The organism is Sporosarcina sp. resist (assembly GCF_014302295.1).
GTDB lineage: Bacteria > Bacillota > Bacilli > Bacillales_A > Planococcaceae > Sporosarcina > Sporosarcina psychrophila.
Window position 1 is genome coordinate 3833691 of the sequence record NZ_CP060287.1, and the last position, 115343, is coordinate 3949033.

The 115343-nt window shown below is 40.5% G+C and carries 105 protein-coding genes and 3 pseudogenes (2 of these 108 cut by a window edge); 30 read left to right on the forward strand and 78 right to left on the reverse strand.

Annotated elements, in window-relative coordinates; all coding sequences use genetic code 11:
* The 3 genes in view from fliS (H7992_RS18700) to flaG are tightly spaced (at most 35 nt apart) and all read right to left on the reverse strand, a layout consistent with a single transcriptional unit that may run on beyond the window.
* Positions 1-366: the 5' portion of a flagellar export chaperone FliS gene (gene fliS / locus H7992_RS18700; protein WP_187045546.1), read on the reverse strand. It extends 36 nt beyond the left edge of the window; 366 of the gene's 402 nt are visible here — the first part of the coding sequence; its start codon is at positions 364-366; its stop codon lies off the left edge, out of view.
* Positions 367-401: 35 nt separating this feature from the next.
* Positions 402-1907, reverse strand: a complete 1506-nt coding sequence (gene fliD / locus H7992_RS18705; RefSeq protein WP_187045547.1) for a flagellar filament capping protein FliD — start codon at positions 1905-1907, stop codon at positions 402-404.
* Between the two features lie 20 nt (positions 1908-1927).
* Positions 1928-2299 (reverse strand): flagellar protein FlaG, encoded by a 372-nt coding sequence (flaG, locus tag H7992_RS18710; RefSeq protein ID WP_187045548.1) that lies wholly within the window; start codon positions 2297-2299, stop codon positions 1928-1930.
* 251 nt (positions 2300-2550) lie between these two features.
* On the opposite strand from flaG, the gene H7992_RS18715 reads away from it, so the two are divergent.
* Positions 2551-4548: a methyl-accepting chemotaxis protein gene (locus tag H7992_RS18715; protein WP_187045549.1), complete on the forward strand. Its 1998-nt coding sequence runs from the start codon at positions 2551-2553 to the stop codon at positions 4546-4548.
* Between the two features lie 210 nt (positions 4549-4758).
* Here H7992_RS18715 and H7992_RS18720 read toward each other — a convergent pair whose 3' ends face one another.
* Both H7992_RS18720 and H7992_RS18725 read right to left on the reverse strand, forming a co-directional pair.
* Positions 4759-5781 (reverse strand): NADH:flavin oxidoreductase/NADH oxidase, encoded by a 1023-nt coding sequence (locus tag H7992_RS18720; protein WP_067211988.1) that lies wholly within the window; start codon positions 5779-5781, stop codon positions 4759-4761.
* A 117-nt stretch (positions 5782-5898) separates the two neighbouring features.
* The gene (locus tag H7992_RS18725) at positions 5899-6321 is read right to left on the reverse strand and encodes a MarR family winged helix-turn-helix transcriptional regulator (protein WP_187045550.1); all 423 of its coding nucleotides are present in this window, start codon (positions 6319-6321) and stop codon (positions 5899-5901) included.
* An 85-nt stretch (positions 6322-6406) separates the two neighbouring features.
* On the opposite strand from H7992_RS18725, the gene H7992_RS18730 reads away from it, so the two are divergent.
* Together H7992_RS18730 and H7992_RS18735 are read left to right on the forward strand one after the other, a co-directional pair.
* Entirely contained in the window at positions 6407-6568 is a 162-nt protein-coding gene (locus H7992_RS18730) for a hypothetical protein (RefSeq protein ID WP_156476081.1), read from the forward strand.
* 230 nt (positions 6569-6798) lie between these two features.
* Positions 6799-8790: a methyl-accepting chemotaxis protein gene (locus H7992_RS18735; RefSeq protein WP_187045551.1), complete on the forward strand. Its 1992-nt coding sequence runs from the start codon at positions 6799-6801 to the stop codon at positions 8788-8790.
* An 81-nt stretch (positions 8791-8871) separates the two neighbouring features.
* Here H7992_RS18735 and H7992_RS18740 read toward each other — a convergent pair whose 3' ends face one another.
* Positions 8872-10680 carry a DNA/RNA non-specific endonuclease gene (locus H7992_RS18740; RefSeq protein ID WP_187045552.1) on the reverse strand — a complete coding sequence of 603 codons (1809 nt, stop codon included), beginning with the start codon at positions 10678-10680 and terminating at the stop codon, positions 8872-8874.
* 1867 nt (positions 10681-12547) lie between these two features.
* Between H7992_RS18740 and H7992_RS18745 the strand changes: the two genes are divergently transcribed.
* Positions 12548-13513, forward strand: coding sequence for a S8 family peptidase (locus H7992_RS18745; RefSeq protein WP_187045553.1), 966 nt, complete (start codon positions 12548-12550; stop codon positions 13511-13513).
* Positions 13514-13820: 307 nt separating this feature from the next.
* Here H7992_RS18745 and H7992_RS18750 read toward each other — a convergent pair whose 3' ends face one another.
* The 8 genes from H7992_RS18750 to H7992_RS18785 form a co-directional block, all read right to left on the reverse strand.
* Positions 13821-14060, reverse strand: coding sequence for a hypothetical protein (locus tag H7992_RS18750; RefSeq protein WP_187045554.1), 240 nt, complete (start codon positions 14058-14060; stop codon positions 13821-13823).
* A gap of 122 nt (positions 14061-14182) precedes the next feature.
* On the reverse strand, positions 14183-14818 hold the full coding sequence (gene nadD, locus H7992_RS18755; RefSeq protein ID WP_255428708.1) for a nicotinate (nicotinamide) nucleotide adenylyltransferase: 636 nt from the start codon (positions 14816-14818) through the stop codon (positions 14183-14185).
* A 107-nt stretch (positions 14819-14925) separates the two neighbouring features.
* Positions 14926-16392 carry a nicotinate phosphoribosyltransferase gene (locus H7992_RS18760; RefSeq protein ID WP_187045555.1) on the reverse strand — a complete coding sequence of 489 codons (1467 nt, stop codon included), beginning with the start codon at positions 16390-16392 and terminating at the stop codon, positions 14926-14928.
* 66 nt (positions 16393-16458) lie between these two features.
* Positions 16459-17367, reverse strand: a complete 909-nt coding sequence (locus H7992_RS18765; protein WP_255428481.1) for a cysteine hydrolase family protein — start codon at positions 17365-17367, stop codon at positions 16459-16461.
* A gap of 156 nt (positions 17368-17523) precedes the next feature.
* A complete protein-coding gene (locus H7992_RS18770; protein WP_187045556.1) occupies positions 17524-18333 on the reverse strand; it encodes an NUDIX domain-containing protein in 810 nt (269 codons plus the stop codon).
* 675 nt (positions 18334-19008) lie between these two features.
* Complete coding sequence (locus H7992_RS18775; RefSeq protein ID WP_187045557.1) at positions 19009-19632, reverse strand: FMN-binding negative transcriptional regulator; 624 nt, start codon at positions 19630-19632, stop codon at positions 19009-19011.
* A gap of 22 nt (positions 19633-19654) precedes the next feature.
* The gene (locus H7992_RS18780) at positions 19655-20173 is read right to left on the reverse strand and encodes a spermidine/spermine N(1)-acetyltransferase (protein WP_187045558.1); all 519 of its coding nucleotides are present in this window, start codon (positions 20171-20173) and stop codon (positions 19655-19657) included.
* A 25-nt stretch (positions 20174-20198) separates the two neighbouring features.
* Complete coding sequence (locus tag H7992_RS18785; RefSeq protein WP_187045559.1) at positions 20199-20651, reverse strand: MarR family winged helix-turn-helix transcriptional regulator; 453 nt, start codon at positions 20649-20651, stop codon at positions 20199-20201.
* A gap of 497 nt (positions 20652-21148) precedes the next feature.
* On the opposite strand from H7992_RS18785, the gene H7992_RS18790 reads away from it, so the two are divergent.
* Both H7992_RS18790 and H7992_RS25135 read left to right on the forward strand, forming a co-directional pair.
* Entirely contained in the window at positions 21149-21937 is a 789-nt protein-coding gene (locus tag H7992_RS18790) for a helix-turn-helix domain-containing protein (RefSeq protein ID WP_187045560.1), read from the forward strand.
* Between the two features lie 362 nt (positions 21938-22299).
* On the forward strand, positions 22300-22374 hold the full coding sequence (locus H7992_RS25135; RefSeq protein ID WP_187047960.1) for a conserved phage C-terminal domain-containing protein: 75 nt from the start codon (positions 22300-22302) through the stop codon (positions 22372-22374).
* 290 nt (positions 22375-22664) lie between these two features.
* Here the strand turns inward: H7992_RS25135 and H7992_RS18800 are convergent, their stop codons facing one another.
* The 10 genes and pseudogenes from H7992_RS18800 to H7992_RS18845 form a co-directional block, all read right to left on the reverse strand.
* Entirely contained in the window at positions 22665-23561 is an 897-nt protein-coding gene (locus tag H7992_RS18800) for an HNH endonuclease (protein ID WP_187045561.1), read from the reverse strand.
* 43 nt (positions 23562-23604) lie between these two features.
* Positions 23605-24669 (reverse strand): hypothetical protein, encoded by a 1065-nt coding sequence (locus H7992_RS18805; RefSeq protein WP_187045562.1) that lies wholly within the window; start codon positions 24667-24669, stop codon positions 23605-23607.
* A gap of 66 nt (positions 24670-24735) precedes the next feature.
* Positions 24736-25026 (reverse strand): hypothetical protein, encoded by a 291-nt coding sequence (locus H7992_RS18810; RefSeq protein WP_187045563.1) that lies wholly within the window; start codon positions 25024-25026, stop codon positions 24736-24738.
* Positions 25027-25278: 252 nt separating this feature from the next.
* Entirely contained in the window at positions 25279-26289 is a 1011-nt protein-coding gene (locus H7992_RS18815; protein WP_187047961.1) for a flagellin, read from the reverse strand.
* A 237-nt stretch (positions 26290-26526) separates the two neighbouring features.
* Positions 26527-26888: pseudogene (locus tag H7992_RS24855) on the reverse strand (hypothetical protein); the annotation flags it as partial.
* Between the two features lie 741 nt (positions 26889-27629).
* Positions 27630-28733: a UDP-4-amino-4,6-dideoxy-N-acetyl-beta-L-altrosamine transaminase gene (gene pseC, locus H7992_RS18825; RefSeq protein ID WP_187047962.1), complete on the reverse strand. Its 1104-nt coding sequence runs from the start codon at positions 28731-28733 to the stop codon at positions 27630-27632.
* A complete protein-coding gene (locus H7992_RS18830; protein ID WP_187045564.1) occupies positions 28729-28947 on the reverse strand; it encodes an SAF domain-containing protein in 219 nt (72 codons plus the stop codon). Before H7992_RS18830 ends, pseC begins: the two co-directional genes overlap by 5 nt.
* An 87-nt stretch (positions 28948-29034) precedes the next feature.
* On the reverse strand, positions 29035-29748 hold the full coding sequence (locus H7992_RS18835) for an SDR family oxidoreductase (RefSeq protein ID WP_222617988.1): 714 nt from the start codon (positions 29746-29748) through the stop codon (positions 29035-29037).
* A gap of 55 nt (positions 29749-29803) precedes the next feature.
* Complete coding sequence (locus H7992_RS18840) at positions 29804-31087, reverse strand: DUF4910 domain-containing protein (protein WP_187045566.1); 1284 nt, start codon at positions 31085-31087, stop codon at positions 29804-29806.
* 14 nt (positions 31088-31101) lie between these two features.
* Positions 31102-31863, reverse strand: a complete 762-nt coding sequence (locus tag H7992_RS18845) for an AAC(3) family N-acetyltransferase (protein ID WP_187045567.1) — start codon at positions 31861-31863, stop codon at positions 31102-31104.
* Positions 31864-32717: 854 nt separating this feature from the next.
* Here H7992_RS18845 and H7992_RS18850 point away from each other — a divergent pair.
* Positions 32718-33834, forward strand: a pseudogene (locus H7992_RS18850) (IS4 family transposase).
* Positions 33835-34072: 238 nt separating this feature from the next.
* Here H7992_RS18850 and H7992_RS18855 read toward each other — a convergent pair.
* The 21 genes from H7992_RS18855 to H7992_RS18955 all read right to left on the reverse strand — a co-directional run bounded on the left by H7992_RS18855 (position 34073) and on the right by H7992_RS18955 (position 54555).
* Positions 34073-35110, reverse strand: a complete 1038-nt coding sequence (locus tag H7992_RS18855) for a class I SAM-dependent methyltransferase (protein WP_187045568.1) — start codon at positions 35108-35110, stop codon at positions 34073-34075.
* 68 nt (positions 35111-35178) lie between these two features.
* Positions 35179-35703: a GNAT family N-acetyltransferase gene (locus H7992_RS18860; protein WP_187045569.1), complete on the reverse strand. Its 525-nt coding sequence runs from the start codon at positions 35701-35703 to the stop codon at positions 35179-35181.
* Positions 35700-36776 (reverse strand): N-acetylneuraminate synthase family protein, encoded by a 1077-nt coding sequence (locus H7992_RS18865; protein WP_187045570.1) that lies wholly within the window; start codon positions 36774-36776, stop codon positions 35700-35702. Before H7992_RS18865 ends, H7992_RS18860 begins: the two co-directional genes overlap by 4 nt.
* On the reverse strand, positions 36763-37650 hold the full coding sequence (locus tag H7992_RS18870; RefSeq protein ID WP_187045571.1) for an SDR family oxidoreductase: 888 nt from the start codon (positions 37648-37650) through the stop codon (positions 36763-36765). The genes H7992_RS18865 and H7992_RS18870 overlap by 14 nt, the downstream gene beginning before the upstream one ends.
* A 3-nt stretch (positions 37651-37653) precedes the next feature.
* Positions 37654-38385, reverse strand: coding sequence for a cytidylyltransferase domain-containing protein (locus tag H7992_RS18875; protein WP_187045572.1), 732 nt, complete (start codon positions 38383-38385; stop codon positions 37654-37656).
* A 46-nt stretch (positions 38386-38431) separates the two neighbouring features.
* Positions 38432-39397 carry a UDP-N-acetylglucosamine 4,6-dehydratase (inverting) gene (gene pseB / locus H7992_RS18880; RefSeq protein ID WP_187045573.1) on the reverse strand — a complete coding sequence of 322 codons (966 nt, stop codon included), beginning with the start codon at positions 39395-39397 and terminating at the stop codon, positions 38432-38434.
* 29 nt (positions 39398-39426) lie between these two features.
* Positions 39427-41259, reverse strand: coding sequence for a motility associated factor glycosyltransferase family protein (locus tag H7992_RS18885; protein WP_187045574.1), 1833 nt, complete (start codon positions 41257-41259; stop codon positions 39427-39429).
* A gap of 19 nt (positions 41260-41278) precedes the next feature.
* The gene (locus H7992_RS18890) at positions 41279-41881 is read right to left on the reverse strand and encodes a DUF8042 domain-containing protein (protein WP_187045575.1); all 603 of its coding nucleotides are present in this window, start codon (positions 41879-41881) and stop codon (positions 41279-41281) included.
* 1079 nt (positions 41882-42960) lie between these two features.
* Positions 42961-44268 carry a flagellin N-terminal helical domain-containing protein gene (locus tag H7992_RS18895; protein ID WP_187045576.1) on the reverse strand — a complete coding sequence of 436 codons (1308 nt, stop codon included), beginning with the start codon at positions 44266-44268 and terminating at the stop codon, positions 42961-42963.
* Positions 44269-44541: 273 nt separating this feature from the next.
* The gene (gene csrA / locus H7992_RS18900; RefSeq protein WP_187045577.1) at positions 44542-44763 is read right to left on the reverse strand and encodes a carbon storage regulator CsrA; all 222 of its coding nucleotides are present in this window, start codon (positions 44761-44763) and stop codon (positions 44542-44544) included.
* A 3-nt stretch (positions 44764-44766) separates the two neighbouring features.
* Complete coding sequence (fliW, locus tag H7992_RS18905) at positions 44767-45216, reverse strand: flagellar assembly protein FliW (protein WP_187045578.1); 450 nt, start codon at positions 45214-45216, stop codon at positions 44767-44769.
* Positions 45217-45424: 208 nt separating this feature from the next.
* Positions 45425-45979, reverse strand: a complete 555-nt coding sequence (locus tag H7992_RS18910) for a DUF6470 family protein (RefSeq protein WP_187045579.1) — start codon at positions 45977-45979, stop codon at positions 45425-45427.
* A 158-nt stretch (positions 45980-46137) separates the two neighbouring features.
* Positions 46138-47034, reverse strand: coding sequence for a flagellar hook-associated protein FlgL (flgL, locus tag H7992_RS18915; RefSeq protein WP_187045580.1), 897 nt, complete (start codon positions 47032-47034; stop codon positions 46138-46140).
* A gap of 18 nt (positions 47035-47052) precedes the next feature.
* On the reverse strand, positions 47053-48591 hold the full coding sequence (gene flgK, locus H7992_RS18920; RefSeq protein WP_370569907.1) for a flagellar hook-associated protein FlgK: 1539 nt from the start codon (positions 48589-48591) through the stop codon (positions 47053-47055).
* 12 nt (positions 48592-48603) lie between these two features.
* Positions 48604-49101 (reverse strand): flagellar protein FlgN, encoded by a 498-nt coding sequence (locus tag H7992_RS18925; RefSeq protein ID WP_187045581.1) that lies wholly within the window; start codon positions 49099-49101, stop codon positions 48604-48606.
* Positions 49102-49131: 30 nt separating this feature from the next.
* A complete protein-coding gene (flgM, locus tag H7992_RS18930; RefSeq protein ID WP_187045582.1) occupies positions 49132-49395 on the reverse strand; it encodes a flagellar biosynthesis anti-sigma factor FlgM in 264 nt (87 codons plus the stop codon).
* 132 nt (positions 49396-49527) lie between these two features.
* Positions 49528-49944, reverse strand: a complete 417-nt coding sequence (locus H7992_RS18935; RefSeq protein ID WP_187045583.1) for a TIGR03826 family flagellar region protein — start codon at positions 49942-49944, stop codon at positions 49528-49530.
* A 20-nt stretch (positions 49945-49964) separates the two neighbouring features.
* Entirely contained in the window at positions 49965-50573 is a 609-nt protein-coding gene (locus tag H7992_RS18940; protein ID WP_187045584.1) for a ComF family protein, read from the reverse strand.
* Positions 50570-51952, reverse strand: a complete 1383-nt coding sequence (locus H7992_RS18945) for an ATP-dependent helicase ComFA (RefSeq protein ID WP_187045585.1) — start codon at positions 51950-51952, stop codon at positions 50570-50572. Before H7992_RS18945 ends, H7992_RS18940 begins: the two co-directional genes overlap by 4 nt.
* Positions 51953-51977: 25 nt before the next feature.
* Entirely contained in the window at positions 51978-52826 is an 849-nt protein-coding gene (locus tag H7992_RS18950) for a DegV family protein (RefSeq protein ID WP_187045586.1), read from the reverse strand.
* 475 nt (positions 52827-53301) lie between these two features.
* Positions 53302-54555 (reverse strand): EAL and HDOD domain-containing protein, encoded by a 1254-nt coding sequence (locus H7992_RS18955; RefSeq protein WP_187045587.1) that lies wholly within the window; start codon positions 54553-54555, stop codon positions 53302-53304.
* Between the two features lie 242 nt (positions 54556-54797).
* Here H7992_RS18955 and H7992_RS18960 point away from each other — a divergent pair, with 242 nt between their 5' ends.
* Positions 54798-55574, forward strand: a complete 777-nt coding sequence (locus H7992_RS18960; RefSeq protein ID WP_187045588.1) for an enoyl-CoA hydratase-related protein — start codon at positions 54798-54800, stop codon at positions 55572-55574.
* Between the two features lie 39 nt (positions 55575-55613).
* Here the strand turns inward: H7992_RS18960 and fliS (H7992_RS18965) are convergent, their stop codons facing one another.
* Positions 55614-56012: a flagellar export chaperone FliS gene (gene fliS, locus H7992_RS18965; RefSeq protein ID WP_187045589.1), complete on the reverse strand. Its 399-nt coding sequence runs from the start codon at positions 56010-56012 to the stop codon at positions 55614-55616.
* Positions 56013-56126: 114 nt separating this feature from the next.
* Between fliS (H7992_RS18965) and H7992_RS18970 the strand changes: the two genes are divergently transcribed.
* Positions 56127-56939, forward strand: a complete 813-nt coding sequence (locus H7992_RS18970) for a flagellin N-terminal helical domain-containing protein (RefSeq protein ID WP_187045590.1) — start codon at positions 56127-56129, stop codon at positions 56937-56939.
* Positions 56940-57106: 167 nt separating this feature from the next.
* Here the strand turns inward: H7992_RS18970 and H7992_RS18975 are convergent, their stop codons facing one another.
* From H7992_RS18975 to H7992_RS19015, 9 genes are all read right to left on the reverse strand, one after another.
* Complete coding sequence (locus tag H7992_RS18975) at positions 57107-58870, reverse strand: methyl-accepting chemotaxis protein (RefSeq protein ID WP_255428483.1); 1764 nt, start codon at positions 58868-58870, stop codon at positions 57107-57109.
* Positions 58871-59543: 673 nt separating this feature from the next.
* On the reverse strand, positions 59544-59846 hold the full coding sequence (locus tag H7992_RS18980; protein ID WP_187045591.1) for a late competence development ComFB family protein: 303 nt from the start codon (positions 59844-59846) through the stop codon (positions 59544-59546).
* Positions 59847-60045: 199 nt separating this feature from the next.
* Positions 60046-60696 carry a TetR/AcrR family transcriptional regulator gene (locus tag H7992_RS18985; protein WP_187045592.1) on the reverse strand — a complete coding sequence of 217 codons (651 nt, stop codon included), beginning with the start codon at positions 60694-60696 and terminating at the stop codon, positions 60046-60048.
* Between the two features lie 30 nt (positions 60697-60726).
* Positions 60727-61755 carry an ABC transporter permease gene (locus H7992_RS18990; RefSeq protein ID WP_187045593.1) on the reverse strand — a complete coding sequence of 343 codons (1029 nt, stop codon included), beginning with the start codon at positions 61753-61755 and terminating at the stop codon, positions 60727-60729.
* The gene (locus H7992_RS18995) at positions 61752-62483 is read right to left on the reverse strand and encodes an ABC transporter ATP-binding protein (protein ID WP_187045594.1); all 732 of its coding nucleotides are present in this window, start codon (positions 62481-62483) and stop codon (positions 61752-61754) included. Before H7992_RS18995 ends, H7992_RS18990 begins: the two co-directional genes overlap by 4 nt.
* A gap of 492 nt (positions 62484-62975) precedes the next feature.
* Positions 62976-63518 carry an SF0329 family protein gene (locus H7992_RS19000; protein WP_187045595.1) on the reverse strand — a complete coding sequence of 181 codons (543 nt, stop codon included), beginning with the start codon at positions 63516-63518 and terminating at the stop codon, positions 62976-62978.
* Positions 63515-63997, reverse strand: coding sequence for a GNAT family N-acetyltransferase (locus H7992_RS19005; RefSeq protein WP_255428710.1), 483 nt, complete (start codon positions 63995-63997; stop codon positions 63515-63517). The genes H7992_RS19000 and H7992_RS19005 overlap by 4 nt, the downstream gene beginning before the upstream one ends.
* 79 nt (positions 63998-64076) lie before the next feature.
* Positions 64077-66053 (reverse strand): S9 family peptidase, encoded by a 1977-nt coding sequence (locus H7992_RS19010; protein ID WP_187045597.1) that lies wholly within the window; start codon positions 66051-66053, stop codon positions 64077-64079.
* A 439-nt stretch (positions 66054-66492) separates the two neighbouring features.
* The gene (locus H7992_RS19015; protein ID WP_187045598.1) at positions 66493-67608 is read right to left on the reverse strand and encodes a citrate synthase/methylcitrate synthase; all 1116 of its coding nucleotides are present in this window, start codon (positions 67606-67608) and stop codon (positions 66493-66495) included.
* Between the two features lie 107 nt (positions 67609-67715).
* Here H7992_RS19015 and H7992_RS19020 point away from each other — a divergent pair, with 107 nt between their 5' ends.
* Entirely contained in the window at positions 67716-68597 is an 882-nt protein-coding gene (locus tag H7992_RS19020; RefSeq protein WP_187045599.1) for a LysR family transcriptional regulator, read from the forward strand.
* A 563-nt stretch (positions 68598-69160) separates the two neighbouring features.
* On the opposite strand, the gene H7992_RS19025 is transcribed toward H7992_RS19020, so the two are convergent.
* On the reverse strand, positions 69161-70240 hold the full coding sequence (locus H7992_RS19025) for a CotH kinase family protein (RefSeq protein WP_187047965.1): 1080 nt from the start codon (positions 70238-70240) through the stop codon (positions 69161-69163).
* A gap of 985 nt (positions 70241-71225) precedes the next feature.
* Between H7992_RS19025 and H7992_RS19030 the strand changes: the two genes are divergently transcribed.
* Both H7992_RS19030 and H7992_RS25140 read left to right on the forward strand, forming a co-directional pair.
* The gene (locus H7992_RS19030; RefSeq protein WP_067212067.1) at positions 71226-71432 is read left to right on the forward strand and encodes a hypothetical protein; all 207 of its coding nucleotides are present in this window, start codon (positions 71226-71228) and stop codon (positions 71430-71432) included.
* Positions 71433-71713: 281 nt separating this feature from the next.
* Positions 71714-71794: pseudogene (locus H7992_RS25140) on the forward strand (hypothetical protein); the annotation flags it as partial.
* Positions 71795-71839: 45 nt separating this feature from the next.
* On the opposite strand, the gene H7992_RS19035 reads toward H7992_RS25140, so the two are convergent.
* From H7992_RS19035 to H7992_RS19065, 7 genes are all read right to left on the reverse strand, one after another.
* A complete protein-coding gene (locus H7992_RS19035) occupies positions 71840-72319 on the reverse strand; it encodes a hypothetical protein (protein ID WP_187045600.1) in 480 nt (159 codons plus the stop codon).
* 785 nt (positions 72320-73104) lie between these two features.
* A complete protein-coding gene (locus tag H7992_RS19040; protein WP_187045601.1) occupies positions 73105-74658 on the reverse strand; it encodes a fatty acid--CoA ligase family protein in 1554 nt (517 codons plus the stop codon).
* Between the two features lie 645 nt (positions 74659-75303).
* A complete protein-coding gene (locus H7992_RS19045) occupies positions 75304-77238 on the reverse strand; it encodes an FtsX-like permease family protein (protein WP_187045602.1) in 1935 nt (644 codons plus the stop codon).
* Positions 77210-77932: an ABC transporter ATP-binding protein gene (locus H7992_RS19050; protein ID WP_255428711.1), complete on the reverse strand. Its 723-nt coding sequence runs from the start codon at positions 77930-77932 to the stop codon at positions 77210-77212. Before H7992_RS19050 ends, H7992_RS19045 begins: the two co-directional genes overlap by 29 nt.
* A gap of 10 nt (positions 77933-77942) precedes the next feature.
* The gene (locus H7992_RS19055) at positions 77943-78995 is read right to left on the reverse strand and encodes a sensor histidine kinase (protein WP_187045603.1); all 1053 of its coding nucleotides are present in this window, start codon (positions 78993-78995) and stop codon (positions 77943-77945) included.
* Positions 78992-79696, reverse strand: a complete 705-nt coding sequence (locus tag H7992_RS19060; protein ID WP_187045604.1) for a response regulator transcription factor — start codon at positions 79694-79696, stop codon at positions 78992-78994. Before H7992_RS19060 ends, H7992_RS19055 begins: the two co-directional genes overlap by 4 nt.
* A gap of 682 nt (positions 79697-80378) precedes the next feature.
* Positions 80379-81371: a lipoate--protein ligase gene (locus H7992_RS19065; RefSeq protein WP_067212088.1), complete on the reverse strand. Its 993-nt coding sequence runs from the start codon at positions 81369-81371 to the stop codon at positions 80379-80381.
* Between the two features lie 178 nt (positions 81372-81549).
* Between H7992_RS19065 and yhfH (H7992_RS19070) the strand changes: the two genes are divergently transcribed.
* The 3 genes from yhfH (H7992_RS19070) to yhfH (H7992_RS19080) all read left to right on the forward strand — a co-directional run bounded on the left by yhfH (H7992_RS19070) (position 81550) and on the right by yhfH (H7992_RS19080) (position 82082).
* The gene (yhfH, locus tag H7992_RS19070; RefSeq protein WP_187045605.1) at positions 81550-81675 is read left to right on the forward strand and encodes a protein YhfH; all 126 of its coding nucleotides are present in this window, start codon (positions 81550-81552) and stop codon (positions 81673-81675) included.
* A 77-nt stretch (positions 81676-81752) separates the two neighbouring features.
* Positions 81753-81878: a protein YhfH gene (gene yhfH / locus H7992_RS19075; protein WP_187045606.1), complete on the forward strand. Its 126-nt coding sequence runs from the start codon at positions 81753-81755 to the stop codon at positions 81876-81878.
* Positions 81879-81956: 78 nt separating this feature from the next.
* Complete coding sequence (gene yhfH, locus H7992_RS19080; protein WP_082786678.1) at positions 81957-82082, forward strand: protein YhfH; 126 nt, start codon at positions 81957-81959, stop codon at positions 82080-82082.
* A gap of 102 nt (positions 82083-82184) precedes the next feature.
* Here yhfH (H7992_RS19080) and H7992_RS19085 read toward each other — a convergent pair whose 3' ends face one another.
* The 4 genes from H7992_RS19085 to hemE all read right to left on the reverse strand — a co-directional run bounded on the left by H7992_RS19085 (position 82185) and on the right by hemE (position 86587).
* A complete protein-coding gene (locus tag H7992_RS19085; RefSeq protein WP_187045607.1) occupies positions 82185-83045 on the reverse strand; it encodes a glycerophosphodiester phosphodiesterase family protein in 861 nt (286 codons plus the stop codon).
* A gap of 83 nt (positions 83046-83128) precedes the next feature.
* Complete coding sequence (hemY, locus tag H7992_RS19090; protein ID WP_187045608.1) at positions 83129-84556, reverse strand: protoporphyrinogen oxidase; 1428 nt, start codon at positions 84554-84556, stop codon at positions 83129-83131.
* A 27-nt stretch (positions 84557-84583) separates the two neighbouring features.
* A complete protein-coding gene (gene hemH, locus H7992_RS19095) occupies positions 84584-85516 on the reverse strand; it encodes a ferrochelatase (RefSeq protein WP_187045609.1) in 933 nt (310 codons plus the stop codon).
* A 30-nt stretch (positions 85517-85546) separates the two neighbouring features.
* On the reverse strand, positions 85547-86587 hold the full coding sequence (gene hemE, locus H7992_RS19100) for a uroporphyrinogen decarboxylase (protein ID WP_067212102.1): 1041 nt from the start codon (positions 86585-86587) through the stop codon (positions 85547-85549).
* A 215-nt stretch (positions 86588-86802) separates the two neighbouring features.
* Between hemE and H7992_RS19105 the strand changes: the two genes are divergently transcribed.
* From H7992_RS19105 to H7992_RS19115, 3 genes are all read left to right on the forward strand, one after another.
* Positions 86803-87312 carry an antibiotic biosynthesis monooxygenase family protein gene (locus tag H7992_RS19105; RefSeq protein ID WP_187045610.1) on the forward strand — a complete coding sequence of 170 codons (510 nt, stop codon included), beginning with the start codon at positions 86803-86805 and terminating at the stop codon, positions 87310-87312.
* Between the two features lie 107 nt (positions 87313-87419).
* A complete protein-coding gene (locus H7992_RS19110) occupies positions 87420-88586 on the forward strand; it encodes a M20 metallopeptidase family protein (RefSeq protein WP_304626961.1) in 1167 nt (388 codons plus the stop codon).
* A 471-nt stretch (positions 88587-89057) separates the two neighbouring features.
* A complete protein-coding gene (locus H7992_RS19115) occupies positions 89058-89585 on the forward strand; it encodes a competence protein ComK (RefSeq protein ID WP_067212108.1) in 528 nt (175 codons plus the stop codon).
* Between the two features lie 113 nt (positions 89586-89698).
* Here the strand turns inward: H7992_RS19115 and H7992_RS19120 are convergent, their stop codons facing one another.
* The 4 genes from H7992_RS19120 to H7992_RS19135 all read right to left on the reverse strand — a co-directional run bounded on the left by H7992_RS19120 (position 89699) and on the right by H7992_RS19135 (position 92932).
* Positions 89699-89932 (reverse strand): YhjD family protein, encoded by a 234-nt coding sequence (locus H7992_RS19120; RefSeq protein WP_255428484.1) that lies wholly within the window; start codon positions 89930-89932, stop codon positions 89699-89701.
* 179 nt (positions 89933-90111) lie between these two features.
* The gene (locus tag H7992_RS19125) at positions 90112-90681 is read right to left on the reverse strand and encodes a nuclear transport factor 2 family protein (protein ID WP_187045611.1); all 570 of its coding nucleotides are present in this window, start codon (positions 90679-90681) and stop codon (positions 90112-90114) included.
* Positions 90682-91069: 388 nt separating this feature from the next.
* Positions 91070-91750 carry a response regulator transcription factor gene (locus H7992_RS19130; RefSeq protein WP_067212111.1) on the reverse strand — a complete coding sequence of 227 codons (681 nt, stop codon included), beginning with the start codon at positions 91748-91750 and terminating at the stop codon, positions 91070-91072.
* A 21-nt stretch (positions 91751-91771) separates the two neighbouring features.
* Complete coding sequence (locus H7992_RS19135) at positions 91772-92932, reverse strand: sensor histidine kinase (RefSeq protein ID WP_338656778.1); 1161 nt, start codon at positions 92930-92932, stop codon at positions 91772-91774.
* A gap of 157 nt (positions 92933-93089) precedes the next feature.
* On the opposite strand from H7992_RS19135, the gene H7992_RS19140 reads away from it, so the two are divergent.
* Both H7992_RS19140 and H7992_RS19145 read left to right on the forward strand, forming a co-directional pair.
* Positions 93090-93722 (forward strand): YigZ family protein, encoded by a 633-nt coding sequence (locus H7992_RS19140; RefSeq protein WP_067212114.1) that lies wholly within the window; start codon positions 93090-93092, stop codon positions 93720-93722.
* 149 nt (positions 93723-93871) lie between these two features.
* Positions 93872-94927 (forward strand): LCP family protein, encoded by a 1056-nt coding sequence (locus H7992_RS19145; RefSeq protein ID WP_187045613.1) that lies wholly within the window; start codon positions 93872-93874, stop codon positions 94925-94927.
* Positions 94928-95063: 136 nt separating this feature from the next.
* Here H7992_RS19145 and H7992_RS19150 read toward each other — a convergent pair whose 3' ends face one another.
* Positions 95064-96107: a glycosyltransferase family 4 protein gene (locus tag H7992_RS19150; RefSeq protein ID WP_187045614.1), complete on the reverse strand. Its 1044-nt coding sequence runs from the start codon at positions 96105-96107 to the stop codon at positions 95064-95066.
* Positions 96108-96524: 417 nt separating this feature from the next.
* Here H7992_RS19150 and secA2 point away from each other — a divergent pair, with 417 nt between their 5' ends.
* Positions 96525-98888 carry an accessory Sec system translocase SecA2 gene (gene secA2 / locus H7992_RS19155; protein ID WP_187045615.1) on the forward strand — a complete coding sequence of 788 codons (2364 nt, stop codon included), beginning with the start codon at positions 96525-96527 and terminating at the stop codon, positions 98886-98888.
* Positions 98885-99787: an accessory Sec system S-layer assembly protein gene (locus H7992_RS19160; protein WP_067212129.1), complete on the forward strand. Its 903-nt coding sequence runs from the start codon at positions 98885-98887 to the stop codon at positions 99785-99787. Before secA2 ends, H7992_RS19160 begins: the two co-directional genes overlap by 4 nt.
* Positions 99788-100717: 930 nt before the next feature.
* Here H7992_RS19160 and H7992_RS19165 read toward each other — a convergent pair.
* A complete protein-coding gene (locus H7992_RS19165) occupies positions 100718-101209 on the reverse strand; it encodes a C40 family peptidase (RefSeq protein WP_067212133.1) in 492 nt (163 codons plus the stop codon).
* 214 nt (positions 101210-101423) lie between these two features.
* On the opposite strand from H7992_RS19165, the gene H7992_RS19170 reads away from it, so the two are divergent.
* Positions 101424-101759: a hypothetical protein gene (locus H7992_RS19170; protein WP_187045616.1), complete on the forward strand. Its 336-nt coding sequence runs from the start codon at positions 101424-101426 to the stop codon at positions 101757-101759.
* A gap of 71 nt (positions 101760-101830) precedes the next feature.
* Here H7992_RS19170 and H7992_RS19175 read toward each other — a convergent pair whose 3' ends face one another.
* Positions 101831-102532 carry a glucosamine-6-phosphate deaminase gene (locus H7992_RS19175; RefSeq protein ID WP_187045617.1) on the reverse strand — a complete coding sequence of 234 codons (702 nt, stop codon included), beginning with the start codon at positions 102530-102532 and terminating at the stop codon, positions 101831-101833.
* Positions 102533-102818: 286 nt separating this feature from the next.
* On the opposite strand from H7992_RS19175, the gene H7992_RS19180 reads away from it, so the two are divergent.
* Genes H7992_RS19180 through H7992_RS19190 form a run of 3 tightly spaced genes read left to right on the forward strand, consistent with a single transcriptional unit; the run spans position 102819 to position 105147 of the window.
* Positions 102819-102965, forward strand: a complete 147-nt coding sequence (locus H7992_RS19180; protein ID WP_370569908.1) for a cytochrome c oxidase subunit 2A — start codon at positions 102819-102821, stop codon at positions 102963-102965.
* A 23-nt stretch (positions 102966-102988) separates the two neighbouring features.
* Positions 102989-103492, forward strand: coding sequence for a cytochrome c oxidase subunit II (locus tag H7992_RS19185; protein WP_067212141.1), 504 nt, complete (start codon positions 102989-102991; stop codon positions 103490-103492).
* A complete protein-coding gene (locus H7992_RS19190; RefSeq protein WP_187045618.1) occupies positions 103492-105147 on the forward strand; it encodes a b(o/a)3-type cytochrome-c oxidase subunit 1 in 1656 nt (551 codons plus the stop codon). The genes H7992_RS19185 and H7992_RS19190 overlap by 1 nt, the downstream gene beginning before the upstream one ends.
* A 340-nt stretch (positions 105148-105487) precedes the next feature.
* Here the strand turns inward: H7992_RS19190 and H7992_RS19195 are convergent, their stop codons facing one another.
* Together H7992_RS19195 and H7992_RS19200 are read right to left on the reverse strand one after the other, a co-directional pair.
* Entirely contained in the window at positions 105488-106801 is a 1314-nt protein-coding gene (locus tag H7992_RS19195; protein ID WP_067212146.1) for an NAD-dependent malic enzyme, read from the reverse strand.
* Positions 106802-106988: 187 nt separating this feature from the next.
* Positions 106989-108686, reverse strand: a complete 1698-nt coding sequence (locus H7992_RS19200) for a methyl-accepting chemotaxis protein (RefSeq protein ID WP_187045619.1) — start codon at positions 108684-108686, stop codon at positions 106989-106991.
* A 307-nt stretch (positions 108687-108993) separates the two neighbouring features.
* On the opposite strand from H7992_RS19200, the gene brnQ reads away from it, so the two are divergent.
* The 3 genes from brnQ to H7992_RS19215 all read left to right on the forward strand — a co-directional run bounded on the left by brnQ (position 108994) and on the right by H7992_RS19215 (position 112987).
* A complete protein-coding gene (gene brnQ, locus H7992_RS19205; RefSeq protein WP_187047969.1) occupies positions 108994-110271 on the forward strand; it encodes a branched-chain amino acid transport system II carrier protein in 1278 nt (425 codons plus the stop codon).
* Between the two features lie 76 nt (positions 110272-110347).
* Complete coding sequence (locus H7992_RS19210; RefSeq protein ID WP_187045620.1) at positions 110348-110701, forward strand: SCP2 sterol-binding domain-containing protein; 354 nt, start codon at positions 110348-110350, stop codon at positions 110699-110701.
* A gap of 183 nt (positions 110702-110884) precedes the next feature.
* Positions 110885-112987 (forward strand): methyl-accepting chemotaxis protein, encoded by a 2103-nt coding sequence (locus H7992_RS19215; RefSeq protein WP_187045621.1) that lies wholly within the window; start codon positions 110885-110887, stop codon positions 112985-112987.
* Between the two features lie 203 nt (positions 112988-113190).
* Here the strand turns inward: H7992_RS19215 and H7992_RS19220 are convergent, their stop codons facing one another.
* Together H7992_RS19220 and H7992_RS19225 are read right to left on the reverse strand one after the other, a co-directional pair.
* Entirely contained in the window at positions 113191-114162 is a 972-nt protein-coding gene (locus H7992_RS19220; RefSeq protein ID WP_187045622.1) for an SDR family NAD(P)-dependent oxidoreductase, read from the reverse strand.
* A gap of 90 nt (positions 114163-114252) precedes the next feature.
* Positions 114253-114825, reverse strand: a complete 573-nt coding sequence (locus H7992_RS19225; RefSeq protein WP_067212153.1) for a TetR/AcrR family transcriptional regulator — start codon at positions 114823-114825, stop codon at positions 114253-114255.
* Positions 114826-115195: 370 nt separating this feature from the next.
* Between H7992_RS19225 and H7992_RS19230 the strand changes: the two genes are divergently transcribed.
* Positions 115196-115343: the beginning of a C40 family peptidase gene (locus tag H7992_RS19230; RefSeq protein WP_187045623.1), read on the forward strand. 605 nt of this gene lie beyond the right edge of the window; only the first 148 of its 753 coding nucleotides appear in the window; the start codon lies at positions 115196-115198; its stop codon lies off the right edge, out of view.

The window sequence follows — 115343 nt, forward strand, 5'->3', positions numbered from 1 at the left end:
GTTAATCTGAATAACCTGCTTCCAAGTATCACGAAATTCTGTAATGATAGAAGAGGCTTCATCAAACATAGCGCTATCGTTTTTAATATTGCCGTCGACTAACCGGCTATTTGCGAACTCATACAGCACAAGCATGTTTGCGGCAACCGGGTATGACTTGTCCAGCGTTAGCATAAGTTCTGAAATGATAGCCTGGGCTTTTTGGACCGACTTGTTCTTTTCTTCGATATTGTTATCTGCCATTGCCCTTTTTGCCTGGACTATGAATTTCAAACAGCCATTGTAGAGCATGAGTGTTAGTTCACCAGGAGTTGACGTTTTCACTGTGTTGTTCTGGTAAGTTGCATAAGGGTTATTAATAGCCATTTATGATCTGTCTCCTTTTATATCTACGCTGTAGTTCAGCCGCCAAATGAACTCATAATACTGGCCGATTGTGAATTTAAACGCTGAATTGCACTTTCCATTGCATTGAATTGTTTCCAAAGGCGACTTTCAACCTGTAGCAAACGCTCCTCAAAACGTTCGATTTGCTTGTCCATATCCTTCATATTACGCCCTAGTGTGAATGTGTCGTTGACATCCCCAACTTTGCCGGCACGCTTCGCTATGACTTTCTGACTGTCATCTACAATCATACGAAGTCTACGTGCAAATCCATTTTCCGCTGCATTAGTTCCACCGTCTTTCGCAAACAGCTCATGCACTTTATTTGGATCGTCATTAATCGCTTTTTTTAGATCTGTTTCGTTAATAACAAGCTTTCCATTATCCAGATAATTTTTTGATGTTGTAATACCAATATCTTTCAATGTCATACCGTTTTCGCCAACAGCCCCCGTAAGAGCAGTCCGCATCTTATTTAACATGCTTGTAATATCAGAGTCATTACGGAGCGTACCACTTTTCGCTTTTTCTTCCCATAGTTCAATGTCTTTATCCGTCATTTCTTTCTTCTGTTCAGCAGAAAGTGCATGGAAATCACGATATTTTGTTTCGCGGACTTGTTTGTTTAAGTCTTCGATAAGTTTATTATATTCATCGATATATTTAACGACGGAGTCAAAGATTTTTTCAGTATCTGGTGCGGAACTGAATGTTATCGTTTTCCCGACGACTCCAGGTATATCAGGTTCTCCCGTGACCTGCTTTAACGTCATCTCAAAACCATTGATTTGGAATGTATTGGATGGGCGTTCTGTTCTAAGGCCATTTAATGTGAAATCTGCATTTTGACCCGGAATACTAAGGGCACCGTCAAATTTTAAGACCGTCTTCAAAGCCCCATCTGTTATCGCAATTCCCCCGGCACCACCATGTTTAGAGGTCATAGCGATTTGTCCTGTATGTGCATCATAAAAAGCATTTACATCTGTCCCACTATTAATTTTATTCAGAAGTGATTGAAGTGTCTCATCTGAGTCGTCAATTATGACCGATTTTTTCTCCATCACACCTTTATTATTCATTGCCTCTATCTCAATCGTCTGCTTGCCTGTCAATCCAAGATCACTTAATTTTTGATCCGTACCTAATCCTTCTGCCAGAACCCTATTTTCCGGGGCACTACTAGTCGATTTACTCTGCATCGTAGCATTTTTAGCCAACTGATGAATCTGAAGAGATCCCGAAAAATCACTAGTAGAACTCATATTCTTAATCGCAACATCATCCGGTGATGATACACTTACCGTTTTCTGTGCAAATGATGTTGAAAGAATCATCGTGTCTAGCGTTTTTTGGCTGAAATCGAAGAGCTTACGGTTTGTCGCACGATAATCATCCAGTTGCCACTGCATGTATTGTTTCTTCTGTGTAATTTTATCAAGCGGTATACGATTCGCATCCATTAAATTCTTAATAATCGTCTCTGTATCCATCCCAGTAGCTAGTCCACTAATTTTCATATATCCTTCACACCTTCATATTATATTTTTCGGTCTACGAGCAAACCTACAAATTCACGCATTGCCGCATGAATGTCCATCAATTTTTTAGATGGAATTTCTCGGATAACTTCGTCAGTTTTCGAATCGACAATTGTTACATAGTATTCATTGAGCTTTTCATGAAACTTGAAACGTAATTGCGTATTCGCACTTTCCAAAAATGTGTTCATGCTGTCCGTCATTTGCTTTGCTTTATCGGCAGGTAATTGTTGTTCTTGGTCAGCTTGCGGTTGCACTTTCTCTACAACGGCTTGCACTGGTACCACCGTAACTTCCTTGTTCAATGCTACTTTTTCAACTGAAACGCTTGCATGATGCATCGTAGTTCCCCCATCCATACGACTTACCATTCCTCAAACCTCCCTGTTCCTGAGAACTTCCATTATGATTTATATCGGCAAACCAAAAAGGAAGTTAAGTAATTTGGCAATAAAAAAGTATTGGGTTTCCTCCAAAGTAATGTTTGCCCGTTTGAATGAAAATAATACAACACTACTATTCTCTCTTATTTATTTCATCTACTATCTAAATAAACAAGAATAATTGCCGAAGCATATAAAGTAGTTCATTTAATGTAAGAGAAAGCGAAGGTGCAAGAGAAATGTTCAAATCCATCCGAACAAAAATAATTATGACAGTAATGGTGCTATTCCTCATCGGCGTATCCACTATGACTTTCATTAGCAATACGATAGTGAAAAATAATACCGAAGAAAGTATTATCGAATCGAGTGGTGCACTCACCAATGAAATGGGTTATGCAATCGAAAATTTTCTTGGTCAGTACGAGAAAGGCATAGCACAATTATCCACCTCTCCTACAGTGACGGGATTTACACTTCCTGAAGAAGATGCTACAGCAACCAATTCGATTTCTGTACTGGAAGCTGAACTAGAGAGCTTCCTCGGCTTTTACGAAGATACAACTTCCGTCTATTTAACCCTTCCGACTAAAGAAATAATGATCATGCCGAATGCAGATCTCGGAGCAGATTTTGACCCGACCACTCGGGATTGGTATAAAAATGCGGTTGAACATCCAGACGTTGTCCAATGGTCTAGTCCTTTCATCGACTCCGCTACTGGAGAATTGGTCATCGCTGCCTCAAAAGCAGTGCTATCAAATGGCAAATTAATTGGCGTTATGGGCCTTGATATTCAACTCGGTGCATTGACTGATAAAATAGCTTCCAGTGATGTCGGCTATAAAGGCTACCCAATGTTACTCGATAAAGAAGGCATCGTGCTCGCACACCCGGAAAGCCAAGGGGCTGACTATATGGACCAGCCTTTCATCGCGGACATGTACAAAGGTGGAAATGAAAAGGGTGCCATCCACTACGATTATGAAAGTAACTCCTATATAAACGTTTATTCCACAATACCGAAGTTCGGTTGGAAAATTGCCGCCGTCTATGATGAAAAAAATATCAATGCCGCGGCAAATAACTTACGTACTTCAATGATTGTCGTCGCACTTGTCACGTTGCTTGTCATCTTCGCAGCGCTCTATTTCATCATTAGTCACACCATCAAACCACTTGGCCAGCTAAAGTCACTCATGGATTCCGTATCCCAAGGTGATTTGACAGTTCGTTCCGAGGTCAAAACAAATGATGAGATTGGCGAACTTGGAGATAATTTCAATACAATGATCGACAACATGAACGCTATCATTACTGTCGTCAACGGTTCCGCAGCGAACGTCCGGGCAAGTTCCGAAAGTTTAAGCGCTGTTGCGGAAGAAACGAATGCATCAGGGGAAGAAGTTGCTCATGCAGTGACTGAAATTGCACATGGCGCTTCAAAATCTGCGGAAGATGCTGAAATCGTTACAGAAAAAGCCTATCTTCTTGGCCAACAAATTAATGAAATCACTACGAAGGCCGTCGTCATGTCTGACATTGCAACGAAAGCCGACAAAATGAATACAAGTGGTCAAGGGCAAATGCAAGAGCTGAAACTGTCTTTCAATGACTGGGAAACCAATTTACAGTCCATGTCCGAAGTAATCGGTACACTTGAAGGTAAAGTAAATGCGATTGGCGGAGTCATGGAAACGATCACTCAGATTTCATCGCAAACGAATCTGCTTGCATTAAATGCAAGCATCGAGGCAGCCCGTGCAGGTGAACACGGCAAAGGATTCGCAGTCGTTGCAGATGAAGTACGAAAACTGGCGGAACAATCGGCCCGTTCAACAGAAGAAGTAAAAGTGACAGTTCAGGAACTTCAAATGGAATCTAGACTTGTCTCAGAGCAAATGAACGAAACACGTGAAAATTTCCAACGCCAAGGTACAGTCGTACATGACACGGAAATCACTTTCGGAGAAATTTCAACATTGATGTCCGATATGCAAGATTCAATCGATGCAGTGTATGAAGAAATTCAGAAAGTCGCGACACACAAAGACGACGTTGCTGAAACAATCCAGACAATGGCAGCAACTTCACAAGAAACTGCCGCGGCATGCGAAGAAGTCAGTGCTTCAACAGACGAACAACTTCGCGCCATTCAATCTGTAACTGATGCAGCGGAGACGTTGACGGAGTTAAGTGAGGAATTGAGTTTGGCGGTTAATCGATTTAAGGTTTAGAACACTGCAAAAGCGCCCAAGACAGTTACTGTCTCGAGCGCTTTTTGTTTGACTAATTGTTAGTAGTAACCCGTATCTGAGCATGACACGATGACAAACAAAAACACAAAAAATCGGACATTCATCTAAATGTCCGATCCTCATTTTATTAGTTTACAATTGTAGTGAATTCACAGAATGGCGTAATAATAAGTGTGGAAATTAAATTCATTAGAATCCTGCTAAGTACTGTGTCGGCACTGCAGTTTCTTTTCTCAATTGCTTAGCAGCTTCCAATGTCCAATAAGGATTTCTCAGCATACCTCTTCCAACAGCAATAAGGTCTGCTTCTTCATTCCCTATGATTGCATTGGCTAGATTTGGATCATCCAATCTACCGACAGCCATGACTGGTATCTGAAGCGCTTCTTTGATTTGTCTAGCTAACGGTACTTGGTAAGCTACATGTGTTCCTGGTCTCCCCCAAGCTGCGATTTGACCCTCTCCACCAGAAGAGACGTCAAACATATCCACTCCAGCCTCCTGATAAACGCGAGCGAACGCAATACTTTCGTTTATTCCATAACCACCTTCTACATATTCCTTTGCAGAGATACGCATCAATAGTGGCATATCGGCAGGCATTTCCGCTTTAGCTGCTAGAATGACTTCGCGGCCAAACTTGGTTAGATCCTGTCCGTATTCATCTTCTCTTTTGTTGGTAAGTGGAGAATGGAATTGATGGATTAAGTAACCATGAGCACCGTGGATTTCGATTGAATCAAATCCAGCCTCAACCGCGCGTCTTACTGCTTTACGGAACTTCTCCACCATCTCTTTTACTTCATCTGTTGAAAGCGCTCTTGGTGTTTTAGACTTCTCGTCGAATGCGATTGCAGAAGGCGCAACAGGCACAGCTGCATCTTCTGCTTTACGACCAGCATGTGCAATCTGAATCCCAACCTTAGCTCCATAGCGATGACAAGCTTCCACTATCTTCGCCAACGCAGGGATTTGATCGTCAGACCATAAACCCAAATCATAATCCGAAATTCTTCCATCAGGCTCTACATCCGTCATTTCAATCACGATAAAACCCGCTCCACCGATTGCTCTGTTGACATAGTGCAGATAATGCCAGTCATTGGCAATGCCATCTTTCTGGTCAACGGAATATTGACACATCGGTGGCATGACAACCCGGTTTTTTAACTCCAAATTCTTTATTTTGTATGGACTAAACAAATCTTTCATTGCAAAAACTCCCTCGTTAAAATATATATGCATTACACATACATATATATTAGTGCTATCTATTCTCCTTGTCAAATCAAAGTGCTTCTATTGAGCACTTCGATAGAACATGGCATTTTATAGCTTTTCTACTAATTGTTTTATCAATCCTTCAACATCAATAGCAGAGAGGTGCAATCTAAGTATTTCACGGAAAGAGACTAGACTTTTTTGTAGCTTCTGCTCACCTAGGTTTGTAAGATGCGTATAGGTACCTCTACGGTCATCTGTACAATCATGCTTTTCTAACGCACCGCAGTTCTTCGCTTCCATCTTCCCCACTAATCTGGAAAGTGCACTCTGACTCAATCCAATCATCTCTTGCAATTGCTGTAATCTCAATTTCTTGTCAGGCGCCATGGAAAGATAATAAAGCACGTAGAATTCTTTTAGCGATAGACTGTACTCAGCCTGCAGAACGTTTTCCAATTCTTTCTTCACTTTATTTTGTATTGAGTCTATGGATAACCAGTAATTCATAAAATCATGATTAGTTGTCATATACTATTCCACCTATTCTAAGTCAAATAATTCTGTACTTCAAACTTAATTATAGAGTAACTAAGCGTTATACTCAATCCAAACAATGGCGACAACGACACCAGAAACAGCAGCCTGTGATAAAGTAAGTGCTTCAACAGACGAACAACTTCGCGCGATTCAGTCTGTAACAGATGCGACAGAAATGCTGACAAAGTTAAGTAAGGAATTGAGTCAGGTAGTTAATCAGATTAAGGTTAAGAATTGAAGCACCACTTTAGACAACGTTTCCATATTAATAGTTGATAAAACTTCAAGAGCGCCTAGGATCTATTAATGATCCTACGCGCTCTTTGTATTGATTTAAAAACGATAAATATAGAATGATTATTATCACTTATTGTTTAATTTATCTATCTCTAAACAAATGAGTAATTAGACCGAACATTACTTTGTGAGTCAATTCAACTAGACAGATAGAGAAAGCGAAGGTGCGCTATGTTCAAATCAATAAAAACAAAAATTATAGTAACAGTGATGGTTCTCTTCCTCATTGGCGTGACGGCAATGACCGCAATTTCCAGTTTGCAAGTACAATATAAAACAGAGAAAAACCTCATCGATCAGAGTGTTGTACTCGTCGACGAGATGGGTGCTTCGATTACGAACTTTTTAGAGCAATATAAAAAAGGCTTAATCCAAATGTCATATTCCAAAGCCTTAACGGATTATACTAATGTCGGCGATGACATTGAAAACAGCAATGCTACATTAGAGAAAGAATTTAAAGAGTTTCAAAATTTATACGATGAAGCTTCGCAAATCTACTTTGCACTTCCATCAAAACACATGACTCTTGTTCCACATGCTGAGCTTGGAAACGATTATGACCCAACCAGCTTTGAGTGGTATCAAGAAGCAGCAGCAAATCCTGATACCGTCTACTGGACGGAACCGCATATCGATCGTGCGACAGGCGAGTATGTCATCAGTGCCATGAAGGCCGTTCTGAAAAACGGAAAACTTATCGGTATTCTTGGACTTGATATTCAATTGGCTTCATTGGCCGAATCTATTTCCGGAAGTGATATTGGCTACAATGGCTATCCGGTTCTCTTTGATGCCACTGGAACTGCAATGGTGCACCCATCGTTAAGCGGTGAAAATTTGATGAACCTCCCTTACATTGAAGAAATGTTTATTGGAGGTCTAGATGAAGGGGCCATCCATTACACACACGAAGGCAGCGATAGAGTGAATGTATTCTCTTCTATTCCCGATTTTGATTGGAAAATCTCAGCGATTTATCTCAAAAAAGATATTAACGAAATCGCAATCAATCTCAGAAACTCGATGATGGTTGTAGCAATTGCGACACTGCTATTATTCTTCGTCGTCCTCTACTTCATGATCAGCCGTACAATCAAGCCCCTTGGAATTTTGAAATCTTTGATGGATTCCGTTTCAAAAGGTGACTTGACCGTCCGTTCTGACATTAAGACAAAAGACGAAATCGGCGAACTAGGTGCTAACTTCAATACTATGATTGAAAACATGAATGCTATTATTACTGTCGTTAACGGTTCCGCATCAAATGTCAAAGCAAGCTCCGATAGTTTGAGTGCAGTTGCAGAGGAGACAAATGCATCGGGCGAAGAAGTTGCAAACGCAGTAACTGAGATTGCACATGGCGCTTCAAAATCTGCTGAAGATGCTGAAATCGTTACGGAAAAAGCCTATCTTCTTGGTCAACAAATTAATGAAATCACAACGAAAGCCGGCGTCATGTCTGACATCGCAACCAAAGCTGGTGAAATGAATACAAGTGGTCAAGGTCAAATGCAAGAGCTGAAACTGTCTTTCAATGACTGGGAAACCAATTTACAGTCCATGTCCGAAGTGATTGGTACACTTGAAGGTAAAGTAAATGCGATCGGCGGAGTCATGGAAACAATCACCCAAATTTCAGCACAAACGAATCTTCTTGCATTAAACGCAAGCATCGAAGCTGCCCGTGCAGGTGAACATGGCAAAGGATTCGCAGTTGTGGCGGATGAAGTACGAAAACTGGCAGAACAATCGGCCCGCTCTACAGAAGAAGTAAAAGTGACAGTCCAGGAACTTCAAACAGAATCCAGACTCGTCTCGGAGCAAATGAACGAGACGCGTGAGAACTTCCATCGCCAAGGCACAGTCGTAAACGACACGGAAATCACTTTCGGAGAAATTTCAACATTGATGTCTGATATGCAAGACTCAATCGATGCAGTGTATGAAGAAATTCAGAAAGTCGCAATACACAAAGACGACGTTGCTAAAACAATCCAAACAATGGCAGCAACATCACAAGAAACAGCTGCAGCCTGTGAAGAAGCAAGTGCTTCAACAGACGAACAACTCCGCGCGATTCAGTCTGTAACTGACGCAGCAGAAACGCTGACGGAGTTGAGTGAGGAATTGAGTTTGGCGGTTAATCGGTTTAAGGTGTAAGTATTGGAAAACCACTTAGGATACTTTTCCCTAAGTGGTTTTCATTTTCACTAATTTCCCAGCGGACTTTTATTAATAACCTCAGAGTTTTACATCCCCGGGTGCATCAATGACATATCCTATTGTCGATTCTAATTGATTGAGCGGATCGAAATTACGTAATTCTTTAAAATCAAGACCCGTAATCACTTCAATTTTTGAAATGGGTACTTGATATGTTTTATATTCACCGTAAACAAATTCCAAATCCTCAATCAGATTTTTTTGAGTTTGCAAATAAGCAGTTGCAGATAGATTTCCATCCTTCTTCACAAGGACAGCTATTTTCCAAAACTCTGCTGGTATCTGAACTCCCCTGTAAATAATGTCATCCATCCGAAAAACGGGTCCAGTAAACACTGTCACTTTAAGATTTAAATTTTGGGCATTGTGCAAAATATAATTCTCCAGATCCAGCCAGCTTTTTTGATTCAGCTTACTCTCCTGAGGAGCACAATTTGTAAAATGGAACGTATCCTCATTTGCCTTTTTTGCTGAATCTCCCCAAACAGGATCTAGCCGGCGGACAAGATGCCCCCGATCAAGCGAATTATTTTTATATAATTCAGGGCCGCACTGGTATTCTATTTCGATGCGCGAATCTAGATACCATTTGTCTTTACGACCAATCTTCATCAATTGATTGCCGTCAATATTCACCACCGTATAAAAGGCTAAACGGCGTGACTTGCTCATGACAATTGAAAAATGCGTATAATGGAGCACATTGCTTCCGTCTTTTAAGTGGGCAATATCCTGTTCAAGATCGGACGGGAATATCGGATGCGAGACTTCATAATCAACACCAAGAAATTGAGTGTCATACCCTCTCGAAGATTCATACCATGAATCGCTTAACTTCTCGACTTCCGTCTCTTCAGGGGTATAATCGGGAACATCCCACCCCTTCACAATGTCATACAATAACAACTTTTGATCATTACTCAAGCTGCTGCCTTGCTCCGCGACAAACTGGACAATACTGCTTATGCGAATCCCTTCATTGGCAATAAATTCGGTTCGGTTCTTTGGATCTGGAACGCCTGCATGGTGGAGAGAAATTACGATCCATTCGTCATTATAGACTGGTGAACCGGATGATCCGGGCATGGTATCAGTTGAGTAGTGAATATAATCCTCAAATACATCCATAATCTGATTTTCTCTGATTGCTACAGCTTTGGGGGCACCCGAAGGATGTTGAATAATTGATACACATTCGCCAACCAACCCTTTTCCCGTTTGCGAGATGAGTGGCAAGAACCCAAAATCACTTACTTTTGTGCCATCAGCAGACACTTCCTCTATCGCCACTAATGTGAAATCAAGCTTCTGATTCGTTATAAAGAAACGCTCAGGTGTAAAACGGAAGCTTTTCATCGGCCTTTCATTTAAGTCAAGATCAACTTCATAGTTAAATTGTGCGACACTGAACTGAGCCATAATGTAATTCTCCAAAACATGATTATTTGTAAGCAATAAGGAAGGTGATACAAGAAATCCTGTAGCATGTCCGAGAACTCTGCCTAAACGATCACGGATCTCGATTCTACAAACAGGAGCGGCTGCTTGTTGTCCTGCTTCAAGATAAGAAACAGGAAATAAATCATCTCGCCCAATAATACGTTCTATAGCAAGTCCATCACGTGGATCAATAATCGCTTTACGAGTTGCGACTCGCTCAGGCGTATCTACTTCAAAAGGATTTTTAGTTTGCAGTTCACTAGCAATTCGTTCACGTTCACTAGAACGAGCGATGTAACGCTGTAATGCTTGTTGTTGGTGCAAATCTACAAGATCTACAAGATCTACATGAAGACTTTGAGACTTATCCAGTCGTTTAATAGACATGTTTACCCTCCCTAAATTAGTAAATCAAGCTATACAAATTGAAGTGAAGATTTACTTTGAAACTGATTCGACTCTCCCTGGTAAGGCGCCTACGCTAAATTTATACATGTACTCACAAGTCCAAACAAACACATTCTAATAGTTATGATTATTCTAACATTAAAGCCGTTTTTTTAAAAGTTACTTTATCAGTGGATTTTAAGAGATTTTTAAACCAATAATAATCCACTATATTACTTTAGCCAATCGGAACCTGTTTTCATTGCTTTTATCTGGTTCTTAAGAGTGATTAAGGGGGTTAATCGATTTAAGGTTTAAGAAATTCAAAAAAACGTATTGGACATTTTTTTGTCCAATACGTTTTTCATTTTGTTTTCCTATATGAGCTGCATCTTCATTTCATAATTTGTGTTCTTAACAAGAAAGAAGTAACTGCCCCCCCATCGGCAGACGTGTGGACAATTACTCTTTCTTCTCGGTCAAATGGCATTTTCTATCCAACTATTTACACAGTCGAACGATATGCAATATCGACCATTAGTACATCTCCTATTCTACCATTATAGGACTGAATGTTCAAACACTTCTTATATATATATATAAAGATAACCAAATAGAGCGCAATAACTCACTCCTACATGCATTTGTTGACCTATATACCTTCATACCTAGCCATTTACTTGTGATTAAACTTAACTCAATTATTTTTCAGTAGCATGCGTATTTAGGACTTGCTACAACTCAATAGTTAAGAAACATTCACTCATGATATGTAACATGTACTACTAACGGAAAAATCCCTCTTATTATCTCAGCCGCACTAGTGATTATGCGCTAAAGAGAATTCCTCTTTTATAAGGCTTCCGAATCGATTATTTAATCTATTCATTATTGATTAGACTGAATAATCAGTCCGTGATATAATGCACAAGAGGGTAACCTAAAATTATCCTTGGTTTTTAATGGATATTTAATACTCATTTACGGAAGCAAGTTTACTTAGTGTAAAGGTATTACATATAAAGCGGAGATTTTCTTTATGTCGCTCAAATGATATAACTGAAATTTTGGTAGCTATCAATAAACGCGGTAAATCTTCCCTTCACAAAGTATGAAGGCTAGTCCCCAGAAACTTTCCGTCATTTCTTGTAAAAATTAAGCATATACATACTGACTGTACATATACATAATAGTAGGGCTAATCATATAACTTTTTATCCCTACAGAAATTGCATCTAGATTTCAGTTCATTTACGGAAAATGCATAACCGATTGTTGAGCACTTCCAATTGAAAGGAGGTGAAAACCAATGACAACATACGAAATACTAAGTTTACTCATGACACTATCTGGTGGATGGATTGCTTTTATGTCGGTGTCGTTGTCAGTTATCTTTTTCTTATCAAGAAAGGAGTAATCGCCCCCCATCGGCAGACGTGTGGACAATTACTTCTTTCTTCTCGGCAAAATACTTTTTCTGCCCAACCCATTACACCATCGTACGATGCGCAACGTCGACCATGATTTTGTCTTACAGGTTACTAGTGTAGGACTGAGTGATTAAACGCCCAGTCCTTTTTTATTCTATGTCTCATTTTCTATATTATGATGAATTGCCATCGGAAGTGCAATACTTTTCGCTAGATTAATAGCCTAATCTAGATTTCTTCGTACTTAGTTATTAATCCTAGATTACGGTTACGCATATAGGACCTACTACGACTCACTAAGTACGTTCCATTTAATTATAGTATGTAGCAAGCACTACTAATAGAAACAAATAGTTTACTATCTTCACTGCAACTGTGACTAAATGCTGGTGTAATCTCTTTTAAACTAGATTTCTAATCATACGAGGAGGTATATAGTGGAGAATTTTGCACATGTAATCCCATATGAAGTGGTTTTCCAAGTGAATGAGGCCAATGAAGTTCCACCGGGTGTGGCATTAATTCAAGCACCCGCAATTTGGAAGGAAACAAAAGGAAAAGGAATCACGGTAGCGATCCTGGATACAGGATGCGATCGTACACACCCCGATTTACAAGAACAGATTATAGGTGGTCGGAACTTTACGGACGATGATGGAAGCAATTCCGAAATTTTCCTCGATTACAATGGTCATGGCACTCACGTCGCTGGAACGATTGCTGCACAACAGAACGATATAGGCGTAGTTGGAGTAGCTCCTGAAGCGAGTTTGCTGATCGTAAAGGTATTGAATAGAAAAGGCTCAGGGCAATATGGCTGGATTATCAACGGTATTAATTATGCTATTGAACAAAAAGTGGATATTATCTCTATGTCGCTAGGCGGACCAACTGATTTGCCTGAACTTCATGAAGCGATTCAAAAAGCCGTAACTAATAATATACTCGTAGTTTGTGCAGCTGGAAACGAAGGTGACGGTGATGATTCAACAGACGAATTCGCCTTCCCAGGCTATTATAACGAAGTCATTAGTGTAGGTGCCATAAATCTTGAGCGTCGCCCTTCTGATTTCACCAACTCTCACAATGAAATCGATTTAGTTGCTCCGGGTGAAAAGATCCTCTCTACTTATTTAAACGGGAAATTTGCAACATTAAGCGGAACATCGATGGCTGCCCCCCATGTTTCCGGAGCGCTTGCCCTCATCAAAGGGTTCGTCAACAACAGTTTCGGCCGAGAACTTTCAGAACCAGAGCTCTACGCCCAACTTATTAAAAGGACCGTTCCACTAGGGTTGTCACCAAAGCTTGAAGGTAACGGACTCGTTTATTTAACGGTCCTTGAACATTTGACAGGTATATTTGAGAAAGAAAGTAAAGCGTTGGTTTTGAGTGCACAGTGATTTAATTAATAAGTGGTGTACTAGCATTTTTTCAGGTTTCTTTTATCAGAACACGGTCTGGTATTTTCAGGCCGTGTTTTGTTATTCTGATTAGCGTAGAAGATGAAGTAGGCCTCGTGATTGTTCGTTGGCTTTGCCGCTATATCTTTCATTCAAAGAATAAACTACATCTTCACCTCAGCATAATCCGTTTGAGGATTTTATCATCACATCTTAGTTATCCCAATTACGTTTGAACTTGGAAACTCGCACTTGTGCCGTGCACAGCGTACTCATTTTTATACTTCCACAGAAATGAGTTGATCTCCTAGTGAAGTATAGGGTATGGCTGTTTTTCCAGAGAACTGAATTCATTCTTCAATGTATCCAGTTCACCATTCAACCTCTCAATTTCAATTACTGAAAGTGTATGTTCTACAGCGTACTCTGCTATCTTTTTCATTTCATGAAGCTTTACATTCATCTCATCCAAGATACAAACCCGTTCCTTGGTCCATTGAAGCTGTTGTTCAAGGTGTTTCTTCTGTTCTTGTTGGTCTTGATCCATGTTGTTTCCTCCTTAAAACCAATATCTATGCATGACACAATGACGAAAAGTTCATACTTGTGAATAAAATACTAAGAGACTTTGTCAATGCACAGCGTTTACGCGAAATTACTCCTCCATTTTTAGTGGACGACTTTTTGATAAAGACCATTATTTTTAATGTATGCATAGCAGGAGCCTGGCAATAAATACTGCGGTTCTCCCCCCATTGCAAATTCCTGTCGAATATATGTCGAACTTATTTCCATCGCTAATCCTTTATCTAACAATTGGAATCTACCATCATCATGATTACGTAGAATAGGTGATTTCGAAATCGTGCTCAGAATGTCAATCCCATTTCTAGCCATCACGATAAATTTATTTCGACTAATTAACTCTTCCGCCAATCGCCATTCTCCTTTGCCGATATCCACCAGCAAATCAGCACCCATGATGAAATAAAAATCTGCATCTGGGAACGTTTCTTTGAAATACTCCATTGTGTAATACGTATAGTGATCACCTGGTAATACTTCTAGTTCGTAATCATCCAAGATGAATTTAGGATTATTGTCAATTGCTAACTTTAGCATTTCCACTCGATGCTTGTTTTGCGTTTGCACTTGTTTATCTAACCGTTTGTTCGATGAAGGGAGAAATATAACATAGTCCAATTTTTTACGATGTGCGACTGTTGAGGCTGTCCACAAATGAACGTTGGTCACAGGGTCGAAAGATGAACCGTAAATACCTATTTTCATGCCTTTTTCAAACATTTTCTTGATGTCTTTCCCAGGATTTAGCTCTTGAAGATGTGCTTTTAGTTTTTCTGTCTTTTGCATCATAAGTCATTCCTCCAACGTGTAAGTTTTGTATTTCTTCATTAGCTATTTAGCTTCTGTACTTTTTCTTGTTCCTCACGAATATTTCTCATTTTATTATCCCAACATTTCTGACTTAAATCCACAGGATACTGTTCTGGATTCAAGGTACGCTTATATTCATCCCACAGGAGGTTTAAATTATTTTTAGCAAACGCTTGAATTTCCTGTATAGTTGGGGACACATACACAAGCTCTCCCTCTACAAAAATGTCCTGATGTAATTCGATTGCTTCAAAGTTCGTCACAAACTTCGAGATAAACGTATGAGTCGGGTGAAACATTTTTAATTTTTCTTCCGCTTGCGGATTCTCATCCATCATAGCAATATAATCACCTTCAGCACGATTATTCACCTTATTCACAATACGATATACTCTTTTCAATCCAGGTGTTGTTACTTTCTCTGGATTCCCAGATATTTTAATTGTGTCAACCATCTTCCCGTTATCATCCTCAATCGCCACCAATTTATAAACAGCCCCCAGAGCTGGTTGGTCAAATGCGGTAATCACTTTTGTTCCGACACCCCACGCATCAATTTTTGCTCCTTGTGCCTTCAAGTTCATTATGGTTTTTTCATCTAAGTCGTTTGAAGCAACGATTTTCGTTTTTCTAAATCCCGCTTTATCCAACATTTTTCGAGCTTCTTTTGATAAATAAGCAAAGTCGCCACTATCTAAACGAATCGCATTAAAATTAATGCTATCTCCCAGTTCCTTCGCTACTTGAATAGCGATCGGTACACCAGACCGCAACGTATCATAGGTATCCACTAAAAACGTACATTCTTTATGACGGCGAGCGTATTTATGAAATGCTTTGTATTCATCTTTATACGCTTGAACCATAGAATGTGCGTGCGTTCCAGCCACAGGGATGCCAAACATCTTACCGGCTCTCACATTACTCGTTGCGGAAAATCCTGCAATATACGCCGCCCTTGTTCCCCAAACTGCCGCATCAAACTCATGTGCACGTCTCGTTCCAAATTCCATTACCGTTTGTTCGCCTGCCACTTGTTTGATACGTGCTGCTTTCGTCGCAATGAGTGTTTGGTAATTGACAATATTCAAGAGAGCTGTCTCTATCAACTGAGCCTCTGCCAAACTTGCTTCGACTTGTAGAATCGGTTCATTCGCGAAAACCAATTCCCCCTCTTTCATTGCTCGAATCGTTCCATTAAAGCGCACCGTTTGCAAATAGGCCAGGAAATCTTCTTCATAACCTAATTCTTCACGTAAATAGGCAATGTCACTATCCGTAAAACGGTACTCTTGAATAAATTCAATGATGCGTTCCAAACCTGCAAAAATACCGTAACCCGTTTCAAAAGGCAACTTGCGGAAATAGAGTTCAAACACTGCTCGTTTGTTGTGCATATTATCTTCCCAATACGTTTCCGCCATGTTAATTTGGTACAAATCCGTGTGTAGTGCTAGCCCATCATCTTGATATTTTTTAGTCATTTACTTTTCCTCCTCTATAATAGTGCCGCTTCTTTTATTGTACAAACAGCTGTGTTTTGTTCGTTTTCACAACATGAATTCGGTTGAATTTACAATATGAATGCCATACTTCTTTTGAAGTTCTTTAAGTGCATGTTCTGTTGATTTTTCAAATCCAGGGATGGGACTCATGCAGTCATCCAACAAATAAATCTTTGATGGCAATTCATGCTTATCTCCGTAGTACTCGACGATCTGCCGAACGGATTCCAATACACAGTGAGATTTCGCTTCCCCGGCAATAACAATTTTATCGTAAGCGAGTAAGGAATGAAGAAACGCATAATTTGTTCCGTCAGTTTTGGCATACTCCGGTTTAATGATTCCGTACATTTCGCTTAATGGGTCTTGCCCTTTCACAATTTTTTGTATGTTGGACTGCCGTATCATGGAATGAAAGTGAACCATATTCGAAAACTGACCTTCTAAGGCTGCGCCATGTGTCCCTTGAATGCAATGATAAGGCCATATTACCAATTGTTTTTTCCCTAAACGCTCCAAGTGAATAATGTATGCCATGCTTTCTTGTTGTTGTTCTACAGCCATCCATTTTCCTTGTTCAACATCTTCTCTTGTGATGACTGTAAATGGAACAGGATGATCTCCCTCTGCATCTACCCACCAACTCGGATGGAATAGCTGATGCAATTCATGTGTATCTAACGACAAGGCAATCGTCGTCACCTTATCTAGGTTTTGATAAAGGAACTTAGTTACCCGTTCAACATCCTTATGGGAATTTGGGACACCTAGTTCTCCGTTTTCCATAAAGTCATTTTGAAAATCAATCCCCATGAACAACACCTTTTCAACATCTTCTTTTGAAGGTGTGATTTTCTCCGCATTCGCAAGGACCATTAATTCATTGAATCCCTTCGTATTTTTGCTTCCTACCCTTGAAACATCTACGATTTCCTCAAATTTAGTTTTCATCATTTTCAACACACTCCCTTAGGTTTAAATTAACAATTAAGGATTTGTTAATTGTTATACGGAAAAATAAAAATCACTATCGTTTCTTTGATTGACGATAGATTTGGGACACCTTACTGCCTGCAACAGAAGGCATCCATGTTTCATTGACTCTCAAATTTAGCGCCAAATCGAAGGGGTAATATCTACATCTACAAATCGGTATAATTTTGATGGTCGTTTCGTAGTGCTTGTCGGTTCTGCTGTTTTAGGAACTTGATTGTTGTCTAACGCTTCTACGATAAAAGGCAGTCTTGGTGCTTTCCTAAAGAACCCAGGCTTACTATTCACAACAGGATCATTAATAATCGCAAGCAACACCTGGCGCAAATCTTCCAACTTGAATTCTTCTGTTAAAAAGTTTTTAACTACCGTTGTTTGAAACACATCTTTTCGAACAGCTTCCAAAGCATCTTTAATCACTTGGTAATGGTCAAAAGCCAAATCTAACGCAAAGACTTCATCGATCGTGAATAATTGAACATCGTCTGCATCATCAGCAGCTTCCCTACTATTAATGTTTTCTTCAGGAACAATTGCGTAATGAGCATTAGATAATATCCATCCTCGTTTATCTCTACCTAATTTGTCATACACACCATAGTGTTCGATGTGAATACCGTCTACACCTGTTTCTTCTTTTAGTTCCCGCTTAGCCGCTTCGTAAGCTGTTTCTTCTGGATGGATAAACCCTCCTGGTAAAGCCCATTTTCCGCCTTCGATGTTAGGTTCACCTTCTGCATCGAACGCTGCCCGCTTAATCAACATCAAAGCTAATGAGTGATGAGAGGTCGATTCACTTCCAACAGTCGATTCCTCATTTGGGATTAACGTAAATATCGCAATATCACTTGTATAGCCATCCGGCGTTCTGTACTGACTTGAATCATAATTTTGTAGTGCTTCTTCTTCTGTTTTAAATTTAGACATCCAATTTCATCTCCTTTATTTTTTATTAAATTAACAATTACCAAATCGTTAATTGAATTATATATCAGATAAATAATAAAAGCAAGAAAAACATTTGTATGTATTAGTTTGGTTTTAAGGTTAATCAATATCGAATAAGAAGTTATGTACGAAACAACTTAATAATTACAAAAATTTGACATCACTAATTTCATGATGTCAAATTTAGTTTAAATTCGTCAAGATTAACACAAAACTAGGCTGGATATATGAAACCCGTGAATTGTCCGTTCCCGCTAATGTAAAATCCATCTTCCCCGTTAGCTCCGCGTTCAATGACATCTTGAACCGAATTTACAATCAGATTATCCTTAGAGTGTGTGGTGTACAGGCACTCATTACCACTCCTAAAAAACAAAAAAGCCTAAGAGATAACTGTTAAACAGTTTCTCCCAGGCTTTTATCCTTCCGTGACACAGCAAAGCCGTGAATTTACTCTCGGACCAGACTAACATTGATCGTTGCGGAACCCTAGAAAACATTCGAATTATGCTATTTTCTTATCATAGTCAACATCTTTGCATTCCGTAGATAAATTGTTTTTTTATGATGTAGGACTCTTAGCATTGTAATTCTGCATTTTCCTGATGCACCCAATCTAAGAAAGAAAAACTTTTTAAAAAGGAAATATCATAATCACTTGTCCTGTTTTAACTTTCTCTCCATCACTTGTGCTATTTGTTGAGAATTTAAATCCTTTTCTTCATAGAGTTTATTAAAGATGTTATGATAATCCTCTTCATTACGATTTTGACTTAGTTTATTAGCAGCTTGAATTTCTTTTACTTTAATTTTAAATCCAACAATCCCTTTTAATTGTGTTTCTAAAATTTCAGGAGAAAGATTTTCCCATAAAACTGGATTCTCACGGTGTTTTTCGTATTTTTGGAGCAACATTGTCAGGTCCTGTTTTAGCTCTTCTTCGTCCAAAATGCTGGCTATACCATATACATGGACAGCTTGATAGTTCCATGTCGGGACATTTTCCTTTTCATACCAAGAAGAAGAGATATAAGCGTGTGGTCCTTGGAACATAACCAATACATCTTCACAGGTTCCGAATGTTCTCCATTGAGGGTTTCCATAAGCCATATGCCCTGTTATATAGTAAGAATCTTCTTCTTTAATTAACTGCAACGGCAAATGAGTGGCAATTGGTTTCCCTTGTTCTGTTGTGACAATCGTGCCAAAGGAGTTTTTTTGAACAAAACTCCAAATTTCATCAACATCTTTGACTTTAAAATATTTTGGAATATACATAGTGATCCACCTTTCCAAAAAGTTATATGAGTGTTTTAGTCATTATAAAGTCGACTTGTTCTTCATCACCCATATAAAAAGAGTGGGCTCCCGTCTGAAAAAACCCCTTTTTCTTATAAAAAGCAATTGCATTTTCGTTCTTTTCCCATACACCTAGCCAGATTTTATTTTTTTTACGTTCCATCGCAATTTCCATCGCTTTATTTAGGAGGCAATTCCCAAGCCCATGTTTTTGAAACTTGTTTCGAATATAAATCCTTTCAATTTCTAGTGATTCGTCGCCTATTTCTTCAGACTGAGCATCATCCGTGTTGACCTTCAAATATCCAAAGACTTCATCATTAAAATAAACAAAAAAGAATTGCGATGAAGAATTGGATAATTCTTTTTCTAATTGTTTTAAGTTAAACGCCTTTTCCAAATAGGCATCCATGCTTTCGGGTGAATTTTGATGCTTAAATGTCTCATTAAACGTTTCATGACTAATTTCTTGAAGTTCGCGGGAATCTTCGAAGGTACACTTTTTTATATTTATAGTCATTTGAATATTTCGCTCCTTTATGTAATCAATAAATTCTCTTGTTTCCCTTTTTTACAAATCCCCAGTCTTTATCTACATTTTCTCTTATTCTTTGGAGAAGATTGAAAGTGGTTTCTGCTTCTTCCTCGGAAAACCCCTCTAATGCCATGATATTGGAATAATCATTTTCTTTTTTTATGAAAGGATAAACATTTTCCCCCTTTTCTGTTGGAAAAAGTTTTTTAATTTTTTTGTTATGTGCATCTCCCTTTTTTTCAATAAAGCCATTAATTTCAAGTTTTTGTATTGCACGAGCTGCCGTTGTTCGATCTACTTTTATCATTTCAGCTAACTTTTCTTGAATGATTCCTCGGTTTTCACATATTCGAATAAGGTACAAATACTGCCCTTTTGTAAGGTCATATTCTTTAAATTCTATATTACTTATAGAATCTAATGCCCTCGCTATCATTCCAATCTCACGTAGAATTTCCTTCATAATAACTCCTTTGAATATATTTTTGTTGCAAATGCAACATCATTAATATACATTCAGTCTAACTTGAATTTACTGCATTTGCAACAAAAAAGAAAAGGGTTCACCGTTAAAAAATTGTCTAGGGAAACAGCCAACAAGTTAAAATCGATTTAATTGGATACTAACCAGCGGATATCCTGTACTTGGCTATCCGATGGTTTTGTTATCTCTATTTTAATGGCTTCGCCAAGTATAATTATGATGTATCTGTGTACGAAACTTCAATGAATAATTCACAAAATTGTATAATAATAAAAATGAAATTGATATACTAGTAAACGTCTTCTCACCTTTTTATTACTACGCAATTATACGTATCGTCTGAGTAGTTCGACGTCCAGATCCCGAACGCTAAGCAATTGTCGTTTTCCCGAATTGTTGAATTAAACAATTTCCCCATAAAGATGTCCCCTTTCCCCCACTTTTCTTCTATATAAAGAATAAAGGGGATATTCTTTATGACAACTTACCTTTCTGAATACGCACACTTCACAAACAAACACGATTTAGACCCAGCAACAAGGCAACACGTACTCATGAACTGGAACGACATGAATCAAACCGAGCGGGCTGTTCTTGATATGATCCGTCGCTACTCCGTTAAATACGGTGCTGCACATTTGAAACACGAAACAATCGAAAAGGCTATCAAGAAATCCAACGCAACTGTACGACGCGCCATCCGTAAATTAGAAAAGCTCGAAATCATCGAACGCATTCACTATATCCGCCCTGTTATGAGCGGTCTAGGCGCTAACATTTACGTCATTAAACCTACTAATGACCAGTCGAAATTGAACACCCCAGAGAATGACGAAAAGCCTTCTAGCAGTAAGTTTGAACCCGCTAATCTACAAACCGAAGCTTTTCTTTCTAAAGCGATAAAACCTAAAGACCTTAAAAGAACGTCTCCTACGGAAATTGTGCCTACTACACTTTTCGGCAAGATGAAATCTCTTCTTTCTTCAACAATCGGAGAAAGTAAATTAGCGCGTAATTTTTACGGCGTCTACCGGAAACAGTCCCTACAAATGCTAAAGTTCAGCATTCACGAAGACAAAGGAGAACTGTTCGAGCAATTAGCCATGCATGCCCTTCGTATTTCGGTTCAAACAACCAAACAGAAAAAAGTCCGGAATCTGCCCGGCTATTATTCAGGCGTCTTGCGCGAACTCATCGGCAAGGCCTTATTCAGCGAGGCTTTCATGGATTATGACGTGCCAGTTGAGGGATTTTACTACCGTTGAAATTATTGTGGGGGTGCCTATGCAACAGAAAACAACCAAAAATTCATACAAAGCTGCACTGTCAGGCGGTGCAACATGCTCCATCGACGGCGGCAAAATCATCCCTAGAGGAAGTGCAAATTGCACCCTCTAGAGAAGGCAAAATGTACCTAGCAATAACCTAAAAGAATAAGAGTATTAAAAAAGAACTTGTCGAGAACAATCTCAACGTTGTGTCTGTCATTGATTATTTGAATACCTTAGCTTGCAAGCAATTTAAAGCTTCGTCGAAGGCGACTGCACGATTGCTGAAAGGATATTTCAGTGAATGGTAAACAGTAGCGCATTGCAAAAAAGTCATTGACACCAAGGCTAAGAATTAGCTGGATGATCCACATTGGCAGAAGTATTTTCGCCCTTCCACGTTATTCAATGCGACGAATTTTGAAAACTATTAGGAAGAATCCAGGGTCAGTGACTTGTCAGAAAGCAGTCCGCCAAACCCACTCGAATTAGACTTTAGCAAAGGGGAGGCGTATCGGATGACGTGTTATGAGCAGATTGAAAAAAGTGTGTAGTGAACCGTACCTATTCATGATACAATGACGAACGATTCACACAAGTAAATAAAATTACAATAACTCGGACATTCACCTAAATGTCTAATCCTTATTTTATTATTATGCAATTGTATTGTATCTTCATAATAGGTACTACGATTTTTTATATGTCTAGAAAAGTATTTCATTCACCTAGCCTCCGAACCGCCCGCCCAAATAGTCCGCCCTCCAGTATGTCCTGTTTGGCTATGCGCCCCTTCATCCACAAGTTGCATCCTTCCAGGCTCTTCATGATGGTGCCAATCAAATCCTTCTGGTGTTACTGATAACTGTAAACTTGCGATATCAACAGAATCGAATCCAAGTTCATCCGCAAGTCCAGGATTATTTTGAATCGCTTCATACAATTGCATATTCGCAATGCCGATATGTACGGTATCTGACATTAAATAAGTCTCCGCTGGGAGTGTAGCGTCAAATTCCGAATCAAAAACAGGGAAGACACCCATTTGCATCCCACCATTTTTCTGTATAAACGAATTCTCTTCAAACGGAACATTCGTACCTGAATGGGGTGACCCTTCCAAATAACTATTACGTGTTTCAAGTTCTTCCGCTTGTACAACATCCGTATCGACGAGCAAGTCAATAACCCCTACACCAAAAACTGCAACGGTCGCAACTTTTCCAATGTTTTTTAGCCCTTCAGTAATTTGATCCCCATCTTTATTTATCACACCTTGAAAAGTTTGTCCTACACTTTTCAAGGTGTAAACGAGACCCCCACCGATTCCTTTCGCCGTATTGACTGACGAAGTTTTCACATCTCCCCATCCTTCTCCCATACGAACAGGATCTTTCCTAACTGAACCGTAAATTCCGTTCGTTGCCCCGTCCGCAAAATGAGCTGTGTTTGTGATAACGGTTCTAGACGAATGAACAACAGTATCTCCTACTTCCTTCATATACGCCCCAGTCTTCGGGAATTTTGTCCCCACGATTGAACTAGCAACATTTACCCCGCCTTTTACAATACCACCGCCAATTAGATTTACCCCTTGTCCTACTTTCCGGAAAAACTTCATCGTAATTAACCCCCTGTTAAATTCATGCTAATTTCACTTCAGATTAACAATTCACTTTCAGCCAATCAATGACTCGATCTTGATTGAGTTTTCCCTTTCCATTTTTCGTTCGACTGATTCGATAAAACTGAATTCTATTTGCAGCCCTTTTGAAATAAATCCTACCTATATTATCATGACCAAATGGATATTCAAGTATCTTAGTCGCTTTTCGGGTCGCTACTTCATTAGGGCGTATTTTAGATGCATGTAAATCGAAGTAATAATTCAAATTAACAATTGATGCTTCTACCCTTAATCGATCTGAAGGCACAAGTGTATAAAAGTCTTTGAAAAACTCAGGTTGAAACACACTCTCACGATATAACGTCTCGAACCTTGGCTCATATTCTTGTTCTAAAATTTCAAGAGTTTCTATGGATATTTCACTAGGTTCACCATTATTTCCCCTCTCGATAGCTAGATTGTTTTGTTCATTTAACAAATCATTTTCCATTCGCTTTATCTTTTCATCAGATTCTACGATGCTCTGCAAATAATCATCATCCACCTGACGAATCATTTCTTTTATACTTTCATATTCCATTAATGCGATATTATACTCTTCTTCATGGCTAGCAGATTTAGCTTGCAAGATAATCATTTCCTGCTTCAACTCGTAGGATAATATCTTCCCCTTATCAATTTCTTGTACTTGTGCATGATTAAACTTTTGCAATCCCATTATTTCCTGTTCATTTTTATCAAGTTCAGATTGAACTATCTGCAACAGTCCACTCAATTCAGAAACAAGCCTAACCTTCTCCATCAACCGGCTTTCTAATTCTTTAAATTTCATCTCATGGACTTTATTCTCCCGATTGAGCCTATCTATTTCTTCCTTCTTGCCTTCAATTTTTTCATAAAATGAAGTATCGAAATTCGGAATGTCAGCTGGCGTTTCAAAAGTTTCTTGGCTTCTTTTTAATTCTTCCAGCTCTGCAGTCAACAGTTCTTGTTTAACTACATTGTCCTTCATGATAACTTGAAGATGATCATACTCAGACTTCAACCAATTTCTTTCACTTAATGCTTGATCTTTTTCCCCCGTGAGTGTAGTCAACTTCATACGCGATTCGTCAATCGCTTGTTGTACATTAATATATTGTTGTTGGCTTTTGATTAATTCTTCAGTTCATAATTCTAGTTTATTATATAATTTCATAAGTCGATCCGTTTGCCCTTTATTAGTTTTCTCTATTTCTTTTCGTAAATATTCGACTTCATCCTGCATATTCTTTATATTTGAAAGCAACTTTTCACGGTCTACCATGTATTCATTCAGTTGCTTCTTTTGTTCTTTCAGAAAAATCGTTGCCTTCGTAATGGTGTGATTAGTTGCGTTAACCAACTGAGAAAACCAATCTTGACCCTTCCCAAAAATCTTGTTGATAACAGGCAGGATTTCTTTTTTAAATTTATTCACAGATGGAAACACCTTCCTTTACGAACCATTTCGACTACGTCATTACTAGTTATATTACACTACTACAAGTATCATATTCCCATAGTTTCAGATCAGCAATTTCATTAATTTGAAAATCCCATCAAAAAACACGATTCATTAACTGAACCGTGTTTTTTGGTTACATAATTTACAAATTAACTTAAGGCCCCGGATTACAAGTTAATCTCGAATTACATTACACGCTGTTTTCCCCCACTTACATCTTATTTTCTATTTCAAAAACTCCAGGATACTTTGGGAGCTTTGGTTTGCTTGTGCTAACATTGCTTGCGCCGATTGAAGGATGACTTGATTATTCGTTAATTTCGTTATTTCTTTTGGCATATCCAAGTCTCTTATCCGAGATTCTGAAGCTGTTAAGTTAACCTTGTAGTTTGTTACATTGTTATTTATGTGTTCAAGTGCATTTTGATATGCTCCGTATTTTGTTCTTTCAGTGGAAACAAGTTGAATTGCTTTGTCGATTCTTGCAAGGGCTTGATTTGCTTCAGTATTTGAAAGAACGTTTAATTGATCAATCCCCAAGTTAATGGCTCTCGCATCGGACAATTGCACCCTAAATTGTTTATTTGTATTTGCACCGACTTGCAATAACAAATCAAATGGACCGTCCCCAGATGATTTAGTCGGGTCCTGTATTGTTGGCGGTACTGATTGGCCGTAGAAGGTGTTTATGGTAAATGATCCTCCACTATTAATCTCTCTCTGATCCCACCAAAGACTATATCCACTGTCCCCGACAGCTCCAGTATTGGAATTGAAATCCCAATCATCTACCAAAGAATAGTTTCCAATCGCCAATTGGGACGGATTTTCTATAATTCCTTCTCCCTTAATAATTCCTCCTGCTTGAAAATCTGCATTTGATAATGTACCAGTGTCTTGATTGTACACGGTAAACCCAATTGGAATATCATCTCCTGAATAGACTGTTTGCTTAGTCACCTTGGAACCGTCTACGATGAAAGGCGCGCTATCATCATTGCCTAGCATAGTATCCAAATGGAATTGAAAACCAATTGAATTTTTGTCTGACCCAGTATTCGTTATTGTATATTTAATTTCATATTTATCTTTTACGATACTTACAGATTGAATTACCTCAACATTTTTATCTGGAATTGTATATATGGTTTTATGAACCCCGTCGGTTACAACAGTAGCTGAGCTAGTATTAGTCCTAAGCTGAAAACTTTCACCACCGATTCGAACTGATGGCATTGAGGTTCCACCGCTCCCATAAACAACCGTCTTATTATTATCTGCATCAGTAGTAGGATAGCCCTCATTCGTGCCAAAGGTAAACGAACCGTTCGAATCGACGGCCGTAGTTTTCAATACATTGGCATAATTGAATGAAAAGTTCTCCTCTCCCACTATGGTTGTTGTCGGATACGGATTCGTACCATTCAACAGTTTTATCGTATTGAATTCGGTATTACTCGCAATTTGATCGATTCCCTTTACCGTTTCATTAATTTCCTGCTGAATCAATTTTCTATCCTCGGCTGTTAACGTATCATTGGCGGCTTGGATAGCCAATTCACGCAAGCGAATTAAATTTGGGTTCGCAATTTCACCTAGCGCCGCTTCCGCTGTCTGTAAGAGAGAAATACCGTCCTGGATATTTTTTCCGCCTGTTCTAACCCACGAATTTGTCCCCTCATCTTTTCAGATATTGCTAATCCTGAAGTGTCATCGGCTGCCTGATTTATACGCATTCCGGAGGATAAGTTTTGTAATGATTTGGTGATTCCTTTGTTGTTATTCTGAATTTCATTGTATGTATTGAGAGCGGAGATATTATGATTAATCCTCATTTATGAATTCCTCATTTTTCAGTCTTTTCCTCAATCATAGTTCATTTAACCTATTTATTCAATAGTCAATGTGACCTATACCCGTATAAGGATAACCTTTTAATAACAAACTTATTTTAATCAATGGCTATCCTCCACACCAGGCTGCTCAAATGCCTTGACTCAGTAAAGAAATACACTCATCGGACAAAACTTCATGAAGAAGTAAATCAGATACCTTAAATGGAATTCGTCAAATTTCGCCTCAATTTCCTTCTCAATCTTGTATGTATTGTCTGATTTAATGGAAATCTGTCAAAAATGAAACTGCCGCTGCAAAAATCCCTTGCCTTCCTTTCCCTTCACTCTTGTCAATAAGTTGCTTCCACCATTCATGAAAAGAAACCTACCCTAGTTCGAAAAAGGCAAGTAACTTAATTTCAAAACCTATTTAATAAAGGATCTGACGGATAAATGCATACTGTTATGTACCATTTTTATCCAAGCTACTTTCTTACAAATCTTGTCCAATGTCATTGATAGATTGCAATATCTTAATGTGGTCAAAAAGAGAATGATGATGCCCCCCAAGCAAATCCAGTAGATTCTTTTTGCTGTTTTGCAACCGTTGATGGGTTTTATCCTCATGATTACGATAATCGCCTATTTATTCGGTTTGCATGTGATTTCCCAGTAAACTTGTATCCAAACTAAATATCTTCATTGAATTAAATTCCTATCATTTAGAAATGATGATATGTTTTAGCAAACGACTTCTCGTAAAGCCGCCACAACATCCCCTAGATTCTCATCCGTCATCCCCGGAAAAATCGGCAGCGTCATTGCTTGTTCATACCATTTTTCAGCTTTTGGACAAAGCCCTTTTTCATAGCCTAGCTCTTGATAATACGGATGCCAATAAACCGGGATATAGTGAACATGAACACCAATATTAAGCGCGCGCATTTCATCAAAAATTCCCCTGCGCGTTTTTGTAAGTACCTTGTTATCCAACTGAATCATATACAAATGCCATCCAGATTCTGTTTCTTCTAGTTGCTTTGGCATAACAATTCCCGGAATACTCACCAATTTTTCATTATAGAATGCCGCAATTTCACGACGTCTTTCAATAAATCCATCAATCTTGCGCATCTGTGACGATCCCAACGCTGCCTGTATATCATTCATTCGATAGTTAGATCCTAACTCTGTCATCTCGTAATACCAGTCACCCTGTTCCACCGCATAAGGTGTCTTACTAATACCATGACTACGGAACAATGTTAGTTTTTCATAAAACACTTCCGAATTAGTAGTAATAATTCCTCCTTCACCTGTCGTAATCGGTTTTACTGGATGAAAGCTGAACATCGTCATATGTGCTTGCTTACCAACTTTACGCCCTTTGTAATTTGCACCTAAAGAATGAGCACCATCTACAATTACGATTAAATTCTGTATTTCAGCAAGCTCCATAATTGCATCTACATCTGTTGGTTGCCCCGTAAAATCCACTGGTATAATAGCCTTTGTTTTAACTGTAATTTTCTTTTCCACTTCTTTTGGGTCAAGATTATACGTACATTCATCAATATCCGCAAAAACCGGTGTTCCACCACAATACAAAACCGCATTAGACGTTGCTTCAAACGTAATTGGCGTTGTGATCACTTCATCCCCAGTACCAATTCCCGCTGCATAGCAAGCGCCATGCAACGCCGTGGTCCCATTTAAAAACGCGACAGCATACTTTGCACCAACATACTCCGATACCGCCCGTTCGAACTCTACCACTTTCGGTCCCTGCGTTAAAAAAGGCGACCGTAATGTTTCCACGACCGCCGCAATATCATCCTCGTCAATTGATTAGTTTTCCAAGTATTAACTCCAAGTATTTCGGTGCAAGTCCATGTCCTAGGCGGATGACTTTACTATTATCTATCGTGAATACTTCTCCGGCTTTCATGTCTTTCACCACATAAATCGATTGTCTAAACTTCAGTGACTCTGTTTCCACAACTAGACCGCCTATTCCGTCCTGTTCAATTGAAAATGCCGAATCCACACCTAATGACACATTTGCAACGGCCACTTTTTAATGAATGTAAAGGACATTTAAAAAATTCCTAACAAATGAAGATATTGTATTGATTTCAATAACATATCACATCAAATGACCACCATTAACTCTAATTACTTCTCCTGTGATAAACGAAGACATCACAGGGGATAATAAATAGACAACACTCCAAGCAATCTCTTCAGGCTTTGCAAATCTACCAAGGGGAATAGCATTGTAGATTTTTTCGGCAACTTTTTCTGGTAACGTTTCCGTCATGGAGGTTTCTGTAAATCCAGGAGCAATAACATTTGAGCGAACATTATTTCGTGCGCCTTCTTTTGCTAAGCTTTTTGAAAGTCCAATTAGTCCGGCTTTACTTGCAGCATAGTTCACTTGCCCTATATTTCCATTTTCACCAACAATTGAGCTTACAAATACTATGGATCCTTCTTTTCTAATATAAAGGTTTTCAATAATTGGTCGCGTCGAATTATATGCCCCATTAAGGTTTACATCAATGACTTCGCTCCATTGATCTGACGTAGTTTTATGATAAAAGCCATCCCTAGTGATTCCTGCATTGCAAACCACCCCGTATATAGAACCCAATTCTGCTTCAATTTTTTTAAATGCCACTTCCATTTGTATATAAGATGTAACATCCGCTTTAACTTGAAAACTACTTGTGCTTCCTTCTCCATCTAAATTAATGTAAGCCACTTTTGCATCTAGTTTTTCTAACCGTTCAACAACAGCTCTACCTATCCCCCTATTTCCACCGGTGACCACTATCACTTTATCTTTTAGCCCAAACATCAAAACACATCCTTTTAACATAATAGATAATAATCACTTTCTTACTACCTGCCTCTCAGTCCCTTATCCTTAGCAATTTATTTTCCATTAACCTTTGAACAATAGGATACAGCTCTTTTACCGGAACACCAATTAGATTACTGATGTCAATTAAGTCATGCTCACCATCCGCATAGGCGATAAAGTTCATCATATCCCGAACTAATCGCCCCGATTCTTTCGTACTTAGCGTTGGATAAAGTCCCCGCTTTCCTAGTTGCGGCTCACCAAGACAAGTGACTTGATAACGTTCATTCTGTTCAATCAATTCAATGCAGTCCTTATAAACATCAAAGCAACCTTGAAGTCCTTTGGCTGTTACTAAATCCAAATTATCCAGTGACGTATGATACTCCGGATACTGACCGTATTTCGTACGCATGACACTGGCTACCGGTAAATCCGCTCCCGGGCTACAATATTGTCTTTCATCACTTCCACGGTCCAAAAACGAATACTGGACGAACTCCGGATGACTGTTTTTTAATACATTCAGTGCCGCTCGATCAGCGATACTATCCCCTAGCCGTGATGGCAAATATGAATACGCGCGTTCATCTCCAACACAAGAAATATTATAACCAGCTATTATATTTCGTTTCATTTCGTCAAGATTTCTACTTAAATATGGAATAGAACCAATTGTTTCAGGAATAAATACAATGCGATATGTATACTTTCTTTCCTTTTCCATCAACCATTTTGCCAAATGAACAGCCATAACTGGTCCTGATAATTCATTATTTGCCATTGATGGATGACAGACATACGTGGATAAAAATACTTCCTTATCTGTTTTTCCAGGAAGAATCAATTCACCATAAGTTAAATTCCCATCTATCAACTCGCTATCAATGACAACATGATATATCCCATCTTTCAGTTTCTTTAGCTCATTATGTGTCAGACAAAATCCCCAGCGTTCTTTATAATAAGATGTAATATATGGAATTGCATCTGGCTGAGTCTCCAACGAATATAAATGCTGTTGTAATTCTTCAAGCGATATCATTTTATTGACCGGTGTTGAATAACCGACAACATGAAGATTGTTTCTTTTAAAATCAATAATCTTTCGTCCATCAGCATCCATTATATAGGCATCTTTAATATTCCATTCTTTTGGCACAGTCCAATCGAACACTTCTGTCCCAGTCGGTACTTCATACAATTGAATCGAAATATGCTCTTTCAAAATATCAAATGTTTCTCTTACCCCGTCACCTGTGATACTGCGACAAATAGGAAATAATCTCTCCATAAGATCATACATTTTCTGCCCTTCATGTATTTCAGTCATTCGCTCCCCCCTATTCATTCAATAACATATAATTTTTTTGCTTCATTATGGATAATATCATATCTTATTAGTTCGTAGGACCTATTCAAATCTACGACTCGGCATTCAACATCATGTACAACTGATACAGTAGCCACACCCTTCCGATCTATCTCATCGCCCATATCATCAACCTTAGTCAACACACCTTTTTCAATATCACGTACATACATCGAATATGTGTCAATACGTGTCTCATCGTTTTCGTCAATGTACGTGCCGGTAAACTCTTTCATATAACGGTACGCCACTTGTTCCATTTCTTCAACATAATGAAAAAATGTAAATGAGTTCTGATAATCAACATCTATCATCACCATTTTTGCATCGTTCTTATGTAAATAAGCCAATGGTGAATCTGCACTGAATGCACTTTTATTATTCATAGATATGAGTCTTTCCTTATCTTTTCCCCATACTGCAAATGAATAAATAGGGTGTTTTGTACGGCTAAAATCATTTCTCTTAAGAGCTGCTTTGCTTAGTGCACCTGTTTTAGATACTGTATTGTTATAGTCAAATGCAATTCCACTACAAAAATCCCAATTATACGTTGGAAAAAGCAACGTGCCTTCTGCACCAATCTCTTCAATTAATTTGTCTATCAGTTTATCCAAATCCAGTTTCTCTCCAACTTTTCTTGCAGCTAACGCTAAGCCCTTCATAGCCGAGCCAATAAGAACGACATCGCCCTTTTGCAAATTAAAACTAGCAATCACTTTATCGTAATCCATCATAATAACCGCTCCCTATCAATTAGTTTTAATTTCGGAGTACTTTTGGGATTTCTATTAATCAATTGAATTATTCCTTTCAGGATGGTCGATTGTTTACTACACAAGTAGCACAATATTATCCAACCACTACCACCACATCACCATCCGTTATCCCCAGAAGCATCGGCAACGTCAAAGCCTGTTTATATTACTTCTCCGCCTTTGGACAAAGACCTCTTTCATAATCAAGCCTTTGATAATATGGGTGCAAATAAAAAGGAGTTTAGGGAACGTGTGCACCAATAATTCTTAATCAATTGGAATATATGCTATAAAGTAACTTTTGTCGAAAGTTACTTTATAGCATATATCTTTCCTAATCTTGTTTATCTGTCCCTAATAGGATTATTTTGTCTACGCCGAAATAAGCATACTTTACAGTCGAATATTATCTAAGTAGTGTATTAAGAAATATATTCCTTAGTTAGGTTTTTTGGCTCTTTACAATATGTACAAGCCACATAAATTCCGCCATCATCTAAAGCACCCTTTTATATTTCACTAGACTTATTTGTCAATTAACACAGTACGAAATTAACAAATAAATTTTGATATAAATGAACCGACTGGTAATACATTGCTGTAAAATAAAGGTCCAATCAAGTTCATTTAACGGTTGGGGGCTAGTATTAAGGAAGCTCGCGTAGCAGAATAACTTTCCTTTATACATAATTCCTTACTAGTGTCGCATTGATTAAAACAGCAAATTAAAATTCCACAAAATATTCAAAAATATAATGATCCTAAAAGAAAAAGTCCTTTATAATGGTAGGTACAGGTAGTTCCTGTCCAAATCCAATAAAAAGGACTCACGCCTGGACAAGAATACAATAAAAACTTCATTTGGTAAATGGGTTGGGCCAATTAATTTTGATAAACTAAGAAAATCTGCCGATTTACACAGACAAGGATCATTATACAAAAAAAATTACGACACAATCTTTAGTGCTGTTGATGCTTTATTCTCATTTGAGTGGGCAGGAAAGCCTTCACGCCATGGAGACTGCGCTTGCTGACGAGAACTTGCAAAATACTTTGGGCTTTTCTTCGATCAGTGTTTCTCAATTATCTAGAAAAAACAATGAAGTTGACCCAGCTATTCTCTCCAGTCTGTTTCTAGACCTTGTCGGCCAATTGAATGCACGTTATCAACTGCCAAAGACAAAAATGGTTTTGAAAGTTATTGATTCCACAACGATTCCATTGAACTTGAATCACTTTAAGTGGGCAGAGTTTCGAAAAACCAAGTCGGGTTATAAACTACATCTACGCCTCGTATTCAACGAAGATGGTTCACACCATCCCGATAAGGAGGTTATGACAAATGCCAAGGAACATGACCGTGGGCAACTTGAAGTTCTTGTCGATGATAAAGAAGCCATGTATGCCTTCGACCGTGGATATGTAGATTATAAACGCTTTGATACCTTCACAGATGAAGGCTTCTTTTTTGTTTGTAGACTCAGAAAAAATGCGATTATACGGGTCGTAGAAGCATTTACACTTCCGGAAGGAAGCCCTGTATTGGCCGACAAAATGGTATACATTGGATTGACGACGAATCGCACAGAGAACGTTTTTCGTATCATTGATATTATCGATAGCCGAGGAAAAGAGATGCGTTTAATCACGAATAGATTTGATCTTTCAGCGGATGATATCAGCGAAATCTATCGTTCACGTTGGGCAATTGAACTGTTTTTCAAATGGATTAAGCAGCACGTGAAGATTAAACATTTCTACGGTATGAGTGAAAATGCCGTGAAAAACCAGATTTATCTTGCGCTCATTACGTACTGCTTGACAGTTTTGGCTCAAAACGAAACGTTTAGTAAAAAGACGCTTCTTCAAATTAAACGATGGCTGAAAGCAACACTATGGAAAGAGGCACGGCATTGGATACGGCGTTTCGAGAACACCAACGTCCCGTAACCAATACTCTGTTTGCTTGACTCTTCTGCCTTTCTGTATAAACCACCAAATGGACAGCGTTACCTCTATTAAGGGATTTATCTTTTTCGCAAAAAAAGTATAAATTCACTGACTGAAATTTTAGTAATCATTTATGCAACACTAGTGATAATTCCTTTATACATAATTCATTTAAATAAAAAACCATTCATATTCATATCAACCTCTGATATGAAGACATTAATTACATAGTTTATTTTTATCGATTTTTCAATACTATATGAACTTCAGATGAAAATTCCGCTTTATCAAAACTTAGTTGGACATCATCGATTACAGATAAAAACTTTTCTTGGAAGTATTCAGAAGCCAATGAGTTCATTTTATTTTCATTCATTTTTAATAAACTAAATCTGAATAAATCCATCGCATCTATTCCAAAAAACCATTTCCCAATGATTTCAAAATTGAACTCTTTACAGAAATATTCGATAGACTCATTTGTATATAAATGTGTATGCCCTCCAGAAAGATGTCTATTAAAATATTTCTCATTTATTATTTCAAACAGAACTGAAAATGAAAAAAGGGGTAATGATAAATAGGTATACTTTATACTAGGATTCTTAGATATTGTATTTAATATTTCTCGTGGGTTCGTCAAATGCTCTAAAACACCTATCATCGATACTACTTCAGAATCCGTATTAGATATCCTATCTACTAAACCATCAATTTCAATTCTTCTCACCTTATTCTCTTGAAGCATTTCATTCGCAAAGCTTGACTGTGTGTCTGATACTTCATAACCCTGAACAGATTTAAATTCATGATTCATTAATGCTTTTATAAAGTAACCGGACCCAGCCCCAACATCTAAAACTGACATATCTATTGGACTTTTCTCTTCAATTAAACAGCTTAACAAAAATTCTGCCTTTGGGTCATATATTTTTTGAACTCTCTCATTCCATTTTTGTTCATCTTCAGCGGAATAGTTTTTCGAATAAGATGTTATTTCATCAACATAGACAGCCTTTGCAAAATCAGGAGTATCTTCAAATTCACCATTTAGATGATTACAGTTTTCACAAAGAAAGTAATTAATATCATGTTTTATAAAAAGAGAAGCATCCTTTAACTGTTCATGACAATTTTTACAATTTTCCCGTTTAGGCTGTTGACGGGCCACGTTTGCTAACAACAAGTTTTCTTTTAAAAAATCATCATTTTGATCAATAAAGTTTTGTTTTATTTCATGAATATCATGCAAAGACTTTCCATATCTTTTTATCATTTAACCAAGTCTCCTAATATGCTCAATTAGTATTACCTAAAAAAATCAAACCTACTTATACCTTTACTTCAGACATTTCTATTCAGCTTCCCATAGAACAACGAATCCACCCAACGTCCCCGTGTCCAAAGTGTCTCTTTAAACTGTCCCTCTTTTACAAATTGTAGTTCTTTGAAGAACTTAATTTTCTTTTCATCAATTGAATATATTTCAGCCCATAGTCGATGTAGATTCAATTCTTCAAACCCATACTTCTCCATCACCTTGGCTGCATCAATTGCATAAATACCATCTATATATAAATCATCTTTCCCTATATAAATAGAAAAATCAGCATTTCGATTAACCCAATCAATATAACAAAGACCACAAGCACCTATGAGTTCATTTGTTTTCAATTCAACAATAGCGAACATTTTTGTATTCGGATCATTTAATACAAACTTCTCATACCATTGAAGCTGATTGTCCGTTCCAAGTTCTCTATATTCCCTAAAAAAAAGACGAAACTCAGGTTTATTACGCCACTCTAACAATTTATTTAAATCCTTTTTTTCAATTGCTCGTAATCCAATATAATCCCCTTTAATCATTTGAGATCCCCCTTACAGAGCATGTCACCAGCTAATTTAGCCTCTTTCAATATCGAACCTACTACCAATTCTGCTTCATAAGGAAAATATCCATTTTCAAAAGCAGGACGCAAAAACTCTATGTCCTCTGACTTTAGTATTTGTCCTTTATTTAGGCTATTCTTCAAATAAACCCCTCTTCTTTGAACAATAACTGTTTCTATCTCATTTTGTTCAACTACTTTAACACCATCGCCGAGTGCAAATTCTAATTCCCTAGTTCTTTCCACCATTTCTCTCCAAGTAACCGGATTCATCGAAAATGGATGGTCTGGTCCTATACGATCATTATCGTCAGTGAAATGCTTTTCAATTACACGTGCACCTAAAGCAACCGAGCCTAAAACTGTTGCATGCCCAGGTGTATGATCAGATAATCCGAGTATCATATTCGGATACATTGTTGCATACGTCTTTAAAACGTTTAAATTAATATGCTTAAAGTTCTCTAAGCTACCTGTGTAGTTTGTATTGCATTGCATGAGTACAATTTGTTGATTATATTTTAGAATACTCTCCACTGCCCTTTTTACATCAGTAAAATCTGATGCACCAGTAGCAACCAATGTCGGCTTATTTTTCTTCGCAATAAATTCAATAAAATCGATCCACGTAATATCACCTGAACCAATTTTATAAGCTGGTAAATAGTTATTTATTTCATCAACTGCTTCAAAATCGTATGGTGTTGTAAAAAATTCAATTTCTGCTTTTTTGGCTTCTTCAATCAGTTCCAAATTCCAACTTCTGTTAAACTCATATTGTTTAAATACATCGTAAACACTTTTATCCCAGTTAGATTGATGGCTGCCTTGGCTATCCAATTGTCTAAACCCTAAATCACTCACAATTTTATCGGCTTTAAAGTGTTGAAATTTCACAGCATCTGCCCCAAATTCTTTTGAATGCCAAATTAACTCTTTTGCTTTTCCTAAATCTCCATCATGATTGGAAGCAATATCTGCAATAAAATAAGTAGGACTACTAATTGAAATTTTTCTCTTTCCGATATTTATTTCGCTATCGTATTTCATAAAATGCACCTTCTTCATATTTTTCAATCAATCTGTCCACTACTTGCTTGGTAATAGGAACTTCTTGATTCTTTAATATTCCCTTTAATTTAGTCGTATCTAAACCAAGGGATTCAGCCCTTTTAATTCCTTGAAACTGATTAGTCTTCCCCTTCAAAACATATTGCTCTTTCCCTAACTTCTTAGCAATTTCATAAATAAAGTCAAATTTTGATACAACATCTGCCGCAGCAACATTGATGACACCCGTAATTCTTTCATCAATGAGCCCTATTAATATGTCAGAGAAAGTTTCTACATCAATACTTGACGTATAAAAATCATCAAAACCAGTAATTTCTTCATGAGCCTGTAGTGAACTAACTGCCCATTCAATAAAAGTTGGTTCATTTTTTTTATTTCTAAAACCAACTATATTCGTCCTAATAACAAGTGACTTATTATTTGTTAGTGCAAAACATTCCCCCGCATATTTTGTTCTCGCATACTCATTCAATAATATAATCTTATCTCTCTCGTTGTGTAATTTTTTTCCGTCATTGGAATAGTAATGATCTGTAGATATTTGAACGAAGTAGCTATTTATTTCACGGCAAGCTAATCCGATTAGTCCAGGGATTCTTGCGTTTATTGCATACGCTTTGCCTGGATTCTCTTCGCATTCCTTTAAATTAATTAATGCGGCTGAATTGATAACAACATCCGGTCTTTCAGCTTTGATGATCCCAATCAGTTTGCCCTCATCAGCAAATAAATCAATTTGATACATGCTATTAGACCGAGCTACGGTTACAACTTCAATACCTCCTTCAATCATTTTTTTATATAATTGCTGACCTAGCATTCCAGTAGAACCGACCAATAATACTTTCATTGTCTATTCACCTAACTCTTTTTGTTCAATATGCCCATTAATAGCAACGAGTTTTGGATTTTCTTTTAATGTCTTTATTATTTCATCAAGATTAAACTCTTTATTTTCGGGATAAAGTTTTTCCAATATTATTGTAATCAATTCTAAGTCTTCTGCTGTATCTACAGTTAATCGGTAATTACTATTATCCTCTTCATCTATCAATTGCCCAATTGAATACTGATTTTTATTTAAATAAAAATACGGTGTTACATGCTCTCTTTCATAATCTTTTATACCATTATAGTAGGCCGATTCTAAAAGTTCAGATGAAAACACCTCTGTATCCATGCCTCTTGGAAAGGTTTTCAATTGCGTATTAGATACATAATCAAACTTCTGTTTTAGGTACATTTGAATAACCTGATCAATTACTTTTGGTTCAATTAGAGGACAATCGGATGTCAACCTTACGACAATATCTGTATTGTATTGCTTCGAAGCTTCATAATAACGTGACAATACATCTACCTCTGAACCGCGATAGATTGAAACCCCAAGTTTCTTGCATAGTTCAACAATAGCGTCATCACTTTCATTTAATGTTGTCGCTACAATAATTTCATCAATTAACTTTGAACAGGCAACACGCTCGAGCTGATATTCAAGAAGTGATTTATTCAACACTTTCTTCAATACTTTTCCCGGAAGGCGTGTAGAAGTCATCCTTGCTTGAATAATAGCTGTTACTTTCATTATAGTCAGCTTCCTTTATTAATTTCTAAAAAGGAATATAGGTAACCTATATTCCTTCCACCAAACTCCGTAACTCCTCTATCGTTAACCATTCCGTATTCGCATCACTCGTATACTTAAATCCTTCTGGAAGAGACTTACCACTTTCTACATATGCTTCCGACCACCAAGGAAACTCTGGTTGAATGACATAATATGTATCAAATTCTTTCGTATGCCGCGCATCATCTACCATAATCATCGCCTCATGCAACTTCTCTCCAGGACGAATACCGACAATTTCAATCTCACATTCCGGAGCAATTGCTTTTGCAAGATCCATCACATTCATACTTGGTATTTTAGGAACGAAAACCTCGCCGCCACGCATTCTTTCAAGGTTATCAATAACAAACTGAACACCATGTTCAAGCGTAATCCAAAAACGAGTCATACGTTCGTCGGTTATTGGTACCCGTCCTGTTTCTTTCACTTTTTTAAAGAACGGCACAACGCTACCGCGGCTTCCAACTACATTGCCATATCGGACAACTGAAAATCGGGTTGGTTTTTCACCAACGTATGAGTTTGCAGCGACAAATAGTTTGTCTGATACTAGCTTAGTTGCACCGTATAGGTTAACCGGACTCGCTGCCTTATCCGTACTAAGGGCAATCACTTTTTCAACACCACGGTCTATAGCGGCTTCAATAATATTCTGAGCACCATTAATATTCGTTTTCACCGCTTCAAACGGGTTGTATTCACATGCACCTACATGTTTCATCGCGGCTGCATGGATGACGATATCTACACCATCAAATGCACGATATAGGCGGTCTTTATCTCGGACATCACCAATGAAGAAACGCATTCTAGCATCGGTAAATTCTTGTGCCATTTCATACTGTTTCAATTCATCACGGCTGAAGACAATCACTTTTTTCACATCGTCTTGTAGTATTCGTTTGATAAATTTCTTGCCGAATGAGCCTGTACCGCCAGTTACTAGTACTGTCTTACCTTTTAACATGATTTCCCCCCACGCTTCTTCTGATTTTTTTATTCAATTTCCACTTTCATTTCTTCTATTCGCTCTATCATTTCTTCAAAATAAGGTCGAACAAATTCAAGTTGTTTAAAGACAGATATTAGAAATGAAGTAAATGCATGAACTATGACTTTTGCCTTTTTCAACCCATCTTTTTCAAAACGAACACGTTGACTTTCTTCGGACAGAATACCATATTGCACTCTTACCATCGGCTCCAAGAAATTTTTATAGAAACTATTCTGTTTCAGTTTATCGAATTCTCTATCAAACTCTGTAAAGTGATTTTCCATATTCTTTGATTGACGCAGCTGAATGGCGGTATTAATTCGCTTTAATTGATTAAATGAATTTTCCCAAACCCCTCTACACTCTTTCTCGGAAAGTGAAATCATTCGTAATTTATTTCTAGTAACTTCAATATCATAGCCATTTGATTTATCAACCCATCCCTGATATACAACCTTGGATGTAAACTTATTTGAAATTAATTCACCCATAGGGATAAATTTAGTCCCTTCAATATGTGCACCGCCAATTGTTGTATTAATAACTTCTCTTCCAATTGCCACTCCAATATGAAGTTCTAATTGCTGACGCATTCTGTTATAGCTATCATTCGTTTGTATGCCATTACCATATACATCTTTTACTGTAAGAGTTTCTTTTTTTTCATCTTCACTCAATTCATTCTCAACAAAGTCATAGTCGATTCCTGCTGCATACCGCTTATTATCTTGAAACCCTAAGTTTTGTCCTACTAATACTATTGGATTAAACTGCAACTTATTAAGCAATTGGAATGTAACTACGGCTATTGAAGGTGCATCCATTACTATGCCAATTGCTTGTTTAGTATCAAGTAATTGTGGAGCAATCGTATCTTGGCTAGTAATCATATGAAGCATTTTTCCAGGGTAATCTTCCAATGTCTCAAACCCTACGGAACTTCCAAATACAAGGGGTATTTCCGTGATTTTTTCGTCTTTTATTCGCTGTATAACTAATTGGTTACGTTCCGTTGGGTCATACGTACAAGCCGCATCTGGATAAATCCCATGCTCAATCAGCGCATTAATCGCCGATCCAACTGAGAAGATATAAGCAAGCCCATTGTCTTTTATGTATCGTAAATGCTCGAATTCTAGATTTAACGAAGGCCCGGCTGCAACTATGATTGCTGGTTTTCCTTCGAAAGCAGTTTTATCGATGTCATGTAAAATATTCGGTGATTTTAAGACTGTTGGAAAGTTTTTGATTGAATTAATTGTCCAACGTTCTTGGAAAGTGTAATTTGTTGCAAGTGAATATCTTTTACCTTTAAGTGTTTCAAGCGTTTCCTTCATAACAGTGCCAATTTGAGCGCCGTATATTCTTTCATATATTGGCAGTGTAATGATCTGGAGTATTCCATTAGACGATTGTAGAAGCTGTTGCATCTTATATGTGATATTATCAGTATCAGTTCCTGTGAATATCTGTGCTAAGTTTTGAGCCGGCAATGCGTCAAGTTTTTCGTGTTTTAAGTAAGTAAATAACACCTCTTCATCCGGTTCATAAATTGAGAACTTGGTATTAGGATGTACCGCCATGAACTTCTTAATATGATAACCAAGCCCCGCTCCAACGAAAAGGACATGCTTATACGTCCCGTTTTCGAATTTTCTAACGAAGCGCTCTGCATCTTTTTCTGGATCATATTTACTGTGAACATATTGCGTTCTGCCTTCAACGGCTATTTTTAGTGTCGGAACCCCAGTTTTCGCTGGTTCCACAATGACGTTACCAGTCGGGTAACTGTTCTCTATTGTGGTTAGTGTATTTAAGAGATCACGGTCTTTCATTCGGAGAATGTTCCTGTTGTCAACTAAGATCATGGCGAGTCCCCACCATATCAATAGATTCTCCAATGATTGTTTCCAGTTTTTTGAATATCGGGATCAGTTCATATTGAATAATGTCCGCAATGAGGATGTTGTCACTATTTTCCACGGCTACACCGAGTTGAGCAATTTGTGTTTGTAATGTTTGCATAAGTTCTTCATACACTTCCCCATTTGGCGGACGTTCGCTACTAACCGCAATAAGTGTCAACATTTCATCAAGCCACTGGAGTCCATCCATTAGTTGACTAAAGCTAGTATGGGTTTCAGCTGTAGGGTTAGAATAAAATCCATCTGTAAGTGCAGCCAACTCTGGTTTCGCACGTTTCAAATAATCCTCTGCCGAAAGAAAAATGTCATTCATGAACTCTTTCTCAGTCTTTGCAATGATTTCTATTTTTTCAATTCGATCAAGATTAACGTTTAAATATGCTTCATGATCTTCATAAATTTCTGTTCCATCTGCAATGAAATGGCTAAAGTAATAATTTCGGTCAAGTAAGTCATTGATTTTTGTAAATACTTCGTCTGAAGATGGAATTTCACTAAATTCTATTTGCTGCTCTTGAAATACTAGTTCCACAGCCACATTCCTCCAATAATCTATTTGAGTTAATTATATCATGTTCATACTCTTTATATCGGTTAGTAAATAGGTTATTCAAATGGGATTCCGTATTTGTTTGTTGGTTTAATACGAATGGATATTCGTAACGCTAGGAGATAGTGAATGGTAATTTCCTTCACGTTTTGCCTCAATGGCTGCATGAATCGATGATAAAAAAATGATTACTAAACCAAGCGATTCAATAAATCGTAAAACAAACAACAATCTACTTAAGAGATCATATTATCAAACACTTAATGTGAATTTGGCTTTAAGTAAGTGAGATGACGGATTTGGCTATGTTTTAAAAACGACAATCGTAGAAGAAATTTTTAATTTTCTACATGTGATTCGACCTGTTATTCTTACATGCCGTCCATGTTTTATAAGAATCAATGGAATTACCGCTTTCCAATAGAGCTAATCAAATACTCATCAAAATATCCAGAATACGAAGTAATAACAAGTTCTTTTGAACGGAGTAAGGGATATTTAGATGATGAAATTGAATTGCTTATTAAACACGAATAATTAGAATACACAGTTTATATTGCCGTTAGTTTATTGAATAGAAGTTATTGGTCTATCGTTTATAAGTGGAGTGAAATTCGGAAAGAATCAGTTAAATTTATCGCATAATAAAAACACGGCCGCTTTCGCGGACCGTGTTTTCGTTATTATACAATTAACGAAGGAGTTGTAAAACACCTTGTGGTTGTTGGTTGGCTTGCTTTGCCGCTATGTCTTTCGATCATAGAATAGACTATATCTTCACCCTCAAGTTGCCTTGTAGGGGCTGGGCGCTTCGGGCGATGTTGTCTGCCCTACGGATTTCATCGTCATGACGTTATGCGTTAGACGGTATATCCTAGTCGTTGAACGTTCTCCAGGGTTTCCCCACAGGAGCTTCGCTGCTGATTATCCAATTCCACTTTTTTTCAGCCATTCACGTTTGCCGTTTCCAGCTGCGTTGTAGGAAAGTGAACTTAAGGAAGTTCCAGCAATTCACCCAGTTGTACTCTTACTCGTTACCAAGTAAGACGCCCTTGAATCGATTACCGAAGGAGTTGTAAGACACCTTGTGGCATTTGATTCGATTGAGCCAACATTGCTTGTGCTGCTTGAGTAAGAATGTTGTTCTTAGTGAACGACATCATTTCTTTCGCCATATCGACATCTCTGATACGTGACTCAGCTGCAGTCAAGTTTTCAGAAGAAGTGTTAAGGTTATTGATTGTATGCTCTAGACGGTTCTGTGTAGCTCCAAGTTTTGAACGCTCAGAAGATACTTTTGCAAGTGCATCGTCAAGAACTTTCATTGCAACGTTTGCTTGACCTTGGTTTCCAACTTTCAAATCCTGTACACCAAGTGCAGAAGCACCCATATTTTCAATTGAAAGTTGGATACTTTGGTTCGTATTGGCACCGATATGGAATGTTGCTTGTCCATCTGCACGTGCATTTTCTGCTACAGTTGTTTCACTGAAGCTAGAGAGAGCATTTGTAGCAGATGTTCTAACGTCCCCTTTTGAATCAGTGACTGTTATTGTTAGACCATTAACTGCATCTTCAAATCCTGCTGCCGCTGATTTCAGATCTAAACTACCTGCGCCGTAAGTGCCTGACCCTCCAATTGCCGTTACAAGATCACCAAGAGTCTGACCACCAGAAACATTTGCAGTTTTTGTTTCTCCGCCTTGTACATAAGTGATACTAATTGTATCTCCTGCTTTAATTCCAAGTTTATTACCATTTGCATCAGTTAGATCAGCAAGATTTGTACCTGCTGCTAGATCAGCAGTAGTTGTTGTATCTGGGGTACCTGGTACAAAGTTACCAGAACCAACACTACCAGTATCAGCAGTACCAGATATCACGGTTACCGCACCACCAATTGCTTTATTAGTATTTACATTTGCAACAGCTGCATCTACACCTTTACCCATTGAACCATCAAGAAGGTTTTTTGTGTTGAATTGTGTAGTTTGTGAAATACGATCAATTTCTTTTCCTAATTGATCCATTTCTTTTTGGATTTCTCCACGGTCGCCACCAGTATTTGTATCGTTTGCAGACTGTACTGCAAGTTCACGCATACGTTGAAGAATTGAGTGTGTTTCGTTAAGCGCACCCTCAGCCGTTTGAATTAGGGAAATTGAATCTTGTGAGTTTTTTGAAGCCATATCAAGTCCGCGGATTTGACCACGCATTTTTTCAGAGATTGCAAGACCTGCTGCGTCGTCTCCCGCACGGTTGATTTTAAGTCCTGAAGATAGTTTTTCCAAGTTTTTTGAGGCAGCTACGTTGTTTGAACCTAGTTGACGGTGTGTGTTTAATGCTGCGATGTTGTGATTGATAATCATTATTGTTTCCTCCTTGAGTTGTGTTCGGTTCACATCCTTGTGAACCGGATTTTAGTGTTGCTCACGGAGTAAAGGGCCGGCCGAACTCTTTACTGCCGCTTACAATAGTAATATCGGATTGCGTTGTGGGATGTTTAGTGGAATTTGAAAAATTTTGTAGAAATTTATACTTTGTAGCGGAGAGCCAGTCTAACAAGGTGAAAAGGGTACCAGCTACCGCTACAATTCGAAGGGCGTGAATTGTTGCAGTATGCTGGCATCTCGTGGCAGAGGTTAGTTTCTCTTTGTTAATTGTGAAAAGAGTGTATCGTCGAGTGCTGTTGCCTCTGTGTTTGATTCTGAAATGGATAGTACGAGCTCCCCCCGAAGGATGTCGATGGACTTTGGTGCTTCTATGCCAATTCTGACAGTGTCGCCTTTTACTTCGAGTATGCGGATTTCGATGTCATCACCGATTTTAATTGTTTCGTTTGTTTTACGGGAGAGTACGAGCATTGGTTACGCCTTCCCTTCTGCTGAAGTGACTTGGTTACCGATTGGGTGTCGCAAGTTGAATGTGTTGTCATTTAAGATCATTTGTTTTGCTTTTTTTGTTTTGGTTTGGAAGATGAGTGGTGCTTGTAAATTAATTGTTGAAGTTTCGAATGGATTTTTCACAGAGAGAACGCCGAGCACGAAGACATCACTTTCTGTTTTGATATCAAGCAGATCGATTGTCGGCTCGTCGACGTTGATTGAGTAGTCAGTAACAACTGTGTATGGATTCGCGACGATGAAAGCGACATCGGGTGTGTTCGTTGATTGGAGAACTTGAAATATATTGTTATCTTCTATTGAAAGAAGGACAAATTCTTTTTCAGAATCAAAGCCCGGTATTCCTTTTGGGAAGTTCCATGTTTGGTCAGCTTGGATTGCAAGTTCACCGTGGAATTTAGTTTGTATTTTCATTGGATTAGCTCCTTTGTTGGTTGAATGTAAAATTAGCGTATGACATAGTCAGGTGCCTGGCACTGTGGAGATATGCCAGGCAACCGATTTCACTGTATTGGAAGATTATGATGCATTGTGGACACCAGGATACCAGTCATTGACACCATTTGCGCTTTTCAAATTGTGGCAGTGCCTGGTATCCGATAAAAAAGAAAAAACTCATATATCACCATTTCACATCAATCTGAATAGATGCCCACTGTTCCATTTCTCCAGTCACTTTGCCCTGTGTGTAGTTATGGATTGGTTTGTTAATTTGAACGTCATTGATAGCTTTCTGTGGTGTTGCTTGAATATCTGTTGTGCCAGGTGTGATAGACATTTGGATTTGGGAACGATTGCCTATGAATCGGATCCCCATTGGTGCAGGTGGTGGGGTTGCATTTTGTTTAGCTATCGATGCAATCGCGTTGCCGCCGTTTCCGATTTTCACTAGTTGTTGTCCTTCTTGTGCCCGTCTTGCAATGCCCTCCATTGCAGCTTGTTTGCCCATTTGTGCATACTCATTGGTTCGTCTGAAAACACTTTTCATATCGACATCAGCACGCGCTTCGGTTGTGTCGAGTGAGAGTTGCGGTCTAGTTGTTGATATTTCTATAATAGCAGCGGGTTGTTGTTGGGACAGTGTTGCTCTTGGTTGCTGAATTTCTTGGGTCGGTTTTGTGATTTGAAGACCGAGGATACCTTTTGTTGTTTGGATTTGTAATTGTGGAATGTTCACTAATGTCACCTTCTAAAGAAAGCGTTTGGAGGTTGTCCAAACGCTTTCCGGGATTTTATTCAACTTATAGCAGTGCCAGTTGCTACCACAATTTAAAAACCACAAATCGTAGCAGTCACTAAGACCGGACATAAACTGGCACCAGCTTATCCTTGGATTTAACGAAGGAAGTCTACTAGTGATGGCTGGATAATGCGTGCGCCTACTGAGAGTGCTGCATTGTGAATTGCTTCTTGTGTAAGCATTTCGGTGATGACTTTTTCGTAGTCGATGTCTTCGTTTTCCGATTGTTGTTTTTTGGCTGCGCCTTCTTGCATTTCGAGACGGTTGTGCATTAGTTCCGCACGGTTGGAACGTGCGCCAATATCGGCACGGCTCGTGAGTACAGCATCCAATTGTGTTTCGATTTCTTTAATGGCTGCTCCAAAATTATAAGTATCATCAACATTCTCTGAAATCCCTTTAAATACGTCGTCAATCCCTTTAAATAAAGCAGCTGCATTTGCATTAACTTTCAAGTTCACTCCATCAAACACTTCAATCTCAACTGAATTTTCAAATGCAGTTTTATCGGCGGGAGGAGTATCTGTACTTAAGGGGGGGTAGCCAAATTCTCCATGTAGTGGAGTATCTGTCATCGTTCCGCTAAAGATATATTTATCTCCTACTTTTGTATTCGCAAGGTCCTGAATCTGCTCTCGTAATTGATTGAGCTCAATTTTGATTTTATCCCGATCTTCTGGAGTCATTGCACCCGTATTCGCTGCATTCGTAACTAGTTCTTTAGCACGGTGTAATGCTTGTCCTACATTATCCAAGGCATCATCGGAGCTGTCGAGCCAGTTATTCACTTCGCCAAGATTTTTCTGATACTGGGCGACTTTGTCCACTTGCATGCGATAGCCCATGCCTTTCATGACGACGACTGGATCGTCGGATGGACGATTCACTTTTTTTCCAGAAGACAACTGTTCCTGAAGTTTACCCATTTTATTGTAGCTCGATGACAGGTTGCGGAGCATATTATTGGATAGCATTGATTGTGTTATGCGCATTTAATTGGTTCCCCTTTCTTATCTACCTGCAATGCCCATTCCGTTAATGATTTTGTCGAGTGTTTCATCGACAACAGTAATCATTCTTGCGGAAGCGTTATAGGCCTGCTGGAATCTGATCATGTCGGTCATTTCTTCGTCAAGCGAGACTGAACTGATAGAATCCCGACGATTTGAGACAGCACCTAATAGTGTTGCAGTATTGAACGTAAGTTTTACGGCTTGTTGTCCTTCAACACCTAGTTTTCCGACAACGCCTGAGAAATAGGTTTGAATGGTAGATTTACCCAGAAGATCTATCGCTTTAAATTGAACATCTGATAGTTTTTGAGCATTTTTACCATTTCCAACTTCAGGTGTAACTGGATCAGTTTGCTCGGAATCAGATGCAGCGACCTTTTTGGGGTCATCGATTATGATTTGGTTTACGTTGATATTAGCAGCTGTGATAATCCCACCGTCTTTTGCAACGAAAAACTCTTCACCTGTTTTACCTTCCAGATCTGTTCCACCCTTATGCACATCATTGAATTCTTTAGCAAAAGCCTCCGCCATTTTATTCAACTCGGCAATCATGTCAGGATATAGACCTTTTCCATCGGGAGTGCCATTATCATACCCGAATGAGTTGACTAATGACTTCAATTTTCCAGCTATCTGCATATTATCTACAGATATATTTTTTCCAGCTGCCGGACCACCTGTAAATGTGAAGCCTGTCATTGGACCTGTTGGATTTCCTTCAATGTCTGCCCCATCCACGGTGATCTTCGAAAAGTCTTTTCCAGCAACTACTGTAATCGGTTCGCCATTGGTTTTAATCTTCACCGTAACAGTGCCCTCAGCTATGGCCAATGCACGCCCACCTGATTTCTCGTAGCTTGTTTCAATCGGTACATAGGTCGATAGTTCATCCAACAGCATATCCCGCGCGTCATATAAGTCGTTCGGCATATAGCCGTTCGGTTCAATTTCGGAGATCTGGCGGTTAAGATCTCCGATTTGCTCAAGAATGGAATTGATGTCTTTTGACGAGAAGCCGATTTCCTTGCCTAAGTTGGTTTTGATTTCAGTTAGTGATTTGTGCATGTGGTTGAATGAATCTACCACTGCAGATCCATTTTGAACGACCACTGCACGCGCGCCGCCATTTTCCGGATTTGTCGCAAGCCCCTGCAAGGATGACCAGAATTCGCTGAGTGTTTTTTGAAGTCCATATGCAGATGGCTCTGCAAGCACATCTTCCATTTGTGAAATTGCATTAGATCTTGTTTCCCAATAGCCCAACTTGTTGGATTCGCCTCTATATTGCTGATCGACAAAGCCGTCTCGGATACGCTGGATGGAACTAGCTTGCACACCCGTTCCAAGGAATCCTGGCATTGTGCCGGCACTTAGACCGACGCCTGGAAAGCCAGCTGTTGCCTCCATGTTAACACGTTGGCGTGAGTAGCCGAGAGTGTTGGCATTACTGATGTTGTGCCCCGTTGTATAAAGTGCGGTTTGTTGTGTGAATAGGCCGCGTTTGCTTGTTTCGAGTCCCATAAATGTAGACATTATTTTACCCCCTTAGGCATTTGTATCAAAAGTTGTTTGTTTTTTTGATACTTGTCTCCCGTTAATTTCGGTTTTTGAGTAGTTGACTGATTCCGGGCGTGGCCGGACCATGTCCAGCGACAGATTCACGAACTGAAGAGACTGGTAGGTCAGCTTCTGGTTCAAATCATTTTGCCATTTCAGGTCATGAATCGCATGCAGGAGACGGTCCCTCGCCTCCTCAAGGCTTTTCCTGTCCGCTACTGGTACGACGTCGAGTAGGTCGGTGACGGTCGGACTTAGCGACACTGATCGTCCTTGATCAGTTAAATATCGGGATACGGTAAGTTGTCTTTGGGTATCCATTTGTACAATGGCAGCCAAATGAGCCTGTTCGTCTTTCAGCAGCTGGTCGAGTTTATCCATGTCCCCGTTCTTGATGAGCCCGGTCTTGTCGTATGCGAGCCTTAGCAGACTTCTATGAAGTTTTTCAAGGCTGTCGAGTGACGCCAGGATGATCGTTATAGACATGTTTTTTCCTACTTTCATAGCAATCGTTTTTTACGGTTTGAAGTACTTGGTCAAATTGGAAGCAAGCTGTTCAGGATTGACTTCGTACGTTCCCGCTTTGACCTGCGCTTTCAATTCTTGGACGCGTTCATTTCTTGCTACAGTAAATGACGACATTTCCGAAAGTTGTTTTGCTTCGGATGAAATTTCGAGTTTATCTGTTTTCATTTTTGCTTTTAGCTCTGTTTGTTCCGCTTTCAGCTGATTGGCTTTGTACGGGTTAATGGCTGGGAGTGTAAACTTTTCGATTTTCATCAAGGTCTCGCTCCTTTCGTTAGTAGCTTATGCTATATGTTTTATCTTACTCTTTATTTCGGCATAAATTCATAAACGTTTAGGGCCTTTCGAACGAAAAAACCGGTCAGTTCAAAACTGCCGATTTCTCCATTACTTCCGATTACGCTCCGCGTGGTAGGTTGCTTTGTCATTTGCATCGATTGTACCTCTGAATTCGAGTGCTGCTTCAAACGTTTTAAGGTCATTTTTAATGTCCGCTGTACAACCAACACATAATTTCCCTACATTCGTCAGCTTGCCGCAATTATCACACGGGTAACCGAGATTCGGAAATAATGCGGGCTGAAGTCGTCCTTTTCGCACCCATTGGTGAAGAAGTGTTTCTGTTACGCCCGTCACTTCAACAATCCGCTCGATTGTCGCCGCTCGATTTTCACGTCGTCTCAAGAAACGAAATACTTCCTCATACATTTTTTCTTCATTCGCGCCGCACTTTCCACAAACTTCTCGTATACCTGTATAGTTGAAAATCGTGCCGCATGAAGGGCAATCTCGTAATTCAGCCATCTAGTCCATCTCCAATCGTTTCATCGTTCGGCACGGATAAGCGTCACCGTTTCGACACGTGTAGCACCTGCCTCTTTTAAGACGGTCGCCGCATGACGGAGCGTTGTGCCGGTCGTGTAAATATCATCAATTACTATATAAGTACCTGGTTGTACTGTCGTTCCAGGTTTAAGTGTGAATAAGGGCGCCATCGCAAGACGCTCAGCTTTCGATTTTTCCCCCATCACGTCAGTACCTGTTTTTTCGAGCAGGTGTGTAAACGGGATGCCTGCACTTTTCAATAGTTCATCAACATGGGCGAATGTCCGAACAATCTTTTTCTCCGGATGCATCGGGATTGGAACGATTGTAGCGTTTCCTTTTAAGAGGGTACGCAGTTCATTCGCGAAGACGCTTGCTAGTGCGACATCTTGGAGAAATTTGAACTGATGAAGGTATTCACGCATCGCTTCGTTATATTTATAGAGCGACGTCAGCCGGTCCAGAAAAGGTTCTTCTTCTTTTATGTCGGCACGTTGGAACTTTTTTGAACAGTCTTGGCAAATTTCTGTTTGTTGTTCGAGTGCAAGTAGTGCTTTCCAGGACGGTTTTTCTGCAATCGGCGTTTCACAGAGCAGGCAACTGTTCATGTGCGGACACTTCCTTTATTCAACTGAATGATTTCGTTCTTCGCTTCGTCCATTGCATAGGTGATGCCGTGATGAAAGAGGACGAAATCACCTGATGGATGTTGCGCGGAACGCCCGACACGGCCGCCAATTTGGATAAGTGCGCCTTTGTTGAATATTAGCTGTTCTGCCCCGACAACGGCGACTTGGACATTCGGGATTGTTATGCCGCGTTCTAAAATTGTAGTCGTTAGAAGGCCAGGCACTTCTTTATCACGCAGTGCTTGGACGTGCTGTTTTCGGTCTGGGTGCGAGGCATGGACCGCGTGAATACGTGCGTTTAGCTGTTGGAATAATGGTTCTGCTTGTTCCATGAGTCCAATGTGATGGAAAAAAATGAGGAACGGTTCTTGCCTGTTTAGTCGCTCTGCTGTCCAGTTGGCGAGCTTGTTGGGTAGTTTTCCTTTTTGGATCTGTTTCGTGTAATTCCATAATGTCTCACTCCGCGGAACGGGTAATGGGTGTCCGTGGTAGCGGCGGTCGATCGTTGACACTTGTCCTGTTCGTTTGATGTCTGCTAGGAGTTTATCTGATGGTGTGGCCGTGACGAAATGGATGGGTGCTCCGAGTTTCGCTGCTTTTCGGACCGCTCGTCTCAATGTTTCCTCAGCTGTATAGGGAAAGGCATCCGCTTCATCGACAAATATAGCATCGAAAGCATGACGGAATCGGTATAACTGATGGGTCGTTGCGAGAATGAGTTGGGGTGCGGATTCTGTTGTTGACTTCGAGCCGCCGTATAACGCTTCGATTGCAGTTTGCGGAAATGCTGCGCGCAGGCGTGGTTCGAGTTCAAGAATTACGTCGACGCGGGGTGCTGCGATGCAAACGCGGTTACCTGCTATCAGCAGTTTGTGGATCGGTTCGAACAGGATTTCTGTTTTTCCAGAACCACAGACGGCGTGAATGAGATGCGGGATACGTTTTGTATTACTTAGTGTTAGTTCGTCAGATGCTTGCTGTTGGCGCGTTGTCAGTGTTCCTTGCCAAGCGATGATGTGGTCTGTCGGATAGGTCGGTGGTTCTGCGTTCCAGATGATGAGTTCCGTGCATGTTGAGACACGCCCCATTTTTAGGCAATGCCTACAATAGGTGCAAGGTCCTTCACATTTTGTGCAGTCGAACGTTGTGAAGCGTGCTTTTGTTTCGTTTTCACATCGGTTGCAGATGTGCCGTGTTTGATTGGCAAATACTTTGGTTGATTTGATGCCTTGAATGGTTTTGATAAACTCAGAATCGATGTGTGCGTCGATTGTTTCAGTTGGAAAAGGGGTGTGCGAGCGAAGCCAAATACGACCAGCCAGGAAATCCCTGACTGACGGATCGAATGTAATGGTCATTTGCAACACCTCCAATGCGTTCCTTTTATAGCGTTCTTCGTTTCACCCAACCTAGTCCCATTGATGCTTCCCCAAGATGTGTGCCGATGACGGGTCCAAAGTGGCTGATGGTGAATTTGACGTCTGGCCACTGTGCTGAAAGTGCCGCGTGCCATACTTCGGCATCTTCTGGTCGGTTGGCATGAATGATTGCCGCCTCGAGTGGCATTTTCGCTGCGTCCTCTGCTAGCATGTCCACAATCCGTTTCATCGCTTTTTTACGTGTGCGTATTTTTTCATACGGGACGATTACTTTATCCTGAAAGTGGAGGATTGGCTTCACTTGAAGAAGTCCGCCAATCAGCGCTTGTGCAGCGGAAAGTCTACCGCCCCGTTGCAGATGCGTGAGGTCGTCCACCATGAAATAAGCGCGCATGGTCTTTTTCATTTCATCTAGCTCAGCCATGATTACGTCTGGTGTCGCTCCTTCTTTGGCAAGTTCTGCCGCGCGGAGTACGTAAAATCCTTGTAAATAACAGGAGATTTCGGAGTCAAATGTGGCTACTTCGATGCCTTCCACCATCTTGCCGGCTTGTTGAGCACCTGCATATGTGCCGCTAATACCACTCGATAGATGGATGGAAATGACTGCGTCATATGTGTCTTTTAACGACTCGAACAGTTCAATGAATTTGCCGATTGGCGGCTGTGAGGTCTTTGGTAGCGGTCCATCTCCACGTACTTTATCGTAAAAGTCGGTTGAACGAATATCAATTTCTTCATCATAAATAATGCCGTTAAGTGTAACTGCTAGTGGAATCATATGAATATCCAATTCTTCCATTAAAGCTGCTGGTAAATATGCCGTGCTATCCGTAACAATTGCTGTTTTCAATGTCAGATCAGCTCCTACCCCCATTCTACCTAATTTGAGGTGAAATGGGAATGTGAAAGTGTGAGTGGTGGGAATGAAGTGCGTATATATATATGTAATTCCATTGAATCCACTTTGGCGCTCGGGGATGCCTCCCGCCCTAAGCCAGTTGAGGTATCCTTTAATCTATATGGAATAGCCTCTTGGCATTAACTGTATAAATTCTTCAAAGAACGCAGAAATTATACAAACCGAACTCTCCGTTGTTCGGTTGGCTACCCCTTTTAATGCGCCTTCGCTCAGTTTATATGGTATTCAATTGTTCAATATATGCATTTAAGAGGTTGCGGGCCGTGTGGAACTACTAAGATGCCACCAACAAAAAAAGTAACCACCTTCTCCCTGCCAGGATTGTAGGTGGTTACTCTTTAAGCTAAACATCTGTTGCGGCGTTTGCTACAGCATAGTCAATCCCCCCACCTTTCGTACACTTAAATCAGGGAGTTGTATTCGAATACTGCAAACTTTGTGTCCAACGATGTGCTTCTAACGTACATTTGCTCAATTCTGCTTGTGTTATTCCCATTTCCGTGATCAATTGCTCGATACGTTGCCAGTCAAAGCGCTCAACGGCTTCAGCAAGTTGAAGATACGGCGTGATTTCTGTCTGCTCCCCTTTTACTGTAAGTGCTACTTCGTCAGATAACGGAATGAGTTGCAAGATCGCATCCCAGTCACGCTTCATGATGACGTCAATCAGTGAAAACATGCCTGCAAAGAAAAATTCTTCGGGGTTTTCCTTGCCGTCATGTTTCGCGAGGAGTTCGCACATTTTTGCTCGTGTCAGCGAGTAATCAGCAAGCGCTTGTGTGCGGCCATTCCCTGGTCCTTCCCCTATCTCACGCAACGCAAGGACTTGTACCCACCTTTTCGTTTCACGCAGTCCAATAAGAACGATCGCTTGTTTGATGGAACTAATCCGTTTCGGAGCTCCAAATGCAAGGGTGTTAATCAGCCTCAGCAATTTATAGGACAGTGAAATGTCGTGCATGATAAGCTCTGTTATTTCATCTATATTCGGCGGCTCAGTATGAAGCCGCTCGATTATTTGAAAATGAAGACTGACGTTCGAAGGGATTTCGATTCCAGTGACAATTTCCGGTTTGGAGAAGAAATAACCTTGAAACAATTTGTAGCCTGATTCTTTTGCCGCCTTGAATTGTTCTTCCGTTTCAACTTTTTCGGCAAGCATTATGATAGCGGGATACTGTTTAATGTATTTCTCAATTTCTAATCGCTCGGTTAGTGTCGTATTTAAGTAATCGACTTTTATGAAATCGACAATTTTGAACAATTCACTATGTATACTATATTGTTCCTGAAGGATAAAATCATCTAATGCAATCTTGAAACCTGTTTCTTTCAACAGCCGCAATTTAGTTAGGAGTGAGGGGGTAATCTCAACGTTTTCCAAAACTTCGATGACGACTTGTTCAGGATCAAGGCTTGCAAAAATATCTTGAGCAAGTAATTCGCCTGTAAAATTGATGAATGACAAGCTATTCCCCGCTACTTTCTCGATTCCTATTGTTAGGAATGTATTAACGAGTAGGCCAATTGTCGCTTGTTCAGGGTTCACATTCGGGAAAAAGTTTTTATGGCTGTTTCTATATAGCAGTTCATAACCATAGATGTCGCCATTTTGGTCCAATATCGGCTGTCTGCCAACGAATATATTTGTATCGTTCATATAATTCACTCCATTTCTTGTAGTATAGCAAAAAACGACTTGTTTACCACTACAATTACAAAAAAGCACTATATATGTTGAAATACAGAATCCTAATGATTCGGCTATGACGCAAGGGGGTGCCTTCGCTCAGTTTTAAATAGGTTTCCATTTGTTCAACATGGATCAATTAAAATAGCAACACACCATGAATAATGGTATGTTTTAGTTATCAACAGGTTTTATTCAAGGGGGATTTTAAAATGGAAGCAATCCATTATGAACAAAAGGGGAATCTCGCTTTCGTGACGCTCAATCGTCCGGGAGCAATGAATGCATTTAACTACGATATGTTGGTTGAGCTGGGGCAGATTACAGAGTCAATACGCATCAATCCTGATATCCGGGTTGTCATTTTCACAGGGGCCGGTGATCGTGCCTTTAGCGTTGGGGCAGATCTAAAGGAACGAAAAACACTTACAGACCTGCAAGTGAAGAGGAATCTTTACAAAATTGGTGAAGTGTTCTCTGCAATTGAGAACTTGCCACAACCAACGATTGCAATGATGAACGGTTTTGCATTCGGGGGTGGAATGGAACTTGCGCTGGCTTGCGATTTCCGAATTGCGGCCGATACTGCACTTATGGGGTTGACTGAAACTGGACTTGCTATTATTCCAGGAGCGGGTGGAACGCAGCGTCTTCCAAGGTTAATTGGCGAAGCGAAAGCGCTTGAACTTATTTTGACAGCACGCAGAATGACGGCGACCGAAGCGCTTAGCTATGGTGTCCTCACGAAGATTGCTACACCGGAAAATCTTGTTCAGGAGACAGCCGACTTTGCAGATTCAATCCTTGCGAATGGACCAATTGCCTTGCAACAGGCGAAATTCGCGATTAAACACGGTATGAATGTGGACTTGCAGACCGGACTTGCGATTGAACGGAAAGCGTATGAACTTACGATTCCGACTGAAGACCGCATTGAAGCATTAAATGCTTTTTCGGAAAAGCGGAAGCCTGTTTTTAAAGGGAAATAGGTTAGTCAAAAGGAGAAGGCTTAGGTGCCCTCTCCTTTTTTATATCCATGGGGTCGTATATTTTTCTATACGGCCTTTTTGTTTTGCCACTTCCCATGATTCAATTAGATCCACGAAATGCTGGGTTACCATTTCCAAGATTTCTGGCTCTTTATTGAGACGGACTCCCACTAGGCATTGATTGAGGTATGCATAAAATGAGGACAGGCGTTTCCCTTCTTCCAACTGTGTATTGGTTGCTGCCATTAATTCAAAGAGTAAATGCTGAGTCTTTGATATGTATTCATATAGTTCTTCTTTATGCTCAGTTCGAATTGCTGTTTCCGCAATATCTACATAACGCAGGCATTCATTCAACAACAATAGGACGTATTCGATTGTGGAGAGCGTCGCATAATTCGTTTGCTGATAACGCTCAGCCGCCTTTTTCACATCCACTCTCTTCACTCCATCCATCTTTTCCTTATTATCGGTAATAATTGTTCATTTATAAGGAAATTTACCGATATAGAGAGGGAGTAGTTGGAATTATAAGTAGCTAGGGGTGAGAGAATGCGAATAAATAGTCAGGAACAGATTGCTTTTTCGACAAACCGATCAAATCGTAATGCCATAGAAATTGAAAAAAGTCTTCAAAAGCTTTCCTCGGGGTTAAAAATTGCAAAAGGCAGCGATAATGCTTCGGGGGTCCCAATTTCAGAAACAATGCGTGCACAAATAAGGGGGCTTTCACAGGCGCAGCGCAATATGCAAGATGGCTTGTCTGTCCTTGAGTCTGTCAACGGAGGGCTGAATAATGTCAACGACTTATTGCAGCGTGCACGTGAACTCGCAGTTATGAATGCCAATGGTACATTGACGGATAATGATCGAGTGACCAGCGAAAAAGAACTAGTCCAATTGCTGGGAGCTATCGACGATACAGCTGAGAAAATGGAGTTCAACACAAAGAAAATTCTTGGCGAGAATAAAACCCTTATCCTTCAAGTGGGTGCCAATCCCTACCAGCAAATCAACATCAATCTGGTTGATATGAGCACGAAAGCATTAGATCTTGATGACGCTACATTGGTGACCCGTGAAGATGCTGAAACACTGATTACAAAAATTGATGGAGCCATGCGAAAAGTGACAGGTCATCTGACAGCTATCGGCTCTGATATGGAAGCGATTGAGCATCACTTGCGTAACGGAATAGTATTCGAAAACAATTTAACAAAGTCACTTTCCCTTTTTGAAGATACAGATATGGCAAAGGAAATGATGAATTTCATTTCTGGCGATATCCGTCAAAAAGGCGACCACCTTTTGGTCAACCACGTCAATCAGAACGTACAGGGCCTGCTAAGCTTGTTTTCAAAATAAAATGGACACCATCACATGTTGATGGTGTCCGTTTTATTAACTATATGCTCTTCTTTTGATTACGATTATGCCCACTATCACAACTTACTACATTTAGTTTAAGAGCTATCTCCTTGATTTATGAATAACGATTAACCCCAATCATTTTAAAATAATAATAATGTTGTTCATAATTTAAATTTATTAACTTGTTCATTCAATTGTGTTGCAAGGGATGCGAGTTCTTCCGCTCCAAGTGCTATTTCTTCCATTGAGCTACTGGATTGCTGTGTCGAAGCGGCGGTTTGCTCAACCCCTGCAGCTGATTCCTCTGCTACAGCTGCCACTTCTTCAATAGATTTGTTCATTTCCACACTATAATCAGTCAAAACCCTCAGATTCCGAGAAATATTTTGTGTTTTTCCAACCATCTCTATCACTGATTCATTGATGGCACCAAATGTTTGTCCAGTTACTTTAATGTGTTTAGTTCCATTTTCTACTTCATCATAGCTTGACTGCAATGAATTTACTGCATCAACTGAACCGAGCAAAATACGATCCACAATATTCGTAATTCCCCCAACTGAATCAGATACTTGTTCAGCCAATTTTTTAACTTCTGCTGCAACCACGGCAAAACCTTTACCTTGTTCACCTGCTCTTGCTGCTTCAATTGCAGCATTTAAAGCTAATAGATTAGTTTGATCTGCAATTTCTTGGATTACTTGAATAAGCTTAGAAATCTCTTTCGTATGGCTATTTAATCCCTGAACATTTTCCACCGCAATGGTTACTTTCTGATGGATACTCTCCATTTGCGTGACTGATTGGTCCATTAAGACACGGCCTTCTCCGGTCATAATTAATACTGAATCAGATGTTCTTTCAATTTCTTCTCCAAATTTATTGGATACTTCAATTTTCACATTAAAATCTTCCATCATTTCGATAAGGGCTGTGGCGCTCATTGCTTGAGATTCAGCACCTGATGATAGTTCCTGCATCGTTGTGGCAATCTGTTCTCCACCCTGTCTTACCTCATTTGCGGATTGAGTAAATTCCTCGCTTTGAGTAGTTATCGTTTCAGAGGCATTGGATACATTTTGAATCATTTCCTTTAGCCCCATTTGCATTTGATTCATCGCATGACCTAGTTGGCCAATTTCGTCTTTTGATTTTATTGGTAATGGTTCGAGAGTAAGGTTGCCATTCGCAAGATGGTCCATTTGTCCAGACACCATATTGAGCGGTCTAGAAATGTTATTCGCAAAAAGCCAAATAATGAAGACTCCTAAAAATAAGGAAACTCCTATAACCAATAAAACTAAATTCAACGTTTCTCTAGCCGGCTGATTAAAGTCCATCATATAGGTGCTGCCGCTTACAACCCATCCCCAATATGGATCCACCTTCGAGTATGTTACTTTTGGTTCAATTTGATCTTTTGTATTCGGTAAAGGCCACTCGTAAAAAGTAAAACCTCCGCCATTATTTCCGATGTCAATTATTTTTTGAACAAATTTCACACCATTAGAGTCTACAGAATCCCATGTATCAGTACCTTCCAAACTGGGATGTGCAATATCAATCCCCTTTTGATTTAACACGAAAATATACCCGTTTTTACCCAGTTCAAGGTTTGGGTTCAGGGGTCTGGTTCCATCGGTATTTTTTTCACCTAAAATGGAGACTTTCACATTTTCTTGCGCTTCTTCTAAGGATAGGTCCCCTTTTTCAACTTCTTTATTAAGTGCCTCTATTAACAAAATGGTCATTTCTACACTATTTTTTAAATTTGTTTCACCCAAATCATCTAAACTAGTTTTACTTTTCTGATATGCTAACGTACCTGTAATGATTAAGGGAATAGATAGTAGTAAGAAAGAAATAGTAATCAGTTTCATTTTAATTGTTGATGAAAAGAAATTAAATAATTTCAATGAGGACACCTTCTCTATATAGTTTTTATTAAAAAAGTACTCTTCCGTGGCAATTTACTTAATTTGCATTTACTTTTTCAGAAAAGGAATAAACCCCTTTTCCCGATGTATATACTGAAAGTTGACAAAAGTGGAAATATCCTTTTTTTCTACTAGTTTTAGTAGCATTCCTCCGTCTTGAATTAGCTTTTTACTATTCATATCATAAATGTGCACCCTTTTTTTATCGGCAATAAACTCTATAATGTTAACATTCAAAAAAATAAATTGTTCATTCTACGTGAACTTAGTAATGAGCAACTCTGATCCTCGATTTTAAAGCTAGATTGAAATTCAATAAAATCAGGATTCTAGACCCCTTTCTATCTAGTAACATAGTAACTCTCTTAATTTCATAGGAGACTAAAATTAAGGGATTAAATATTACCTAAATGCCGTCGTTATCTTTTTTCGGGAAACTTAACGACAGCAAAATGAAAGACACAGAATTTAGCGCTTGAAATCTAGGAGTAAAATCACTAAGTTACAACTATTCACATTACAAAGTTTTATCATTTCTGTAGTATCAAAAAAGACGACTTCACATTCAAAAATCGAATGTGAAGTCGTCTTTTCCTTGGATTTTCTTAAGAACCATGAATCTTTCTACAGCCATCCTTAAGGATTGATAGGCTTTTAGAAGTTATTCAGTTGATTTGAGCGTAGCAGGGTTCATTGTCGGACAGCGCGGACTTTTTGAAACAAATGCTGCTGCTTTTGTAACAATCAGTATAATATTCGTTGCACCTTGACGATCCGCAACGTGCGCCGCCCTGACATATGGTACATAATCTTTGTTTACAATGTAACGTGGCGGTAATTCGTTGAGCGCAATTGCCATAATATCATTCATGCAATGTTCACATTGACAAGTCAGATGCAGTTGGTCTTTATATCGTATCAACACTTCGTGGACAACTTCTTCCATCACATTGTATAATGCCATTTATTCACACTCCAGTAGTTGATGGACATTCGTTGTCAACGCTTCCATATCCATCATTTCCCATTAATCATATCATGTCTTTAATGGATTTCCCCCTGCTAAATGACCCATTGAATTAGTTAGGCGCGTATATTCACTTGAAATCGTCCGGGTCTACGTACATAGTTGACTACAGAGTGGCGTTCATGCACCCTCCTGATTACTCCTCCGGCGCCAATCCTTTCATCAAGAACTGAATAGTCAAGTCGACCTCCACTTCGTCATCCCAATCGGCATTAGGTAATATAGCATATCGAGTCACAAAGTAGCCGATGATTGTCGAACCTGTTAAGCGAAGGACGGTATCGATGGGCAGTTTGATAATTTGCCCTTTATCCTGGTAATGTTCAATAATTTGCCTAAGTCGTGTAAAGACTTTGCTGCCGACATGCTCCATGAATTGCTCTTTTAACTCTGGATGAAAAGGGATTTCCTGAATGAAGATTTTGATGATTTTAAGATTACTTTTCAGGAACTTTCTACGATTATCGATCATCGCTCTTACAAAGTCTTCAAATGTTTCATGGTCATGATTCAGTACTTTATTGATATCCTTTATAATAATTGGCGCCATCAATTTGATCATCATCGGTGTGACAATGGACATCAGTAACTCTTTTTTCGTTTTATAATGTCTGAAAATCGTTCCTTCGGCTACTCCCGCTTTTTGGGCAATTTCCTTTGTAGACGTGGCGGAATAGCCTTTTTCAGCGAAAGATTCAATCGCTGCGGCTACTATTTTCTTTTTCCGCTCTGTTAAATCACCTTTTTGATTGAACATTTCCTCGATCATTTGATCCTCTTTTGTCATGCTGAACTCCCTTTTCGTCAATCATTTCCGTTAAATTTTACGGTATTTTCGTAGGGCCAGGATGTTTATTATGATAAACAGTAAAGAGAATCCTGCTAACGCTAAAATATCCATGTAAATAGCGCCCCATCCATATCCTCTGACCATTATATCGCGTAATGCATCCGCCGCGTAATACAAAGGCGTGAATGGGCCAACCCAGCTCAGCCACTTCGAGATGGTATCCAAATTAAATAATCCAGAGAAGAAGATTTGTGGGATTATGATGATTGGGATGAACTGTATCATTTGGAGTTCATTTTTGGCGAATGAAGATAGTAAAATACCGAGCGTGAGAGCTGTTAAAGCGAGTAGCAAGGTAATCAGTAAAACATAGCCGAATGCGCCTTCCATCATCATTCCGAGTACATAAATTGCGTAAGCAGCAATAATAGTCGATTGAATCATCGTGAAAATTCCGAAGCCAAATACATACCCCATTACGATTTCCCATTTTCGTAATGGACTCGCAAGTAACCGTTCGAGCGTACCCGTGGTCCGTTCTCGTAAAAACGATACACCTGCAATCAAAAAGACAAAGAAGAAAACGAAAAATCCGAGAAGAACGGGCCCGAAATAATCAAACGTCCCCATGTCGCTAGAGCCGTGTAAGTAGTCGATTTCCAACTGGGGACAAGTAGCGTTTTCCTGTCCAGTCGGCATTGCTTGTTGAAGCCATTTCATCGTGGCGCCCGCAACGGTCGGGTCACTTCCCTCAAGAACGACGGTAGACGCGTTGTTTTTTAGTGTTAAGTAGCCATCTATCGTTTGCTCGGCTAAATCGGCCTTTGCGCTTTTTTCATCGCTGTATGTTGTGACATTTGCTCCGTCTAAATCCATCTGTTCCATAACAGCATCTGGGACATCAACGAAGCCTATTTTCGGTGTATAGTCTCCTCCGTTAAACACAAGATGCAGCATCGTTAATACCAAAATCGGCGCAACAATGAGCAATCCCATTGTTCGTTTGTCACGTACAATTTGCCGTAAAATTCGTTGTGTCAATGCGAAAACTCTCATTTTTTTGCACCTCCGTAAAAAAGGAAAGCTTCCTCAATCGTTGTTGAATTCGTCATTTCTTTCAATTCATCAGGCGTTCCAACTGCAATTAGACTGCCACCGCGCATCAATCCAAGTCGATCACATTTATCGGCCTCATCCATAACGTGCGTCGTCACAATGATTGTCGTTCCATTTTGTTTTAATTTGTAAAAGGCTTCCCAAATACTTTTTCGTAGAACGGGATCAATCCCGACAGTCGGCTCATCGAGGATTAAGATTTTTGGTTCATGAAGTAATGCGATTGCTAATGAAAGCCGGCATTTCATGCCACCAGAAAAGTTGGAAACTAGTTTTTTCAGATCACCTGAAAGCTGAACAAGCTCCATCACTTCTGTTATTCTGCGTGTTTGTTTCTCACCTTTCAGGCCATATAGGGACGAGAAAAATTGCAAGTTTTCTTTTGCTGAAAGATCTTCATACAGCGCATCCGATTGCGCCATATAACCGATGCTGGTAATTAATTTTAATGAAGGCATTTTCGTTTGAAATAAATAACTTTCCCCTGAAGTTGGCGTATCCAAGCCTGTTAGTTGTTTAACTAACGTCGTTTTCCCTGCGCCAGATGGACCGAGTAGACCAAAAATTTCCCCTTCGAGAATATCCAAATTAATATCCTCTAGCACATGGTGTTTCTTATAGCTTTTGGATACGTGGCGAATCGATACACACGTCTTTGGTTGTTCCATCCTTAACACCCCTTTCGCGATAGTGAGTGAGTACTCACTTTTATTGTATGCGAGGAATTTGCGTTTGTAAAGTGTGTAAGCAGACATTGTTTTGTTGAATGATTGTATGACTTTGGGGAACAATCATATAGCTCGGTTAACGATCATATCCCCTCCTCGATCAATCATATAGCTCGATTAACGATCATATCCTTCCTCGACCAATCATATAACTCGGTAACCGATCATATCTCCTCCCCAACCAATCATATAACTCGATAAACGATCATATCCCCTCCTCGACCAATCATATCGCTCGATAAACGATCATAAGTCCCTCACATTACACCCAAATCCCTAGCTAAATCCTGACATACAAACAGCCATTCCGAGTTTCCGGAATGGCTACCTGTATAAATTGAAGTATTGAATCCGGTGTATAGATTAAGCGAAGGCGTCTTAACAAGCGTAGCCTCAGCGGTTCAATGGATTTCTTTATTTCAACTTATCTAGTTATTCTTTTGAATCTGCTTCTATACGAATTTCGTAAAATGCCTTGACCAATCCGCTTTCCTTTTCAGAGTCGATTTCTGCGAGCCTTCTCTTTCCAAACCGCCTATCGAATAAGCTAATCGCTCTGACAAACGGATGCTCATGAACAATCGCTTCTTCAAATGGCATATGAACGTAATCGAATAATAGTTCTTTCACATCCCATGCCGGGAAAACTTCGTCAGCAATCATTTCCGTTTCAGTATCCTCATACGCACGATGATAGGCTTTGTAGTCTTCAGACAGTTCCAATTCCCGCCAATGGAGATGCCAAGGAAACGGATTTAATTGTCGCTCGTCCCGCAAATCGTCACTGCGTCGATTCAACTCCATTGCGTATGGAATATCCGATGCCCAGCCAATCTCTTTACCATCAAATGTCACACGAAAGCTGCTTGTCTGGTCATGACTTTTTCGATGAATGATTGCCTGATAATGTACCCGACCTTTCAGTGACTCACACAACAAACCCTCCGCCATCTGTTTCAGCTTCGACCACCTCATGAAAGTCGGGATTCCCATTCTTGGCGGAGAATACCCATCCGAATCGAATCATAGTAAGTCCCGTTCCAATAACGCACTTTCCGCAACCGCGCTTCCATCGTCATACCCAGTTTTTCGCCGACTTTAATCATACGCTCATTACCTGACCACGTCGTATAGCCGACACGAACCAGTGGCATTTCATTGAATAAATGATCGATCCACATCGTGAAAGCTTTCGTTCCGTAGCCGCCGCTCCAATACTGTGGTTCATAAATGACAATCCCCATCTCCAGCCAAAGGGACGGCTTATGTTCCCAGTAATAACTAACCATGCCGATCAATTCGCCATCCACTTCGATGCCCCAATAATCGTCCTGTGCAACGATTTTATCGCGCCTTTCCAGAAACGCTTCGTACGTCATTGGCTGATGTTCATAATAAGGTGCATCCCATTTTTTCCATTCAGGATTTTCATCTTTGAAACTGAGTTCCCACATGCGGTGTAAATCTTGTTCTTGGATCGGACGTATTGTTACGCCCTCATTTGTATAACTCAATCATATTCCCCCAAATCAATTATAGATATTTCGCGAACCAGCCTGTTATCTCGTCCAACCTTGCAATGCGCAGGTTCGGTGTACCCGTGCGCGATAAGTTATGATTTGCATCTGGGAAGCGGACAAATTCCGTTTCTTTCCCCATGCTTTTTAAGGTGATGTATAGCTGCTCTGCTTGTTCAATCGGGCAACGGAAATCTTTTTCCGAGTGTAAAATTAACAGCGGAGTCTCAACGTGTTTCGCATATTTCAGCGGGGAATGTTCCCACAGCTTGTTAACGTCGGTCATGTCAGCGCCGATTTGCCAATCGCTGAAGTAGTAACCAATATCGGATACGCCAAAGAAACTGATCCAGTTAGAAATCGAACGTTGCGTGACAGCTGCTTTGAAACGATCAGAATGGCCAACGATCCAGTTCGTCATGAAACCGCCATAGCTCCCACCTGTTACACCAAGTCGGTTCATGTCGATCCAGCTATTTTCTTTACAAACATAGTCAAGGCCAGCCATAATATCTTCATAATCTCCGCCACCGTAATCTCCTCGTACTGCATCTACGAATTCTTGGCTATAGCCATGGCTTCCGCGTGGATTAACGTATAGGACGCCGTATCCTTGCGCCGCCAATAGTTGTAACTCATGGAAAAACGTATTCGCATACATTGCGTGCGGACCGCCGTGAATTTCGACGATTAGCGGATAGTTAGTCCCTTCAACGTAGCCCGCCGGTTTCATTAGCCAACCATGCACGTCCCAATTGGTTGCGCCTTTATAGACAATTGCTTCTGGTTCAACAAGTTCAACTTCCTCTAAATACGTTGCGTTGAATGAAGTGATGGCTTGTCGTTCGCCTGTTGCGATTGTCTGTTTATATAGCTCTCCCGGATTAATGGCATTGCTGACTGCAACGAGCGCAAACTCGCCGTCGACTGAAATATCATAGCCATATACATGCTCATTTTCAGGTGTTGCGGGATATAACTCCCCTTCGAGTGACGCAAAGTACAGACGGATATCGCCCATTGTCGACAGTTGAAAATACAAATAGTTATCCTTTGTCCAAACTGCTGACGGTGCACCCGCCCCTTGCTGATGATCCGCAACTGCTGCATCCCCAACCGGTGCGTCGATGCTTTCCGTCAAATTCATGCGCATACCGTCTTCCGTGTCATAGACGTACAAAGTGCTGTGCGTCGCATTTTCGAATGTCCGGTCTGAACCAACGTATGCGATGTAACGGTCATCAAATGAAAATTGGGCGCCACCGAAATAGCCCTCTTCATCGACAAGAACCGTTTCTTCTTTCGTTTCAACGTCGACAATTACTAGCGGTTGACGGAACTCGAAATCCAAATTATCCTTTCGGTTGACGCCGATAATTAATTTCTTGCCATCATGCGATATGGCTTGCAATCCATGTTGGAAATTCCCCTCAGTGAACTGCGTTACCTCTCCCGTTTCGATGTCAACAAGGCCGATTTGTTTGTACGTATCTTGTGGCAACAAGCCCGCCCCGTCCATTTGATATTTCATTTTCGTGGCACGGTACGGCTGCGGCTTTTTCTTTTCGTCCTTTTCTTCTTTATCTGTAAACGTCTTGCCTTCTTTCACGACTGCGTCCACCCAAATTTTCTTGCCGCACGGCGACCAAAGGAAACCCGAAACGCCTTTTTCAAATGTGGTTACTTTCTGTGCTTCCCCACCTCTTGCCTGTAGGATGAACAACTGGTTCTTCTCTTCCCGGTCCGATAAAAAGGCGATTTGTTTCCCATCGGCAGACCATTCAGGTGATGAAATTGCCCCTTTGCCATGCGTCCACTGCGTCACTTCGTTCGATTCCAGATCTACGTGAAATAAATTCGCTATATATTTATTGTCTTCCTCATCAATATGCGTTTTCACAAATACTGCTTCCTTGCCATTCGGCGCTAATTGCGGATCCGTCACAGACTGTAATTTAAATAGGTCAGCTACTTCCAGTTTACGTTTTTCCATTGCTAATTCCCCCTTATTTCTTCTCTATCTACTTATTTCGACATTCGTAACAGTTTCCCTTTTTTCATGGGCATAAAAAAATGATCTCCTCGTGTGGCGAAGGAGATCTGGTGTGGAGCTATGGGGGCTAGTCGTGAAACTGTCACGGCTAACTTCGAAACTGTGAGGGCAACACGGAACTGTCATGGCAAGTCGACTAACTGTAAGGACAAATCGTCTAACTGTCACGGCTAACTTCAAAACTGTGAGGACAACGCGGAACTGTCATGGCAATTCGACTAACTGTGAGGGCCAATCGTCTAACTGTCACAGCTAACTTCGAAACTGTAAGGACAACGCAGAACTGTCATGGCAAACCGACTAACTGTGAGGTCAAGTCGTCAAACTGTCACGGCTAACTTCAAAACTGTGAGGACAACACCAAAATGTCACGACACAATCATCTCCCCACATGAAACCCCTCATCCAAAACTATCATTTCTCCTACATACACCGATTGTGGTCGGAAGATGGTGTTGTCGCTTAACTGTTCAATGGCATGAGCTGTCCAGCCGACGATTCTTGCTGCACTAAACGTTGGTGTGAAGAGTTCCGGCGGCATTTCGATTGAACGCATGATAGCTGCGGCATAATATTCGACGTTCGTATACAATTTTCGGCCCGGCTTATACTCTTCCAGCAAAGATATGATTTCTTTTTCAGCTGCTGTCGCCAAGTCCAACCAGTCATCTTCCCCCGACATACTGATGCATTTATCTCTCAAAAGAACTGACCGAGGATCTTCCGTTTTATAAATTCGGTGGCCGAACCCCATGATGCGTTCCCCGCGTTTCATTTTAGCCTCAATGACTGGACGGATATTTCCAAGCGTTTCCATCTCCTCCAACAAATCGATGACACCCGATGGCGCGCCTCCATGTAACGGACCTTTCATCGTTCCGATTGCCGACGTGATTGCAGATGTCAAATCGGATTCAGTCGAAATGGTGACTCGTGCTGCAAAAGTCGACGCGTTCAATCCGTGTTCCATCGTTAATTTCAAATACGTTTCGAGCGCCTCGACTTGTACGTCATTTGGGATAACGCCTGTTAGCATCCACAAATAATTCGCTGTGTGCGATAAAGTCGGATCCGCTTCAACGATTGATTGTCCTTGTTGATTTCGATAATGGCGCGCAATAATCACTGGAAGTGCCGCTGTCAAAACAAGCGCCTGATCCTCGATTATTTCATCCTTAAACGCAGGGTGTCCATAAGCGGAAACCGCCGTCCGTATCGCATCCATCAGTGGCATATCAGCAGGAAGTGCATCAATAATCTTCACAACATGTAGAGGAAGTTCTCTTACCGCAATCAGTTTTTCATTCAATATACAAAGTTCACTTTCTCCCGGCAATACGCCAGTCCACATAAAATAAGCCACTTTTTCAAATGAATGCGTCACTATGAGGTCGCCTATAGAAACACCCCTATATCGCAATTCCCCTTTTTCTCCATCGACCGACGCGATTTTCGTGTGTACCGCAATAACATCTTTCAACCCTTTTTGAAACATGATTATTCCTCCTTCTTTTCTTTAGTATAAGGCGAAGGTATAATTATGGAAATTGAATGTTTTTTATCAAATCAATTAGTATTATTAATCAAAAGGAGGGTCACTTAATGGATTTTCAATGGCTCAAAACATTTATTGTCGCCGCTGAGACCTTAAATTTTCGGAAAGCTTCCGAGAAATTGATGCTATCCCAACCGAGCGTAACCGTGCATATTCGCCTTTTAGAGGAACAACTTGGTACTAAACTTTTTGATAGACAGAACAACCGCGTCACTTTGTCCGATGCCGGGAAGTTTTTTTATATTGAAGCTGTTCGACTTACTAAAGACGCGGACGCGAGTGTGAGTCGGATGCATGCGTTTTCGCAAGGCTATCGCCGCAATTGGACCATCGCAATTTCACCGTTAATGGCCGAAACGATCTTACCTTATTTATTACGGACATTCATGGAGCATCATCCCGAAGTCGAACTATCTATTCGCATCGAAGAATCGGAAATGATTGAGCAACTTGTCGACAATGGTGATGTGCATCTTGGTATTTCAGCACTCGATGCTACGTTCAAAAACATTGAATCAATCCTGATTTACAAAGATCCTATTTTATTCATCATACCAACGGATCCATACGATGAGGAAAGCGGCCCACCTATTGACGTTTCTGAAGAACTACAGAAAAACTACTTATTTACGCATCATCACCCCGTCTATTGGGATGACTTACTTTTCACTCTCAATAAACGCATTCCTGGCATACGGACGATGAAAGTCACACAGGCGCACATTGCAAAACGGTTCATCCAGGAAGGATTAGGCATCTCATTCCTTCCTCATTCAATCGTCCGGCGTGAACTGATTGAAGGTAGACTTATGCAGCCACATTTTGACCTATTCGAATTACCGACCGTTTCGACATATATACTGGCGAAAAAGAAAGGAGAGCTTGAAGAGGAATTTATCAATCAGATTTCTAATTATTATTTTAGATAATGAATAATTAACCCCTCTCCGCGTTGGAAAGGGGTTAATTATATAGCCGGTCATTTGGCGTTATATCCTCGGTGAAGATTTAATAGAGTTTTTTTAATCTTCCTAAAAATTTTCACGTGTACAAGCAAAAAATGATGAGGAACAATTCACCCCATTTCCTCCACGCAGTATGCCAATTCATAACCAACTTTATTGTATCGTATATCTAACGAATCGTTATCACCGCCATCGGGCCTGTTATCACCGCCATGGCTTCGATTATCACCGGCATCAACCCCGTTATCACCGCTACTCGTAATTCGCACACAAAAACAGCGGCAGCTTTTCATATGAAAAGACACCGCTGTTTTTATGTTGCTATCAAATTTACTCCACTGATTCTAATTCCTCTCTGATTCCCAGCACACCATACTAATTACCTCTTCATCGCCGCAACGGACTTTCTTCACCATCACAGTTGAATCGACGAATTTTGATGCCTCTTCCCCCAAAACGTTTCACGACTTGTTCAGCATTGCCATCTAAGAGCTTCCCATTATTTAATGGGTTTTTCGTATTGCCGCCTAATCCAATGTGTCCAATTGGCTCCTTATATAGTTTCCTCTAGCCTCAATATAGGCCAATATGAAATCCGGTTCTTGATCAAATTCGGCCATATTGTCTTTTTCATAAGGATCCTTTAGAACATATGGCCTTATTAAATTATGCATTGCTTGTATTTTAGGTTTCATATACTCCACATTAAACTTACTGTTTAAAATCTCTTCTAATAGGCTCTTGTATTGCATCCGAAAAGTTTTCACATCAAGAATCCTTGCGGTTAATGTATTAAATCCTTCAATTCTCAAATAGTCTTCTCGCATACTTTCACCATTGACATCTCTTCCCCATGTCGCATCGTAATCCCATGGGATAACTTCAAACAAACCCGTCTCCCCATTACGATAAAGTGCATAGTTATGAACGAATCCATCGAAGTTTTGGGTGAAAATAACCCCGGCGAGCCAGCGTAGATACTTATCTACGTTTACATACTTTACGATTTCATGCTCAAATTCTTCTCTTGGAACGGTGTTGATGTTAACGATCATTTCTTGTAACTGATTATCACCTTGCTCTGTGACACACTTTTTTTCATAGCCTAACGTGAGTGATTTCTTTACTTCTTTATCAAGATTACTCATTAATGAAAAGTTTGCATCCCCATCGACCGCATAATAGATCGGTCCTTCTGGTAGCTGCCGATTCGCCAGAAAAAATTCATCCACTGATTCTATTTCTAAATATATCCCCTCGTTTTTCCCGTTGAGTTTCACAAAAACGAAACGAGATTTAGGTGATAAGCAGCCAATCTCATTAAAAAAATCAAAAGACAATTTATTTCTCAACAATGATGGATCTTTAAATTCCGCATTCAAATGAAATTCTTTTGCCTTTCTATATATGCTCGGTTTGTAAAATGAGAGCTGATAAGATTTCTTTCGTAACTCCCGAATATGGGAACCACGATATACAATATCAATCTTATATTTCTTTTTATTAATCGTCAACTTTGCGGAAACTGGATCATCCATCCAAACATCTTTCCGAAGCTCGCTTACATAACTAGGGTGAATAAAAAGCTGATACTCAGGTACTTCCATGCCAATATCCACGTGAATTCTATCCCTTCACTTTTATACTATACGTATGTATTCAAATGCTCGATGTTACTCTAACCATATATGTTGAATTAAAAAAATCCCATTGAATCTGCTGTGGTTCTCGATAATGAAAGAGTTGTAATTCGGGATGTGGATTGTAGAACACTTGGCGCTTTGGGGATGCCACTCACCGCAAGCCTGGATTAGCGCTTCGCATCCAGTCTTACGGCTTCGGCTACCCCTTTGCCGCGCCTGCGCTAGGGTGTTCATTATCGAGAGAACTGTGATTTTGAGATGTATATGGCGAGATAATAATGTGATTACTTTTTGATGCTAATTATAGTCAAGAAAGACACACTCCAGGTTGCAGATCTCATCCCCGATAACGAAATGCGCTTTCTCAAATAGACCATCTAGCGAAGGCGCGACTTCGTGGTAGCCGGAGCGATAAGACTGAAAGCGGTCTTCTTTCTGGCTTATCGCGGGAGGCGTCCACAAAGCGTCGAAGCGATATTCGTAGGAGTTCTAATTTATTCCTCATGCATCGGGACATTCGTTGATCACATTCGATCGATTTATAGCACTCCAGGTTGCAGATTTCATCCCCGATAACGAAATGCACTTTCTCAAATAGACCATCCAGCGAAGGCGTGACTTCGTGTTAGCCGAAGCGATAAGACTAAGGAGGGATGCAGTTCAATCCCTCCCAAGGGGTCTTCTTTCCGGCTTATCGCGGGAGGCATCCACAAAGCGCCGAAGCGATATTCGTAGGATTTCTATTTCATTCCAAGTATTGGGACTTTTTCAGTGGCTTCCCAAAAGCCCTTGTAAAGCGCATAAGCCGTATTCATTTGTTCAACATAATAGTAATTATTTTTCAAGTGCAAGCATTTGTCTCTAACCCTCTTGGTACAACCGCGTACTTTAAGGAGAGAGGAAGGATTGCGTGGTACTTTCTCCCAATAAGCGAAAAAGGAGGGCGGACATGTCGCTATTTTTTGATAATGAAATACAAAAAGTAAAGAAAAGAACTGATCGCTTAGGGTTAGATAACTTAATGTCTCAGGATCCTCGTGATAAACAGAACAATGCTAACAGATATAGAAACACTTCTCAAAATCAAACAATTTCTAACAAGGATCAACATGATTCCGGCAAGCGACCAAATAGAAGGAGAAATAACAAGTACTAAATATAGTGCAGGGCATGGTTCCAGTGAAACTATGAATTTTTCCACTTATCTGGTTTGACTTATGAAGCTCATCTAAGTTTAAAAGGTTTTCTTTCTTATCTTTTAAGAATTGACTCACTTCCCGCCCACTTCTAATTATTTCTCGAAGTGTGTGCGTTTGTCTCGGACACTTAGTGTACGTAAACGTACATTAAGTGGAGAGTAAGGATTTGAGGCAATCCGTAAATGGAATATGAGCAAGTCTTCATTCTTTATCTACAAAAAAAAAAAGGAGGTTTAACGTGTCTCAATTTTTAAGTAACGATGACATTCAAAAAGCGATTAATAAGGTGGTAAGCTTGGGGTTAGACAACTTTATGTTCCAAGAGCCGTCAAGTAACAAACATTGCACAAGCAGTAAACGTTGTTCAAGCAGCAGACATTGCACAAGCAGTAAACGCCGTACAAGCAGCAGACATTGCACAAGTAGTAAACGCCGCACAAGCAGCAGACATTGCACAAGCAGTAAGCGCCGCACAAGCAGCAGACATTGCACAAGCAGTAAGCGCCGCACAAGCAGCAGACATTGCACAAGCAGTAAGCGCCGTTCTTGTTGGAAAAAACATAATACTTGCGACAAGAAACGTACAGTCTTTGGTCCAATACTTCCAAGCAACAAGCGACGCTCTTGCGACAAGAAACGTTCTAGCTCGAAGAAACACAATACTTGCGACAAGAAACGTACTTGCGTAAAACGACGCACTTGCTGTAAAAAACAGCAGACTTGCGAAAAACGACGCACTTGCTGTAAAAAACGGCAAACTTGCGAAAAGCAACGTCCTTGCTGCAAAAAACAGCAGACTTGCGAAAAGCGACGTCCTTGTTGTAAAAAACAGCAGACTTGCCAAAAGCGGCGTCCTTGCTGTGGCGGCTACTAATTAATCACCTTAGCACTTGCATTCATAGCAATTCTTGCAACTAAATGAAGTGTAACGAAAACCCCTTTCTATTGAGAGGGATTTTCGTTATCGTCTACATTCCAACGTTATTTATTTTTACACTATAAACGTTTGTCCCTGTCATTTGTGGGACAGCCACATAATTTAAGGTGAGGGAAAGATTAGTTACTGTATATGTGAATATCTATATAAACTGAGCGAAGTTACCTTACAAGGGGGAGGGGTAGCCGTAGCGAATTCAATGTAGTTCTTTATTTTTCGTATATATAACAGCGATATGATTCTTATATAAAGAATAGTTATCCACTTTCTTTCTCTTAATAAAGATGAAAGGAGGTAAGGGTATGTCTTCTTTTCCAATGAATAATAACCAAAATGTCGGTAAACATGGTAACGATTGCAGATGTGGGTGTCGTTCGCACAAACCACAGCACAGTCATTCGCAATGCTGTTCAGAAAACAGACCGCAAAATACGTGTACAATCACATTCAGACATACCGGAGTAAGTCGTGTTTGGAGACCTGATACTGGTTGTGACCAGTGTAGGAATTCTAATCATCAACATTGCCACCGCAAGCACCGTTCTTGCGGGTGTAACTTCGGATTTTAAAAGGATTATGGGCTACCCCGTAAGTCGCAATTGAGCGGCTTGCTGGGACTAGCCCTTTTTTATTTCACACCTTACTCACCACTAAAAGACCTCCCCGTCAACAACCCGGAGAGGTCTATCTTGTTAGATTTTCACTTGGTCTTTCAATGACCGTCTCAATATTTTACCAGTCGTGTTTTTCGGCAGTTCATCTAAAAACTCGATTTGTTTTGGTACCTTATATTTCGCCAAACGAGCCGCACAGTATGCGATCAACGCTTCTTTGTCCTCTTTGACACCCTCTTTTAAGACAACAAATGCATGGACCTCTTCACCGAAATCGGGATCAGGTAAGCCAATGACTGCCGCTTCAATGATGTCACGGTGAGCGAATAATACTTCTTCAACTTCACGTGGATAAACGTTATAGCCTCCGACGATAACAAGATCCTTTTTACGGTCAACGATGTAGAAATAGCCATTTTCGTCGCGTTTCGCCATATCCCCCGTGTACAACCAGCCATTACGGATAGCGGACTCCGTTTCTTCAGGCATTTTGTAATAGCCTTTCATGACGTTCGGTCCGCGTACGATTAATTCGCCGACTTCCCCATCTGGTACTTCATTGCCCAATTCATCAACGACTTTATTTTCGACATTGATGATATTCGTTCCGATTGAACCTGGAATACGCTCGCGGTCAGTCGGATTAAAGCATGTAACAGGTGATGCTTCAGACAAGCCGTATCCTTCAGAAACCCTTACATTGAATTTCTCTTCAAAATTATGCAGCAATGCGACCGGTAATGATGATCCCCCAGAAATTGTAGTTCGAACAGATTTTAAATCGCTCGGATCAGCGTCTGGGAACTGGTATAAGAAATTGTACATTGTTGGCACAGCCGCGAAAATAGTAGCCTGCTGTTCTTTCACGACTTTAAATACTTCTGCTGGACTAAAGCGCGGTAGCAATAAAATCGTTGCACCTTTTACTAGTGGTGCATTGACAACGACTGTAAGCGCGAAGACATGGAATACCGGCAGCGTCGCTACAACACGGTCATCTTCCGTGAAATCCAAGTAATCCGCCACATCACGCGCGTTTGAATACAGGTTACCATGTGTCAGCATCGCGCCTTTTGGCTGTCCCGTCGTGCCTGATGTATACAGAATGATAGCGGTTTCATTTTCATCAACAACAACGGGTTCCTGATTAGGTCTTCCTGTAGTAATGAGTTGTGTGAATGAACGGACTTTCGACTTCACTGCAGCCGGAAGTGCGGCGATTTTCTCTGGTGTTTCCGGAACCGTTTCGCAAATTACATAATGCTCAACAGTTGGGAATGCGCCCGCAGCCTGTTCAACAAGTGGCAAAAGAAGGTCAAGCGCGATAACTGCTTTCGCATCACTGTTATGTATGATATACGAAATTTCGTCTGGCGTGTAAATTGGATTGACCGGAATTGCTGTTGCACCAATTCGCATTGTCGCGTAAAGCGATATAAGGAAATGAGGTGTATTACCTAGCAGAAATGCGACGTGATCCCCTTTGCCAACGCCAAGGTCTTGCAGTGCAGATGCGAACATGGATACCGATTGATCGAATTCTGCATATGATGTATCTTTCCCCATAAAGTGATAAGCCGCTTTTTCAGGCTGTGTCATTGCAGTTTCGTGTACTCGCGTAACTAGATTCATAAGTTCATCCCCTTTTGATTAAATGAATGATCATTCATTCCCACTATAATCATTATATAAGAAAAGTTCTGATAAATCAAGACACGAAAAGCGGAGGCGGCCGTTTAGATGCGACAGGCACAAGACGGACCAGCTATGCGGCGTTTTTTGCCGAATAGCTGGGCTGACTTATGACCCGAGCATTTGGCGCCTGGAGCTAGACACGAAAAGCGGAGGCGGCCGTTTAGGGGAACGCAGCCTAAGTTCGCCACTTCCTGTGGCAATGGCTGCATGACCTGCATCGTGCAGGCCCGCGACAGGCATAAGACAGTTTGCGAGGAGGCGTACCTCAGCCCCCACAGCAAAATGACTTGTGACCCGAGCATCTGGCCGCTGGAGCTAGACATGAAAAGCGGAAGGCGCCGCTCAGATGCGACAGGCATAAGGCGGACCGGCTATGCGGCGTTTTTTGCCGAATAGCTGGGCTGACTCTTAGGGAGCGCAACCTAAGTTCGCCGCGTCCTGCGGCAATAGTTGCGTAACTCACATCCTGTGAGTCTCCGAACCCTTTGGCGCCTGGAGCCAGACAATCGAAAAGCGGATACGCCAATAAAGAGGGATGTAGTTCACCCCTCTCCGTTGTATGATTTGCATCATGCAGACTTGTCAAGCCGTTGCTTTAATATGCGCAAGATAGCGCCAGCGGATTAAATAGAAATAAAAGATTTGCATTAGCGTAAATCCGACAAGAACGAGAACAAGTTCTTTTACAATTGAAATTTCCGCCAGTGCATCCCAAATCACTTGTAAAGACAGAAATGCAAATGAACTATGAACAAATGCAACTCCCCATGGGAAGAAAAACTGCGGGATTAATTGCCGATTGACAATTTTCTTGAACTCGCGATCCGTGATTCCCATACGTCGTAAAACATCGAACTGTTTACGATCACTTTCGAGCGATGTATACAGTCTGAAGTAGATGAAACTTCCTGCCGCCAGGAAAAATACGGCCGCCAGTAGTAATCCGATGAACAATAACAGTGAAAATGTCGTGCGGATGACCGAATAATTCAAGCCCGGATTTTCAAATGAATATAGTAAATCATTGGATCCCCCCGCAAGAAATGATTCCGAAACCTTGGCATCGATGGACAAGCCAATTTCCTGTGTTTTTTGCCAATCGGGAACATGGAATGCGTAGTAGGAAAATGACTTTCCCCCCTGTGTTAATTCCTTTTCGAGTACCAATTCATAATCCGCATCATTCAATACGATCGCATTCATTGCAATCGAGTACGAAGAAAATAAATGATATGGATACGCCCCATCTATTTTAACGTGGACATCACTTTCTTTGAGTAGCGTTGTCACAGTTCGATCCTTCAGCTGGTCATACGATGAAGCGGAAGGTGGTAGGAAAACGGCTTCGCCCTTTTCCATGTCAATAACTTGATAACCAAACGACTGAGCAAGTATATTCACATTGGATAGCTTCAGTATCGCAACGGGGTTCTTGGTGAACGTCGACGTCTGTTCCAACACCTGGAACCGAACAAGTGAATAATCGATCTGCTCTGCCTTCAGTTCGTCGACGAGCTGTGTAATATGCTTTCTTTCAAGTTCATTGTTAGATTCACTTTTGTAAACAAGACCTAACGGATGCATTTCATGGTACTGGGAAGCAAAAGAAGTAAGCGATGCAAGTATGCCAACTGACATGAACGCTACAGTCGATACGATTGTCACGATGAAAAACATGCGCGCATTTTCACGCAGCCGCACGACACCTTCAGATATTGACAGCAACCAAAAATGATGCCAATACAATCTTTTTCGATTGCGAAGCTTATGAAGGAGCAAAGGTAAGGAATCCGTGAAAAAGTAAAAAGTCCCTATTGTTGCAAGCGGTGGCAAGAAAAAGATCAGGCCGGTTACGACGGAATTCGTTGTCGATGCAGCCAGGATATAGGACAATGCAAGAATCAGTAATCCCAGATAGCCACGTGCTTTTGAATAGCCGTACGCCCCTCGACTTCCTGCATCTCCTTGTATGAGATCGGCCACCTCACCGGTCCGAATGAACACCGGAGCCACATACGAAATGATTATAAACAGACTCATGAAAGCACCAATTGTCAGTGCAAATGGTTCCCAGGATAAATAGAGGGGCAAAGCTGGCAACAGAACGATTTCCCGTATAATCATAAAAAAGAATTTTGAAAACACAAATCCAAGAATAGTCCCTGCAACAATAGATGCCGTTCCTATAATCATCGTCTCAATGAATATAAGGCGGTTCAATTGTCGCTTCGCCATCCCTAAATGCAGCAAAATGCCGAATTCCTTCGACCTTGCCTGAAGAAATGCCCGCATCGAATAAAACAGGAAAAACACAGTGAAAATATACAAAATAATTTCTGCGATTCCCATACCCATTATGGCAATTTCTTGAACAAATCGATTTTCTATGGATGGATGAAACAACAACATGGAATAAAGGAAAAAAACCATAACGGAGAAAACGCTTGCCATGAAAAATGCAGTGTAAACACGTCTATTTCGAATAACATTACGGTAAGCGAATTGACGAAAGGTCATGGACATTCCCCCCGAGAAGAGACAAGACGTTCAAAATACGTTGGAAAAATGTTTGTCGTCTTTCATCTTTATAGATTTCATTGAAAAATTCGCCGTCCTTGATGAATAGCACACGGTCACAATAACTGGCGGCAATCGGATCATGCGTCACCATAACGACAGTTGTTTTTTCACTTTTATTAATATGGCTTAGCAATTCGAGCACATCTTTCGCGGACTTCGAATCGAGATTACCAGTTGGTTCATCAGCAAGAATGATTTTGGGTTTATGAATAAGTGCCCGCCCAATCGCCGTTCGTTGCGCTTGTCCCCCCGATAATTCGTCGGGCCTACGTTTCAGAATATCTGTCAAATCAAGACGTGCTGCAGTTTCTGCAATGCGCCTTTCCATTTCAGGAACTGATAAGCCATCAAGGGTCAGCGGTAAAACGAGATTCTCTTCTACTGTCAGCATTTGAAGCAGATTAATATCTTGAAAAACGAAGCCGAGATTGCGTCGTCTAAATAATGCTAGGTCGTTTTGCTTGAGCGCTTCTGGCTCGATTCCATTTATCATCAGGCGTCCATACGTCGGTAATGTAATCGTCGAAATCAAGTTCAGCAACGTTGTTTTTCCGCTTCCAGAAGGGCCCATGACTGCGACGAACTCGCCTTCCTCCACTTCAAAATCAAGACGGTTCAACGCTCGGTGCATCACTTTTCCTTCATAAATTTTCGTCACTTCCGTCAGTTCCACGATTGTGTTCCGATTCACCCGTCTCACCTGCCTCTCCATTTTCAAATAGTACTGTCACCGTTGTCCCGATTCCTTTTTCAGATTCAATTGACAGTGGATGACCTAACCGATTGCATACTTCTGATGCAATATAAAGTCCCATTCCTGTTGATTCGCCAGTTAGTCGACCATTTTCACCAGTGAAGAAAGCCTTGGTAACTCGCTTCAAATCCGAAGATGGGATACCAATCCCTTCATCTCGAATCTGCAATTGCAGTCCATTCCCTGTACAAGACGCTATTAAATGGACTTTCTTTCCCTCGTCGAACGTATATTTCACCGCATTCGTAATGAACTGCCCGATGACGATTTTCATCCACTTCACATCCGTGGCAACAACGAAGTTGTCATCGATTGAAATAACTGGGAATACGCCATTGGTGATGAACAGCCGCTTATGTTCCGTCACGATTTCTTGTACTAGTTTTTTCAAATCAATGCGCTCGATCTGCATATCTTGTTCAAACGTTTCGAGCCGTGCATTGACAAGTACCGAATCGAGCCCACGCCGTATTTTCTCAACCTCTTCAGTGATACTGTCACGGTCGAGGTCATCTTTTTCCTGCAGTAAAAGTCCCATAACGGAAATCGGTGTTTTCATCTGATGGACCCACTGGTTCATAAAGTGGAGTTGCCGATGTTGGGCTGCATACAAGCGTTGCACTTCGTTTTGATACAGTCGGTACAATTCACGTGTAAATTCAGTCGTTTGCCGATGCTCTGGCGCTTGTGCAAATCGGATCAGTGCATCTTCCATCTTTTCTGGCTTACGCGTGATTGCGTCGTAAAATGAACGCCTCATAATAAACTTCCCTAATAAATAGCCGCTGGTCAACAACATACTCATACTGATTGAATAGATAGCCGTGTTGAAATTGCGGAAACCATCCAACCAATACAGCAACATAATGAACAATATAAGAATTAGTTGAAAAGCGAGGAAAGATAGATGTTCTCTTAGAAAAAGGCTTAGTTTTTTCATGATTCTTCCGGCGCTAATAAGAAGCGATATCCCGCGCCACGCACGGTTTCGATTGAAGATTTAATATCATAATCAGCCAGTTTCTTACGCACTCTAGTCATATTGACATTTAATGTATTTTCATCAACAAATGACTGATCATCCCAGAGTTCTTCAAGCAGTTTTTCCCGCGACACAACTTTCGGCGCCGCGTCCATCAGCAACTCAAGGATGACGCATTCTTTTTTCTGAAGGGGTACGCTATTTTCACGAATATGCAGTTCCATCCGTTCGATATATAAATGAAGTGCACCAATTTTCACGGTCCGTTCTGATTGGTTAGGAGCGTATTCGCCAAATGTTCTACGTAAATGGCTTCTTATCTTAGCAAGGACGATTTCATAATGGAATGGTTTCGTGATGAAATCATCTCCACCATTTTCTAGCGCAAATACTTGGTCCATGTCGCCAGAACGTGCAGAAATAAATAAGATAGGACACGTCGTATGTTGACGAAGCTGACGGCACCAATAATAGCCGTCATAAGAAGGCAGATTGATATCAAGCAAAATGAGATGTGGATCAAACGCGAGGCTTTCCTTAGTAACTTGGTCAAAATCTTCGACGATTGCAACGTCGTATTGGTATTTCCGGAGCGTGTCTGCTAACAGTTGTGCGATTTTCTTATCATCTTCAACTATGAATATACGATGGTTTTCCATAGGTCAGTCCCCTTTCACACTTCCCTTTATTATAGCGTAAAAACAGGCCCGGCGGTTGGAAGGTTTTTGGAAATGTTGTTGTTTTTTGTGGGGGTTATGATTGGTTGGGTGGGTTATATGATTGGTTGGGTAGGCTATATGATCGGTTCGCCGGCTTATTTGATTGGTTAGACAGGCTTATGATCGCTTGGCGGCTGATTTGATCGGGTGGACAAGCTATATGATCGGTTGCCTACTTATATGATCGCTTGGTGGCTGATTTAATCGGTTCGACAAGCTATATAATTGCTTGGCTACTTATATGATCGGGCGGACAAGCTATATGATTGCTTGCCTGCTTATATGATCGGGCGGACAAGCTATATGATCGGTTAGCGGCTTATTTGATCGCTGGAAAAGCTATATGATCGCTTGGCTACTTATTTGATCGGGCGGACAAGCTATATGATCGCTTGGCTGCTTATATAATCGGTAGGACAAGCTATATGATCGGGTGCCTGCTTATATGATCGGGTGGACAAGCTATATGATCGCTAGGCGGCTGACTTGATCGGGTGGACAAGCTATATGATCGCTTGGCTACTTATATGATCGCTTTGCCTAGCTATATGATCAATCCTTCCACTTTGAAGAATTAATCCAAAAAGAAAAAGCCCGACATATCGTCAGGCTTCTAGTTTCATCAATAAATCAATTGAAGGAACTCTTCTTTCGTAATGCCGCCTAGATATGTCGGAATGTCAATTGGTGCGAGCGCTTCGCTAATTGCCTGTCTCTCATACTGGATACCTTTCAAGCTTTCCTCGATAACTGTCACTTCTCCGACACCGAAAAAGTCGCCGAAAATGTTGACGTCTTCCATGATTCCTTTTTTCACTTGGATACGGACGTCGATGCCGCCTACTGGGAATCTGTGTGAATGCTGCATATTGAACTTCGGTGATTTGCCGTAATTCCAATCCCAGTTTGCATAACGCTCCGCAGAAAGTTTATGGATATTCGTCCAATCTTCATCAGTCAACTCTAGATACTGGATTTTTTCTTCTCCGCCGAAAATCGATTTCAGTATTTCCATTCGGAATTGTTCAATTGTCATTGAGTCATTCAGGAATTCGGAAATATTCGCGACACGACTACGGATTGATTTAATCCCTTTTGATTCAATTTTATCTTTACGTACTTTTAATGCTGAAACAACACGTTCTATTTCTGTATCGAACATCAGTGTTCCGTGGCTAAACATACGACCATTCGTTGAAAACTGTGCGTTCCCTGAAACTTTACGACCCTCAACAAGAATGTCATTGCGGCCGAGTAACTCTGCTTTGACACCCATTTCTGCCAACGCCTGAACGACAGGCTCTGTCACCTTTTTGAAGTTGCGGAACGATTCGCCATCGTCTTTTGTTAGGAAACTGTAATTCAAGTTGCCTAAATCGTGGTAGACTGCTCCCCCGCCGGACAATCGTCTAACAACATGAATACCATTTGCTTCCACATATTCTGTATCAATCTCTTCAATCGTGTTCTGATTTTTACCGATGATGATAGAAGGTTCGTTAATATAGAACAGCAAAAACGAATCTTTGTCGATATCCATATTCTTGAGGACGTATTCCTCTATCGCCAAGTTGATATGCGGATCTGTAATTCCTTTATTATCAATGAAATACATAGTTTATCGCTCCTCATTAATAGCTTCTCACCTATTTTATCATCTTTAAGAAGAGAAGACCCCCTCTTACAACTTTCAGAATAAATCGTTAAATGTGTTGACATCTAGTACACTGTTATAATACACTACTAATAACAGATTTAGTTGTAGTACAAATTAGGAAGGGGAGAATGAAAATATGATTGAGAATGTCATCGAGTTTTTCAAAAATCTACCTGCTAAAACTTGTACATCATGCGGGAGTGAAATCGACGAGCAACATGAATGCTACAGTAACAAATGTGATAACTGCAACATCTTGTAATTTTTTTGCAGATTCTGTACTATTACACATTAAAAAATAAACCAAATACTAATACAGCAAAAAGGGGGATTTTAGCGATGATTGAAAACGTAATTGAGTTTTTTAAGAACCTGCCTGCTAAAGTTTGTACGTCATGCGGCAATGAAATCGAAGAACAACATGAGTGTTACGGCAATAAATGCGATGCCTGCAATACCGTATAACCTTTTGCATACACTGTACTATCACAACGTTAATATTAAGCCTAGTACTAATACAAATAAGGAAGGGGAGAATAAAATATGCTTGAAAATGTAATTGAGTTTTTCAAAAATCTACCCGCTAAAGTTTGCACGGTTTGCGGGAAAGAAATCGAAGAGCAGCATGAATGCTACGGCAATAAATGTGACGACTGCAATATCCTGTGAATTAGAAAAGCGCTGCTCCAGGTGAATAACGTTTACTTATCTTTTTTAAACAGCCGTAGAGACTCCTTCGGCTGTTTTTTGATTGTAGAAAGATATACCTTTTTATTTGTCTAGTATGTCGGGACGATCTGTGTGAATGCCATTTGCACCGATGGCCATCATTTTTAATGCAGTTTCAGCATCAATAATAGTATACGCATAAACGGATAGTCCTTTTTCATGCATTTTCTTTATAAATGGGACCGTTAGTGCTTCATAACTAACCCCCAGTCCAGATGCATATGTCAAAAGCTCATCCAATTCTTTTTTTGACAGTTTCGCCTCATCATCATCATCAAATGAAATGAGTTTTAGAAGCGGGATATCTTGATTTAATTCGTAAACGCGTTTTAATCCTTTTTTACTGAATGACTGGATTGCTACTTTAGGATGTCTATCTTTATCAAACCCAATCATGTCGTATTGCTTCAATGTATCAACCAGTTTTTCTTCGATCCCAGGATAGTCTTCTGGATCTTTCAACTCAATGATGAAATTCATATTGTCCCCAAATTGACCGAATACTTCACCCAGTGTAGGAACTGCATATTCTTCTGATGGGCCATTTACAGCTTTCTTGTCTTCATCCTTGTGCCGAAAGTTAACGGATAACTTCTTCAGCTCACTAAGTGTCAATCCACCGATTTTGCCATTAGCTTCGGTTGTACCAGATACATCCGCGTCATGCATAACCGCAAGTTGGCCGTCTTTGGTCAAATGAATATCAAGTTCAATATAGTCGGCAGCAAGTTCTTCTGCCAAATCAAAAGAAGCAAGTGTGTTTTCCGGCACGTATGCTGACGCGCCGCGATGTGCGATAATGAGGAAATCTTCGCTTGGCATTGGTCCGTTTTCCGCCTCGCCTTTGCTACAGCCCGTCAATAACAGCACCGCACACAATATTCCCCATGTATACTTTTTCATTTTGCTTCCTCTTTTCGTTAACTTTCTATGTTTCTTCTATACCCTTTTTCCAACAAAAAAAATCCACCCGAGGGCGAATCTTTTCAGTCAAATAAATCTTCCAATACTTCTTTCACTGCCGCTCTTCCCTGATCAATACAATCGGGTAATCCGACTCCATTATAAGAGGCACCGGCGAGTTTTACTTGTGGGAACTTCGATTCCAGTTCTGCGCGGGCTGCTGCAATCCGCTGTTTGTGACCAACCCGGTATTGCGGGCGGTCTTTTTTCCAACGGGTAATAACCGTGAAATCCGGTTTCCCTGTTATATTCATAACCCTGCCAAGATCATCAAGAACGATTTTCTCAATTTCAGCATCTGGTAAATCAACAATCGCTTCATCGCCTACGCGACCTACGAAGGCCCGGATAAGTACTTTTCCAGCAGGTGTTGTCGTCGGCCATTTCCGGTGTGTCCACGTGCACGCCGTGATTGAATAATCGCTGCTTCTTGAGACAAGAAAACCGGTTCCTTCTTTGTCCTGTACGACATGTTCCTCCGGAAAAGCAAGTGCCACTGTCGCAACAGACGTTGTTGGTATTTCTCTTAAATCTTGCAATAATCCGTGCGGAGCAAATAAGCGACCCGCCATCTCATGCCCAGTTGTGAGTATAACTGCATCTGCTTCGATTTTACGGCCGTCATTCATTTCAAGTATAGTCTTTTCTCCGACCATTCCTGGCGCCTCAATTGCATCGATCCGAACACCTTTCATGACGGAACCTGGTTCAAGTTGTTGCTCAATTGCTTCAACAATTGTTTCAAGTCCGTTACGGAACGTGTGGAAAACGCCTTCTTTCTTAGCGCCATGTCCGTCTTTCTGCGGTAGTTGTTTCGGTGTCGTTTTTTTCATCCCGAGAATCAGACTTCGATGTTTCTTTTCCACTGCGTAGAACTGCGGGAATGTAGATTCCAAACTCATGTGGTCAATATCGCCTGCGTAAACGCCAGATAACAACGGTTCAATCAAGTTCTCAACAATTTCCCCGCCAAAACGTCTGCGGAAAAATCCACCGAGTGACTGATCCCCTTTGATGTTTGAGCGTGGGAGGACGAAATCGCCCGCTGCACGCAATTTTCCTGATAACGAAAACAGTCCCGTTTTCAAGAATGGACCAATTTCTGTCGGGATACCCATAACAGAACCGCCTGGAATTGGATGCAACTCGCCACCGACAAGCACGTATGCTTGCCCTGTCGCGTTTTTCACAAGCTCCCCTTCGATTCCAAGGTCTTGTGCAAGGATTCCCATGCTTTTTTTCCGTATAAGAAATGAATCCGGACCACGCTCGATGATAAAACCGTTACGCCGGACTGTCTGGATTTTGCCGCCAAGTCGATTTGACGCCTCGACAAGTATGACATCTAGAGGTAAGCCTTTTTCACGCGCTTCTTTCTGCATATAAAATGCCGCGGAGAGGCCCGTAATCCCTCCGCCGACAATAACGACTTTCTTGTTTTGTCCGCTCATGTCCATCATCACTTTCTTTCAACCATATTAAGCTTCTTTCATCTTGGCAAATACCGCGTCCACCATCGCATCGATGAAGAGCGGATCGATGTTCGGCATTACCGGACGGTAGTAGGATGCACCGATTTCATCACACACAACTTTACACTCATAATCATTGTCAAATAGTACTTCGAGATGATCGGAAACAAATCCGACAGGCGTATAAACAAATGTTGTATATCCTTTTTCATTATGCAAATCGCGTGTTAAATCTTGAACGTCGGGACCAAGCCATGGTTCAGGCGTTTGCCCTGCACTTTGCCAGCCTAGTTCATAGTTTTTCACACCAGCAGCTTTTGCAATCAATTCAGCTGTTTCTTTCAACTGATCTGGATATGGATCACCATTCGCGATGATTTTTTCCGGCAACGAATGCGCTGAAACAATCAGACATGCTTTCGCTCTCTCTTCTTCGCTCATGCTGTCGAATGTACCGCGCACTTGATCAGTCCAGAATTCAATAAACTTCGGCTGTTTGTACCAACTTTCGACAGAAGTAATAGTGATACCATGCTTGTCAGCCTCTTCTTTCGTGCGGCCATTGTATGACTTGACGGAAAACGTCGAGAAATGCGGTGCCAGTACGATTGAGACCGCTTCTGTTATCCCGTCTTCATGCATTTTTTCTACCGCATCCTCAATAAATGGTGCAATATGTTTCAATCCAATATAGACCTTGAATTCAATGTCATCCTGCACTTCATTCAGACGGTTGCAAAGCGCGTTTGCTTGATCTTCAGTAATTCGCGCAAGCGGAGAAATCCCGCCAATTGCCTCATAGCGATTGCGAAGGTCCTCCAATTGTTCAGGTGCAGGCGGGCGACCGTGGCGGATATGCGTATAATACGACTCAATATCCTCTTCCTTATTCGGAGTCCCATAAGCCATCACTAAAAGTCCCATTTGTTTCTTTGTCATAACATTCACCTCTTCGTTTGGATCAGCACGTTATTTACGCAGCTGTGCACTATATTCATGAACAAATTCAGTTAATCTTTTCAATGTTGCTGGTTTCACATCAGGGAACACGCCATGACCAAGGTTGAAAATGTGGTTACCATGCTCTACGCCTTGTTCAATGATTACTTTCGCGCGTTCTTCGATAATGCTCCAATCTGCAAGTAACAGTGACGGGTCAAGATTTCCTTGCAACGGCTTCGTTAGACCGCGCTCTCCTGCTTCTTTTACAGATAAGCGCCAGTCGAGACCAACAACGTCTACAGGCAAGTCATGCCATTCGTTTGCCAAGTGGCTTGCGCCGACACCGAATGTGATTAGTGGAACGTTCAATTTACGCAGCTCTGTGAAAATACGCGTCATAACTGGTTTGATGAAGATTCGGTAATCAGATACATTTAATGCCCCTACCCACGAATCAAAGATTTGAATTGCTTTTGCACCCGCATTAACTTGTGCAGTAATATACGTAATCGTCATATCTGCTAGTTTGTCCATCAATGCGAACCATGCTTCCGGCTCAGATACCATGAATGATTTCGTCAAGTTGTAGCTTTTCGATGGACCGCCTTCAATCATATAACTCGCAAGCGTAAACGGTGCCCCCGCAAAGCCGATAAGCGGAACATTCAATTGTTCCTTCGTCAATATTTTAATCGTTTCAAGAACGAAAGGAATATCATCTTGTGGTGATAGATCGCCAAGATTATGGACATCTTGAACTGTACGGATTGGATTTGAGATAACTGGACCAATGCCCGCTTTTATTTTCACATCAATACCAATTCCCGGCAGTGGTGTAACGATGTCTTTGTAAAGAATTGCCGCGTCGACATTATACTGATCAACTGGAAGCTTTGTTACATATGCGCAAAGTTCAGGTTGGTGTGTAATCTCTTCAAGAGAATATTTCTCCTTGATTTTTAGGTATTCCGGTTGTGAACGCCCTGCCTGCCTCATGTACCAAGCCGGTGTATGATCAATTTTCTCGCCTCTTGCAGCGCGTAGAAGTGTGTCATTGAATTTTGTCATTTGGTTTATTCCCACTTTCTTAATTAACTATTTCCGTGTTACATATCCGTACTCAATATAGACGTTTCCCTTTGCAAAGTATAGCTTTTAGCCCCGTTATTCATACAATTGTGCTAACTTCTTACTTTTTTCGCCATCATTTTGTCAAAGTTTGTTTTAAGTTCTCAAATAGGGGAAAATAGATAAATAAGAACTACAAGGAGGTTTTTTTGAAAATGAATATTTATATGACATCGGGTACACCTGAATTTATGGAAAGTTTAAAAGAAAAATATGCGGCAGAAAGCTTGATTGCCATGCATGGTCATGGTAATTCTCTTTTACTGCATGAAACGGTAGGTAAAACTGTGTTCCAAACACCACGCCGTTACGAAGTCATTAGCTCCTCGGGAACACTGCAAGATAACGGTTATTTCGTTTTCAACAATATTCCCGTCACGGATGAAGGACGTCCAGTTTTTGAGCATCGCTTTACAGAACTTACGGGTGCTATTGAATCTGAACTCGGATTTATCGCATTTCGTTTGCTCCGCCCACTCGATTCAGACACGTATATCGTTCTGACAGAATGGTCTGATAGCACCCATTATACAAGATGGGAAAACTCATCTTCTTTTGACAAGGCTCACTCCTCAAATCATGCAGACACAGGCGTCGATACTTCGCTTCATATTTTCTCGAGCGCTCCTTATGTAACGACTTATACGACGAAAAATAAAATATAAAACGCGCGACCCGAACTACGGGTTGCGTTTTAGTGTTCCCTCTCAAATGTTTGCTATAATAGAAGTAGCAACATTCAAATTAGATAATTTTTAGGAGGAACAGTCCATTGAAAGAACAATTGTATGAAAAGCTCGATAGCGCTTATGAGGATATGGTCGTTATTCGTCGCCACCTTCACATGAATCCTGAATTATCTTTTAAGGAAGAAAAAACTGCGCAATACATACATGATTTTTACGCTGACCTTGGTATTGAAGTACGTAAAGGAGTTGGCGGGAATGGTGTCGTTGCAAGGGTTTCGGGTGGTAGACCCGGTAAGACGGTTGCACTACGTGCAGATTTCGACGCGCTACCCATTCAAGATGAAAAGGATGTAGCGTATAAATCAACTGTTCCAGGCGTCATGCATGCTTGTGGTCACGATGGGCACACTGCTACACTCCTACAGCTTGCAAAAGCCATTCATGAGTTGCATGAAGACCTCGCTGGCGACTATGTCTTCATCCACCAACACGCAGAAGAATTTGCTCCAGGCGGTGCAATTTCCATGATTGAAGACGGTTGCCTTGATGGGGTTGATGTCATTTTTGGAACGCATCTATGGTCTTTGACACCTTTAGGTACAATCGAATATTTGACCGGTCCTGTAATGGCAGCGGCTGACCGTTTCGACATTAAAATCCAAGGCGCAGGCGGTCACGGTGCGGCCCCGCATCAAACGAAAGACGCTATCGTTATTGGCGCACAGCTCGTGATGAATTTACAGCAACTTGTTTCACGTCGCGTCGATCCGATCGACTCGGCAGTATTATCTATCGGTTCATTCGTTGCACAAAACGCATTTAATGTCATAGCCGATTCAGCAAAACTAGGCGGTACGGTACGGACATTCAACCCCGACATTCGCCATTTGATGGAACGCGAAATGAAACGCGTTGTTGACGGGACTGCGCTTGCAAATGACTGTACAATCGATTTCGAATATGTACGCGGCTATCCAGCTGTTGTCAATCACAAAGCCGAAACAGAATTTCTGAAGACTGTCGCGGAAGGTATTCTTGGCGTGGAATCAGTCGTGGAATCGACACCACAAATGGGCGGCGAAGATTTTGCATACTACTTGGAAAAAGTACCCGGTACATTCTTCTTCACTGGCGCACAACCTGACAACCCATATCCACATCATCACCCCAAATTCGACATCGATGAAAATGCGATGCTTCTCGCAGCGAAAACACTCGGCGCTGCAGCTATCGATTTCCAAAATGTATAAAACCAAGGTCTTCCCTCTTATTTTCAGGAGTAGAAGGCCTTTTTTTTACATGAAATACTGGTGACTAGAGCTTGGAAAAAATCATTTTCACTGGACCATTTCCGTTCGCTTTCGGCGAACTAATCACGACAGATTTATCGTGAGGCATAAGTGGCTAGTAGGTGATTATTTTATTCACTGCTTACTATTATGATAAAACTCTAGACGCCTTATGGACAAGTGCAAATATAGACTTGTATGCTTTTCTTACAGGTTCTTCATGTAAGAAAGTGAATAATCAACAGACGTGATACAAAATCCCACTCATTCGAAATAACAACAAATTTCATTTTAGGAAATAGCATAATACGAGTGATAATAGTACTAAAAAACAAAATAGTTCAAATAGTTTAATTAAATGGTTGCATTTTAAATTTTCTAATTTATACTAGGACTTATGCAACAACAATAAACTATAAGGGGTGCATTTTATTGGTTAAAAAGAAATGGTTAGGGAAATACATTGTTTCTTTCAATACATTTTTGTTACTACCTGTGGTCCAAGGAAATAAACTATCAACGCTTGTAATCGAACGAAACGGTGAATTGAACGTTTCACGAAAACCCGTTCACATTGTTAAAAGTTCTTGTCATTATTATGGTGGTTCTTTACAAAATTCAACAAATACAGCAAAACTAGCAATTGGAAAACGCCATAAAATGCCTATAATTATAGCTCATGATTTCGGAGTACCTTATATCTTTCTACCAACAATGTCTCCGAATTCAGAAGAGAATGTCTGGGTTTCCTATAGTGCGATTGATAATATAGAACCGGATGGTATGGGCTGTATTCTCTACTTGGAAAATGGTCTTTCCTTCAAGCTCGATATTTCAGCTACAACAATGTATCGCCAATATGCAGTCGCTGCACTTCTCGAAAAAAACTTTTTGAAAAAACAAAGACAATTGAACAGGCCATCAAAATTCGATAAATTTGACTTCCCGGATGAGGATTGACTTAACTTTCAAACATGGCGAAGTAAATGTTTAACAGTTCCTTCGTCCAATTACGTAGGCGGATGTTCAAATAACGTCTGTGGTCCTTATTGTCCCCGTATATGAAAATATACTCAGTGAAAGCAGCGTATGACTTTCATAATCTGGCGACGTAAGTAGATGGTGGTTTCCCTAAGTTCAGCACGTGTAGCTCTTGTTGCTTCATCAACAAGTTTGACATAAGGTCCTTTCAGTTTGAATGGACCTTTTTCAAACGAATCTCGATCCTTTTCCACTATAATAAGAAGCATCGGCAAATAAATCATATTCTCAAAATGCGGCAATGCCTCCACAGATATTAAATGCATTTTAACTGTTCCTACCCCCATACAGAACATTAGTTCTCGTTATTGTATACCCATATCGCTGATAAAACAACCTACAAATTTTTTGTAGGTTATATGATTTTGTAGAGGACTGTACGACAGCCACGAAACAAAAAAGACTTTCGGCTATTACAGCTGAAAGTCTTACAGATGAACCACATTTACTCTTTCCCGTCATCACCGATGTAATGCACCGACGCAGCTTTCCAATCGTCACCATTTTTCGTAAATACGGTCACTTGTCTTCCATCTTGTTTTGTCACAAGACCAGTAGATACTTGTTTATATGATGTATTCAAATTCGAGAAGACTTGGGCTTCCTTATCAGAATACTTTACAATCGTTACGTTCGATATTTCGCGATTTAGCTCATATTCACTAAATTGCTCTTCCATGAATGCACGTTCTTCCTCAAAATCATAGTCTTCCGGAGACAGTGTATTCAAATAGCCATCGATATCTTGTTCATTCAGCGTATCGATATACACCTCATATACTGCTAAAATTTGTTCTTTCTCCTCAACCGGAACACCAGAAGCTTCTTCTATAACTCCTCCCTCTAAGCTAAAACCCACTTTTTTGTCTTCCACACCATGATCAATTGCACCGTTTTCATTCGCCGCCTCGCCATCATTGACCGAGCCGCTTCCAGTCGACTTCTCTCCATCGCTACTGCACGCGCCAAGTAGTAAAAGAACCGACATACTTATAGGAACAAATATTTTTTTCATTTTCTTTCCTCCTGAACAGGTAAAAAGGCCGCTCCAACTGGATGGCCTTTCTCCTTTTATTTAAGAAAAGCGTAAGGCGCCGTTAAGCCCCGACAGGCATAAGAGACAAGGTAGGCAGTCTAAAATCGCGACTTCCTGTCGCAACGACTGCATACCTGCATCCTTGCAGGCACGAGGAGGCGTACTTCAGCCCCCACACAGGAGGAGGGATGAAGTTCAATCCCTCCCCCAAAACGACTTCCAAGGAACCTAGCCTAAGTACGCCGCGTCCTGCGGCAATGGCTACGTGCCCCACATCCTGTGGGCCTCCGAGGGGCTGGCGTTTGGAGCCTAGACATCATTCCAGGTTGGAAAACTTTTACTTTCTTGTTTTTCAACAAAGTCCGAATTACTTCACTTCAACCCAACCATTTTTAATAGCAGTTACAACTGCTTGTGTCCGGTCATTTACAGCCATTTTTTGCAAAATACTTGAAACGTGGTTTTTAACCGTCTTTTCAGAAATGAATAACGTTTCTCCAATTGTCCGATTACTTTGCCCATCCGTCAACAGTTGCAATACTTCACACTCACGTTTTGTAAGTAGGTGGAATGGTCGGCGGATATCATTTTGCTGGAATGACCCTTTATGCTCCCGTTCACTCAATCTGCGGAATTCCGTAACAAGGTTATGTGTCACTTTCGGGTGAAGATACGAACCGCCCATTTCAACGACCTTAATCGCTTGAACGATTGCATCTGCATCCATCTCTTTCAGCATATAGCCAAGCGCACCCGTTTTCAGTGCATGCGATACATATGACTCGTCATCATGAATCGACAACATAATTACCTTCGCATTAGGAAACTCTTTAACAAGATTCTCGGTCGCATCGACACCATTCATACGTGGCATGTTAATGTCCATAAGAACAACATCCGGTTCGCACTGTCTATAAAGTTCATTTACTTCGCTACCGTCATCACCTTCTGCAACAACTTCAAAAGAATCTTCAAAGTCCAGAATTCTCTTTACCCCTTCACGGAATAATTGATGATCATCTACAATTAATATTTTCGTAACAGTCATAGTCATTTCCTCCCCATATATCTAGCCGTCAATTATTTCATTCCGAAGCGGGATCCGGAAATGGATCATCGTACCATTGCCAGGCGTTGAAGTGATTGTCATATCGCCTTTTAATAAATCAATTCGTTCCCGCATCCCAATTAAACCGAACGACTTATCTTTCACTTCATTCTGGTTGAATCCTTGTCCATTATCCTTAATGATAATATTCATTATATCGCGAAGCCATTCAGTTTTCACCCAAATGTCCTTCGATTTTCCATGTTTCAATGCATTTGATACAGATTCTTGTACAAGTCGGAAGACCGACACTTCAAAATTCGTTTGAAAACGCTGCTCTTGTCCACTATTTTGAAAGTGAATTTCAACATTTTTTTCATATTCTTCGATTGTCGACAAATACTTTCTCAATGTCGGAATCAGGCCAAGATCGTCAAGTGCCATAGGTCGAAGATCATAAATGATACGCCGGACTTCATAAAGTGCATTCCTCACCATCACTTTGAGATCTGCTAATTCACCCAATGCAGGTTGAGGACCTTTTTCTACAAAGATTTTTTCAATCAACCCAGTACGGATCATCACATTCGCCAACATTTGCGCTGGCCCGTCATGAATGTCACGAGAAAGCCTTTTGCGCTCCTCTTCCTGTGCCTGAATAATTCTGATGCTGAAATCCTGCTTGTGTCTTGCATTTTCAAGTGCTTCACCAACATTTTTTAAATCAGATGTCAAATAGTTAATAACGGTCGCCACTTGATTAACAAGCTGATCCGCCCGTTCGATTGTATCGAGTAGCGCTACGAGGCGTCTGTCTAAATCGTCCCGACGTGCACGTAGCTGCTTCTCCTCCATCCGGTTAATGGATAATCGGACATGTAAGTCATTCGCAACTTCGTAAGCCTCTCTCACTTGTTCCTCTGAGTAATTCATGAAGTTCTTCGAGACGTCGGCGAGACGTTTGCGTGAATGCCCAGTCATGTTCTCCAAATAGTCGCCTTCGGTTATTGCCTGGGAAATATCACTTTTGACCGTTGCAAGCTCTTTTTTCATATCGACAAAGCTTTGACGGCTTTGTTCGCTTATAATAAAGATATCGTTCTTTGAGTTATCCATAGCACGAACCATACTACTAAAGATTGTTTCAAGCGTTTGGATATCAACTATATTTTCCCTCAATATTAAGTTCCCTCCCGCCTACAGCCTGAAAAATTACATATATACTATTAAGTAAGAAGTGGTACAGGAATACTGATTTCCTTACGCACTTCATTATAGTATAGCATCATAGTACCAAATGGATATTAAGATTGTATTACAAGTGATGGGGGTGCCGCAAATGCGAGCAGATTATTATACAGTTAAAGATTACGGTGAAAGTGAATTGATCATCCAAAAGTCTAGATTTCTCACCTATGTGTCACGTGCAGAGACGGAAGATGAAGCCCTAGAGTTCATTCAAGAAATCAAGAAAAAGCATCATAATGCCAACCACAACTGTTCGGCATATATGATTGGCGAGCACGATACTATCCAAAAAGCGAATGATGATGGTGAACCAACAGGTACGGCTGGCGTGCCAATGCTCGAAGTCTTAAAAAAACAAGGGTTAAAAGATACTGTCGTCGTTGTGACGCGCTATTTTGGGGGTATCAAGCTTGGAGGCGGTGGGTTAATCCGTGCGTATGGCCGCGCGACGTCTGAGGGCATTACAGCCACGGGTACTGTCGTAAGAAAACTTCATCATCTAATGAGAGTAACAATTGATTATACATGGCTCGGAAAAGTCGAAAATGAGATAAGGCAGTCCGCTTATCCACTAAAAGAAATTTCCTATGCGGACGGCGTCAACTTATTCGTATACGTTCCAGTGACAGAAGAGAATGTTTTCACTGCTTGGATGGCCGAATTAACAAATGGTCAGGCGGAAATTGTGTCGACTTCTAGCGAATTTCTCGAGTTCGACAACTAACTAAAAAAATAGTATAATAGAAAAGGTCATGAGTATTTATGTCACAAAACCTTGTGATCCGTTATGCTATCTCTACCTTTTGACGATATTTGTCAATTATATGATCAACTATGAAAAACTTACATAGTCGATTCTGGAGGAACTAAAAAATGAAAAGAAAAGACTATAAAAAAAGAAACAAATCGTCCGGGAAACGCTTAGCCGTAAAAGTTGTGCTTCTTCTCACCTTGTCCCTATTTATTGTTGTTGCGGCATATGCTGCTTCACTTCAGAAAAAAGCAGAAAACATGGCAGTTAGTGCGTATGAAGCCGTCCCTGACCGACCCAAATCCGAAATTCGCGAAGTAAAAGTCGAGCCAGCAAACGACAATGTTTCAATTCTATTCATCGGTGTCGATGACAGTGAAGCGCGCAGCCAAGGAGATAACAACAGCCGTTCGGATGCACTTCTACTCGCTACATTGAATCCGGCGAGTAAATCTGTAAAATTGGTCAGTATTCCGCGTGATTCATACGCCTATATCCCTGAAGTCGGATATCGTGATAAAATCACCCATGCCCATGCATTTGGCGGAACACGTGCAACAATCGAAACAGTTGAAGAATTGTTTGAGATTCCTGTCGACTACTATGTGAGGATGAATTTCAATGCATTCATTGATGTTGTTGATGCAATTGACGGAATCGACGTTGAGGTTCCATACAACCGAACTGAAAAAGACGAAAATGATAAATATACGATTCATTTGAAAAAAGGTCTGCAACATCTTGACGGCAAACACGCCCTTGCGCTTGCACGGACACGTAAACTCGATACCGACGTCGAACGCGGAAAACGTCAGCAAATGATCTTACAGGCAATCATGAAAGAAGCCGCTTCAGTAAAATCAATAACGAAGTACGGTGATGTTATTGAGGCAGTTGGCGAGAACATGAAAACTGACATGACGTTTGACGAAATGAAATCGTTCTTGGAATATGTAAAAGGCGGTATGCCACAAGTCGATACACTAAGTTTGAAGGGTTACGACGACATGTCTACGGGAATTTATTACTGGAAACTTGATGAAACCTATTTAACTGAAGTGAAGAACATATTGCAAGCACATCTCGGTCTCATCCCCGACTCATCTAGTCTGACTGACAGTGGTTCGACCATAACTGGTTCAACCGAAGAAGCTTTAGAAGATAGTTTTAATGAATGATACCAAAAGAACCAGGCTGAAAGTTAGCTGGTTCTTTTTTTCTTTCCACACATAATTCTATAAAAAATGGCCATGCTACCTTAATGAAAAGGTGCATGGCCATTTTTTCTTATTGTCTAGTGTACAAACAGCTGTGTTACTTACCAATCATCCGTACAAGATTTAACAACGGTCGATAGTTTGTACCGGCAAGACCGATTACTTCAACGAACAGTTCAATCGCGATAAGCATGACTACAATAAGCAGAATTGCTCCCCATACTGTCGCTTGCGAGAACAATACAGCTGCAACCCCAAACAGTATTGCAAGCGCATAAATGACCAAGACTGTCTGCCTATGTGAAAAACCGCTACGAAGTAAGCAATGGTGTAAATGTGATTTATCCGGTGCCATAATAGGCTGTTTCGTGCGTATACGGCGAACAATTGCGAAGAACGTGTCAGAAATTGGAATACCCAATATAATAACTGGGATAATCAGTGAAACGACAGCAACGTTCTTGAATCCTAATAATGCAAGAACCGAAATCATAAAGCCCAGGAACAAGGATCCGGTGTCTCCCATAAAGATTTTTGCCGGATGGAAATTGTAAAACAAGAAGCCAAGTGAGCTTGCCGCAAGAATCGAAGCTGTTGCACCAACGAATGCATTTTCCATTATCATCGCCATAACTGCAATTGTAATGAGTGCAATCGTTGAAACACCTGCCGCAAGTCCATCCAATCCATCTATAAGATTTATTGCATTTGTAATGCCAATGATCCAAATAATTGTAATTGGAATACTTAAGTAACCAAAATCAAATTCCCCAATAAACGGTAAATTAATAACTTCAATTTGTAAACCGCCCCATACGACAACGACAATAGCCGCAGCCAATTGACCAGCAAGTTTTGCTTTCGCGGTAATTTCAAGCATATCATCGAGAAAGCCCATAACAATGATGATAACAGCACCGATAAGTATTCCAACAGCGTGTTCATCTTTCGGTAGTAATACCGCATAGCCAATTAGAAAAGCACCAAATATCGCAAGACCGCCGATTCGCGGCATAACAGACGCATGGACTTTCCGGTAATTCGGCCGATCGACCGCTCCTATCCGGAATGCCAATTTAATGACGAGTGGAGTAAGTAAGATGGAAGCTAGTAGTGCAGCAGCCATTGCAAGGAATAACATGTCCTTCCTCCCTATAGTAAATCGCTAATTTATCATACCAACAGTATCATAGCATATTTAAACAAGTAAAGCACTTTACTAGAAAACTCTTTTCTAATTATCATTGTTTCCTTGTGTTTAGGTCAGTTTAGAATAATATACTTTGGATAACCTTCGCAAGGCGAATGTTCCACATCAAGATTCCCGCGTCTAGTGCTCGGATAGCCACAGATAGCGGCGTACTCAAACTGCATTCATTTGTAGCGGGTGCTTACAATTTTGTTTATCTTATCTTTCCCTTTCATTCCCCTAGCTATCCCCCCACCTTTTCTTTCCTTACATTATGTAGATTTCAGCTCAAGGTAGTCATTTTCCATTCTTTTTGGTAAAATGGGGACGGGTCCTTTAAAGGGATCGGAAAAAAGGAGCGTTCATCCAATGCTATCAATATTCAAACGTTCAAATCAGACGAACGAAAGACAACTTCGAAAGTATCGGAAGATTGTCCAACAAATAAATAAATTAGAAGCTACATACGAACCAATGTCAGACGAACAACTAACAAGTATGACTACTATATTCAAGGAGAGAATCCAATCTGGAGAAAAGATCCAATCTATTATTCCAGATGCTTTTGCTGTTGTTCGTGAAGCATCCAAGCGAATCCTTGGCATGCGTCATTTCGATGTCCAACTTATCGGCGGACTCGTTCTAACAGAAGGCAACATCGCTGAAATGCCTACAGGCGAAGGTAAAACGCTAGTCGCTTCCCTTCCATCATATGTGCGTGCACTTGAAGGAAAAGGAGTTCACGTTATTACCGTGAATGACTATCTTGCGAAGCGTGACTATGAACAAATTGGTCAAATCCATCGTTTTCTTGGCCTTACAGTTGGGTTGAATGTCCCAATGATGCAAGGTCCCGCAAAACAAGCTGCTTACAATGCGGATATTACGTACGGAGTGGGAACGGAATTCGGTTTCGACTATTTGCGTGATAATATGGCGCACCAAGTATCACAAAAAGTTCAACGTCCCTACCATTTCGCAATTATCGATGAAGTTGATAGTATTCTTGTTGATGAAGCAAAAACACCATTAATCGTTGCCGGTAAAATGCAAGCGGATGCGGATCTTCATCACATTGCGGCACGTCTCGCAAAACGCTTCAAAAAAGGGATCGATTTCGACTTTGATGATGAAACAAAAGCGACTTCCCTTACTGATATTGGAATCGAGAAAGTAGAAAAAGCATTTGGTATCGACAATTTATATGAATTGGAGCACCAAACACTTTATCATTATATGATTCAATCATTACGTGCACATGTCATCTTCGAACGTGATGTTGACTATATCGTAAAAGAAGAAAAAATTGAACTTGTCGATATGTTTACGGGTCGAATCATGGAAGGACGCACACTTTCCGATGGCTTACACCAGGCAATTGAAGCAAAAGAAGGACTACCAATCACTGAGGAAAATAAAGCACAAGCACAAATTACAATCCAAAACTACTTCCGTATGTATAAAGAACTGTGCGGAATGACTGGTACGGCTAAAACACAGGAGAAAGAATTCCGTGAAGTGTATGGTATGGAAGTTGTTCAAATTCCAACAAATCGTCCGCGCGCACGTATCGATTCACCTGACCAAGTATATAAAACAATTGACCAGAAATATAAGGCGATGGCGAAAGAAGTCGCTAAGCGTCATGAAAAAGGACAACCCGTCCTTGTCGGCACAACATCCATTTTACAATCTGAAAAAGTAGTAGCGTATTTAGATGAATACAAACTTACTTATAACTTATTGAACGCTAAAAGTGTCGAACAGGAAGTAGACCTTATTTCCCTCGCAGGACAACTCGGTCAAATCACAGTCGCGACAAACATGGCTGGACGTGGAACTGATATCGTGCTCGGTGAAAAGGTTGAAGAAATTGGTGGTCTTTTCGTACTTGGAACAGAAAAGCACGAAAGCCGTCGTATTGACAACCAGCTACGGGGACGTTCCGGAAGACAAGGTGACCATGGTGAGAGTCACTTCTTCCTTTCTCTCGAAGATGATATGTTCAAGCGGTTCGCTAAAGAAGAGCTTGAGAAGTTCCTCAAAAAAGTAACAACAAATGAAGACGGTCTAGTGCAGAATCCCGAAGTAGATGAACTGACAGAACGGACACAGCGTATCGTAGAAGGTGCCCACTATTCAATGCGTGAATACAACTTGAAACTCGACGACGTCATTAACGATCAGCGTGAAGTCATCTATGGACTTCGTAATAACGTCCTAGACCGCGAAGGTATCCTTGAACAATTAAAATCGATGCTTTCCGAGACAGTAGAATTTGTTGTTTTCGATAGTTGCCCAGATGAAGAGACTTCAAGCAATTGGGATTTCGAACGAATTGAACATACAATGAACAGCCTGTTGTTAGAACCTGTCGTAATTCCGCGGACGCTTGATAAGACGTCTGACATTCTAAAACTATATGATGCTCCACTTACTGAGTTGCTCGACTTCATCGAATCATTCTCAGACGATGAACAGATCAATCAGATGATTCCACAAGTAATGCTGTCTCATATTGATACGATGTGGGTCAAGCACTTGGAAGTTATGACACGCTTAAAAGAAGGTATCGGACTCCGTTCATATGGACAAGAGGACCCAATGCGGATTTATCAGCGTGAAGGACTCGAATTATTCGGGCGTCATTATCAAAAATTACGCCGCAACATCGCATCTGAAGTTATTAGCTTTATGAAAGTTATTACACAACAACAGGAGGTACAACAATGAAGCTTTTCTCATTTTTCAAGAAAACCGAAAAGACAGGATCAGATAGCACAATCGGTTCCGAAGAAATTATTGACGGCCTAAACGCATCGACAAATACAGATGAGGTCGAGACTACGCTATCCCTACACCCAGAATGGAATGTACCACAGGAGCAAGAGTACGTTTTCCGCTTCCATTCGAATGAGCTAGAACCACTTAAACCGAACCAAATCTCCCTTTCAGGCATTGACATCGACGTTGAACCTGCTAATGGTAGCTGGCTCGTTAAAGCGTTTTTCCGTTCTTCACTAGACCAACAGATTTCAGTTGGATCAGTCGAACTGATGCTACTTGATGAGGAAGGTAAAACACTCGCTTCCGATGAATTCGATTTGAAAGAGCTCGGCGATATTCCGGCACGAAGCGCAAGACCTTGGGTATTCGTCTTCACAAAAGACAATATCTTTGCAGAACAGCCACCAACAGAAAACTGGAAACTTGCATTTAACGTCCAATCGATGGTGCCTCACAAACTAGAGTTGGAGCAAACATGGGAAGACGGTTTAACGGCAGAACAAAAGGATGGACTTACAAAAGTTGTCGAAGGTCTTCCGAAATTGAAACCGCGTGAAGTAAATATTAGCGGATTCCAAGTAAAACAACAGGATGACGGCGGTATCGCAGCATCTGTATTTATCCGTAATGGTCACTCGAAACAAATCAATATCGAAAAGCTTCCACTAGAACTGATTGATGCATCTGGTGATTTAGTAGCTAGCGGTTCATTCGCCCTTGATCCACTTTCAGTAAAAGCAAACACTTCAAAACCATGGACGTTCATCTATCCAAAAGAAATGATTCAAAAAGATGAGCCAGACTTATCTCGCTGGACAGTTCGCGTACCACAACAAAACGCGTAAACAAAAGCGCAAGCGCCTGTTTAGTCCCGAAAAGCGCTAGAGGGCTTGAAGATAAAGGCGGCACATTCAAATCAGTTACATTCTGATTCGGATGTGCCGCCCTTTTTATTGCTATGTTAAACAAAGGAATGCCTATATTTATCGGACCGCGACTGTTGATTAACCATTTATTTGCATAAAATACCGGTGGGAGGGGCTTGATAACCTCCACTTTCACTGGACTATTTTCGGCCCGCTTTCGGCTAACTATTCATGACAGATTTACTGAGAGGTCCTAGTTTGGCTAGAAGTGACGGAGTCACTTCTAGCCAAACTTTTTTCAGTAATCCTGTTGTGAATAGTTGCCTGTCGCGTTCCTACACTATTCAAGTGAAAAATGCAGTTGTTTTGGAAGAAATGAATAGATGATATTCTATGGAGAGTGTAAGCGCCCGAAGATGAAATTTCGGGCACTCTAGCACATTGTAAAATGCGTTCCTTGCTTACTTTTAGTAAAGAATATGTATCTAATTCATGTGATGTCTTATAGAAAGTGACAGTTCTTTACTAAAAAAGAAAAAACCATATAGACAGCATCAGCCTCCAAAATTGCATCTTTGGAGGCTTTTCTCCTGGTAAGAAGCCAGCTATTCTTTCGTCTCAAAAAGCTTCATCACTTTGTGTACGTATACTTTTGGAGCGCGACGGATGAAGGACCACCATACGATTACCGAAAAAATGTGTAGAGATGCGACAAACATCTCGGTAATCGTAATAGAAGTCATTCAATCCAAAGCGATCCAAAAGCACGACTATACAAGTAGCAGCCAGGGGGTGATCAAGTTAGTAACTGGAAAATTTTAATTAATCAACAGACGTGATGTTGAACATATATAGTGAAAAACAGCACCAAGTTCCCTATTAAGGGTACTCAGTGCTGTCTGTTTTGTTTTAATTGGCTGAAGCAACTGCATTCACACCTGAGATGCGTTTTGCACCTACGTAGCGTTCACCCCAATAATAAGGGTCATTCAACTTATCAACGCGTACACCTTTTGATGTCGATGCGTGCGCAAATTTACCATCACCTATGTATATGCCAACGTGTGAAACTCGTTTGCCTGCTGTATTGAAGAATACGAGGTCTCCCGTTTCTAAATTCGCTTTACTAACAGAAGTTCCTGATGCATGCATACTAGCAGCAGTACGCGACACTTGGACATTATGTTGCTTGAATACATATGATACGTACCCCGAACAATCAAACCCACTCGTCGTGTTACCACCGTAACTGTACTTGACGCCAATTAGGCTTGTTGCCGTTTTTGAAATTGCAGCAGGTTTTGACGAAGCTTCGGCTTGTCCAACGAAAGGTGCGACGAGTAGTAGAAATGACATAGCTATAATTGTAATGGACTTTTTGAATGTGAATGTAAGTTTCATCTGTTCCCCCAAAGGATTAATTTATCTGAAATAATGATCTGTTACAACCTTAACACGCTTCAAACGCCTCCTACATTACAATTGTGTAACAAGTCTATTACACTACTTGTATTAAAGGAGACTTTCGAAACATTATTGTCTTTTTATGGGGTTTATAGTTTTTTAAAACGGGAATTTAGTAAAGTAGCATCTAATTTAATGGGAGGCGTTTGAAGTGAAACACGAAGATGACATTTCAGATAATACGCAAGAGTCTTTTCTTGAAGCACAAGAAAAAGCCCATGGTTGGTTAGGTAACGAAAAAACCGATAAGAAATATTCCGCAAAAAATTATATTCATAATCCATATCTCGATCACGCAGCAGGTGATTATGAACCCCTGAAAGAAGATAGCCGTTTTCATAATTCAGAAGACCCACACCGAACGACTGGGAAATTCAACAAAGAGCGTGGTTTCTCTCAAAAAAAACGTGATGCACTAATTGCCAAAAATGGGCAGCTTAGTGATATGCAAACTATATTCAGTACATTGAATCATGATCGACACTAATCCCCTTCTTTCTATAATAACAAAAAGGTGAGTGCTACTAATCGTAGTCACTCACCTTTTTGTTTAGCTTATTAAATTTCTAAATCCGTAATGACGATGACATCTTTGTGATCAACTAATTTTGTAATCGGCCACTCAGTCGTTACATTACCTTCAAGCAACTTCTCGATAGCTGCTCGTTTCTTTTCACCAAATGCTAGTAAAACAATTTTTTTCGCACCTAATATCGAACTAATTCCCATCGATAAAGCTGTTTCAGGGATTTTTTCATCATTTTCGAAGTACTGGCTATTCACACCCAATGTCGATTCCGTCAATTGCGCTACATGTGTAACGGAATCGAAAGGAAGTCCAGGTTCGTTGAATGCGATATGGCCATTCTCTCCTACTCCAAGTAGCTGGATGTCGAGTGGGTACTCTTCTAAAAGATCTTCATAAGCGGCACATTCTTCAACCAAATCTTCAGCCATCCCATCCGGAATATTTGTTTTTCTAAATTCTTTCTTATCAAACAGATGCTCACTCATAAAATAAGCGTAGCTGTTCGGGCTTGATTCAGGTATTCCGATATACTCATCCAAATTAAAAGTGACAATATTGGAGAAATCAAGATTTGACGAAACCCATTTATCGTAAACAGGAATCATTGTACTTCCTGTTGCCAGCCCAAGTACGTTTAGACGTCCACTTTCAATTTCGTTTTTAATGATTTCGTAAACTTGTTCTGCGCCTTGTTCAGGGCTTTCAACTTTTATAAGTTTTAGATTTTTCATATAGATCAACCAACTTCCATTAAGATTTTGCTCTCGCTTTATTGTAATTTCCCTAAACAGTCTGGTCAACTTTAATCGAACTTAACATACCATCTTCTTTTCTCACATGCATCTCTAGACCTTTATTATAGGTAATTGACGGAAATATGAAGAATGCGTGAACAACTTGTGAAACCCTCCCTTATATCCTTAGGCATAGGGTTTTCCCTAATTCCCATATTAAACCTGAAGACTATGATAAAGGTATGACAGCGAATCCACTTCGCCGGAAATAGGAGGTGTACTAATGGGGAAAAGAAATTCAATGAAACATCAACCCAATACGCATGAATCTACACATAGTTTGAAAGGTACTTTCATAGCCGTCATGCTGTTGGGAGTCGTCATTCTAGTATCTTGGTTCGGGTTTTATGCACTATTTTTATCTAGATAATAATTATATCAGGAGGGTTACTTATGCATTTGCACAAATATGAAAAGATATGGCTTGTTTTCGGAATGGCTTCACTCGTCCTATTCCTACTAATTATCGGCTTCGCTGCTTTCTGGAAAGGGACGCATCCGCAGAGCCATATTGAAACAATCGATCCACAAAATGTTGAAGCACATGACGCATTCAAGCCTGAAAATCTTGGCATTCGTGAAGTAGCTGACGGCAAATATATCGTCAACATCGTTGCTTCTGCGTTCAACTATGATTTCGGTAAAGACACGGAAGGTACTGCTATTAAAACGATTCGCGTGCCAAAAGGTTCCACCGTTCTTTATCAAATCACAACAAAAGATGTTGTCCATGGCTTCCAAGTAGCTGGAACAAACGTCAACATGATGGTTGAACCTGGCCACATTAGCCGTTACGAGACTGTCATGAAAAATGCAGGCGAATTCACGATTGTCTGCAACGAATACTGCGGCATCGGTCACCACCAGATGTACGGAACAGTGGAGGTGTATGAATAATGACTAAGGTTCAATTACCGCTTTCTAAAAAAGAATCCAGATTATATATGGCATTCATGTGGGTTACTTATATCTCGCTTTTTGTCGGAGGTCTGATGGGTTTATTGCAGACTTTTGTCCGCTCTGGGAAATTCAAATTACCGTTTAATATTGATTATTATACAATCCTGACTGTTCACGGTGTTATTCTTGGACTCGTCTTAACAACCTTTTTCATTATCGGTTTCCAGTTTTCACTTATGGGGAAAACGGTTGGGATTTCGGATAAACAGTTGAAAGTCGCATGGCTTTCATTCTGGGTAATGCTGATCGGAACCATCATGGCTGCAATTACGATTCTTGTAGGCGAAGCTTCAGTATTATACACATTCTATGCACCACTACGAGCTCACCCGGCATTTTATTTCGGTTTAGCACTCGTTATTATCGGTAGCTGGATTGCTGCCTTCGTTAACTTCCGTCAGCTTTACGTATGGAAGAAAGCACATAAAGGTGAAAAATCACCATTACCTGCATTTATGGTTATTATCAATATGCTTATGTGGTTCATCGCTACAATCGGCGTAGCAACATCTGTCCTAGTGCTGTTCATCCCTTGGTCACTTGGCTATGCTGAAACAATCAATGTTTTACTAAGCCGTACGTTATTTTGGTATTTCGGACATCCACTCGTTTATTTCTGGTTACTTCCAGCTTATATGGCGTGGTATGTTGTTATTCCAAAGATCATCGGCGGAAAATTATTCAGTGATGCACTTGCTAGAATGGCTTTCATTCTATTACTAATGTTCTCGATTCCGGTCGGATTCCATCACCAGTTGACAGAACCGGGTATTGACCCTACTTGGAAATTCATTCAAGTTGTGCTGACATTCATGGTTGTTATTCCGTCATTAATGACAGCATTCTCGATTTTCGCTTCATTTGAAACAACAGGCCGACGAAAAGGGTATAAGAGCTTATTTGGTTGGTTCAAAAAGCTTCCATGGAAAGATGTACGTTTCCTAGCACCATTCATCGGTATGGCTGCATTCATTCCGGGTGGCGTGGGCGGTATCGTTAACGCATCTCACCAAATGAATGCGCTCGTCCATAATACAATTTGGATTACAGGTCACTTCCATTTAACTGCTGCAACAACAGTCGTTCTAACATTTTTCGGGATTACGTATTGGCTTGTACCGCATTTAACTGGCCGCCGACTGACTCCGAGGTTAAATAGGCTCGGGATTATTCAAACGTTCATTTGGACGATTGGTATGGCGATCATGTCAGGTTCTATGCATATCCAGGGATTACTTGGCGGACCGCGTCGTTCAAGCTTCTCCGAATATGCAGGCGGTGAACAAGTCGCTACGTGGATCAATTACCAGATTGCACAAGCTGTTGGAGGAACGATTTTGTTCATCGGTATTCTCTTGATGGTGTACATTTTCATCCAATTAACATTCTTCGCACCACGCGGCGTTCAAGAATATCCGATTGCCGTAGAGGAAGACGATGCAGAGCCTACACCTAAAATTCTTGAAAACTGGTATCTATGGGTTGGGATTACAATTGCACTGATTCTGTTCGCTTACACAATTCCAGTCATTGATATACTGAAACACTCACCACCAGGTTCGCCGCCATTTGATTGGCTGATTGGTAGATAGTTGCATTATGAAGCAGCTCTGATTTCCGGGTATTGTCCGTGAAATCTGGGCTGTTTTCATTTTGTTGGAATTGATGGGTTGGAGGGGGTTGGTTGGACACCGCCCTATTTGTTGGATACTTTAGCGGATTGGTCGCACACTTCGACAGGTTGGTTGGACACTCCACTGAATTGGTTGCACACTTCATCGAGTTGGTTGGACACCGCCCCATTTGTTGCACACTTCATCGCATTGGTTGGACACTTCCAGTAATACCATCAAGGCAATCCATAATCTACTCTGCTCCATATAAAAAAGCCTCTTACCTGGTTTATCTTCCCAGGTAAGAGGCCTTTATCAATTACAAGTTATTCGCAACTCGTTCAACCGCAGCTGCTACATTAAGATGGACGTTTGGATCAAGTGGATGTGGGACAAGATCGCCCGGTTTCGTGCTGTCGACAATTGCAAGTGCAGCTGCGATTAGCATCGGATAAGTAATTTCCTTCGCATGTGCATTTAGGGCACCGCGGAAAATACCTGGGAAGCCTAAGATATTATTAACGAGACGGCCATCCGCCGCAAATGCCGCGCCCGCTGCAAGTGCGTCTTCCGGTGTAATTTCAGCGTTTGGATTGGACAAAGCCAAGATAATTTGCCCTTTTCGTACCATTTCTGGTTTGATAAGTCCAGCAACGCCCGTTGTGGCTACGATAATGTCACACGTTGCCATCAATTCTTCAAGTGAATCAATGACTGTGCCGCCATGATCAGCAAGCCTCTGACGTGCGACTTCATTACGGTCAATTCCACGCATTTCCTTCACACCATACTTCATAAGCATACGGCTAATTGCTAGACCAGCTGCACCAAGACCAATTTGGCCCACAACCGCTTCCGTTAGCAAAACATCTGTCTGTTGACAAGCTGAAATTACAGATGCCAACGTGACAACTGCTGTACCATGCTGATCATCGTGCATAACTGGAATCGACAGCTCCGCTTTCAATCGCTCTTCAATTTCGAAACAGTGTGGAGATCCGATATCCTCCAACAATATTCCACCAAACCCTTGCTGAATATGTTTAATTGTTTCTACAACTTCATCTGGATCACTCGTGTTAAGCAAGATAGGAATACCACTTATCCCAGCGAATTGATCAAATAACACAGCTTTTCCTTCCATTACAGGCATTCCCGCGACAGGTCCGATATTTCCAAGACCCAGAATCGCTGTGCCATCTGTCACAATTGCGACCGTGTTTGAGATTCCAGTAAAGTATTTCGCCTGTTCCGGATCATTCTTGATAAGTTCACAGACGTTCGCAACGCCTGGTGTATAGACACGTCGCAAATCACCTAAAGAACGAATTTCCATACGGCCTTTCATATGAATCTTGCCGCCTTCATGTGCTTGCAATACATCATCCGTTATAGCGTGGACACTAATTCCGTCGCCGATTTGATTAACCGCTTCAACAATTTGCAACAAGTGCTCTTCACTTGTACATTGAATTGAAATATCACGAATCGTTGATAATGTACCTACTTTTATAGTTTGGATATCACCAATATCTCCATTTAATTGTCCGATAGCTAACGCAACTTTCGCGAAGTTGCCCGGCACTGATGGTGTTTCGATAATTAGATTACGCATAAATTGCACTTGTTCCATTGTATTACCCCCTGATTATACTTGCCAATCCTCATTTTACACGTATAGGACCAGGTCGTAAACATTTTATGACTTCGGTTATAATTAATCGCGAATTCACATATTTCACGCATAATTAAAGGAGTGTTTTCCCATAACAAAACTGTTCCAAGCCGAATTAGAATTCAAATAAGGAACTGTTATTTCATTACGAGTCTTTACGTTCTTCGATTGCAAATCGGCTCACAGACGTTTCTAACGCTTCAGAAAGACTCGATAACTCATCTGCTGCCTCTCTCATTGCTTCAACTTGGAACGATGTCTGTTCGGCAGATGCAGTCGTTTCCTGAACACCTGCGGCAGATTCTTCGGCAATTGACGCAACTTCAGTCACACCTTCCGTCAGTTTACCACCAATCTCCTCCAGATGATCTAGGTCTGCCGACATCACGTTCGTCAGTTTATTCATTTCAGTAACAAGTTTTGAGATTTCCTCAAAAACAACGCCAGTATCAAGTACTTTCTGCTTTCCATCAGCAACACTTTGGTAGCCGCTTTCAAGTGCTTTTACCGCACTAGACGACCCTATTTGAACCGTGTCAACAATTGTCGTAATTTCACTTACAGAATTCGCAACTTGTTCCGCAAGCTTCTTCACTTCATCCGCCACGACTGCAAAACCCTTCCCGTGTTCGCCGGCCCGCGCGGCTTCAATTGCCGCATTAAGCGCAAGTAGATTCGTTTGTGCTGCGATTTCACTAATGACAGTGACAAGTGACGAGATTTCCTTCGTCTGATTATCTAACTGTTTAATGGTTTCAACTGACTTATTAACTACTCCGTAAATTTCATTCATTTGTTCAACGGAACTTTCCATCATTTCATTTCCGTTTACTGTTCGCTGTAAAATGGCTCTTGAGGATTCAACAACTTGTCCCCCTGCTTCGTTGGCATGTTGGACATCTTCAAAAAAGGTTCCGACCATTTCAGCCATATTCGAAGCTGTATTCGCCTGTGCTTCAGATCCCGCTGCAAGTTGTTCCATCGTTGCCGCGATTTGGCTCGTTGAGTCACTTACGATTCCCGATGTTTCGGATAATTCCGTACTTCTACTATTTACTTGACGGGAAATCGTCAGGCTATCAGCCAAAATACGTTGCATTTCATCCCTCATTTTATTGATAGAATGAATTTGTTGTCCAACTTCGTCTTTCAGTTTCGTCTCAAGGGGAGGATCGTTTAAAATCCCTTCTGCCATCCGTTCCATCCTCTGTGAAACCGCAACGACTGGTCTAGAAATGCTTCGTGCTACGTAAAAACTAATAAGGATGGCAAGAAAAATAACGACAATTGCTATGGTAAAGTTTGTTACTTGTGTTTTTTTACCTTTTTCCACATTTTTCATTCCATCAGCTACTATTTTGTCTTGTCTCGACACAGCAAGCGCATTGAACTCATTCACTATTTCATCGGCAAGCGGCTCCGCAATTTCACGATCAAGACGTTCCGCCTCTGCCTGCCTTCCAGCTTTGACTGCTGGAAACACTTGGTCTGTCAAAACTTCGCGCCATTCGATACTGCTTGCAATCAAACGCTTTACATTCTCAGAGTCTGATATCTGTTTAAGCTCTTCCTGAAGTAGCGCACTTTCTTCCGTTAAACGGTTAAATTCTTCGATATATTTATTATCTCCATACAAGATATACCCCCGTGACAAAGCCACTCGATCTGCTATGTTGAAAGCAAGCCTTGAATCAGTAATGAGCATTGGCAACTGCTCGTTCGTAATGTCTTCAGAAGTTTTAACAAGATTCTTGATTCCTGTGGCGCCATTTAGTCCTAAGAAAGTTGCAAGTATAACGACCACTCCGAAACCTGCCCATATTTTCGCACGTATTGTCTTCATTTTCCAATCCCCCTATTTTTTATTTCTATATCAACAACTACTTTACTTAAAGTGGAAAAAAGTGTACTATTTGTCGAAAAAGAAACTATTATCATAATTGTAGCATGTTTTATGTAGAATTATAGATAAATAGAACTACTTTTATCCGAATAACTATTTGAATCATTCTATACCCATCGAACTATTGAATTTATTAGACAATTCCTCTTCTTTTCAGTTATAATGAAAGGTGGTGAGTTTTTTCACATAATTCTTTCAAGGAGTTGCAGTTTACTTGTCTATACAGAAAAATTTCGTGATTGGGCTTATGCTCTTTGCTTTGTTCCTCGGTGCGGGTAATATTATTTTCCCACCGCTTCTTGGGCAAATGGCAGGGGATGAACTTTTCATTGCGATGATTGGATTCCTAATCACAGGAGTCGGGTTGCCTCTCATTGCAGTTCTAGCAATTGCCAATGCAGGCGGCGGATTAGAAACCATTGCAAGTCGCGTCAATCCTTATTTTGGAGTTATTTTCACGATGATTGTCTATATGGCAATTGGTCCATTTTTCGGCATTCCACGAACAGCTACTGTCTCATATGAAATTGGGGTCGTCCCATTTTTGCCTGATAGCATTTCTGGCTCAAACTGGCCACTTGCGTTGTTTACGATCGTCTTCTTTACTATTACGGTCGCTCTCTCCCTAAATCCTGCGAAACTTGTCGATCGCATAGGGAAAGTGTTGACTCCTGTCCTATTTTTAGTTATTGGGGCACTTGCTGTGAAGAGTATTGTGTCACCAATGGGAGATATCGGACAAGCCCAAGGTGATTTTGCAACCAATGCGTTTTTCCGTAGCTTTGTTGAAGGGTATTTAACGATGGATGTCATTGCGGCACTTGTATTCGGCATCGTCGTTATTAATGCGCTTAAAGCAGAAGGCGTGACAGAAAGCCGTGCTGTCATGAAAGCAATGGTTTTCGCTGGTGTTGTCGCAGCTACTGGATTAGCGCTCGTTTACATTTCACTCGGGTATATTGGAGCGACAAGCGTCGATGTTATCGGGATACAAGACAACGGAGGTGCGGTTCTCGCACTCGCATCTACCGTCTTATACGGACCATACGGAACGATGATTCTGGCAATGACAATTATTTTTGCTTGTCTGACAACATCGATTGGTCTCGTTTCAGCATGTGCACAGTATTTCGAACATGTATTTCCGCGGAATTCATACAAGACATATGTCTTCATTTTCGCGGGATTCAGTGCAATTATTGCAAACGTTGGATTGACACAACTTATTTCTATTTCAATACCGGTTTTGCTCACAATCTACCCACTCGCAATTGTTCTGATGCTTATGTCATTCATCGACAAATCGTTTGGTAGAAAGCCAATTGTCTATATCCTGGCGCTACTGGCAACTGCTTTTGTTAGTATCTTTGACGGCTTAAAAGGAGCCGGAATCGACATTAAGCCTGTCAATGATGTACTTGCCCATCTCCCACTCTATGAACAGCAGATTGGTTGGCTTGTACCAGCGATTGTCGGAGCACTTATTGGTGTGGTTCTAAGCCCCTTGTTTAAGAAACGGATTTAGTTCTCAGAAAGTTCATGCTTTTACCTCCAATTTCAGCTATACTGAATGAACATTCAGTATTATGGAGGGTTTTCCAATGACGATGAATTTTGATGACATGACAATGACAACTATTTGGCTTAAAATTGACGAGAAATTGAACGGAGAACCAGGTCCAATTAAAGGTATGACTGTGACCTATTCATTCAATTTATCTGGTGATGATGGCGGTCTATATGGCTTAACGTTAGCAGATGGCAAAGCCGTAACAATTACCGGAGATCCCGGTGAAGTTGATTGTGCGTTAACTATGAGTGTAAAAGATTTCAAGAAACTACTTGCTGGCAACTTGAATTCGACCGCTGCCTTTATGATGGGTAAACTCAAAGTTAAAGGAAATATTGGCCTTGCGTTAAAATTAGAAGGTTTATTAAAACAGTATTCGTTTTAATAGAAGAAAGCGGCTCTCATTAAATGTGGGAGTCGTTTTTTGATTCCCCATAATTAATTGAAATGAGCACGTTTGAAGCCAACTATGAGTAATACTTCCCACTTCAGATAAAGGGAGCCCATTGTCGAATTAGGTATATTGATGTAAAATGAAAGAAAATTCGAAAGAAGGTGCACCTTTTATATGAAAAAATCGAAAAGCATTGCGTGGAAACTTTCAGCACTTATTATTACGCTCTTTTTAGTATTATTTATCTCATATACAGTCGTTACAAGTACCATTTTGCATAATCAAAGTACCAACGACGCGGAGAGTTCTGCAATTGATAACACTGAACTATATGCTGCTAAAATGAGCGACCGATTTAAGAAAACGAATGACATGCTCCACACAACAAAACACATATTTGAAACACTGCAGGCACAAGGTAATTTAACTGCGGACGAAGCCATAACTGTCATAGAGAATAATTTAAAAAACAACACTGATGCTTCTGGAATGGCTGCTATATTTGAAAGCGGATCTATTCCTATTGAAGAGTCTGTTAGTAATGATTTAATAGATCCAGAGAAGCGTTTTATTCCTTATTTGTATAAGGATGGAGACAAGATTACTATGGAGGCTCTTAGCGAATATGAAACAGAGGGCGAAGGAGATTGGTACTTAATACCGAAAAAAGAAAAGCGAGCTGTCTTGACAGAACCGTACGAGTACAGTGCAGGTGGTGAAATCATCTTAATGACTACCATTTCCGTACCGCTAATTACAAGTTCAGGTTCCTTTTTCGGTGTTCTTACAACAGATATTTCCATCTATTTTTTAAATGAACTCGTGAATACAATCAAGCCGGATGGTGGATATGCTAGCATTATTACCGATGGCGGTTACTTAACTGCCAACAGTATTAGCGAAGAGTTGAACGGGGTAAATGTGCAAGACTCTTATGATTGGAGCACAATTAAGAACACGCTTGGAAAAGGAGAAGTATCGACTTTATATGCTGATTCAAAGCAACTAAATGAAGAGGCCTTTAACTCGTTCGCCCCGATGCTGTTAGACAATATTAAAGATACATGGTCTGTACAGACGGTTGTTCCAAAGTCAAAAATACTAGAAACATATAACACAATCTTACTTCTAACAATCATTTCCGCAATTGTCATGGTTGTTTTAATGTCTGCAGCTACCTTGTGGTTCATTTTCAAACAATTAAAACCACTTGCTTATTTACGAGAGTCAATCGAAACAGCAGCAGCTGGTGACTTGACGAGAAGTATAGATGAAAAACATATCCATCCAGATGAAATTGGTGCTGTAGCTATGGCATATAACAATATGCTCCGTAAAACAAATGACGCCATTCATACAGTTTGGGATTCTTCCACTCAATTAAACAAGTCTTCCAATCACGTCCACCATGTTTTCGAGGAGATTGTTGCATCTAGTCAAGAAGTATCTCTAGCAACCGATGAAATTGCACATGGGGCCTCTAAGCAGTCGGAAGATACGGAAGAAACGAGTCACCGAATTTTAGATTTGTCAGATCAAATGGACTCACTCGCTATTCTATCAAACAACATGAACGTATTATCAAAACAAACAGGTCTATCTACTATACAAGGAATGACAGAAGTTAAGAAACTGCGTGAACATAATGAAGCTACGAATGACATGAATGAAAAGGTACAGCAACAAATTGAAACACTGACCACTAAAATAGCGGAGATAAATCAAGTTATTGCATCGATTCACGGCATCACTGCACAAACGAATTTGCTTGCGCTCAATGCTAGTATTGAAGCTGCACGTGCTGGCGAGCATGGAAAAGGCTTCGCTGTCGTAGCGGAGGAAGTACGAAAACTTGCCGAGCAGTCTCGCTTAGAAACAGATGTTATTCAACAAACGGTTCAAGAAATATTACTAGAGTCACAGCAGACTGTTTCTATTATTACAGCGAATATTCAATTGATGGAAGGCCAAAACGAATCTGTATCAAGTACAGAATCTTCCTTTACCCGCAATGCGGAACTTGCTGAACAGATGGGTGGTTCAATAGACGAGTTAGCCACTAAACTCGCCGATATGATGGAACATAAAGACCAAGCGATGTTGGCAATTCAGAGTGTCTCCGCGATTTCGGAAGAAACTGCTGCTTCAGCTGAACAAGTCAGCGCCTCAGCCGCCGCGCAACAGGGTGAGCTTGAACGCGTCGCAGAATCGACCAATCATATGAATAAAATTGCTCATGAACTGCAAGAAGTCGTCGATCGATTTAAATTATCATAATCAAGGACCTAAATAAGATTTGCCTGCCCAGTCAAGATTGTTTGCTGGGCAGGCTTTTTTTAGAAGGTGTCTTTAACGTGACTTTCAGCTACTGTGTATGTTGAAACAAAGATTTCCCACCGAATTCGCTACGGTGCTCGGGGATGCCTCCGGTTAACCCTGTAAGGCGCCTTCGCTCAGTTTATATATAGCGTTAAATCTTTCTATCGATTTATCGTTGTAGGCATACTACTTACCTTCGAATCTTTTTCCATCATCCATTTCAACGTTGCCTTTATTCCCTCTTGATATGGCGTTGTAGGCACCGGACCAATTTCAGTTTCATATTTCTTACCACTTAATATAACGGGTGTTTCTGTTAAATACATCATTTCCACCATTTCTTTCATGAACGGCTGAAACATTCCTAGGAAACGAATCATCGTTTTTGATACTGTCCTAATCGATTTTTGGTATCCCGTTTCTTCACGTATCATCTTAATCACTTCTCCGCCCGTTATCGGATATACTGCCGGGATATTCCAATTTTGATTGTAAGCATCATCTCGCAGTGCGAGCTCCACCATTGCCTTCGCGCCATCGAACGTGTATAGATATTCCCTCGCTACCTGAACGCCGCCAACGAAATTCGCCGACTTATTTCGAACAACATTCTTAAGTGTTTCGTAAAGCATCGTATTTTCTGCATAAGGTCCATAAAAATCTGGAAAATGAACAATTAAAGAAGGGACATTACTGTCTTTCAATTTATCTTCCATCGCTAGACGAATCTCCCCCTTTTTCGTATGTGGCTCTTTCTGTGCATCTTCCGAAATTTTTTCTTTATGTTGCGCCCCGTATGCATAAATATTATCCACTAGCGCAATTTTTGCTTGCTGCGCTTCCGCTATACGAATCAAAATATCCATACATATAAGATGTGTGACATTCCAAACCGGGTAAGGAAAATTTATGGCGTGAAAAATGACATCCACTCCTTGAGCCGCCTGAGATACTTCACCTTCTGTTAATACATCCCCAGCATAGATCGTTACCTTTGACTCCTTCTCAAAAAGTGCTTTCAACTTTTCTTTTCCTCTAGCAAAAGCGACAACATCGACTCCTCGAGAAACCAATTCCCTCACCAATGCGTACCCCATTCCCCCTGATGCCCCTAACACTAATGCCTTCTTCATACACATTCCCTCCCCCTCTATTAACCACTGGTCAATAATTATTAAAAAAAGTGTCATGCTCTATATCAATGTACGATGTAGAGCATTCACTTAGTTAAATAAGCCTTTTAAAATAAATTCCACATGTGATTCAGCCGATACTTTTGCTTCATCAAAATTGATAACGAATCCACGATGATGGACAACAAAACCATGAAGCGCAAGAAATGCAGACCATACGTCTTTCATAGCAAGCCTTTTCTTCGATAAATTTTGTACAGACTCAGCAAACTTTTGATAGCTAACATACGCGGCCTCCTGAGACAGACTATCCACTTCAGCATATCTTGCTACGAACATGAATTCATACTGACTTTGATTGTTCAAACCAAATTCAATAAAGCGAAGAAATACATTGTTCAGCTTTACCAAGTCTTCTTCAGCACCTTGAGCAGTATCTTCCAAAAGATCATTCAGCCTAGAAAAATCGACTTTTACAATTGCATCAAACAATTCTACTTTATTTTTAAAATGGTAATAAAGTGCACCATGCGTGCAACCGACTTGCTTAGCGATGCTTCGCATAGAGACATCTTGAAAACCTTTTTCAATGAACAAGGCACGAGCTTGTTGTACAATCATTTCTTTTGTTAACTCTTGAGATGCGGATTTATGAGAAGACATCGTCTCGCCCCCTTTTGACCACTGGTTAGTTGAAGTGTAACTCTGTTTAGCAATATTCACAAGTACTAACTAAACCAGATAATAAGAAATTTCCTGTTTCGACACCTATGGAGATATCCCTTTCATTACTGTATATGTTAGACAAATGAATATCTCTATGAACTAAGCGAAGGCGCCTTACAAGGGGCAGCCGAAGCGAATTCAATGGAATTCTTTATTTCAACATATATAATATTGTAATTCCAATCCTCCCGCAACACTCTTGTAATCTACCTGTTACACAAATGTAATTTAACAGTCTATTGTTCTAGTTCTATTAATCAGATAGAATACATATATAGAACTGTTTGTCGTGGAGAGGGGAAAATAGATGCAAAAGAGAGCTTTTTCGGTGCTGGCAGCGTTTGCCCTAGCGGCGTTTATCTCAGTCGGGAGCGCGGATGCAGCAACTGAATCATACACCGTCAAGCCCGGTGACACGCTATGGCAAATTGCTACAAAGCATAAATTAACTGTGG

Bases quoted from the DNA above. Each gene is read 5' to 3' on its own strand.
- H7992_RS19105 (WP_187045610.1), top strand. From the start codon at position 86,803: ATGAATATTTATATGACATCGGGTACACCTGAATTTATGGAAAGTTTA.
- H7992_RS19005 (WP_255428710.1), bottom strand. From the start codon at position 63,997: ATGTGGGAACTCAGTTTCAAAGATGAAAATCCTGAATGGAAAAAATGG.
- H7992_RS18990 (WP_187045593.1), bottom strand. From the start codon at position 61,755: ATGAGAGTTTTCGCATTGACACAACGAATTTTACGGCAAATTGTACGT.
- nadD (WP_255428708.1), bottom strand. From the start codon at position 14,818: ATGTTTGAAAAAGGCATGAAAATAGGTATTTACGGTTCATCTTTCGAC.
- H7992_RS18725 (WP_187045550.1), bottom strand. From the start codon at position 6,321: ATGACAACTAATCATGATTTTATGAATTACTGGTTATCCATAGACTCA.
- H7992_RS18895 (WP_187045576.1), bottom strand. From the start codon at position 44,268: ATGATTATCAATCACAACATCGCAGCATTAAACACACACCGTCAACTA.
- H7992_RS19195 (WP_067212146.1), bottom strand. From the start codon at position 106,801: ATGGAACAAGTGCAATTTATGCGTAATCTAATTATCGAAACACCATCA.
- flgK (WP_370569907.1), bottom strand. From the start codon at position 48,591: ATGTCTACATTTATGGGACTCGAAACAAGCAAACGCGGCCTATTCACA.
- H7992_RS18955 (WP_187045587.1), bottom strand. From the start codon at position 54,555: ATGAACGATACAAATATATTCGTTGGCAGACAGCCGATATTGGACCAA.
- H7992_RS19145 (WP_187045613.1), top strand. From the start codon at position 93,872: ATGAAAAGAAAAGACTATAAAAAAAGAAACAAATCGTCCGGGAAACGC.
- H7992_RS19000 (WP_187045595.1), bottom strand. From the start codon at position 63,518: ATGAGGTGGTCGAAGCTGAAACAGATGGCGGAGGGTTTGTTGTGTGAG.
- H7992_RS19225 (WP_067212153.1), bottom strand. From the start codon at position 114,825: ATGTCTTCTCATAAATCCGCATCTCAAGAGTTAACAAAAGAAATGATT.
- H7992_RS18925 (WP_187045581.1), bottom strand. From the start codon at position 49,101: ATGTCTATAACGATCATCCTGGCGTCACTCGACAGCCTTGAAAAACTT.
- H7992_RS18740 (WP_187045552.1), bottom strand. From the start codon at position 10,680: ATGTCTATTAAACGACTGGATAAGTCTCAAAGTCTTCATGTAGATCTT.
- H7992_RS19050 (WP_255428711.1), bottom strand. From the start codon at position 77,932: ATGCACCGAGCGTTGAACCGTCTTGATTTTGAAGTGGAGGAAGGCGAG.
- H7992_RS19175 (WP_187045617.1), bottom strand. From the start codon at position 102,532: ATGAAAAATCTAAAACTTATAAAAGTTGAAAGCCCTGAACAAGGCGCA.
- fliW (WP_187045578.1), bottom strand. From the start codon at position 45,216: ATGAAAATACAAACTAAATTCCACGGTGAACTTGCAATCCAAGCTGAC.
- H7992_RS19185 (WP_067212141.1), top strand. From the start codon at position 102,989: ATGCATTTGCACAAATATGAAAAGATATGGCTTGTTTTCGGAATGGCT.
- H7992_RS18855 (WP_187045568.1), bottom strand. From the start codon at position 35,110: ATGATAAAAAGATATGGAAAGTCTTTGCATGATATTCATGAAATAAAA.
- H7992_RS19200 (WP_187045619.1), bottom strand. From the start codon at position 108,686: ATGAAGACAATACGTGCGAAAATATGGGCAGGTTTCGGAGTGGTCGTT.
- flgM (WP_187045582.1), bottom strand. From the start codon at position 49,395: ATGAAAATCGAAAAGTTTACACTCCCAGCCATTAACCCGTACAAAGCC.
- H7992_RS18805 (WP_187045562.1), bottom strand. From the start codon at position 24,669: ATGAAGTTGACTACACTCACGGGGGAAAAAGATCAAGCATTAAGTGAA.
- H7992_RS19045 (WP_187045602.1), bottom strand. From the start codon at position 77,238: ATGACCTTTCGTCAATTCGCTTACCGTAATGTTATTCGAAATAGACGT.
- H7992_RS19210 (WP_187045620.1), top strand. From the start codon at position 110,348: ATGACGATGAATTTTGATGACATGACAATGACAACTATTTGGCTTAAA.
- H7992_RS19180 (WP_370569908.1), top strand. From the start codon at position 102,819: ATGGGGAAAAGAAATTCAATGAAACATCAACCCAATACGCATGAATCT.
- H7992_RS18935 (WP_187045583.1), bottom strand. From the start codon at position 49,944: ATGGCTGAATTACGAGATTGCCCTTCATGCGGCACGATTTTCAACTAT.
- H7992_RS18815 (WP_187047961.1), bottom strand. From the start codon at position 26,289: ATGCCATCAGTTCGAATCGGTGGTGAAAGTTTTCAGCTTAGGACTAAT.
- H7992_RS18775 (WP_187045557.1), bottom strand. From the start codon at position 19,632: ATGTATATTCCAAAATATTTTAAAGTCAAAGATGTTGATGAAATTTGG.
- yhfH (WP_187045606.1), top strand. From the start codon at position 81,753: ATGATTGAAAACGTAATTGAGTTTTTTAAGAACCTGCCTGCTAAAGTT.
- yhfH (WP_082786678.1), top strand. From the start codon at position 81,957: ATGCTTGAAAATGTAATTGAGTTTTTCAAAAATCTACCCGCTAAAGTT.
- H7992_RS18840 (WP_187045566.1), bottom strand. From the start codon at position 31,087: ATGACTGAAATACATGAAGGGCAGAAAATGTATGATCTTATGGAGAGA.
- H7992_RS19010 (WP_187045597.1), bottom strand. From the start codon at position 66,053: ATGGAAAAACGTAAACTGGAAGTAGCTGACCTATTTAAATTACAGTCT.
- H7992_RS19120 (WP_255428484.1), bottom strand. From the start codon at position 89,932: ATGCATTTAATATCTGTGGAGGCATTGCCGCATTTTGAGAATATGATT.
- H7992_RS19125 (WP_187045611.1), bottom strand. From the start codon at position 90,681: ATGAAAAAAATATTTGTTCCTATAAGTATGTCGGTTCTTTTACTACTT.
- H7992_RS19220 (WP_187045622.1), bottom strand. From the start codon at position 114,162: ATGAAGAAGGCATTAGTGTTAGGGGCATCAGGGGGAATGGGGTACGCA.
- H7992_RS18770 (WP_187045556.1), bottom strand. From the start codon at position 18,333: ATGTCTAAATTTAAAACAGAAGAAGAAGCACTACAAAATTATGATTCA.
- secA2 (WP_187045615.1), top strand. From the start codon at position 96,525: ATGCTATCAATATTCAAACGTTCAAATCAGACGAACGAAAGACAACTT.
- H7992_RS18845 (WP_187045567.1), bottom strand. From the start codon at position 31,863: ATGATGGATTACGATAAAGTGATTGCTAGTTTTAATTTGCAAAAGGGC.
- H7992_RS19015 (WP_187045598.1), bottom strand. From the start codon at position 67,608: ATGTTTCAAAAAGGGTTGAAAGATGTTATTGCGGTACACACGAAAATC.
- fliD (WP_187045547.1), bottom strand. From the start codon at position 1,907: ATGAAAATTAGTGGACTAGCTACTGGGATGGATACAGAGACGATTATT.
- H7992_RS18875 (WP_187045572.1), bottom strand. From the start codon at position 38,385: ATGAAAGTAACAGCTATTATTCAAGCAAGGATGACTTCTACACGCCTT.
- H7992_RS19040 (WP_187045601.1), bottom strand. From the start codon at position 74,658: ATGAATCTAGTTACGCGAGTACACGAAACTGCAATGACACAGCCTGAA.
- brnQ (WP_187047969.1), top strand. From the start codon at position 108,994: ATGCTCTTTGCTTTGTTCCTCGGTGCGGGTAATATTATTTTCCCACCG.
- H7992_RS19160 (WP_067212129.1), top strand. From the start codon at position 98,885: ATGAAGCTTTTCTCATTTTTCAAGAAAACCGAAAAGACAGGATCAGAT.
- H7992_RS18960 (WP_187045588.1), top strand. From the start codon at position 54,798: ATGGAAGCAATCCATTATGAACAAAAGGGGAATCTCGCTTTCGTGACG.
- H7992_RS19030 (WP_067212067.1), top strand. From the start codon at position 71,226: ATGTCGCTATTTTTTGATAATGAAATACAAAAAGTAAAGAAAAGAACT.
- H7992_RS19025 (WP_187047965.1), bottom strand. From the start codon at position 70,240: ATGGAAGTACCTGAGTATCAGCTTTTTATTCACCCTAGTTATGTAAGC.
- H7992_RS19190 (WP_187045618.1), top strand. From the start codon at position 103,492: ATGACTAAGGTTCAATTACCGCTTTCTAAAAAAGAATCCAGATTATAT.
- H7992_RS18860 (WP_187045569.1), bottom strand. From the start codon at position 35,703: ATGATTAAAGGGGATTATATTGGATTACGAGCAATTGAAAAAAAGGAT.
- H7992_RS18780 (WP_187045558.1), bottom strand. From the start codon at position 20,173: ATGACTATAAATATAAAAAAGTGTACCTTCGAAGATTCCCGCGAACTT.
- H7992_RS18870 (WP_187045571.1), bottom strand. From the start codon at position 37,650: ATGAAAGTATTATTGGTCGGTTCTACTGGAATGCTAGGTCAGCAATTA.
- flgL (WP_187045580.1), bottom strand. From the start codon at position 47,034: ATGCGCATAACACAATCAATGCTATCCAATAATATGCTCCGCAACCTG.
- pseB (WP_187045573.1), bottom strand. From the start codon at position 39,397: ATGTTAAAAGGTAAGACAGTACTAGTAACTGGCGGTACAGGCTCATTC.
- H7992_RS18735 (WP_187045551.1), top strand. From the start codon at position 6,799: ATGTTCAAATCAATAAAAACAAAAATTATAGTAACAGTGATGGTTCTC.
- H7992_RS18980 (WP_187045591.1), bottom strand. From the start codon at position 59,846: ATGGCATTATACAATGTGATGGAAGAAGTTGTCCACGAAGTGTTGATA.
- flaG (WP_187045548.1), bottom strand. From the start codon at position 2,299: ATGGTAAGTCGTATGGATGGGGGAACTACGATGCATCATGCAAGCGTT.
- csrA (WP_187045577.1), bottom strand. From the start codon at position 44,763: ATGCTCGTACTCTCCCGTAAAACAAACGAAACAATTAAAATCGGTGAT.
- H7992_RS18885 (WP_187045574.1), bottom strand. From the start codon at position 41,259: ATGAAAGACCGTGATCTCTTAAATACACTAACCACAATAGAGAACAGT.
- H7992_RS19165 (WP_067212133.1), bottom strand. From the start codon at position 101,209: ATGAAACTTACATTCACATTCAAAAAGTCCATTACAATTATAGCTATG.
- H7992_RS19065 (WP_067212088.1), bottom strand. From the start codon at position 81,371: ATGTATTTCATTGATAATAAAGGAATTACAGATCCGCATATCAACTTG.
- yhfH (WP_187045605.1), top strand. From the start codon at position 81,550: ATGATTGAGAATGTCATCGAGTTTTTCAAAAATCTACCTGCTAAAACT.
- H7992_RS19140 (WP_067212114.1), top strand. From the start codon at position 93,090: ATGCGAGCAGATTATTATACAGTTAAAGATTACGGTGAAAGTGAATTG.
- H7992_RS19060 (WP_187045604.1), bottom strand. From the start codon at position 79,696: ATGGAAAACCATCGTATATTCATAGTTGAAGATGATAAGAAAATCGCA.
- H7992_RS18750 (WP_187045554.1), bottom strand. From the start codon at position 14,060: ATGGATCAAGACCAACAAGAACAGAAGAAACACCTTGAACAACAGCTT.
- H7992_RS18995 (WP_187045594.1), bottom strand. From the start codon at position 62,483: ATGGAACAACCAAAGACGTGTGTATCGATTCGCCACGTATCCAAAAGC.
- hemE (WP_067212102.1), bottom strand. From the start codon at position 86,587: ATGACAAAATTCAATGACACACTTCTACGCGCTGCAAGAGGCGAGAAA.
- H7992_RS19085 (WP_187045607.1), bottom strand. From the start codon at position 83,045: ATGAAAAAGTATACATGGGGAATATTGTGTGCGGTGCTGTTATTGACG.
- H7992_RS19055 (WP_187045603.1), bottom strand. From the start codon at position 78,995: ATGAAAAAACTAAGCCTTTTTCTAAGAGAACATCTATCTTTCCTCGCT.
- H7992_RS18865 (WP_187045570.1), bottom strand. From the start codon at position 36,776: ATGAAATACGATAGCGAAATAAATATCGGAAAGAGAAAAATTTCAATT.
- H7992_RS18760 (WP_187045555.1), bottom strand. From the start codon at position 16,392: ATGACTAAAAAATATCAAGATGATGGGCTAGCACTACACACGGATTTG.
- H7992_RS18835 (WP_222617988.1), bottom strand. From the start codon at position 29,748: ATGTTTGGGCTAAAAGATAAAGTGATAGTGGTCACCGGTGGAAATAGG.
- H7992_RS18730 (WP_156476081.1), top strand. From the start codon at position 6,407: ATGGCGACAACGACACCAGAAACAGCAGCCTGTGATAAAGTAAGTGCT.
- H7992_RS19215 (WP_187045621.1), top strand. From the start codon at position 110,885: ATGAAAAAATCGAAAAGCATTGCGTGGAAACTTTCAGCACTTATTATT.
- hemH (WP_187045609.1), bottom strand. From the start codon at position 85,516: ATGACAAAGAAACAAATGGGACTTTTAGTGATGGCTTATGGGACTCCG.
- H7992_RS18800 (WP_187045561.1), bottom strand. From the start codon at position 23,561: ATGAAGTTTTTCCGGAAAGTAGGACAAGGGGTAAATCTAATTGGCGGT.
- H7992_RS18715 (WP_187045549.1), top strand. From the start codon at position 2,551: ATGTTCAAATCCATCCGAACAAAAATAATTATGACAGTAATGGTGCTA.
- H7992_RS19130 (WP_067212111.1), bottom strand. From the start codon at position 91,750: ATGACTGTTACGAAAATATTAATTGTAGATGATCATCAATTATTCCGT.
- H7992_RS18985 (WP_187045592.1), bottom strand. From the start codon at position 60,696: ATGACAAAAGAGGATCAAATGATCGAGGAAATGTTCAATCAAAAAGGT.
- H7992_RS18970 (WP_187045590.1), top strand. From the start codon at position 56,127: ATGCGAATAAATAGTCAGGAACAGATTGCTTTTTCGACAAACCGATCA.
- H7992_RS18785 (WP_187045559.1), bottom strand. From the start codon at position 20,651: ATGAAGGAAATTCTACGTGAGATTGGAATGATAGCGAGGGCATTAGAT.
- H7992_RS18940 (WP_187045584.1), bottom strand. From the start codon at position 50,573: ATGAACAGTTGCCTGCTCTGTGAAACGCCGATTGCAGAAAAACCGTCC.
- H7992_RS19020 (WP_187045599.1), top strand. From the start codon at position 67,716: ATGGATTTTCAATGGCTCAAAACATTTATTGTCGCCGCTGAGACCTTA.
- H7992_RS19150 (WP_187045614.1), bottom strand. From the start codon at position 96,107: ATGTTATTCCTTGCAATGGCTGCTGCACTACTAGCTTCCATCTTACTT.
- H7992_RS18765 (WP_255428481.1), bottom strand. From the start codon at position 17,367: ATGATGAAAACTAAATTTGAGGAAATCGTAGATGTTTCAAGGGTAGGA.
- hemY (WP_187045608.1), bottom strand. From the start codon at position 84,556: ATGAGCGGACAAAACAAGAAAGTCGTTATTGTCGGCGGAGGGATTACG.
- H7992_RS18720 (WP_067211988.1), bottom strand. From the start codon at position 5,781: ATGAAAGATTTGTTTAGTCCATACAAAATAAAGAATTTGGAGTTAAAA.
- H7992_RS18790 (WP_187045560.1), top strand. From the start codon at position 21,149: ATGACAACTTACCTTTCTGAATACGCACACTTCACAAACAAACACGAT.
- H7992_RS18945 (WP_187045585.1), bottom strand. From the start codon at position 51,952: ATGACCATTACATTCGATCCGTCAGTCAGGGATTTCCTGGCTGGTCGT.